This window comes from Acidobacteriota bacterium (assembly GCA_016196065.1).
In the GTDB taxonomy this organism is placed as follows: Bacteria; Acidobacteriota; Terriglobia; order Terriglobales; family Acidobacteriaceae; genus Acidiflorens.
The window spans coordinates 634,252-742,473 of record JACPYL010000025.1 but is presented as its reverse complement, the minus strand read 5'-3'; the positions used below and the strand labels follow the sequence as shown (position 1 = coordinate 742,473).

The following is a 108,222-nucleotide window of genomic DNA, read 5'->3' as shown; positions in this document are numbered from 1 at the left end:
GTGCTCGTGGTCGCTGCGGACGACGGTGTAATGCCGCAGACGCTCGAAGCGATTGATCACGCGCACGCGGCGGAAGTTCCGATTATCGTCGCCGTCAATAAAATTGATAAGCCCGAAGCCTTGCCCGATCGCGTCAAGAAACAACTGGGCGATCGCGGGTTGCTCCCCGAAGAATGGGGAGGAACGACGGTATTTGTCGACGTTTCGGCGAAGAAGAAAACCAATCTCAACCTGCTCATGGAAATGATCTGCCTGACGGCAGACCTGCAGGAACTGAGAGCGGTTCCGGGACGCGCGGCCAGCGGCGTTGTGCTGGAAGCGAAACTCGATCGCGGACGTGGCCCGGTCGGCACCATCCTGGTGCAGAACGGTACGCTGAAGACCGGCGATAACTTTGTCGTCGGCAACGTGTTCGGAAAAGTTCGCGCCATGTTTGACGATCGGGGAGCCTCGATGCAGGAAGCTCCGCCGTCGACGCCGGTTGAAATCATTGGACTGGAAGGTCTGCCGCAGGCGGGCGATCAATTCGTGGTGGTGGGTGATCGCGAGAAGGCGCGCGACATCTCCGACTACCGCGGACAAAAAGCCCGCGAAGCCACGCTGGCCAAGAGTTCTCGCGTGTCGCTCGAAGGCCTGTCCGAGCAGCTGCGTACCGCTGGGATGAAGGAATTGAACATCATCCTGAAGGGTGACGTGGGCGGCTCGATCGAAGTGCTTTCCGATCTTCTGGGAAAACTTTCGAACGACAAAGTGCGTTTGAAACTTCTCCGTGCAGGAGTCGGCGCGATCAACGAAGGCGACGTGCTGCTGGCCTCGGCGTCGAATGCCATCATCATCGGCTTCAACGTGCGTCCGGAACGCAAGGCCGCCGAACTGGCCGAGCAGGACAAAGTCGATATTCGCCTGCACTCGATCATTTACGAACTGCAGGATGAGATCAAGCGCGCCATGACCGGCCTGCTCGAACCGACCATCAAGGAAACCTATCAGGGACGCGCCGAAGTGCTCGAAACCTTCCGCATCCCGAAGGTGGGCATGATTGCCGGTTGCCGCGTGGCCGATGGCATCATCCGCCGCGACTCGCAAGTGCGACTGCTGCGCGACGATACGGTCGTGTTCACCGGCAAAGTCTCATCGCTGCGCCGCTTCAAGGACGACGCTTCCCAAGTCACCAATGGCATGGAATGCGGCATCTCGATCGCGAACTTCGGCGACATCAAAGTCGGAGACGTGATCGAAGCGTTCGTGACGGAGAAGGTCGCCGCCGAAGCCATGGCTTAGAAGCAGTGGCTAGTGATTAGGAAAACCGAAGAGGGTGCCCCGTCCAAGCTTAGCTTGGGCGGGGACTTTTTTGTGGCAACGAACAGCGGACTTTGAGAAGAATCCCGCCCAAGGCTAGCTTGGACGGGGCACCTGGCTACTGTGGCGGCTGTATCGTGAACGCGCCGCCGATATCAACATTTGTGTCTGCCTGCAGCATGTATCCAGAATTGGCGGATACCATGTAGAAGATCAAGTTGTTGGAAAGATCATTTACGCTGGCAATAGCGATGCCGCTGGCATCGACGGCGTAAGTGCCCGATAGGTTGTTACTCGTTGCGGTACCCACCGGGGGAACACTGGGGAGATACCCGCTGGCCACGTAGCTGGTTTTAACTGTGCCCGCTCCGTCCGGAGTCCATGTACCCACGCGATCTCGATAAGGCAACTGCTGGTTGGCATCGAATCCATCCATCACGAACGCGTACTGTCCCTTCATGCTGGTATTCGTGAATGCCGACCCTGTCTGCTTGTCCAGAGTTCCATCTTCCACGTTGACCGGATCGTTCACCAGAAAATAAGCGCGCGTCGGACTTACCAGATACATCACTTTTTCATTCGTGATTCCGGTCGATAGATTGAGCAGCGAGTCAACTCGCCCTATGTTATTCACTGCGTATGTGCTTCCTGCGTTGAGAGAAATAGCGGTCGTTGGATTCCCGTCCTGCACCGAGTCGAAGGTCCCCGCTGTAACGTGCCCGGCGCCATCGTTGGTGAAGAGTCCTACCGAGTGAATACCTGCGACGTTCAGTGTGTCCCCGGAACTGCCAAAGACGTAAGTGCCAGTGAGAGACGCGTCCGTGAACGGTCCACCGGTTTGCGCTTCGGCCTGTCCAATCGCCAACGACGATGCCGCTGATGTGTTGAGGAACCGGATTTTCCTGGAGTTCACGACGTAGTATTGATAGCTCGACGAACCGGTGTCATCTGTGATGGTCATCGATCCCCGGCCAGTCGTATTTCCGGGAGCCGCGACGCTGCCGGTAACGGTTAGAGGCGACACGAGTCCGCCGCCGATCAGAGCGTCTCCGGTGCCCGTAATCTGGCCTGAAGCGAGATTCAAAACTCCGACTGTGGAACTGGCACGTGCCAGATCATGTGTCTGATACACGAAAGTGCCCGATGGCACGGCCGCAAAAGCCGAAGCATCCTGTTTTTCGCCTGAACCACCGCTGGTTCCATTGCCATCGGCTTGTTCCATGTAGAAGTGACTCGTGTCACTGAAAGTGATGCGGTAAAGGGACTGGCCGCCGGCTGGAAAGTTGAATAGAACGTTGCCCGTTCCGTCGCTGTTAATCGAGTAGGAGCCACTAATTTGATCGCTGAAGGCGGTGAAATTGATGACTGCGTCATCTGTCCCAGACGTGATGTTTCCGTTGCCGTCTGCCGTGAACACTCCTCCTTCCACAAAAAAGAAAGAATTCAGGAGGTCGGGCGTGCCGATACCCTTTAACGTAAACGCATACTGCCCGTTCAGACTCGATTTGCTGAAGCCGGAGCCATTTCCGCCGCCTCCGCCTCCGCCCGAGTTGCCGTTACCAGAGCCGCATCCCGTTGCCAGAAACAGGACAGAAATTGTCATAATTACCAGCGCCGCGCGCGCGGCACACTTCGTCCTGCTGGGAAACGGATTCATAGGAGTACTCCTGCTATTCGTAAGATGCTTCAAACCCGAATTCTAAAGTAAAGTTTTTGTCGTCGAGGAGGGGAAACGAGGTTACCCATTACACTTTGGTTACTTCGGGGGCGGGACTGCGTACCGCGGATGAGGCTCTCCGCGCCTCGTTCAGCCAAATCACGATCCGGTAGAGCATCAAAACACTTAACACCGCGGCATACTGTAACGGCTTCCGCAGATCAGCTTTCACCAGCCAGATGTAGTGAACCACACCGGCGATCGCAGTGATGTAGATCAAGCGATGGAGTCGCTGCCAGTTTTTCCCGAGCCGCCGGATCCAACCCTGGGTCGAGGTGAACGCGAGCGGGATCATGCACGTGAAAGCAAGAAATCCCACCGTGATGAACGGGCGCTTCACGATGTCCTTGAGCATCTCGTGGTAGTCGAAAAACTTGTCGAGCCACAGGTAGGTTGTGAAGTGGAGGCATCCGTAGAAAAACGCAAACAGGCCGATCATGCGCCGGACGCCGATCAGCCAGTACTGTTTCGTCAGCCTGCGGAGCGGAGTGATCGAAAGCGTGACCATGATCAGGATCAGCGTCCAATCGCCAGTCGAGTGCGTGATGACCTCCACCGGATTTGCGCCGAGGCTGTCATGACGAAACTTCCAGACGAGCCGTCCCAGTGGGATCAGCGCCGATAGGAAGATCAGGAACTTGGTGATGCGCAAGCGGGTCATAGAGGCGATTGCAGAGGCCAGAGGTTGGATTGCAGAGGTAAAGAGCTACGGGCTTCGAGCTTCGAGCCGCGAGCGAACCGAACCCCAGCGACCTGACGATTTGGCTCGCCGCTCGTAGCTCTTCACCTCTGCAATCTGACCTCGCCACCTCTGCCCTTAAAAGTTTTTCTTCAAATCCATTCCCGAATAGAGGCTCACGACCTGGTCGTAGCCGTTGAACATCAGCGTGGGCCGCTTCGTGAATTCGCCGAGGCGCCGCTCGCGTGCCTGGCTCCAGCGGGGATGGTCCACATTTGGATTCACATTCGAATAAAATCCGTATTCGTTCGAGGCCGAGAGTTGCCAGCTGTTCATCGGCTCCTGATCGGTGAAACGGATTCTCACGATCGACTTGGCGCTCTTGAAGCCGTATTTCCACGGAATCACGACGCGCAGAGGCGCTCCATTTTGGTTGGGAAGAGTCTCGCCATACATTCCAAAGCAAAGCAATGCCAGCGGATGCATCGCTTCGTCCATGCGCAGGCCTTCGACGTAGGGCCATTGGAGCACCGGCACGCGCTGGCCGGGCATCTGCTTGGGATCGAGGAGCGTCGTGAACTCAACAAATTTTGCTTTGCCTAGCGGATCTGCGACTTTGATCAACTCACTCAGCGAGAATCCTACCCACGGAACAACGATCGACCACCCCTCTACGCAGCGATGCCGGTAGATTCGTTCTTCGGGCGCGGCCATTTTTATGATCGCGTCTACGTCGAGTTGCAGTTTCTTCTTGACCAGGCCATCGATGGTCACCGTCCACGGACGCGTCTTGAAATTCTTGGCAATGCCCGCCGGTTCATACTTGTCGGTGGAGAACTCATAAAAATTGTTATAGCTGCTGACATCCTTGAACGGAGTTTGCGCTTCGGTGGTGCTGAACGAACTTTTCTTTACGCCGTCAATCTTTGCGTTGGCTTCCGTCACCACTGAAGGCGAGCCAAGTTCCCGAAATGCGAAGCCCGCCGCCGTCGCGACTCCAGCCACGGCTGCGCCCGTGAGGAAACGGCGCCGGTTCAAATAGACATCTTTGGGCGTGATTTCAGAGGAAGCTATATCGGAAGGTTTTTTGAAAAGCATTGCCTGACCCCACTCTCACTATAAAGTACGCGAAACAGACCCACATGGATGTTGGATGTATCCAATGGTCCAATGATTGGAGTCTCAAGACGGAGAATAGTTGCAGCCCTGCGGTTAAAAACGTCAGTTTGATGCCAGCCGAAGGACTTCCCGGACCTTGCGGGCAAGGTTTTGCAGGGTAAAGGGTTTCTGCAGGAATGCAGTTCCTGGATCGAGCGCCCCCTGATGGAGGATCGTGTCTTCGGTATAGCCGGAGAGGTAGAGTACGGCCAGGCGTGGCCGAATCTGGAGCAGCCTTTTCGCCAGTTCACGGCCACCGATCCCGGGCATGATGACGTCGGTGATCAGGATATCGATTTCATCGCGGTGCATTTCGGCGACGCGCAGGCCGCTTTCTCCGTTTTCAGCCTCGAGCACGTGGTAGCCACGCGCCACCAGCGTTTCGCGCACGAGTTCGCGGACCGAGTCTTCGTCCTCGACCAGCAAGATGGTTTCGCAGCCGCCCTTTTCGTTCTCCTGCGCCTTGGCCGGACTCATTGCCTCGGGTGCGTCTTCCACTCGCGGCAAGTAAATATAGAACGTTGTCCCCGTCCCGATTTCACTTTGGGCAAACACGTAGCCGCCGCTCTGCTTCACGATTCCGTAGACGGTCGAGAGCCCGAGTCCGGTGCCTTTGCCTTTTTCCTTGGTGGTGAAAAAAGGTTCGAAAATGCGGGATTGAGTTTCCTTGTCCATGCCAAGTCCGGTATCGACGACCGAGATCACGACATAGCGGCCAGGCTGGATGAATCGATGCTCCCGGAAATTCGGGCGCACCGTGACCTCCGAGCTTTGAATCGTAATTCTGCCTCCATCGGGCATGGCATCTTTGGCATTGACGACCAGGTTCATGATGACCTGTTCGAGTTGTCCGGCATCGGCGCGCGTTCGGCCTGCATCGGGTGCGAGCCGAGTCGCAAGAGTGATGTTCTCGCCAATTAACGGCCGCAATAACCGTTCCATGTCGGCGATCACGGTATTGACGTCGACTACTTTCAGTTCCAGAAGTTGCTTGCGGCTGAATGCCAGCAGTTGCCGGGTCAGAGTGGCGGCGCGATCGGAAGCCTGCTGAATGGAATGTACTTTCTGATACATCGGACTACCCGACTTCAATTCTTCCAGCAGCACTTCGGTATAGCCGTTGATCACCATCAGAAGATTGTTGAAGTCGTGGGCCACGCCACCGGCGAGTCTGCCGACCGCTTCCATCTTCTGTGCCTGGCGAAACTGTTCTTCCAACTGGCGGCGTTCGGTGATGTCCTCAGCGATGATCTCAAGTTCTTCTACCGTGTCCGCGCCACTGACAGGACGCCCACTCAAGCGCACCACGATCACATGGCCATCTTTGGCCCTCCACTGCACCTCAACGCCATTGAGGCTTCCATTGCGGCGGTATTCCTCGGTTAAGCGATCCAGTTCTTGCGCATTGAAGAAGACATCGCGCCGTGGATCGAGTTGCAGAACTTCTTCCACCGAGACATAACCCAGCATAGAAATGAGGGCCGGATTCACATCCAGGAATTTCCCGGCTAACGTGCACCGGTAGATGCCGTAAGCGGCGCTCAGGATCAGCGAGCGGTAGCGCGCCTCAGAGCGCCGTAAGGCTTCTTCATATCGCTTGTGTTCGATGGCAGTCGCAATCTGTTGAGAAACAAACTTCAGGATGTCGCGATCGCGTTCGCCGAAACGGACATTTTCGCTATAGCTCTGGACGACCAGGGCTCCAATACAGCCGTTACTTCCCATGAGAGGAACGCCGAGCCAGTCGAGCGAGGCGGCGCCGATCAGTTCCGCTTCTCCGCGCTGCACAAGCTCTTCGAAGACGCCGGGCGTCGCCAGGAGAGGCTCACCGGTGCGGATGACATGTTCCGTGAGGCCACGTCCCAGGTGCTTGGATGCCGGTGCTCCGTCCTGTTCATCGACGAAGTAAGGGAAATGCAGAAGTTGCTGATCGAAATCGAGAAGCGCGATGTAGAAGTTCCGCGCATACATGAGATGGCCGACGATGTTGTGGATCGCGGCAAAGAACTGTTGCTGATTTTCTACCGAATGCGCGCGTGCTGCGATCGCGTAGAGGGCCGAGTTCAATTCCTCCGCGCGCTTTTGTTCCGTGATATCGCGATAGGAGGCGTAGGTGGCGACTCTGCGACCGTCGACCATCACCGGAGAGGCTGAGACGAGAACGTCCACCAAGGTTCCGTCTTTGCGGAGCCGCCGCGTTTCCAGTGAGAGCTTGTTCCCTTGCGCTACGCTATCGGCGATCCAGACGGTTTCCGCGGAGCGGTCGGGAGGAACGACCAGAGTGTCGATCGTTTTTCCGCAGGTTTCGTCGTGATCAAATCCGAACAGGCGTGTGAATTCGTCGTTGATGCGGATGACTCGCAGATCCAAGTCAAGAATACTGATCGCTTCCGGGGCATTCTCGACAATCTGCTCGAGGTAGGCTTTTTCGATGTCAGCGGAGTGTCCGGCGGAATCGCCGTTGGATCTTGACTCAGGAGAAATGTGCGTCAGGATCGGAGGAAGTCCACGCTGGTGCGCTTCCCGCAGCGTTCTTGCCCGCAGCACTTCGGCTGAAGTGGCTGGCGGGGTGACTTTCTCCCCCATACAGGTTGGTCCCTTCCGGTAGCACCGGCACTAGTGCGATGGTACCCACCTGGATGGGTGGCAGAAAGTTACCGGGGTAATCGGAAATGTTGAGACGATGCCGGTTAGAAGGCGCTGGTCAGAACTTCACAGGTCCGGCGAAGCGTTTGCCGCTGTTCCTCAGTCACAATCAGAAATTCGAATCCGCAGCGCAGGCCTTCGCTGTAGCGTGCGATGGCTCGCACCTTCATCAAATAGGGTGGGACGGGAATGGGAAATTCCATGGAAACAACTTCCCCAACTTTTAATTCCGCACTGAGGGTGGCTCCCACGCCATCTTGCCCCAACTCGCTGGTGCGGCCCCAGAGCGAAATTGTCGAGCCGTCGCGGAATACCGAGAGTTGAATGCGCGCATCCATTGCGTGACGCGGAAAGCGCCGATGCCGGTGATACGCGGGGGCTGTTGCGGCACTGTCGTTGTTCAATCAAACCCTTTCCGCGCTATCGATACTGACATTGCGAATGAAGACCAGCATTCAGTTCCCATGAAGCGCGTAACCCGATTCCAGAGGAAGCTTGCCACCGATTCTGATTACCTGGACGGCGCCAGTAATGGAGTAGATGTCCACCAGCCCAATGGCTCCGGGCATCGACTCGACTTTACGAATGATTTCTTCGTCGCTGTTGCCCAGGATAACCGCCGGCCGGTCCGCCCGGTTGTGATTGGCGGAGGAAATCAACTCGCGCACATCCTGAGAAGTGGCTGCGTAAATCTTGTCTTCCACCATCTTCAGTTCAGGAGTGCCGGGTTGGCGCATCACGATCGTGACTGGCTTTCCGTCAGGCCAATGGCTCATCTGGCCTTTACACACCTTCACCAGGTCCGCCAGAGCGATGGTGGGAAGCGAATTGTTCTTGTTCGATATCAGTGCAACATCCTTACCTGCGGCCGCGGTCGTGAGGGCACCCAGCGCGAGTAAGAGTGCACCAAGTTTCCGCGACAGGGCAATCCTGTTAAGGCCGAAAGCACTCATCTTGTGATTGTGCTTCAGGCGGGGCCCAAGGCTCAACGGCTGAAAGTCCATGTACTAACGAAGGAAAGGGAAGGAATAGCGGCAATTCTCGGAGAAATCGCTTGAAAAGGGGATGGAGGGCGGTGCCCTCCGTAACCGGGAAACGGCGCGTCTACCCACAGGAGACCCGGCAACCTGCGTCTTTGCAGTTGCGGCAGGGGGGAGCCTGTAAAACTGCGTAAACACGCGTGACAATTGGAGCGGCGGCATCTAGCATCATATTTGCATGGCATATCGTTCGAACGCCGCCGAAGCCTGGTATGAAGAGCCTTCGGCTCCGCCACAAGAGCTTCGGATCGATCTGCTCCCACCAGCGTCCCTGACCCAGCCGTTGTGGAAGTCTCTGCTGACCAATCTGCGCCACACATTTGCGCTGGAAAAGCTTCCGCCACTACAACTTACGTCGCGCCCGGTCGATGTTGGCCTGGCCCTCGGCGAGCGCTTGCAGCTGCCCTGGTTTCGGACAGTATTCACCAACATCGGAGACGTAATCTCTCCCGAAACCCTTCCACCCCTCGACCTGGAGTCGGTTCCGGTGGATGTGGGAGAACTGATCACGGACCAGCTCAGCCACTTCTGGTTCAGTTCGCTGCTCCGCAATCTGGCGGATCGGCTGGTTCCAGAGAAATTGCCCACCCTCGAACTGACCTCCAAGCCGGTGACTAATATCATCCCGGAAACTTGGATCCTGCTGCCTGCGTGGTCGGAAGTGATCAGCACTCCCAAGGTGTTTTATCCCGACAAGCCAAAAGCGGAACTATCGACTCTGCCCCCGATAGCTCCAGTCGCCGTTGCTGTTGAGACAGCGCAAACACTACGTTCCGTTGATCCTACCCAAGCGGTTCTGCTGCGAGATTTACGCCGTTCGCGGATTCGCCGGTTTGTCTGGATTGGAATGGCTGCCGCCCAGGCGGTCTACTTGATCGTGATTGCGTTCACGACTCACTAGGCAAACGCGAAATCACTCCCTAAATAGGTCTGTCATCCCGAGCGAAGCGAGGGATCTGTAGTTCGCTGCAAGATGCATATCCCTCGCTTCGCTCGGGATGACAGACTCAGGGAGTTAGAACGTGGTTGAGACAGAGAAGCGGAAGGTCTTGCGCGGTTCGCGCAGAGTGTAGTTGGGGCCGAGTGAATCGATCGTATTTTGATAGGTGTAGTCCGCCGCTCCGAAATGGGTCGCGAACGGGAACATTTCCTTCGTGATGGGTACCGGCGGATTGGTACTGCTGTTCAGACGAAGTGGGTTGTACGCCCAATAAATGCGGAACGGGGCGTTGATTACCGGCAGCATGACTTGCAGTTCGATACCGGTAGACATGCGCGGCACCCAATTGGTGCCAGCGACCGGCTGGAGGAATTGCGAGAATCCAATCTTTTGTCCGCCCGTACATTGGAATGCCGGATCGAGATCGGGGCAGCCGAACAGCGAGTTCTGCAGATCGTTAAACTGGCCAGTATTGATCTTCAACTGCGACTTACGGATGATCGGGTTGACGCCCACGTCCACAAACGGCGCGATCACAACCGGCCCGGCGATCGTGATGCGATATTCAAGGTTTCCGGTCAGGCTTAAGTCGCCTCCGGGAGTCGTCAATTGCTGGAAGGGAACAGGAATATTCCAGCAGTTTGCAACCGGCGCGCAGCGGCCGTTGGCATCTGCACCTACCGGGATACGCGGATCTTTCGGGACAAATGAATTGTCAGGGTTGCGCAGCGATACAACCTGGGTGCTCGGCAAGAAGGCGATCGGCGAGATGGTGCGAATGTCGAATCCGCGGAGATCATTGTCGCCGCCAAGGTAAGCACGCTCAAAGGGTGGCGCAACCACGTTGTTGTATCCCGTGATGAATGATCCCTGCAGGTTATAGCCAATCGCGTTGCGGCGCTTGTTGACCGGGAAAAACTGCTTGTACTGCACGATGGGACGCATCGTGTACACCGTGCCGCCCAGTCCGGAGAACTCACCGCCGAGGAAAATGCTCTTGCCATGATGAGGCTGGTAGGCCGCGTCGAGCGTGTTCATCGTGAAGCTGGGGACGATCTTGCTGGTCACAATCCCGTTCAGCGCGTTGGGACCACTGATACCGCGGAAGTTGATGTTGCTGAACAGAATCTTCGAGGCATCGCTAACCGCCACCAACGACGATCGGTCGAAAGAATAGCTGATGCCAATGCGCTTGAACGATCGACGTAGCGGGTAGCTGACGGAAAAGCTCACGCCGGTGCTCGACTGCGTATAGTTTTGCAGGTTTTGCAACAGGGGAGACGGCAGGTTTAAGTTCTGTCCCGAGGTAATCGAAAGTTGTCGAGCCTGATCGAAGTTCGACTTCCGGGTATAAATCGTGAACCCAGCCTGGATGGGGCGGTCGAATAAGTAGGGCTCAGTAAATCCAAACAGCAAGTCGCGCTGGCGATTGCCCAGACTGGCCTGGACGGAAAGAGTTTCGCCCAGTCCGAGGAAATTGTTGGTGCTGTACGTGAGGCCGATGAAGGCTCCGGCCAGTCCGCTGACGCCGCCTTGGAGTCCGATGCTGTTCTTGCCTTTTTCGTGGACCTTCAGCGTCAGGTCGACAGTACCGTTCTTCTCGTCGAGCTTGCGATCGGTGGTATTGGGATCGTCAGGCTTGAGTTGATCGAAATATCCGAGCTGATTCAGGCGGAGGAGGCTGAGTTCCCAAAGTCGAGAGTTGTAGGTTTGTCCTTCTTCAAGGGCAATTTCGCGGCGGATGACCTTATCGCGCGTCGTCGTGTTGCCCTGGAATTCGATGCGGCGCACGTAGAACTGCTTGCCTTCGTCGACGTCGATTTCGAGGTTCACGGTTTTTTTGTCGTCGTCGAAAGTCGTGTTCGGAACGGGCGTGAAGTTGATGTACCCAGCCTCGCCGTACGCCTTGGTCAGGTTCTGAAGTCCCTTCGCCACTTTCTCGCGGGAGAAGACCTCGCCATCTTTCATGGCAAAGAGACTGCGCAAGGCTGCTTCGTTGGGAATCGCCTTGTTGTTCTTGAAGGTGATCTTGGCCAGGGTGTAGCGCGACCCTTCATCGATGGTCATCGTGATGTCAACGGACTTGCCTGAGCCCTTCTGAAAAAGAGGCACGTGGAAGCCGGTGTGGCCAGTGTCGTGGATGTCCGTCTTCGGGTCGTCGACCAGGACTTTGAAGTAGCCGCGATTCTGAAATTCCGTTCGCACACGCTCTGTGTCTTCGCTGAGTTTGGTCGCGTCGTAGGTCTTGGCGAACAGGCTTTCCAGGAAGATCGACTTCGGGACTCCGATCGGCTTCAGGTTCTTCATGGAAGCGAGCAGAGTGCGGTTATTGATGTGTTTGTTGCCGACGAAGCGAATTTTGCCGACCTTGACCTTGGGACCTTCGCGGATGACAAAAGTCAGGCCAACTGCAGCAGGAGGTATCGGTCGAATCTCGCTCCGGATGGTGGCGAACTGTCGTCCGTGCTCAGCCAGCAGTTCCTTCAGCGTGACTTCGGCTTTCTTGATCTTGGTGGGATCGTACTGGCTCTCGACAGACAGGCTGACCTTGCGCTCCTTGAAGCGGTCCAAGACATCGCTGGTCGAGACCGAACTCAGTCCGGTGTAGTTGATTTCGCGGATGGTCGGGCGTTCCTTCACATAAATGTGGAGAACCCAGCCTTTGGAAGTCTGTTCGCGCTCAAAGCGGATGTCCTCGAAGTAGCCGGTATTCCAAAGCGAGTTGAAGTCGCGTTCGATGGCGGCTACGTCATAAACGTCGCCGGTACGAGTAAAAATGCGCGCTTTGACGGTTTCCGCGGGTATGCGCCGGTTGCCGTGGACCGTAATGCCCACCACCAGATCCTGTTGGGCAAGGGCAGGCAAGGAGAGGAGTAGGAAAGCGAGTATTCCTAATAGTCGTCCCGGGGCGCACCAGTTCCGCCAACCCCTTGAGATAAAAGAGGATGGCAGCGAGCCCCTACGATTGCGCGCACTCGCGCGACGACGCAGGCCCTGGGCGCAAGGGATTTCCTGATGACGGCGATGAATCGCGACTACCTCGAAAAACCTGGAGTTAGGAAAACGGTAATTATACGGTAGAGTCCGGCGGGGCGTCCAAGCGAGAGAGAAACAATCTCTCCGAGTCAGGCCCGAAAAAGCTCCACCTCAACACAGACGGAATAGAACGTCGCCGCGTTGCCCATGTCTGTAAGTTTTTCTGAAGTGAGCACGTTAATGTTGCGATTGCCCTCCCCAAAGCGAGCCCAATCGAGGCGGGCGGCGACCACCCCAGGGGGCACAGACCCATTTACTTTAGCGTTTAAGACGATTTCGCCACGGTGATTGAAAGCGCGAACCCGGTCGCCGTCTTTGATTCCGCGAGACTCGGCGTCCTGCGAATGCATTTCTATGGCTCCGATCAGGGGTTCCAGCTTACGAGTGCCGGGCAGATTGGCAAAAGTCGAATTGAGATGGTTGTCCGGCTTGCGGGACAAGAGTTCGAGCGGGAACCGGGCGGCCTGCGCTCCGTGCCTCGATTCCACGGGCGGCGTGAAAGCAACTACGGGATCCAGTCCTAGATTCTTCAGCGTCTCGCTGTAAAACTCGGCTTTGCCGGATGGCGTCTTGAAATTGCCCTCGGCAAAAGGAAGGAACGGTCGATCTTGCGAAGAAGGGGCATCCCCATTGCCTGAAAAGTTCAGCCGCACATGGCCTTCCCGCTCCAGGCGCTTGCGGGAGAGTCCCTTTAGCCACGGGTTTGGAGAATCGAGAGCGCGCTCGATCATCGTGTCCACGCTTTCGTGGAAGCAGTCGTCATCAAATCCCATGCGCTCGGCGAGACAGCGGAATAGTTCGACATTCGAGCAGCATTCTCCGAGCGGTTCAATGGCCCGGTCTGAAACCTGCAGGTAGTAGTGTCCGTATGCGCCGACCAGTTCTTTATTCTCAAAGAACGTGGTCGCCGGCAGGACGATGTCGGCGTAGTCAGTTGTGTCGGTGAAGAATTGTTCGTGGACGACTGTGAACAGGTCGGCACGTTTCAATCCTCGGATCACTTCATTGTGATCCGGACAGACCGCTGCCGGATTGGAGTTGTAAACAAAAAGCGTGTGCACAGGTGGATCGCCCAGCGAATTCAGTGCGGATCCGAGTTGCACCATGTTGACGATGCGCGCCGCGCGTCCCAGCGACTTTTGCATCAACTCCGGCATTTCGAGCGCAGCCTTATTCAAGCCGAATGCGCCGCTGGTAGAAAGTTGCAATCCACCGCCAACTTCTTTCCACGATCCGGTCAGGCAGGGCAGCATTGCCACAGCCCGCGTAGCCATGCCTCCGTTCTCGGAACGTTGGATCCCGTAATTCACTCGAATCACGGACGGACGCTGGGTGGCATAGTCGGTCGCGAGCTTGCGAATGTCGGCCGCTGAGATTCCCGTCCAGGCAGCGACTTTGGCGAGTGGATACTCCTGCACACGTGCCTTCAGTTGCTCGAAGCCCAACGTGAAACGGGATACATAGTCGGCATCGTAGAGTCCCTCGTTGATGATGACGTTCATCATCCCCAGCGCGAGTGCGGCGTCGGTGCCGGGATTAATCGGCAAGTACCAGTCCGCAAATTTTGCAGTGCGCGTCTTGTAGGGGTCGATCACGACCAGCTTCGCGCCCTTATGGCGAGCCTCTTCGATAAAAGGCCACAGGTGCACATTGTTGCCGTGAATGTTCGCTCCCCAGGCAATGATGGTGCGAGCCTGTGCGAACTGCTCCGGTTCGGTGCCCATCTTCACGCCATAGACAGACGCCAATCCTTCGCCGCCGGCGCTGGAACAGATTGTCCGCTCGAGTTGCGATGCGCCCAGGCGATGGAAGAAACGGCGATCCATGGAAGCGCCGTTCAGGGCTCCGAGCGTGCCGCCATAGGAGTAGGGAAGAACCGCTTCAGGGCCATACTTATCGCTTACTTCGCGAAGGTTGCGTGCAATCTCATCGAGTGCCTCGTCCCAGGTGATGCGCTCGAAAGCCTCGCCGGCGGGTGCCGACTGGCCCGATGGACCCTTGGGGACGCTGTTCTTTCGACGCATCGGGTGGAGCACGCGGTCAGGGGAATAGACGCGATCGAGATACTTGGTGACTTTGGCGCAGAGGAATCCACGCGTGACTGGATGCGCTGGATCGCCTTCAATTTTCGTGGCGCGGCCGCCCTCGATCGTGATCAGGACGCCGCAAGCATCGGGGCAATCGTGAGGACAGGCCGCGTGGACGGTCGAGGACATTTGGGAATTATAAGTTCAATTCGTGGCGAAAGGCACGGGTGCTATGTCCAACTGGTTACGGTTTTTTTGCAGCTGGGGCGCTGAGATATTTCTCCATGGGAATCTCGAAGTACATGAGTTCGTTGCCCCCGGCGTCGCGGACTCCGGTCACGTAGAAATTGGCTCCTGCCAGAGGTGTGGAAATGTCGGACACGTCGAAGAACAAAAAGCCCGATGCGGTGGAATGAGGTTCAACCGACCGCGCACCGAACTGTGCCTGGCTGATTTCGTCCATGGTTTGGCGGCTGACAGCGCCCTTTACTTTCTTGCTTCCAGGCAACGGGATCGGCAATTGCACTCCTGGCCGGTCGTTGCGCGAGGGACGTGACATACGTCGAACCAAGTCATCCGTTTCCGCCGGATAAAGCTTCGTCCGGTTGGTGGTGATGAGTTGTGCCTTCATCCCGGTCAATGCGACGGGCTGATCGCTGTCGTTGGTCACGACGAAAAATACCGGCATATAGCCGTAGCCGTTAAAGTCAGTGCGGAATATCTGCGCCTTGTCCGCCATGTCATAGGGATCAACCGCAATTGCCAGTTTCTCCGTGGGATGATCGTCGTGCGCAGGATAGGTGCTGGCGGCCTGTGCCGCGGGCATGACAAAATCCTTGCCTGCAAGGGCTACCAGGCAGGAAAACAGGACGAACACAACCACGGCGGGGACAATAACTGCGACCCGAATGTTGCTTGATCTGCGCATAGCTGAATTATAGGATGCGCCCGGCCTGCAAAAGCGATGTTCTGTCCATTTAGAATGTGATTTCCCGAATGTATGGGCTCTACAGTGCGCTGCTGTTCCTCTTCCTTCTGCTGACTCTGCCCTATTGGTTGCTGCAGATGCTCCGACATGGGAAGTATCGCGCCGGGCTAAGTCAGAGACTGGGGCGCGTCCCTTCTGCGTTTCTGACCCCGTCGCCGAAGCGCACGATCTGGGTGCACGCTGTTTCCGTGGGAGAAGTGGTTGCGTCAAGCGCGGTGATCGAAGCTCTGCAGGCGAAATTCCCCAGCCACCGCATGGTGGTCTCGACGACGACCGATACGGGACAAAAGCTCGCCGCACGCCGATTCGGCGCGGACAACGTGATTTATTTTCCGCTCGACTTCGGCTTTGCAATCCGTCCGTATCTGGCGGCCTTGCGTCCGGAACTGGTGGTCATTGCAGAGACCGAGTTCTGGCCGAATTTTCTACTGCTTACAAAACGCAGTGGCGCGCGCGTAGCCGTCATCAATAGCCGTATTTCCGATCGCTCGCTGCCGGGATACCAGCGTTTGCACTTCTGGTTGCCGGCCGTGCTCAAGAATATCGACCTGTTTCTGGCGCAGAACGAAGAAGATGGCCGGCGGTTGATTGAAATTGGTGCGTCAGCGGAACGCGTCTCGGTCACGGGAAATCTGAAATTTGATGTCGCCCCTCCCCCTGCTCCCGCTATTGTGGCGAGCCTTCGCGACAGTGTGCGCGAGTCGGCAACTGGGCCCGTACTGGTCTGCGGCAGCACGGTTGAAGACGAAGAGGGTTCATTGCTCTCAGCGTTTCGCAATCTCCTGGTCGATCACCCCAAAGCAGTGATGATTCTGGCGCCGCGCCATCCTGAGCGTTTCGTCGAAGTCGCCGAATTGGTGGAGAAGCTTGGCTTTCGCATGTTGCGGCGTTCGTTGTGGAGCGGAGAACCGCTGGCAGGAAGCGTGTTCCTGGTGGACAGCATCGGGGAACTTGCGGCGCTCTATTCGCTCGCGACGGTAGCTTTCGTCGGCGGAAGCCTGGTGCCGCGCGGCGGGCACAACATCCTTGAACCGGCGATGTATGGTGTGCCCGTGGTTACGGGCAACCATTACGAAAATTTTCGTGACATCGTCAATTACTTTCGCGAGCGCAATGCCGTCCGCGTGGTTGGACTAGCGGAATTGCCGCTGGTGTTCATGGAACTGATCGAAAATGCCGGCGAGCGGGATACCCTGGGCCGGAATGCTTTGGCCGCGCTCGAGTCGCAGCGCGGTGCGACCGTCAGAACCGTGGATGCACTGGTTCAATTAATGAGCACTCCAACGGCGACAAAGGGTTCAGCATGAATCCGCTGAGCGCTCTTTACGGTGCGGGCATTGGCTTGCGCAATCGTCTGTTTGATCGTGGAGTGCTTCCCGCGATGCGACTGGAACAGCCAGTCGTGAGCGTGGGTAATCTGTCGACTGGGGGCGCTGGCAAGACGCCATTTGTAATTGCTCTCGGCGAATTGTTGAAGGAGAGGGGCGTTTCGTTCGACGTCCTTTCACGCGGCTATGGACGGAAGACGCGCGGCGTACGCATCGTGGATCCCCGCGGGAGTGCATCTGATTTCGGCGATGAGCCGCTGCTGATCGCAAGGAAGTTGGGAGCGCCAGTGGTGGTGGGGGAAAGCCGCTACGAGGCAGGTCGCCTTGCCGAGCAGAAATTTCAGGCGCAACTCCATCTATTGGACGACGGTCTTCAACATCGTTCTTTGGCTCGTGACTTCGACATCGTACTGATGACCGAGGCTGACTTGCAGGATGCTCTATTGCCGATCGGACGCCTGCGTGAGCCGATGTCTGCATTGCGACGGGCGGACGCCATCCTGTTGCCGCAGGGGTTGGCAGTTGAAAGTGCCCGGATTCATGAAAAGCCTGTTTGGCGAGTGACGAGGGAGTTAGTACTTGCCGAGGCCCCTGCTTCGCCAATCGTGTTTTGCGGGCTTGCTCGTCCGGAACAGTTCTTTGCGCAAGTACGAGAGTGTGGCGTTGCGCCGGCCGCGGAGGTTGCTTTCCGCGATCATCACGCGTACGCAGATCGTGAAATCCAAAGCCTGCTCACGATGAAGAGTAAACTCGGGGCGCAGGGTTTTGTGACCACCGAAAAAGATGGGATCAATCTGGGAGCACTGCGATCCCAGCTCGAACCTCTTGTCGTCGCGACCTTGAAGTTGACCATCGACCATCCAGTTACGCTTGTGGATACAATTCTCGCGAGAATTGCGGAGCGGAAGCCGCGCTCGTGAGAAAATCTTAGGTTCATCATGGCTAAGCACAGTAGAGAGAACGATCGCCTGCGCAAGATTGTGGAGGCGTTTCCCAAGAAAACGGTCACCGTCATGGGCGACCTGGTGGCGGACGAATTTGTGTTCGGTGAAATCTCGCGGGTGTCCCGCGAGGCGCCGGTACTGATCCTGAAGCACCGTGATCGCAAAGTGGTTCCGGGCGGCGCCGCGAATGCGATCTGCAACCTCGCGGACCTCGGCGTCACGGTCCTCCCCGTCGGAGTGGTTGGTGACGACGAAGCAGGCAAGCTGTTGCTGCGCGCATTCCGTCATCGCCGTATTCCCGTCAGCGGTGTGCTCAAAGACAAGAGTTATACGACCGTGACCAAGACGCGCATTCTGGCTGGCTTTGCGCATACAGCCGGGCAGCAAGTAGTCCGTCTGGACCGCGAGCCCGCCGAAGGACCAAATTCGCATCTGCGCCGCGAGCTCGTACTTTCGACGCGCGAATATGCGCGTGCTTCGGACGCCTTGCTGGTTTCGGACTACGGCTACGGTGCGGCGACCCCAACGTTGTTGAATGCGGTTCGCGAAAAGCGCGGGATCGACCGCGTGCCGGTCACGCTCGATTCGCGCCATCGCATGCTCAAGTTTTCGGGAATCACTGCGGCTACGCCTAACGAAGCGGAAGTGGAAGACGTCCTCGGCATCCGCATTGGCGATGATTGGGATCGATTGGTAGCGGCGGGCGAACAGATTGTTGGGGAGATGAAACTGGAATCCCTCCTCATCACTCGTGGCAAAGACGGCATGGTTGCTTTTCCGCGGCGCCATAAGGCGATCGACATTCCGATCTTCGGCAGCGACGAGGTAGCAGATGTTACCGGAGCAGGCGACACCGTGATTGCGACGTTCACTGCCGCTCTCGCCGCGGGCGCGGACACGGAAGAAGCCGCCCAGCTCGCGAATTATGCGGGGGGCATCGTGGTGATGAAGCGTGGAACGGCCACGGTCACGCAAAAGGAATTGCTTCAGGCGCTGGATCAAGCTGCGCCTGTGAATCGACAGCATTGACATCCGTCCTGCAAAAGATTCTTACTCGCGAACAACTGCAAGACCGCGTCGCGGAATGGCGACGATCCGGTGCGCGCATTACTCTCGCCAATGGATGCTTCGACGTACTGCATGTCGGGCACGTGCGTTATCTGCATGCGGCTCGCGAGTTGGGCGGCAAACTGGTTGTGGCCGTGAACTCGGACGAATCGGTCCGCACACTGAAGGGCACGGGTCGTCCGGTGATGCCCGCCGAAGAGCGTGCGGAAATTCTGTCGGCTCTCGCCGACGTCGATGCGGTCGTTATTTTTCCTGAAAAGGATGTGCGCGCCATCATCCGCGAAATTCGTCCCGACTTTCAGGCTAAGGGCACTGACTATACGGTCGAAAGCGTTCCCGAGCGAGCCGAGGTGGAAGCGTGCGGTGGACGAGTGGCCATCGTGGGCGATCCCAAGGATCACTCGGCGACCGAGATTATCCGCACCCGGCTCACTCCGCGGAGCACGTAAGCCCGCATGACCTCCGATGCTCCCACCACCGTCGAGCGGCCACCGTTTGAGCGCCTGCTGGTGGTTCGCCTCGGCGCGATGGGAGACATCATTCATGCTCTGCCCGCGGTGGCAGCGCTTCGCGAAGCTTTCCCTGACATCACGATTGGATGGCTGGTTGAAGAACGCTGGGCGGAACTGCTCTGCACGCTCCGTTATCCGCGATCTGGAAAACGCTCGGCCCAGCGTCCATGGGTCGATCGAGTGCATACGGTCAACACAAAGGCATGGCGGCGCTCGCTCTTCGCTTTCAAGACGTGGAATCAGGTTGCAGTCGCGGTGAGTGAGTTGCGCGGAATCAAGTACGAAGTGGCGGTGGATTTCCAGGGCGCGGTCCGTTCGGCGTTGCTGGCGCGCTGGTCAGGCGCCGGTGTTGTCTATGGTGATGTACAGCCTCGTGAAAACGCCGCCAGCATGTGGTATACGCGCAAGATTGCGACCTCGGGGTCTCATGTTGTGCAACAGGCGCTCTCGCTGGCGCAAGCGGTGACGCAGCGTCCCGTGACAGGGCCCGCGCCGGAAGTTGCGTTTCCACACGATCCCGACGCGGAGAATAAGATTAGTGCGCTGATCGGGGACGCGCGCGATTTTGCGATTCTCAATCCCGGCGCCGGCTGGGGAGCCAAGCAATGGCCGGCGGAGCGCTATGGAGCGGTGGCGCGGGGACTTTCGCAAGATGGAGTGCGGTCGCTGATCAACTTTGGTCCGGGCGAAGAAGAGCTGGCGGTCGAAGTTGAAACCGCGAGTGCGGGCGCGGCACGGAAGATATCATGTTCAATTTCCGAGTTGATTGCGCTTACGCGGCGCGCCCGGTTATTTATCGGAGGCGATACGGGCCCTATGCATTTGGCCGCGGCCCTGAAAATTCCGGTCGTAGCGATTTTTGGACCGACGAACCCGGCGCGTAACGGCCCCTTTGGCACGGTTGCGTCCGTGCTGCGGAGCGCGAGCAGTGCGACGAGTCATGCGCGCCTTCGCGAGCCGGAGAAAGGGCTGCTGGAAATTTCTTGCGAGGAAGTTGTTGCGGCAGCGCGTAAGCTTCTGGGTGGCCATCATGGTTGACACAGTGCAGCCCGAGTCTCGACCGCCGTTTTCAGACTGGTCGCGCGTTGCCCGGCGCATTCGAGTGCCTCTGAGCTTCGCGTTTGCAATTGCCTACGTATGGCTTGCTCATCCCACGTGGAGTTCCTTGCTGGCGGGCGGTTTGCTGCTTATCCCCGGGCTCCTTCTGCGGGGCTTGGCGTCGGGCCACGTCCAAAAAGATAAGCAACTTACTACCAGCGGACCCTACGCGTACACACGCAATCCGCTGTACCTGGGATCGATCATCATGGCCGTGGGTTTTGCAATCGCAGCGCGCAATGAGTGGATCCCCGCGATGCTGATCGTGATATTCATCGTGATCTATGTTCCGGTGATCGCGGGCGAGGAGCGCTACCTTCGCCAGACATTCCCGGAATACGCCGACTACGCGAAAAACGTGCCTCGCCTCGCGACGCGTTTTACTCGTTACGGCACGCAGCGTGGCTCGTTTTCGTCGGAGCGATATTGGAAACACCGTGAATACCAGGCCGTCATCGGCTGCCTTGCCGTGTTGGCCATTCTGGTCGTGAAGTTGATGTTAGGAAAATGAAATGCGGAGTCGGGGCAAGCTCCGTCTCTACAGGGTTCTTCTCAGGGGTCAGATATTCTGCTGAACCAACAGCAAAGTTTCGGACTGAACCGCTGCATCATCGCCGAAACCCTGCAGCCAGTGGACTTCCGGTTCGCGGCGAAACCATGTCATCTGGCGTTTCGCGTAGTTGCGGTGAGCCTGCTGCGCGGCTAACAACGCCTGTGTGTGATCGACCTCGCCGCTGAGAACCTGCATCGCCTGCTTGTAGCCTAGCGAAGCCATGGGCCGCGCATGATCGCCGTATTTCTTCCAGAGTTGCTCTGTTTCGGCGATCAATCCCTGTTTAAACATCTTCTCTGCGCGGCTGTTGATGCGCTTGTAAAGTCCTTCGCGCGCAGGGTTCAGTCCGAGCCGCAAAATGCGATAGCCCCGTAAAGGTTCGCGGCCTTCCTGCCACAGGTCAGTCATCGGACGGCGCGTAGCGAGGGACACTTCGATGGCCCGGATCACTTTCGGGATATCGTTCGCGTGAATGCGTTCCGCAGCCGTACGGTCCAGCCGTTGCAGAATGCGGTGAATCCGCTCGGGGCCACTCTTCTCGGCGCGTTGACGCAATTTGTTGCGCAAATCCCCCGATCGCTGTGGTCCGACAAAGAGTCCTTCGAGCAGTGCGCGAAGATAGAGTCCCGTGCCGCCGCTGACGATGGGCAAGAGTCCTTTCACGGCGATCTCGCGTATCGCGTCACGTGCCTGACGGGAATATTCTCCAGCGGTGACATCTTCGGTGGGCGCAACGAAATCGAGCAGATGATGCGGGATCTCAGCACGTTCGGCCAGGGTGGGCTTGGCGGTGCCGATCTCGAATTCGCGATACATCGCGACGGAATCACAGTTGACGATCTCGCCAGGGAAGCGCCGTGCGATGGCTAATGCGAGCGCCGTCTTCCCGCTCGCAGTTGGACCGAGGACCACGACCAGCAACGGTTCGCGAGGCAGCAACGTCAGCGAATACTCCAATTGATGTAGGACCAGTAGCGGGCGATCGTCAAAATCAGCAGCAGGACTCCGATCAGCAGCAACCCGGTGGCTTCGGCAGCGTAGGCATGATGCTGATGCCGGTGCTTGTCATCATGCGAGGGTTTAGGAGTGGGTGCAGGCACGGCGATATTGTATCCCGATTGGGGCGAGTTCAGGCGAGACGTTGCGAGGATCCGCGGTTGTCGAATCACTACTTCTCCGCAGTGTAAACTTGGGCGAAGTTATGTCGACCCCAGCATCCAGCGGCGAATCAGGGCTTCTGCGCTTCGGACTTTTCGAAGTGGACCTGGCGGCTGGAGAACTCCGCAAAAATGGCGCTCGCCTGCGTCTGCAGGAACAGCCCTTCCAGGTCCTTGTCGTCCTGCTTGAAAATGCGGGACGGGTAGTGACGCGGGAAGACCTTCGGCAAAAAATCTGGCCAGCTGACACGTTCGTCGATTTTGATCACAGCTTGAGCACGGCTATAAACAAAGTTCGCGAAGCGCTCGGCGATTCTGCGTCCAGTCCGCGCTTCGTCGAAACACTCGCGCGGCGGGGATACCGTTTCATTGCGCCCGTCAATGGCATGGAAGGCCTCGCTTCTACGAGTCCCACCACGGCGGGCAGCGACGCAAAGCCAGACAGCGAATCTGTCCATCCAGGTCTTGATGTGCCCATGCCGCATCGCGGAATGGTGCGCGCCTTGTTCGCGCTGCTCCAGGTCATGTATCTCGTTTTTTATGTGAACGCGCTGCATCACTTGAGCGGAGTGGACCGGGTGGCTACCGACTCTCTGCCGTACTGGGCTGCTCGCTTGATTGTGATCGCGGTGCTGGTAACAGGCGCGACCGGGATCCCATTGCGCTTCTACCTTCTCTCGGCCGTGGGGTTCGATTTCCGCAAGTTGGGAGAAACTTTCCCGCGGCTTTTCCCCGTTGTGCTCGCGATGGATCAGCTTTGGGCAATCGCTCCTTTCCTGCTCTTGTCACAGATCGGAATCGGCCTTGCCTTTGCTGCGACCGCAGCTCTGCTGTACGTTCCATTCTCCGAACGAACGCTAGTGCGCATGGCCTATCCGTCGCGCGCATGAAGTTCGGGCCACCATCGAAGGCCTCCGTCTGATCGCAAAAAAAATGACCACTGCCGGACGCGCCGACAGTGGCCGCAGGGAGAATTATGGCACTCAGAAGTGGAGTGCGAGGATAGGCGACCTACAGTCTCCGGCCGGGTGAGTAAATAGGACGACGTACGCCAACAGGGACCTCATTTTGCCGTTACCGAATGAGCTGATCCAGGCCGGGAATCCAACACCCGCCAATCTTGGCGCTTGCATATCTTCTTCCCACAGATTTTTGTTCCAAGCGGCGGCCAGTCGATCCTGAGACGTTCGCGGGCGCTGGTTGGCCGCGCGTTGCGGATCAACCTGCTGGCATGCGGACGTGTAGTTTGGGAAATCTACAAATTGTGTAACTCCCAGTAGCTTCACCAGATCGCGAAACGATTCACGCGAGTGCGTTTCGCACTGGTCCAGCGGGTCATCCAACTGGGCGGGTTCAATCACAACTCTTACGAGGGGAGTCTCGACGTTCAATGGTACGGGGTTGAGCGTTCCGGTATCGGGTGTGCCGGATATCGAGAATCCTGTCAGACTGCTCACGGCATAGCGCAGGGAAACAGCGGTGATGTGATTGCCCTGCGTGGAAGCGGGCGGCGGATAGGTGCCACCGACGCGACTCTCGGCACGTCCTCCCGGGATGTACGCGTCCGGTTTCGGAAGCCGGACGGCGTATCGCAAGCCTGTGGCATCGAGCGTGTGCTGCAGCCCCGCTGGCGTGACCTGAGCCTGCACGATATCCGGGTCGAGCGTGCCCGCGCCGGCAGTCGTGGTCGGCAACGACAGAGTGTAGATGCCGGAAGCGAGAGTCTGTGCGTTCGAGGCTTTCACGTACAGGTCAAGGTGGCCCTGCGCCTTGGGGGCTAGAGCCAGTACTCCGTTGGGGTCTTGGGGATCGGGCGCAAAGGCCCATGGGCCCTCAAATTGAATAAAAACCGTTGTCGGAGCAATGTCTGCGGATAGCGTTCGTGGTGAGCTCCTGGAGTTGGTACTGGATGGTTTCTGATTGCACGCGACGAAGAGCAATGCCACCAGGGAAATTCCGACAAGCGCCAGAGGCTTGGCGGAACAATGGCGCGGATGCGTCATAGCGTTCCTCTTTTCTGATTTAGATTTTTCTAGCGATCGTGCAGGGGCCCAGGATCATGGCCTGCCGTAGGCAGCAAAGGCGGACCAGTAAAAGGGATGTGCGGTGCGCGGGTCGGCAAGCATTTTGCGGGACGTCAGCCGGGCTGCTTCGGAGACTGAACTTCCAGAAAGTAAGTTCTGGTAGTAGCCCTCGATGAATCTCCGAGACTCGGCAGAATCAACGGCCCACCGGCTGGCAACGACGTGCGGCACCTCGGCGAGCAACAAAGTCTCCAGGATGCTCGTAAAGCCGCGGGTTCCGCCGTCGCCCGTTGCTGTGCTGCACGCGGAGAGAACCGCGAGCTGCATTTTCTTGATGTCCAGTTTTTCCAGTGCCGCAACATCCAGAACCACAGGCCGGTCCAGGGAAGTGTCGCCACCGGTCAACAGCAGTCCTGAATTATCTCTTGTGAACAGCGAGTGTCCCGCAAAGTGAAAAATGACGGCCCCGGGTAATTCCGATTTGACTCGGTCCAGAGAGGCTGCGCTCCCTTTGAGTACGCGAGCAGAGTGAAAAGCTCTGGCAACGGTGTCGGCTTCCGCTTCGATGTCGGGAAGTTGGATGATTCCATCGACTTGCGAGGACGCCGTGCTCCCCACGATGAGCGCCGGCAGTGTTGCGGAGATTGAGGCTTCGGTTTGTCGCCAGGTATCTGTATCGGTGCCCAGAGAGTGGACGATCGGCATGCGTTCGATCAGGTAGTGTCCCTGGGAATCGAGCAGAGCTTCGAAGGGGAATTGTGCCAGCGAGCCTTCGCTCTCAATCACGAGCGTGCGTTCCGGAGAGAGCCGGTCCTCCATGGGAGCAATCAACAGTTGATAAAGACTACGAGCATCCCGCCGGACCGCGCCCATCTCGGAATGGGGGTCGGAGGTCAAGTTATGGAAACGCGAGAGCAACTCCTGGAGTTGCTGGTTGTCACCTGGAAACCAACGTGTCTGCAAACCACGATCGTCGTAAGCCCAAATCGCAAGACCATCGGGTAGAAATCCGTAGGAAAAGACGGTGACGTGAGAGAGAAGGGGAAGCCGGGATTCCAGTCGAGCCTCGACGGGCAAGGACGGGATATCGGCGGTCTTGCCATCCGCGCGATCCAGCCGCGAACCGGGATGCTGGGTTGCGTTCAGATGCCACTCATATATTTCCAGTCCTTCCTGGTTCCGCCCTTGCGTCAATTCTGCTTCCGCCAAAGCGCGGTAGTTTGGGGCCGCGTCTCGATTCCAAATGGTCCGCTGCTCCGACTTCAGCGAAGCAAGCTTGAATTCCGAGAAGCTGATTGCTTTCCATAGCGCCTGCTCGGCGTCGCCCCCATCGCCTCGACGGAGCTGTACTTCACCGAGAGTGGAATAAAATATTGCTTTTAGATAGTTGGTCGAAGAGCGCTCAATCTCCGGCTGAACACTCGCCAGCACGTGGAGGGCGTCGTCGAACTTGTTCTGACGCGCTTCGATCTGTGCCATTCTGAACTGTGATTCCAATCGATCACTATTGGTGGCTTCGGTCTGCGGGGCCAGGGCATACAGCCGCGCCGCCTCCAACAACTGCTGCTCAGCGAGCATCGGCTGCTGAGCGGCCAGGGCCGCGTGCGATAACACATCATGAGCGACCGCGCGGAGCGAGAGGTCGGGATCGGAATCAATGAGTTGTACCCCTTCCCGCATAGTGGCGAGTTGCAGATGGGGTCGGCCGACGGACTCAGCAATGACTGAGTATTCCGAGTAGTAGCTGTACGCTTGCATGACGGGAAACTGCCCGGACCAGTATTGCTCCATCCCGGTGGTCAGCAGGCGCCATGCTGCCGAGGAATCTCCGATTTCCAGCTCACCCTCGGCCACGAACGTCACGGTGCGAAGAAAGAGTGCCCGATATCCGCTCTGCTGAGCCCGTTTCATCGCTGTGCGAACGATTCTTTCATCACTGCCAATGTTCCCGTTAAAACCCAGGCAGAGGCCCTTTTCCAATCCCAGTTGAATGTGCAGCCAAGGGTAAGAATACCGCTCGGACTCCGCGAGGGCGGAGCTTGCCTGACGCTCGCAGGTTTCAATGTCCCGCCGGAACTGGGCGGAATATGCTTGCTCAAAACTTGCTCGCAGTGCGCCGGCTGCGTTGCCGGAAGCACGAAATATCTCTTGGGCGCGCTCGGCCTGCTGGCGGCCTCGTGCAAACTCGCCGATTCTATCGTCACGAACCGCTTCGGATAAGGCCGCTACTGCTTCTGGAAAATTTGGTTTCGAGGAGCCGCGCAGGAGGTCAGTCAACCAGAGATCAGAATGTCGACGGGCTGTCAGGTCCGCCAAAAAAAAAAGCGCCTGCTTCAGAGTTGGGTCTGCTTGATTTGTCGACCCTGGGTACGCTTTCGGTAGCCAGGTTCGAAGAGCTTCGACAAGGTATTCGTCGATGCGTTCGTCCACCTGAGTTTCTGCGGTTTGGTTGGCACTGTGACTCGAGTCCGCCAGTTGCGCGGGTGAAAGTAGTGGCTCGGCCCGGCTTTTTTCGTGCTGCTGCAGTTTCTTGCGGATCGAGTCCGCTCGCTCTCGCGCTTCCGCCGCCCATTGCGAATTCGGATCGACCTTAAGGTAGCTGTCCCAGTCGTCGAGAGCCTGCCGATACAGAAATTGTTTTTCTGAAACGACAGCGCGATTAAAAAGCGCGAGAGGGTCATTCGCCCGCAACGACAAAACCTCGCTCAATTTTTCGTAGGACGCTGCGTAGTCCTTTTGCTGAAAGTAAGTGGTTGCGAGGTCGGTCAGAATCTCAGGTGACTTGGGGCTCAACTGCAATGCCCGCGTCAATGTAGCTTGCGCAGCATCCACCTTTCCGTCCAGCAGATCCGCCTTGGCTTGGGCATGGAGCCAATAGGAATCGGAGGGATGCGAAGACAGCTGGTCGTAAATTAGTGCTTCCGCCTTCAGAAGTTCGCCGGGCGTGCCAAGAAAAGAAGACCCTGGTTCGCGCTTCAGTCCTTCACCGACTGGGGCAAAGCCTGCCCCCTCCATCCGCAATTCACTGAAGCGTCTCTGGGTCGCTGCCTGCGCCAACAGTTGTGCGACGTGCTTCTGGGGGTTGCGTTGCTCTTGATACAAGTAGCCGGCGACCGCAAGAACCGATAACGCTGCCACCGTCAGTGTGAGGCGAGGCAACGTCCACCAACTCATCCGATCTGACCCTTGTGTGGGTTCAGGGGCGAGGCTGCCAACGATTCGCCTGGTCAGGCGGTGTTGCCAGTGGGTTTGAGCACTCTCTAGATTGGAGATTTCGGTTGCTTCAGCCGCCGTTGTTTCTTCATTCAGATCGATTGCGGCATCGCGCAAACGGGGACCACACTGCGCGCAGTCGGTTGCGTGTTGAACGTATAGCCGAGTGGTTTCTGCGTCCAATTCGCCGCTGGCGATTTCGTACCACAGCTTCGGAGCCGGGCAATCAACGGGATGGATCGGACGTTGCCTCGACTCTAGATTTTCAGAATCACGATCCAAAAAAGTCCCTCAACAATCTCGTCGCTTTGGCCCTAGATCAAGAGACCGGAACAAAGTGTATGAATTCCGGACACTCACTATTAAGAACGACCCCGGCGGCAGAAACCCTTCAACGATCATTGCCGATGTGACTTTGAATCATCTGAGTCGTTCTGCGCAGCGTCGTCTCCACTCCCTTGGTATTGAGTCCGATCCATGGAATAGAGGCGATTTCTTGGGCCGTCATGCCATCGCGATAGTGCAGCCAGAAGATGGCCCTGTTTCTGACCAGGATCTTGCCCGAGTAAAGCGTGCCTACAATGCTATCAATTTGCCGCAGTGCAATCATATCTTCGGCCGACAAGCGGCCTTGAGGACTCATCCCGAGTCGAGCGGAGGACTCAAAGTCAGAAAGGGATTCGGTTTGCCCGGCATCTCGCTTTTCCGCCGTTTCGCTTTTGAAGTAGTCGAGTACGACGCTTGCTGCCACCACTTTTAGAAATCCATAAATCGAATCCTCGTGGCGCGACTGAAATTGGCGTAGCCGGCGGCATTGGTCCGCACATAGTTTGAGGTAGGTATCCTGGACGAGGTCGTCAATCACGTGGTGCGGGATGTGAGCCCAATTTCGTCGCGCGGTGCGCATCACAACTTTCGCAATCAGTGGCTGAAAGCGGCGAATGAACTCAACCCACGCGGCTTCATTGTCCGCACCGACGCACGTTTTGATGAGGTCTACCGAGGGAAGAGTCGAGAGGCTGGCCACGGGGCGGTACCCTTGAGAAGGGGGAATTTTACAACATTTTCAGGAAAACGTTGCAAAGATCGGCGAAGAGCCTATCAACCCGGGCATAGTGAAGCGCGGGAAAGCGTTAGGCCAGCAGCCTCGCCGCTTCCTGCGCGTAGTAGGTCAGGATCATGCTCGCTCCCGCACGGCGGATGCAGAGCAGGGATTCCATCATCACTCGTTCGCGATCAATCCACTGATTCCGGGCGGCCGCTTCGATCATGGCGTATTCACCGGACACCTGATACGCAGCAAGAGGCAGGTCAAAACGATCCCGCGCCGCAGCAATCACGTCAAGATATGGCATCGCCGGTTTCACCATGATCATGTCCGCGCCTTCTTCGATGTCGAGTTCTATTTCCCGCATCGCCTCGCGGATGTTCGCGGGATCCATCTGATAGGAGCGGCGGTCGCCAAACTGGGGCGCGGAATCGGCGGCTTCACGGAATGGTCCGTAGAATCCGGAAGAAAACTTGGCGGCGTAAGAAAGAATTGGAGTATTGATGTAGCCGGCCAGGTCTAACGCCTTGCGGATCGCTCCGACCCGTCCATCCATCATGTCCGAGGGCGCGATGATGTCCACTCCCGCTTTCGCCAGAGATACGGAAGTGCGCGCCAGCAATTCCAGACTCGCGTCATTGACGATTTCATATTCGACGGTTGCAGGCGGAGCTGCAGCCGCTGCACCCAGCGATTGCGGACCCGATTTCACGATTCCGCAATGCCCGTGCGAAGTGTACTCACACAGGCAAACGTCGCCCATGATCAACAAATCCCGTACTTCGCTCTTGATGGCGTGAGCTGCGCGTTGGACGATGCCGTCCTCGGCCCACGCACCGGTGGCCGTTTCGTCCTTCTTTTCCGGCAACCCGAAAAGGATGACCGCCGGTACTCCCAAAGCATGCGACTGCCGCGCTTCTTTCACTGCTTCGTCCACCGAGAGGTTGAAAACGCCGGGCATGGAACGCACTTCCTTGCGAACTCCGTTTCCGGGGCAGACAAACAGGGGATAAACAAAGGCCTCGGGAGTGAGCCGGGTCTCGCGGACCATGGAGCGAAGAGCTTCCGTCGACCGCAAACGCCGCATGCGCGTGGCAGGGAAGGACATAGGCAGATTCTAGCAGCCCACGGGAACTCTAGTGCAACCCATGACCTGGTGAGGCCTCTGGCTCTCGATGGTTACTAGAGTAACCATGGGTATGCTCACAGTGACCTCAACAGAATGTCTGGGAACCCCTATCATGATGTGGGAATGTCTCTTCGTCCACTTTCGTCTCTGGCATGCGGCATCGCGCTTCTTCTGGTTTTCGGACTGGGGCCGATGGTGTTCCCCCATCCATTTTTTCGGACTGCGATGGGAGATGTGATCCCTTTTCTGATTGGATCGGCCACATTGGTTCTATCCGGCAGAAATGCTCTTGATAGCCGAGGTCATACCCGAATTTTCTGGACGCTGATGACTGTCGGGCTGGGCATGTGGTGGTGCAATCAGTTGGGTTGGCTGTGGTTTGAAGTTGTTCTGCGGCAGCCGGTGCCCGACCCCTTCTACGGCGACATCATTCTTTTCCTGCACCCCGTTCCCCTCATGGCCGCTGTGGCCATTCGTCCGCAGAAAGCGCATGAAAGTGAAGGAGTACTTCCCAGTGCGTTGAACGTGGTTATTTTGCTGGTCTGGGGAGTTGTCGTTTACGCGTTTACGGTTTTTCCGGACGAGTATCTGGTTCCCAACATTCCGGTCTATAGTCTGCGCTGGGATTTCCTGTATCTCTCGGAATCGCTGATCGTGATTGCGGTTTCGGGATGGTCGTTCATGACCAGCGTCGGCCCGTGGCGCAAGTTGTACCGCGATATTTTGTTGGCGAGCATTCTCTACGCAATCTCTTCCGAGGCGATTAACGTTGCCATCGCAAATGGTACGTACCGGACCGGCGGGTTGTATGACATTCCTTTTGTCATCGCATTGCTTGCCTTTCTTCACGTAGCGCTCAGTGGGCGCCGTTGCCTGCGCGAGACCCAATTCATGCCGGCAGGGACGATCAACAGCGGCCGTTTCGCTCCGCTGCTGGCCAAAGTGGTTCTGCTCTCCTTGCCGATCATGGGATATTGGGCGTTGTTCATGGGATCGGAATCGCCCTACCTGCGGCAAGTAAGATTTACGGTCGCGATGGGCGGAGTCGCGTTACTGGCTTTCTTTGTGTTTCTGAAACAGCACCTGCTCGATCGCAAACTTGTGCAATTGCTGATGCAGTCCCGCAGCAGTTACGACAACCTGCAACGCCTGCAGGGGAGAGTCGTGCAGCAGGCGAAACTGGCGTCCTTGGGAGAACTGGTGGCCCTGGCGGCGAGCGAACTGGAGTATCCGCTGGCAACAGTATTGGAAAGTTCCGAGCGTCTTGCGGCCAGCGCGAACCTTAGCCGTCAGCAACTCTCGACAGCGCAAAAGATCGGACAGCAGGCTCGTCGCACCCGCGACCTTGTCACCGACTTGCTCAGTTTTGCGCAACAGACTCCGGGAGAGAAGTCTCCACTCGAGTTGAAGCCGTTGCTACAGCGTGCGGTACAAATGGAAGGCTTCAAACTTGAAAAACGCGACATCCATCTCACTGTGCAGAGTGATGCCGTGGTGCCGCGCGTGCTTGGCAACTCCAACCAACTTCTGCAGGCCTTTCTCCAGGTCGTCGAGAACGCAGTGGACGCCTTACAGGAGGCCGGGGGCGGAAGTCTACAGGTCTCTTTGCGGCAGGACGATGCCGAAGTGGTCATCGAGTTTGCCGACAACGGGCCCGGCTTGCGTGATCCGGAACGCGTTTTCGATCCCTTCTACACAACTAAGCCGGTCGGCAAAGGCACCGGTTTGGGCCTGAGCGCAACCTATGGAGTCGTGCAGGATCACAAAGGGCAGATCAGTTGCCACAACCGTCCCGAAGGGGGAGCGGCGTTTGAGATCCGTTTGCCCGCATTCCGTTCCAGTTCGCCACTCAGCGAAGCCGCAAAAGCGTGAGGTAAGGGCAGAGGTTAAAGGTCAGATTGAAGAGGTAACTGCCCAATTGGAGCAGCGTTCTTACCTCTTCAATCTGACCTCGAACCTCTGACCTTTTCTTCTATCCTCCATTCGCCACAATCGCATCTGCAATCCTTGCTGCTTCGGCCGCGCAGGCCACGTCGTGCGTCCGGATGATATGTGCGCCTTTGAGGATGAGCGCAGTTTCTGTGGCGAGAGTGCCATGAAGTCGATTTGCGACGGGAGCGTCCTTGCCGTCGCGGGCGAGTGTCCGTCCGATAAATGATTTTCGTGATGTGCCCGCGACCAGGGGACACCCGATCTGCTGCAGTTCCGAAAAGTGCGCCAGTAAGGGATAGTTCTCGTCAAAACTCTTGCCGAATCCGAATCCCGGGTCAACCGCCAGGTGATCGCGTTTGATGCCAGCCAGAATGGCAGTCTCCACCCATTGTCGTAAGTCGCGCTTGACCGCCAGCACGGGATCTCCGATCGGCGGCAGGGACCGCCATTCATCAGGACGTCCGCGCGTGTGCATCAGCACCGCCCCCACCTTGAGTTCCGCGATGGTCTTCGCCATCTTTGTGTCCCAACGGAACCCGCTGATGTCGTTTACGATCTCAGCCCCGGCATCCACTGCGGCCCGTGCTACAGACGCTTTATAAGTGTCGACGCTGAGGATCGCATCAGGCCGGCGCCTCTTCAAATCACGAATGACCGGCAGGACGCGCTTCAATTCCTCCTCTTCGGTCACAGGCGTTCTGACCCGCGGTTCCTGGGAAGGACTGGTCTTGCCAGCATTCCCGGTGGGCGCGACCGCGGCCCCTGGGCGCGTCGACTCCCCGCCGATGTCGATGATCGTCGCGCCTTCGGATAGCAGCTGCTCCGCGTGTACGACCGCTCTCTCCGCATCAAAGTAAAGGCCGCCATCTGAAAACGAGTCGGGCGTGACATTGACGACCCCCATGATCAGAGTGCGTCGCCCCAACTCAAGAGTCCGGGAACCGAGGTTCCAATGAAAGATTGTCCGCATGACGTAAGTGGTCCGACCGCCATTCTAGACCGTCCCCGCGATCTGCCGGGTGTTAGAATCCGATTAATGACGCGCGCGCGGTCGCTATCGCATTGCTTACTCGTTTTGCTGGTGCTTGCCGGCGCAGCGCTGGCGGCTCCGCCGAAACCACTTCAGGATCGGATCGCCACCGTGATTGGTGCCCCCGACCTGGCGCGCGGCTTCTGGGGAATAGAAGTTACATCGCTCTCCTCGGGAAAAACTCTCTACTCACTTAACCCCGATAAACTTTTTACGCCAGCATCGAATACCAAGCTCTTCACGACCGCGGCTGCCTTGGCGTTGATTGGTCCCGATTACAAGTTTCGTACCACGGTCGAAACCGCTGCCTCGCTGGATCGTTACGGTCGTCTGAATGGCGATCTGCTCCTGGTTGGTCACGGCGACCCCAATCTCTCCGGACGCGAGTTACCCTACGACTTACGCACGCAACGCAACGACCATCCCATTCAGGCGCTCGAAACGCTGGCGGATGTGCTCGTACAAAAAGGCGTGAAGTATGTGGACGGTGACATCGTCGCCGACGATTCTTATTTCGCCTTCGAACGCTATGGCGAAGGATGGAGCCAGGATGACCTGGTGTGGGCGGATGGCGCGCCCGTATCGGCGTTGACGATCAACGACAACGTTGTATTCGTGAACATCCTGCCGGCGGATCGTCCGGGTGAAAAGGCTTTTGTCAGTGTGACCCCGTTCGCGGACTACTATCGCCTCGACAATCGCATCATCACGACGCCTGCCGGGACAGGCCGGAAATTCTTCGTCAATCGCGAACCGGGATCAACCGTCCTCACGCTGTGGGGCAATATGCCTCTCGACGATCCGGGCGCGAACGAAGCGCTGGCGATCGAGGATCCTGCGGAGTTTGCTGCCGCGCTCTTCCGGCAGTTGCTCGAGAAACGCGGGATCGTGGTCTACGGGCGCCAGCGGACGAAACATACCGAACTTGCGACGCTTTCCACTTTCAGTGTGACTACGGTCGCACCCTCGCGCGGCGGCAGCGATGGCCAGTTGCGCCCGCTGAAGAGCGATCAGCCCATCGTGCTCGCCAGCTACGAGTCGAAGCCAATGCTGGACGACGTGCGGGTGGTGAACAAAGTCAGCCAAAACCTGCATGCTGAAATTCTCCTGCGCCTGCTCGGACGGGAACGCGGCACGGCGGGAACGATCGAAGGCGGCCTCGAGGTCTTGCGTGGTTTTCTGACGCAGGCGGGAATTTCAAACGAACAATACGTGTTTTACGACGGCTCCGGACTTTCGCGACAGAATCTGGTTACGCCGCAATCCGTCGTGCAGTTGTTGCGCTACGCGGCACTCCAGCCCTGGGGCACCGCATTCAAATCGACGCTGCCCGTGTCTGGCGTAGACGGGTCATTGTCGGACCGCCTGAACGCTCCACGTTTGCAGAGTCGCATCCTAGGTAAAACGGGATCACTGGGCGGCGTAAAAACGCTTTCCGGTTACGCTACGACCGACAGTGGCGAAGCAGTCGTATTCTCTATCCTCTCCAACAACTTCAATCTGACTCCTAAGCGTGTCACGGATACGATCGACTCTTTGATCGAGGCCATCGTCGAAGACGCCAGCGGACACTAGACTAAAGCGGGAGTGGAAAATGGGCCGCGAACAAATCAATTGGGCCGCCAGCAAAGTTATTCTTGCCCTCGCTGTCATTGCGCTGGTAACGGTGCTGAGCGGGTATACACACGCGCGGCAACCGGAAACTGACGAAGGTACTGCGGCGCACATTTTTCAGCTGTCCATTGTGGCGCTACTTCCGACGATCTTACTTTTTCTGGGCACGGCAGACTGGAAGCAGCCATGGAAGAGCGTTCGACCCCTGTTGCCCTCCCTGGCCGCTTTGGTCGTGGCGTTTGGCGCTCTCTATTATCTGGAACACAATTGGCTCACGAAGCCCTGCGAGCACCAAAGCAACTCACCCGCGAACTGTGCGGTGGAGCATCGTTCCTAGTCTCGCCCCTTAAGCGAGAATCCCCATTTTCTTTCCCATCCGTCCGAGCACTTCGAGGGCGCGCGTGAGTTCGTCTTTCGTGTGCGTCGCGGTCATGATAGTTCGCACCCGTGCTTTGCCTTCCGGGACGGTCGGGAAAGCGATCCCCGTTCCGAGCACGCCTTCCTTGAATAGTTCACGCGAGAAGTCCATGGTCAGCCGGCCATCGCCGATGATGATCGGCGTGATCGGTGTCTCGCTGGCCGGAGTGGTTTTGCCGCCGATGTTGAAGCCGAGCAGTCCAAGCTCTTTTTTCCAGAAGCGCGTGTTATCCCAGAGCTGTTCCATGAGTTGGGGCTCGTTTTCGAGGACATCGAACGCGGCAATGCAGGTTGCAGCGACCGATGGTGGATGGGATGTCGAAAACAGGAACGGCCGGGCGCGGTGGTACAGAAAGTCGATGAAATCGCGCGTACCGCAGACGTATCCACCCAACGCGCCGATGGCCTTCGACAATGTTCCAACCTGGATATCGACTCGCCCATGCACGCCGAAATGGTCGATCGTGCCGCGCCCGTTACGGCCGAGGACTCCGGAAGAGTGCGCATCGTCCACCATCATGATCGCGCCGTATTTCTCCGCGGCATCGCAAAGGCCAGGCAGTGGTCCGATGTCCCCGTCCATGGAAAAAACGCCATCCGAGATGAGCAGCTTTCGGCCGGGCTGATCTTTCACGCTGGCCAGTTGTTCCTCGGCATGTGCGACGTCTTTATGCCGGAAAACTAGGATCTTTGCGCGTGACAGGCGGCAGCCGTCGATGATCGATGCATGATTCAGTTCGTCAGAGATGATGTAGTCATCTTTGCCCAGCAGTGCCGATACTGTCCCCGCATTCGCCGTGAATCCGGATTGAAAGACGACACAGGCTTCGACATTCTTGAAGCGCGCGATTTTCTCTTCCAGTTCCATGTGGATCTTCATGGTGCCCGCGATCGTGCGAACGGCGCCCGATCCGACTCCGTACTTGCGCGTAGCCTCGAGCGCAGCTTCCCGCAACTTCGGATGCGTGGTCAGGCCGAGGTAATTGTTCGACGCCAGGTTGATGACGTGCTTGCCATCGAACGTACATTCGGGCGCCTGCTCATCTTCCAGTACGCGCAGCTTGAAGTGCGTGCCCTTGGCTTTGAGTTCGTCGAGTTGGTCGGTCAGATATGAGAGCGGATTGGTACGCGTCGCAGTGGGCATGTTCTTCCTCGGGAGTTGGACTGATTAGTTTAATACCGTAGTGAATGGAAACGAAATTCGGTTGAGGCGGCTAGGCTTCGCACCTCGCAATTTTGCTGGTGGAGTCTCAGAGAGCAGAATTGCTTGGCTGGACCAACTCATGACGGGCCGCGGTGAGTGCAGCGATTGCGGCTTCCAATTTTTCCCGCTTCATCAACACATAGTCTGTGTCGAAAGTCGCCACCGCAAAAATCGGGATGCCCGCATCCGCCAATGGCTGCAGAAACGACGCGAGAACGCCCGTCATCGCAAACGGAAACGGACCCTCAAGTTTCAAAGCCACCCAATCTCTTTCGATCCGAACACCGTCGGGAACGCGATTCTCCGCGCACACGATGGAAAGCTCCTCGGCGGTTTGGGTGACGCAGAAAAAGCCGGGTCCGACCGCCCAACCGGGGACAGATGAACCAGACGGCAACTGGCAAACGGCCAGCTTGTCCGTAAGCACGCGGTATTTCAACTGGTGGGGCAATCCAAGAAAAGGGTACTACAACGACCGCGCGGCGTGTATCGATCTACCTGGCAATGACGGATGACTGGAGACGATTGGCCATCGACCAACGACGAAAGACGAACGACCAATTGCGACTACTCCATGCTCGAGCCCATGGGCACGTACTTGTAGGCCTTGCCGTCGAAGAACAGGGCCGCCGTTTCACCGAGTGCGTTACCTTCTTCCGCATAGATCGCCTGGAGCGTCTTCTTTTTCAGTTTCATTCTGCGGACGGTAAGTGCCCGGTAGGGAAGGTTGATGACAACGTATTTTGCTTTCGGTGTTTCCGCGTGCCAGCCTTCGGAGCCAGCGCCGTGAATGATGAGTACTACCAGTCCACGTTTGGTGGGGTCATCCTGGACGAAAGTCGTGGTCACTTTGGGATCGCCGTAGCCAAAGAAAGTGTCGTAGGGATCGATCACGGAATAGTTGTGTTCGCCCTGGTCGAGCAGCGGATTCTTGCAGCGCGCGGCAATGACGACGTCTTCGATTCCGTCGCCGTCCATGTCGCCGACCATGCCGCCGACTTCCTGCACCATGGTGAAATCCTTGCCAAAGGTGCGCTGGACGAAGGCGTTATCGATCTTCTGAGTCGTCTGTCCCTGCGCAAGGCAGGTGAATAGGGCCGCGACCACGGAAGCGAGGAGCACAAATCTTGTACGCATTCGTTTACTCTAGCCTCTTCCGGCACCTGAGGCAGGTAACGAAAGTCACTCCTGTTGAATGGCGCGCGCCGGGTTGAGTCTCTGCGTCAAGCGCGCGCCATTGCTCAGTGATGGCTGGAGTGTTTAGAAACGGAACACGACGCCGGTTGAAATTCTTACGTTCTTGCTCTGACCGATCCCCTCAAAGCGGTAGTAGACCCAGTCGGCCTGAATGGCGCGGATGGCAAGGCGAGGGCTGACTTTCGCGTCAACGCCTCCACCCATCATCATGGAGAATCCATTTGAGCCAGCGCCGTTTCCTTCGAAGGAAGCGGAAGCATGAGCTCCGCCGAACAACGCATGTGCGAAGGGGTTGATGGTTCCTTCATGATTCAGCGAAACCACCGGTCCAAAAGTATATGTGTAAATTTTCGCGGACACACCACTGATCGACTTGTAAGCACCACTGAAGTCTGCGGCGACTCCAAAGTGTTTGTTGAAGTTGCCAGTGAGGGATGCGTTCCAGCCATTAAGACTGAAACCCGTGCTGTTACTGCTGAGCGGCGCGACCGGAACCGCAACGCCATCGACGCTGATGTGAGTGTACTGGTAACCGCCGAACACTTCTGCTTTAGGTGTTTCCTGGGCGATTGCCGGAAGCATAAGCAGGCTAACTAGAAGAACCAGTAAGACAAACTTGTTCATAATCTTCCTCCCTATAGTTGGGAATAACCACGTCTTCTAATTTAGATCACAACTGGGAAGGTTCTTGCAGTGAGGCGACGCACTTTAGTCGGTGTCTTCCCGTTTTGGTACTGAGGAGAACAATCACTAACTCACAGAAAGCATTTAGGGATGTGGGCTGAAGTGTTCCCACCCCTGCGCCGCGAGTTTGTGCAGGCGTTGATCCTCGCCGACCAACATCATCCCCCGCTTGCGCGTAATTCGCCCGACCCGAGATACGGGGACTCCCGCCACATTCGGAGGAATCGGTGCGGAAGACGTAAACAACAGTTCGTAGTCCTCTCCTCCGTGCAGCGTCATGTCGAGAGTTACTGGCTGCAGCGGTCGCCCCACACGGGCTCGCGGGATCGCGGCGGCTTCAATCACTGCACCGACGCCGCTTTCCTCGCAGATGTGCGAAAGGTCGGTAGAAAACCCGTCGCTGACATCGATCATGGCGGACGCCAAGCCTCGCCCCCTGAGCCACTGTCCAACTCGCACCCGCGCCGTCGGATGGAAGTGCCGCGAAAAATCTGAAGGTCGTACTTTCCCTTTGCGTAGTTCTTCTAACGCCGCCGCAGAGCCGCCCAGTGCACCCGTCACGTAGATCGCGTCGCCCGGCCGTGCGCCCGATCGCAGGACCGCTGTTCCTCTGGGCACTGAACCCACGAGCACGATGTCGGCCTGAATTCCGCCGTCCGACTGGGCAGTGTCGCCGCCAGCGAGCGGTACGCGAAACTCTTTCGCCGCTTCGAGCAGGCCGCTTGTGAAGCGGTTCACCCATTTCTGAGGAACGGCGCGGTCAAGCGCGAGCGACAGAAATGCTGCTCGAGGTACGCCTCCCATGGCGGCGATATCGCTCAGGCCGCGAGTCAGGCAGCGCCAGCCAACCACTTCAGGCGCGTGCCAGTTGCGCCGGAAATGGACGTTTTCCAGGGTGAAGTCAGTAGTCACCAGCAGCTCGTGGCCCGAGGGTATGCGCAGGACTGCGCAGTCGTCCCCAATGCCGATGGCAATGCCTGGCCCGCGGCTGGAACTACGCCGGATACGGTCAATGAGCGATTTTTCTCGCACTGGCAAACTTTAGACTATACGCCGCGTCATACCCCCAAAGGGCCAATGTGCCGTCAGTGGCCGATTTTGGGGTGGACTTGGCCGGTCGGGCAGGCAGAAGGCCAGCCTTGGGTAACGATTGTTCGGTCCTGTTCGCGTTGACAGGGGGAATCAGGTTTGTTAACGTTTAGCAGTCGTTCACAACAACCTTTGGCCGAACCAAGTGCCGCATCCTGAATCGGTTGCAGGCGAATTGGTTTTTGGCTTGCCTGGTTCCGTAGGCGCAGAAAGCCGGCTAGCTCCCAAAGCAGCTGGTGGAATCAGGATTCTTAGCCCCGAGCAGACAGTTCCGCTCCGGCAGGATCCGAAAAAACTCGATACCGGATACCATATTGCGTAAACGCTTTTACATATTTTTCGTGGCGCGCGACGAGCACGGACAACTGCGCAAAATTTCCATTCCCGTTCATTATCTGTACGTCGTTCTAGCGGGCGCGGCGATCGGTATTGCCGGCCTCACCGGGATTGCCAGTTCCTATACCCGGATGCTCCACAAGGTTTCCAGCTTTAACCAGCTCCGCACCGAAAGGGAAGAGCTGAAGGACCGCTATTCGCGCCTCGAGCAAGTCGCCAAGGAGCGCGATATCCAGGTCGCTTCACTGGGATCATTGGCCAGCGAAGTTTCGACTCTCTACGGCTTGAAGTCGGATCCAATCCTGATGAACGCCTCGACCGTCCAGATTGAAGACGGCCAGGTGCACTCTTCGATGGACCAGCTTTACGCCCTGAAACATACAGCGATGTCCGGAGCGGCGACAGTCGGCATCTCGCTTGGGCTCACGAAAAATTCCACGACTGCCGATTGGGTGCGTGCCAATTCCGCCCCGAACCTGTGGCCAGTCGAAGGCCAGATTACTGGTTCATTCGGCGAACGCATCGATCCATTCAATGGTGAAGGCGCGTTCCACTCGGGTGTAGATATTTCAGCGGTGGTAGGTCAACCAGTTCTGGCTCCCGCGGACGGCACGATTACGTTTGCCGATTTCCTCGGCGGCTACGGTCGCGCCGTCGTCATCGACCATGGACACGGCATCACGACCCGCTACGGCCATCTGGCGAGCTTCAGCATTGCCGCAGGGCAGTACATTCATCGGGGAGACGTTCTAGGCTATGTCGGCCTGAGCGGACGCTCCACCGGTCCCCACCTTCACTACGAAGTCCGCATCAACGAGACGCCAGTCAATCCCTACAAGTATCTGCGCATGACGATGGCGCACCTCGGCGGATTCTCAGCCGGGTCGTAGATCTTAAATTCGGACAATGATCAATTTCTAGACGCAGACGGTAGCGTCACTTCGTTGGACTGGATAACCAGAAAGTGCGGTTGCCGCTCTGAACCCTTGGCACACAGAGGTGCCCCTGACGGGTCCAATTGGCTGTCCCGATCCACTTTTTCCGAGGCAGTACATCCGTCAACATTCCAGTGAGCGCGAAGCGTGTACGGCCCCGGGCCCCCTAGCACTGCATAGCCTCTGTGCCATGCCTCCGGATCGCCGGTACGAGGGAAAGACGTGCCCAGCATCAGCGATTCATCGGCAAGTCTAAAGCGCGAAGTGCGGCTAGCGCCGGGCAGCAAACTCTCAACCCCCATCATGTTTGATGAGCACGCCCACATGTTTGCCAGGTCCATGGGAAACGCCATCCAGGTGCCGTCAGGTTGCCGCAGATCGAAGAGAGCGACCGCCTGACCACAGGTATGAAACCAGCTCAGGATTGTCTCCTTCCCTTCGTTCTTGATGGTCAGAGTCAACGGCACACAGGCAGGCGGCGGATTATGAGCCAGGCAGGTTTTGAGCGCGGGAGATTCGGTCGATTCTGGCGTTGTATCAAGGCCTAGGATTAGCACCAGGCCGTGATCACCAGAGGCTTGGCCCTGACGCTCGATCCCTGCCGGAGCATCCTTTCTCTGCGCAGACTGGGCAGCAACGGTAAGCGCTGACAGCAGATACGCTGCAAGAGAACTGAGAATGGTGAGAATAACGCGGCTGCGGTAACCCATTTTGGCCACGAGACACTGTACAAGATGCGCTCTATTATTGAACCGATATCTTGGGGAACAAAAAAGTAGCGTTACGCCTTGGCCTTCTTCACTTCCTCAATCAACGGCGGCACGATGTCGAACAGGTTCCCGACCACGGCATAATCCGCAATCTCAAAGATCGGCGCTTCAGAATCTTTGTTGATGGCGATGATGCTCTTCGCGCCTTTCATTCCGACGATGTGCTGAATTGCTCCAGAAATTCCCAGCGCTAGGTAGAGCTTGGGAGCGACTGTCTGCCCCGAGGAGCCAATCTGACGGTCCATGGGAAGCCAGCCGTTATCGCAGATGGGACGCGAGGCTGCCAGTTCTCCGCCGAGCGCGTCGGCCAGTTGCTTCGCAATCTCGATGTTCTTCTGTTCTTTGATCCCACGCCCGACCGAGACGATGATCTCCGCTTGGGTCAGATCAACTGCCTGCTTGGCTTCCTTGAACACTTCCTGCGGCCTATTTCTGACCACGCCATCTTGCACATCGACATTCACGGTTTCGACCGGTGCCGGGGAAGCACCAGCCTCGATTTTGTCCGCGCGAAAGGCGCCATTCTGGAAAGTCACGAAACATGGACCGTTTCCAGTGAAGCTGACGTCCGCGACAAACTTTCCCTGGAACATCTGGCGAGTGAAGAGCAGCTTGCCGCCTTCATACTTCGCCCCAATGACATCGCTGATGGCCGTGCTCCCCAAAGCTGTCGCCAGTTTCGGCACGAAGTCGCGCACCTGGTAGGTGTGCGGCATGAGCACGAGCCTGGCCGGATGCTTCTCCAGAAATTGCTTTAGACCACTAGCGAAAGCATCGGGCGTGTAGGGGTCCAGCTTGGGAGATTCGATGGCATAGACTTTGGCCAATTTCTTGCCGGCAACTTCGCCACAGATTGCCGCGACGCTCGAGCCCACGACGGTCGCTTCTAACGTCCATCCAGTTTGCGCAGCAATGGTTTGTCCGGCCGTGATGGTTTCCCAGGAGACGCGGTTGAGTTTGCCTTCGCGTTGTTCGACGACTACAAGAATGGTTTCAGACATAAGAATTCCAGGTTCCCGAGAGTAGAGACGCGGCTTGCCGCGTCTCCCCCTGCATACATCCACACTGCGAAGTTCGTACTACTTTACCCGCCGCATCCGCCATCCCGAGCCGAGTAGTACGACGCCAGTGACGAAGAGTGCGACCAGGAGCAGTTCAAATCCTCCCTGGTGCCCCAATCGAAACCCTGCCGGCAGAAAAAACAAAACCAGAAACGCCGCTACCCATACCGCGACCCCGATGAACATCAGGCTCGCGCCCTTTTCTCGCCTTTCTTCTGCATCGACCATATCGGCCTCCAAGTTCGTGCCGATAGGATGTTCGCTGGCCATGCCACGTCAGGCAGTGACCTGGATCACCGCTAACAGGGTCAAATTACCCGGACTTCATTCTTCAACTTCTCAACCAGTTTCTTGGCCACTTCCGCTGGAGGCCCTTCCAGGAATTCGGTATTTTTCGACTTCTGCGGAACGTATAACCTCTCGATTTTCTGCAGGTTCCCGCCGATCGACGACTGGACTTCTTCCATCGTCACTTTGCGCATGGGTTTATTCTTCGCCTGCTTGATGCCAATCAGCGTCGCGTAGCGCAGTTTGTTGATACCGGATTGGATCGTCAGCACGGCCGGCAGCGGCATGTCGACGAACTGGAAGAATCCAGCCTCGAGTTCCCGCTTGACGCGAATGCCGCTTTCGCTTTTCTCGATCTGCATGATGATGGTGGCGTGCGGCCAGCCTAGAATTTCCGCCAGGATCACCCCGGTCTGCGCGTAGCCGTAGTCGTCGGATTGCAATCCTGTGAAAATGAGATCAAAACTTTCGTCCTTGATGGCAGCGGCGATCGCGCGGGCCGTATTGTAGGCATCAAGCCCGACAAACCCGTCGCCTTCCAGATGAATTGCGCGATCAGCGCCCTTGGCGAGCGCCTCGCGGAGCACTTGTTGCGCGCGCGCCGGACCGGCTGTGACCACGACCACTTCGCCGGTATGCTTTTCCTTCTGGCGCAACGCCTCTTCCAGCGCGTACGCGTCCGGTTCATTCACTTCGTAGGAAACATCCTCGCGGATCCACGTTCCGGCCTCGTTTAACTTGAGGGGAGCGTCTTTTTGCGGCACCTGCTTCATACAGACTAAGATTTTCACAAGATGACTCCTGCCCTGCATCTTCGCCGAGCGTAAGAAAACATTTAAGTATAAATGAGCGCTGCCGGGGAAACGAATCACCGATCCACAAGGAACTTGCTCAATCTAAACCCAGTCCCATGCAGCCCGGCGGTGCTGATCCTGAACCGAGTGCAGAGCATCCCGGAGGGATGCCCGAAAATAGCCCGCCAGTTCACTGGCGGGTACGAAGCGTATTGCGGATTTCGAGTGCTGGAGGCACGACTGAAAATCTTGCCGTCATCCCCATCGCTGGCCAGTCGTCCCGCTGGGACTCTGATTCTGGTCGCAATCTCACCCGGCGTTGAAACGCCGGGCTATTGTCGACTGTCCCTCCGGGACAATTCTTGCGGATTCTACTCCGGCAATCGGCGGCATTGGTCACCCTGGCACTCGCGAACAAGTATGAGGAGTATCTGACGGCGGTGCCGTGCTACTCCGCTGCGCACGTCGTTCGGAGAGTCCCGGGGGGACGATTGAAGATAGCCCGCCAGTTTACTGGCGGGTTGCGGGCAATTTCTGAAGTCCAGTGCCGGAGGCACGACTGAATCCTCACCGACTGCATCCCTGAGATCAGTCGTCCCACTGGGACTTTCGTCCTTCCGTGGACCCAACCGCGGCGTTGAAAACGCCGGGCTATCGTCAATCGTCCCTTCGGGAGGGCCGTTTGGCACGTAAGTAACCTTGACCGTTCCGAAGCGCGTTGCGATGCTCGATATCGTGCCATCGAAGCCCAGCAAGCCCAAAATAGGTAATAAGCGCCAACGGGCGCCGCGCATCCGTGTCCCGAATAACGAACGCGCAATCTTCAGCATCGAAGACGCCAAGTTTGTCGGCGTGATTCAGAGACTGTCTCTGACGGGAGGATCCGCTGTCCTTGCGAAAGGACCGATTCATCCCGGCCAGATGGGCGAGATGATCCTCGGAACCGTATACGGAAAGGTCACGGCGCAGATCGAATTTCTGCACACTGGCGCCGATGGAATCCCCTTGGCCCAGGCTTTTCGCTTCCTCGCGATGGACGATGATAGTTCTCGAAGGTATGCGGCCGCCGCGAAAGAGATGGAACGGCACGGGTTCAGCGATGGCGCGGACCAGCGTCTCGCCGCGCCAGCATCGGGCACAAACGCGCTGAGTCAGCTCTTAAACAGCGTTCGCCGCCTGGCAGCAACGATTTCGTCACACTAATCGACCCGCTGCTAGCCGAGAAATGCCACACTCTGCACGCCTGTAATTTCGAACCGCTTCCGGCAACGGATATTCTTGCAAACCATCATGTCGTCACGGCGCAGCATGTAGGACTGCGCTTTGGCGAACTTCGCTCGGTCGCGGTCGTCGGCACGGGGTGGCAGATTTTTCTTCTTGGTGCGTACCAGCCACTGGATCTCGTACTCGCCGGGCTGATGGCAGTGGGGACAATTCAGGTTCGCCGGTTTCTTGTCCGGCCGTTCGTCGAAAAATTCGCGCTCATCCATGAAGATCAGGTCTCAGGTGTCAGGTCTTAGGTGTCAGGAAAACTCAAGTCATTCCCGGCGTGCGCACCGACACTCTCAGATTATTGCACTTTTGCGAGTTGCAGTGCGAAGATGCCCTGATGGCGGCCAAAAAGAAAAAAAAGAAAACCTTCACAGCGAGCAAGACTGTCCGCGAAATGGCACGCGAACGGGTAGGAAGCCCCAGGCCTTCGCAACTCGTTGTGGCCAAGAAATCAAAGCCGGAGAAGTACAAACCCACGCTCGGCAAGCTGCTGGAAGACCAGTGAGGCGCTAAAGGCCTGGAGGTGGGGTAGGGCACGTGACGGTGATGGCGGCGGTTCCTATCACCTCTCCACTCGCACTGTCATGAGGATCGCTGTGGGCGGTGGCGGTAATGGTGATGTCAGTGCCGCAAGCTTCCCCTGATGTGGCCAGTCCATGCGCGTCCACCGAAATAACCTGCGGAGCAGCAGATTCCCACGTCGCAGTGTCGGTAATGTCGCGGCTGTCCGGCGGATGAATGTAGTTCCCAACCGCTTTCAGCTGCAAGTCCAATCCCGGCCCGCCCAACGTCGCCTTGTCGGGGATGATCGTGATCGAGATCAGCTTGCGTCTGAAACCGCAGCTCGGCAGGAGCAAAACGGCCAGCATCAGGAAAGCCATAACCGCCAGCCGTGAAGACTTCATCTTGCTCCTCCGAGTCGAGTCCGCGAAACGTCCGCAGGTGTGTTGATGGAATGGAAAGTCTAGTGCGAAGCACGGGCAAAATCAACCGAAGTTGAAATCGCCCGGGCTCAAACTTACTTCTTCGGTCTCGACTCGGGCGGCACCAGTCCGGCGGATCTGTAGTATCCGACTAGTTGTCCGTAGTGTTCTCCATCGTGTTCGAGCAAGCCCCACGCCATGTCCGACATGCGTACCTGCTGGTTGGCGAAAGGATCTACCAGGAGATCACCGAGTCCTTTGTCGCCTTTTGCCTTGATGGCTGCTGCACCGTCCGCAAATGACTGCTTCACGAATGCCACAATGTCGGCCTTGGTCTTATAGTCTGCACGCTTGGGGTCTTCACCGGCCGGCATTTTCTTTCCGGTCGCCGGGTTGGTGAAGAAGTAGTTCGCGTTGGCTGCATGGAGCAACTGGTCGGCGAAACTGCGCTGCGCGGGAGTCGGCTTGTAGTCGTATTTATCTTCCGGAAAGTCTTCTGCCATCGCAATCAGTTTGCGGCCAATGTCGTTCCAGTTATCGATCAGAGCCTGCGATGGACTAACGGGAGGTTTAGGTGGAGCATCTTTCTTGGCAGCATCCTGAGCGTAGGCGGGTAGCGCCAGAACGGCGGCTGCGAGGGAGAGGATCATCAAACGCACAACGTTCTTCATCGGGTACATTCCTCCAAATATCTTCCTGCGTAAAACAGATCTGTAATTTTAGTTTCCCTTGTTCGGCTGCACGATGCTCTCGATCGAGCCGAACCCAATCCCGAGTTCGGAACAAAGCGCATGGTGCCGGTCAAACCGGTTTTTGGTTGCAAGTACTTTACTCCCGCGGAGCCCTCCCCGCCCATAGCAGGCCAACCGAAATACGGGGAGCGGGTAGTCGGTCCCGAACAGAAGCCGGTGATGCAGATCAGGATGGCGCCGCAACCGGAACAACATGCCAACACGATTCGGCAGACTGAGGGCGGAAATGTCGGAATAGAAATTGTCGTAACTGGCGACCAGGTCGAGGAACGGCAGGTAGTATTTTTCGGAGAAGATCAGGCCGTGACTGCATCCATGGGCAGCGATAACGGTGACGCCCTCTTCGAGCGCGACACGCAGTTTGTTCGGGTCGCCGGCCGATTGATCCGTGCCGATCAGGCTGAATTCAAATCCCACGTGGCTGAGAAGTGGAATCTTTAAGCGCGCCATTTCTCGATAGAAAGGAATGTGGCGCCGGTCCCCAGGATCAAAGTGTTGTGAGTTAGGAAGCCACTTGATCAATTTCGCGCCCGCTTCGGCGCAACGCTGCAATTCCTCGACGGCATCGCGGCGAAGTGGGTTGACCGAAGCTCCCGCCCAAAATTCACTGGGATTCTCCCGGGCAAGCTTCAGGACGTAGTCGTTGGAGATCAGAAACTCCGTGCCCTGTTCATTCAATTTGCCGGCGGAATCATAGACGCCATCCATGCCCAGCAGGACAGCACGTCCGACTCTTTCTGAACTGCGAAGTTCCGACAGCAGATTCGCAACGTATTTGGCGTTTGATTTCTCTGCTTGCTTCAGGTCGAGGTCCTGCTGCCAGATCAAGAATCTGAACAGAGGACTCCTGAGCATCTTGGGCGAAATATAACATCCGTTGCCGGGATGTGGGAGAGCCGCCAGGTGAACGTGGCAGTCCGTCACTTTGGATTGATTTGCCGGCAGGGAACTCGGCGCCATCATCCGAAGGAGTTTACACCGAGTAGGAAACTTCTTCTCCGTTCGCGTCGTGGAAGAGCACGCTCGCCGAAGCCACCGGACCTGCAGACTTGTTTCCACGCCGCATGGCCACGATGCCGGTGCGCACCATCTCCATCACGCCATATGGGCGAAGAACTTCCAGCAGTCCATCAATTTTGTCTTCCGCCCCGGTAATTTCGATGGTCAGCGAGTCTGGAGCCACGTCCACAACCCGAGCGCGAAATACGCCTGCCAGTTCCAGTACATGCGACCGCGCTTCATGCGTGGCCGCGACTTTGATCATGGCGAGGTCGCGGACGATCGAAGGTTCGGTGGTGATGTTGTCCACGCGAATGACATTGACGAGTTTGTAGAGATTCGCTTCGATGCGGCGCGCCTGGTCATAGTCGGCATCCACCGTGATCGTCATGCGCGAGACTTCAGGCTTTTCCGTTCGGCCGACCGTCAGCGAGTCAATGTTGAAAGCGCGGCGGCGAAAGAGGGAAGCGACGCGAGTCAGCACGCCCGGCTTGTTTTCCACGTAAACGACGAATGTGTTCATCATAAAGTTGCTCTCAGCGTCGCGGCTGAAGCCGCCCGCTCTGTGCGGGTTTTTATCGCAGCGGTAAACCGCTGCGCCACCCAAAAGCTAACCAGCAAAATACATCTACTAGCATTCAACAAAGCCACCAACCCTGCTCACAAAAATGATCCGGAGGCACGTGCCTTGGGGTGACGCAGCGCTTCCGCGCTGCGATAGGACGCTCACCCAAAAGAGCTTTAGCCCCTGGAGATCGCAATTCTTAGCTACTCGTCCTCAGCCGTCTCCACAATCGGACTCGGCCTGCGGATCATCTCATGCAGCGCCGATCCGGCCGCGACCATCGGATAGACCGTATCTTCCTGTTCGACGTGGAAGTTGATCAGCATCGGCCCATTGTGCTCGCGCGCAGCGCGTACCGTGGGAACCACATCCGCGCGGGAATGCACGGTCGCCGCCTTGATGCCGTAGGCCTCCGCGAGCTTTGCGAAATCCGGATTCAGGAGCGGCGTTGCCGAGTAGTTGCGTTCGTAGAAGAATTCCTGCCACTGCCGGACCATTCCCAGATAACCGTTGTTGATGATCGCAATGTTGATTTTCAGATTTTCTTGCACGATCGTCGCCAGCTCACACATCGTCATCTGAAATCCGCCATCGCCCACGATTACCCAGACTTCTGCTTCGGGGCGAGAGACTTTCACGCCAATCGCTGCCGGCAATGCGAATCCCATCGTGCCGAGGCCGCCAGAAGTAATCAGGGTGCGCGGTTTTTCGTGTTTGTAATACTGTGCTTCCCACATCTGATGCTGGCCTACATCGGTGACGACAACCGTGTCAGCTTCGCGAGTCTCGCGCCAGATATCGTTGATGACGTGCGCAGCGTAAAGGTGTCCGGTGTCGGGTAGATTCTGAATATCGCGCACGGCCGCGTCGCCCTTGAGGCGATCAATGGAATCCAGCCACTCACTGCGGTCGGGAGATTCGATGCGCGGTTGCAGTTCATGCAGCACTTCGCGCAAATCGCCAACCAGCGCGACATCGACCTTCACATTCTTGTTGATTTCCGCAGGGTCAATCTCGACGTGGATCTTCTTCGCGTTGGGAGCGTAGTTCTTCAAGTTCCCGGTCACGCGATCGTCAAAGCGCATGCCGAGCGCGATCAATAGATCAGCATCCTGGATGGCATGGTTGACCCAAGCTTCGCCGTGCATGCCCATCATGCCGAGATTCAGCGGATGCGAAGCAGGGAAGGCGCCCAATCCAAGCAGCGTCAGCGCTACTGGAATACCGGCACGTTCCGCGAAGTCGCGAACTTCGTTCATGGCTCCCGAAATGATGATGCCGTGTCCAGCGAGAATGACAGGCCGCTTCGCATTGTGGATGAGCTTCAGCGCTTCTTCGTATTCCTTCGGAGCCGGCGAAAGATCAGGGCGGTATCCCGGCAACTGCGGCTGCGCAGCCTCCCAGTCGAAGACGCAGGAAGTCTGCTGCGCGTCTTTTGTGATGTCGACCAGCACTGGTCCCGGGCGTCCGGAACGCGCAACGTAAAAGGCTTCGCGGATGGTCTGGGCCACTTCGCTGGCATGGGTCACGAGATAGTTGTGTTTCGTGATCGGAAGTGTGACACCGGTAATGTCGGTTTCCTGAAAAGCGTCCGACCCGATCAGCTTGCTGCCGACTTGGCCGGTTATGCAGACGATGGGCGACGAATCGAGCATGGCAGTCGCGATGCCAGTCACCATGTTGGTCGCGCCCGGTCCGGAGGTGGCAACTGCCACGCCGACTCCTCCACCGGCGCGGGCAAAGCCGTCGGCCATGTGGGTTGCGCCTTGCTCGTGGCGTACCAGGATGTGATGAATCTTGCTGTGCTTTAACGCGTCATAGGCGGGCAGGATCGCGCCGCCGGGATAGCCAAACACGTGTTCCACACCCTCGCGCTCCAAGCACTCCCACAAAATGCTGGCCCCGGTCATGGTTGTTCCCGACTTCTTTTCGTCCTTCATACGACCCTTCTAGGCGCTGACTCGAAAGAATTCACTAAAATGCAAAAACCCACCGGGGCCAGCGGTCCCGGCAGGCGGGATTTGAACAACTCTCAACGACCTGCGTTTTCTCCCTCACACGCAAGCTCACTCCAGGAGGTTAAGGAATGGTAACCGACCGACCGTCCGGTTAGCAAGTAGAAAACTACCGTGTTCTGGCACCAACAGGCACTCCTGCGGGTACACTGTTTCCTCTGTGACCGCTGTAGCTAAGGGCAAGAGTCAACCACCCGAGTGCACCACGACGTCACAGTGGAAATCGTCCGGGCGGAGAAACTGATGGCCACGTGTAACTCCTGCGGCGCCGAACTATCGATCGCGGTGCGCTTCTGTTCCTCCTGCGGAACTCCCGTGGGCTCGGACGATATGGCGACCCTGGAGTTCGCCACGGCTGCGTCGCCCCATACTGCTCGACCCGTGCCGGCATCGTCGCCCTCACAACGACCGCCCAGTTCGTCGGGTTTTGCGATCAGTGAAGGCCGCTTCCTTCCCGGACGCCTGCTGGCCGGCCGTTACCGGATCATCGCCTTGCTCGGCCGCGGCGGCATGGGCGAGGTCTACCGCGCGGACGATCTCACCCTCGGCCAGCCGGTTGCACTCAAATTCCTCCCCGAAGAAGCGACACGAGACGAGAGTCTGCTGGAACGCTTTCGCAATGAAGTGCGCATCGCGCGCCGCGTCTCGCATCCGAACGTGTGCCGGGTGTATGACGTCGGCGACGTCGATGGCCACACGTTCTTCACGATGGAATACGTCGACGGCGAAGACTTGGCGTCGTTGCTCCGCCGCATCGGCCGTCTTCCCGAGGACAAAGCCACTGACATCGCGCGTCAACTCTGCGCCGGCCTCGCCGCTGCGCATGCCAAGGGCGTTCTGCATCGCGATCTGAAGCCCGCCAACATCATGCTCGACGGCCGCGGCCAGGTTGTGATGACCGACTTCGGACTCGCCGGACTAGCCGACCAGATTCACGGCGCAGATGTTCGCAGTGGCACGCCCGCGTATATGGCGCCTGAGCAACTGGCGGGGAAAGAAGTCACCGCCCAAAGCGACATCTATGCACTCGGCCTCGTTTTGTATGAAGTGTTCACCGGCAAGCGCGCCTTCACTGCGGAGACACTTGCCGAGTTGGTACGGAGCGGCACGCAGTCAACTCCGAGCCGTCCTTCGTCGGTCGTGAAGGATTTGGATCCGGTGGTGGAGCGCGTAATCTTGCGCTGCCTCGAACCGGAGCCTCGTAACCGGCCGGCAACAGCTTTGAGTGTCGCTGCTGCCATGCCCGGAGGCGATCCTCTGGCCGCCGCTCTGGCTGCGGGTGAAACGCCGTCGCCCCAAATGGTGGCTGCGGCCGGGGAGAACGTAGGATTAAAGCCGCGAACTGCGCTGATCTGCCTGCTCGCGCTTGTGGTTGGCCTGGGGCTCTCTGTCTACCTGGCGTTGCGGGGCAGCGCGTTGGAGCAGGTCGGCCTCGATCAGCCCCCGGAAGTCCTTCGCCAGAAGGCTCGCGAACTGATTGCCCGGCTCGGATACGAAGGACGACCCGCCGATTCATCATTCGATTTCGACTACGATACCGATTTCGTAAACTACGTCGAGAAAAATGACAAGCCTCATCCGAACTGGGATCAGGTCATGACTTCGCAGCCTCCCGTGCTTCACTTTCTCTACCGGCAGAGTCCGGAACTGATGGTGGCATCCGATTTTCATGACATGTTGCTCACTCCGGGAGTGATAGGCATGACGGATCCCGCGACGACCGTCTCCGGCATGATCAATCTCAAGCTGGATGCACACGGACGCCTGCTCTATTTCCAGGCGATTCCGCCGGAGAAAGATAGTGACGTCGCGCCCGCGAAAGCCATCGATTGGAATCTGCTGTTGAACGCAGCCGGCCTCAATCCCGCGGAGTTGCAATCGGCTCCGCCGCAGTGGAACTCGCTGGCGAGTTCGGACGCGCGTGCTGCCTGGACTGGAAAATGGCCGGGCAGCGGACGGCCCCTCCGGGTCGAAGCGGCTGCGTACCATGGCCGGCCCGTATTTTTTGGACTCGTGGGTGAATGGACCGATCCGCCGCGCATGAAAGCGGAGGATGCCGGACCCGGCAAGGGCAAGGGCGGCGCGATCATCGGGACCATACTGGCGATGTGCATGATCGGGGCGGGAACCTTCCTGGCCCGTGTGAACTATCGCCGCGGCCGAAGCGATCGTACCGCCGCGTTCCGGCTTGCCTATGCCATGTTCATCGTCGAAATGGTGCTCTGGCTTTGCCGTAGCCATCTGGTTCCCGGAGTACAGACATTTGGTCTGTTCGTGATTGCGGTCAGCACTGCTCTGTTTGTCTCCGGCATGACGTGGATTCTTTACCTCGCTGTCGAACCTTACGTACGCCGTTTCTGGCCCCATTCGATCATCTCGTGGAGCCGCCTGGTAGCAGGGCGCCTGCGCGATCCACTGGTCGGCAGAGATATCTTGTTCGGAGTGATGCTGGGCACGGCCTGGCTGCTCATCTTCAAGGTGACACACCTTGTCTTGCTGCAGCAGGGATCTCCTCCCAGCCTCGCACAAACCGATTACCTGATCGGAGGGCGCGAGGCGCTGGCCGCATGGTGGACGCAACTTCCGGTATCCGTACTCGCCACGCTGGAATTCTTCTTCGTTTTGCTCGGCTTGAAGGTCGTGCTGCGCATGGATTGGCTGGCCGCCATCGTGTTCGTGGGAATTTTTACCCTGGCGAAGGCGTACGGCAGTTCTCACCTTTGGGTGCTGGTGCCGTCGGAGATTCTCATCTACACGATTGCGGTCATCATCGTGATGCGCTTCGGACTGGTTCCCCTGGCCTGTGCCGTTTTCACGGTCAACCTGCTCGGCAATGTTCCCTTCACGTCCGATTTTTCGGCCTGGTATGCGACCACACCGGTTGCGATCCTGATCAGCGTGGTAGCGCTGGCGGGCTGGGGTTTCTACAACGCGCTGGGCGATCAGCCTCTATGGAAGTTGGACCCAGACGAGCGGTGACGGAATGGCGGCGGAAGAAAGTGTGACTCAGAACACAAGGGATCCAGGCCTGTGTCGCGACTGCAAGCATTCTCGCCGGATTGAGTCCGATCGCGGCTCAGTGTTCTTTCGCTGCGAACTCTCCTTGCAGGACGCTCGTTTCCCAAAATATCCCCGGCTGCCGGTGACCGCTTGCAGCGGATATCAGCCAGAAAATAAATGAGAATCCCGGTGAGTGCCCGGGAGTAGGGATGCGGCTTGCTGCGGCTGCGCCGACAGCAGCAGTTCCTTTCGCGACGGAGACGAGGCAAGCCTCGTCTCTACAGGGGCGGTTTCGCTGCTGACGAGACGAGTCCGTCTATAATCTCCTTTGACCATGGCGATTGTATCGGCCATTTCCGAAGATGTCCTCGCAAAGTACGAGCCCGTGATCGGGTTGGAAGTCCACGTTCAATTGTTGACTGCCTCGAAGATTTTTTGTTCGTGCTCGACGCAATTCGGCGAACCTCCGAATTCCAACGTGTGTCCGGTTTGCCTTGGAATGCCAGGAGCGTTGCCGGTTCTGAACCGGAAAGCTGTGGAATTTGCCACCGTAGCGGCGATGGCGCTCGGTTGCCGCATCAATGAGACGTCGATCTTCGCGCGCAAGAATTATTTCTATCCTGACCTGCCCAAGGGATACCAGATATCGCAATACGACAAGCCGCTGGCGGAGTTTGGCGCGATTGAGATTCCAATCGTGGGCGGCACGAAGAAAATCGGCATCACCCGTCTTCATCTCGAGGAAGATGCCGGGAAGAGCTTGCACGATGGTTTCCCGGACGCCGATCAGAAGACCGGAATCGATCTCAATCGTACCGGCGTGCCCCTTGCTGAGATAGTCAGTGAACCGGACATGCGCTCTCCCGATGAAGCCTACGAATACCTGACGCGGCTGAAAGAAATCGTTCTGTATACCGGGGTGAGCGATTGCAACATGGAAGAAGGTTCGCTGCGCTGCGATGCAAACATTAGTGTGCGTCCGCGCGGACAAAAAGAGTTTGGCACGAAGACGGAAGTCAAGAACGTCAATTCCTTCCGCTTTATCAAATTGGCGCTGGAATATGAGATCGAGCGCCACATCGGCGTGCTCGAGTCAGGGGGCAGGATCACGCAGGAAACCAGGCTCTACAACGCCAACGAAGGTCGCACTTACAGCATGCGATCGAAAGAGCAGGCGCACGACTATCGCTATTTCCCCGAGCCGGACCTGCTTCCCCTGATTGTCGATGAAGCCTGGCAAGCTCGCCTGCAGGCCAGTTTGCCGGAACTCCCCGAAGCGCGCCGCGAGCGCATGACGAAGGAATATGGAATCACCGCTGGCGATGCGGCGTCGCTGACTCGTACGCGCACGATGGCGGATCAGTTTGAATCCGCAGCACAAGCAGCGAAGAATCCCAAACGCGTCGCCAACCTGGTGCAAAGCGAACTGCTCGGGAGGTTGAAGGCGAAAGGCCTTGAACTCGAGCATTCCCCGATATCGATGGCCGGTGTGGCGGCGTCAGCTGATCTGGTTGAGTCCGGTGCAATCTCCGGCAAGATGCTCAAAGATCTCTACGACCTGAGCTTCGAGCGCAACAAGGACTTCCCGGCGGTGTACGAAGAAGAAGACCGGCCGCAGCAATCGCGCGATACGTCTGCGCTGGAGAAATTCGCAGACGAAGTGATCGCAGCAAACCCCAAGCAGGTTGAGCAATATCGCGCCGGCAAGAAAACGGTGCTTGGATTTTTTGTGGGTCAGGTGATGAAAGCTTCGAAGGGTCAGGCGAATCCGCAACTAGTGAATGAAGTCGTAACCAAGAAATTAGACGGATAATACGAATCGATACGTAGAGACGGGGCTTGCCCCGTCTCCGCCGCAATCCAAGCCTATTTCGCCGTCCCTGCGTTCTTCAGCACTTCTTCTGCGTAATAATTCGTAATCTTCGCATCGTCGCGCAGAGTCTCGTAATACGCAGCTTTCAGAAGTTGTTCACGGCGATCCCGCAACTGTTGGCGAAACGCCTGTTGCACGCTGGGATTGCTCAGGTCGCGTTGTCCAGCGGCTTCTTTTGAAACCAGCTTTACGATCATGTAACCGTACGGCTGATGGTTGGCCGGATTGAGCAGAGGCAGGACGGGAGTAAATTGTCCGGGCTTTAGCTTCAACACGGAGTCGCGAGTTGCAGGGTCAGCATTCTTCAGCGCCGACTCCGGCGCCAATCCAAGATCGCCGCCATTGTTGCTGGTCTCCGGATCTTCCGAATAATTCATGGCCAGCGTGGCAAAATCGTCGCCACTATCCAGGCGGTTCGCGATCATCTGGATCTTCTTGCGCGCATCGGCGTCGTTCTGCGCCTTGCTGTTCTGAAGATTGTGGACCTGGGGATTCGGCATTCCGGTGACCATGATCTTCGCCAGATGGTACTGCGGTTCGATGAAGTTAAATTCCGACTTGTGCGCGTTGTAGTAGTCGGCGACGTCCTGGTCGGTGATGTTGATGCGCGACGTGATTTCTTTGTTCAGAACCTTGTCGCGGGTGAGAGATCGCCGCAGGTCGCGCTTGAAATCGTCGACGGTAATCTTCTTCTCTTCCAGCCGCTTGTTGAATTGCTCAGCCGTGAAAGGAGACTTCATCTCGTTCAGCTTGCGGTCCACTTCTTCGTCAGTCGCGAGCAAGCCGAGTTTTTCTGCGCGCCGCATCAGGATTTCCGTTTCGATGAGCGTGTCCAGGATGCTGAGACGCAGGCTCACCGCTTGTTCGCCGGTGGGTTGCTGTTCGGAACCCGCAGTTTGGTTGGCGAAATACTTGTCGACTTCGGTGCGGTAGATCTTTCGCCCGTTGACCGAGGCCATCACGTCGCCGCCGCTGCCGTCGCCATTACAGGCAGCAAACTGCAGCAGGAAGAATGCAACCAACGCGGCGATCATGGCTCTGCTCATGTGAACACGTTTCAAGTTTGCCTCCGAAACTGCACCTGGCTCTTCGCATGTAGCACTGAGCCAAGGCTACGAGAATCCGCTTTGACTGCGCGCTCAGTCGGAACTATTTACGGTTTATTTTGTCGCCGCTGGGTCCGCTTTGTGTTCGGGAACAGCGACACCAGCGTCACGAAGTGCACCATCGAGGATCGCCCGCAAATCTTCGATCGGCACCGCGCCATCGACTTTCTGGCCATTCACGAACATGGCGGGCGTCGCGCTAACTCCGACGTTGTCCCCTTCGCGCTGTGAGGCACGTACTGCCTTGTCGTCCTGTGCCTTCACGCAGGCCTGTAATTTCGAGGCGTCCAGATTGTGCTTTTGCCCCTGCAGGGTTGCTTCCTTGTCGAGCTCGGTATACCGATTTTCAATTCCCTTTTCGCCGTTGATTTCTTTTTGATTGCCATGCACGTAGTCGGCGAAATCCCAGTAGGCATCGGCATTCTGTGCAGCCAGGCAATTTGCGTTCACGGCTGCATGAATCGCCCAGGGATGAATTTCATCCAGAGGGTAATCCTTGTAAATGAATAGCACGCGGTCGCCATATTCTTTCAACAACGTAGGAAACAGATTCGAGTGCATGTGCGAACAGAAAGGACACTGAAAATCGTCGAAGTTGACGGCTACAACTTTCGCGTCTTTCGCCCCACGAGTGGGCCGTCCTGTCACGTCGATCTTCTTCATCAATTCCGCATACGGATCTTTCGTCAGATCGATCTTGGTCATGCGCAACAGCGTCTTGCGATCCTTGGCAAGCAGGAACTCGTAGTCCTTCTTTTTTCCCGAATCGTCGAACGTGATGGTCAGCGCATCGTAGTTCGGAAAATCGCTGGCCCGAAGCGGGCCGACGAGAACTTTCACTTCCGACGGGACCGAATAGGTCGACCGGACCTGATGCTCCAGCAACCGCACAACGTCCGCAGGAGCGGACGGCGTGGGCTGCGCCGAACAACCGAGACAGATCAGTAAAAGAGCCAGGAAAGCGCGTCGCGCAAAATTCACTAGAAACCGCCTAAACATTAGGAATCGCTTGCATTATCTCACGGGGAGATGTGCTTCGGGCTGCGGACCCGGAGCTTCAATGGCATGTGGTGCTGGTCACGCCGGCTTGCGAATGAGTTCCTCCGCCGGCAGCAGCGAGTTCATCGATCCCGATCGGAAGCCTTCCATATCGAGCGTGACAAACTTGAATCCCAGTTGCTTGAAAATGGATGTGAACTCGCGGGCCATTTCCACCGACAAGGCTCGAGCTATTTCTTCGCGCGTAATTTCGATGCGCACAATATCACCATGATGCCGCACTCGAAACTGGCGGAATCCCAGGCCGCGTAGCGCGTCTTCGCCCAGTTCCACCACGCGCAGGGCTTCCGGCGTAACTGGCCGTCCGTACTCGATTCGCGACGACAGGCAGGCTGATGCAGGTTTGTCCCACACTCGCAGACCCTCTTGCTGGGCGAGTGCCCGAATCTCCGCTTTGTCGAGTCCCGCATCGAGCAGCGGCGCTAAGACATGATGCTCACGAGCGGCCTGCTGACCGGGGCGAAAGTCGCCTTGGTCGTCAAGATTCACGCCATACGCGATCGCATCGAAGCCATGCGCGACCCGGTACTGTTCCATCACCGTGAACAATTCGTCTTTGCAGTGAAAGCAGCGGGACGAGTCATTGCGCACATAGTCTGGATTCACCAACTCGTTCGTCGCAATGATTTCGACGGGGATGCCCATTTCGCGGGCGAAGGCGAGCGCGTCTTCGAGATGCGTTCGCGCCAGACTGGGAGAGTCTGCTATGACCGCCAGCATCTGGTTGCCGAGCACCTGATGCGCAGCCCACGCCAGCAACGCCGAGTCGATTCCGCCAGAGTAGGCGACGAGCAGCCGCCCACCGTTGCCGAGAGCCTGCTTGAGTTGCGCGAGTTTCAGGTCGAGCGATGCAGAACCCACAGTCACCATTGTAAAGAAAGTGCAGCGCCGGCGTCCCGACGGGATGCCGGCAGCGCGGCCATCGCTAGTACAACCGCTCGTGGCGCTTCAAGTTTCCGAATGCACCGACGTTCGCCAGCGAGAATGCGAAGCGAAATTGGTTTTCGTTTCGTACCAGTCCGAGCGCGAATCGCCGGTATTCGACGCTGAAGCCGCAGCAGTCCCAGTTGTATGTCAATTGCGCGGTCGAATACTGGAGGAATCCCTGGTTGTGATCGAAACCGAAGCTGGATGCGCCACTGAAGCCGCGTTTCTGGGGCTGCCCATAGCCGAACAAGAACCGGAACTGATGAAAGTCGCGTTGGCCGGGGACGGCTTCGCCTTGGGTCATATCATTTACGCGCAGGAAAGCGTCTCCGCCGCCAACCGTAAAAAGCCCATAGTGAAAATTGACCAGTGCTGTGCTGGCATTGATGCGTCCCGTCTTGAAATCGTAGTCGAGATCCCATTCGGTATTGGTGCGCGGACTGGTCTCTACGCGCAACCGGGAAATGATGGGTGAGAAGCGCCGCATGTCGCTAAGAAATCCGATACCGGTGAAATCGGCGGTGGAGGTAAAGACGTTCCGTTGGCCGAGAACCAGGGCGTGACCGAAAGTAGGGTCGAAGTAGTATTTCTGTCCAATTTCCCACGTCAAAACTTCACGGGGACCAGCGGCACAGGGCGGCGCCGCCGATGTCCCCGATGATTCCCACGGAAGTGCACTGGACGGTGGAGCCCCGCCGATCGTCAGTGAGTCCATACCCTGCTGCTCGCAGTCTTTCTGGTCGTCCTCAGGACGGATGCGCTTGGCATAAACGCGGTTCACCACGGAATACTCCACGTTGTTTGTGTTGCTCAAGATGTCGCTGGCATCGAAGCGGATGATGTTGGTGAAGTTGTCCACTCCAGTTACGTAGTCGTAGCGCAGGCGCGGTTCGATGACATGTTTCCATTTGCGTCCGAGCCACGGTTTTTCAAAAACGCGAGAAAGTGCCGGCGGACGCAGCTCGAACGACGCTTCCAGCGACTTCCGATTGAGCACCTTGTCTTCTGCGCTGGTCGGGATCGTCCCATCCTCCAGGGCAGGGTGGATGAGCTGAGTCTGGGTGTACGCTGTGTCCCGCAACGTCAGTTCCGCCCGCGCGGACCATCCCTTCCACTGAAAAGGCATCGAAAGCGACGGTGCGAAATCAAAGCGGCCGACCAGCGCAGCCGTGCGGAAGCCTTGCAGCAATGGTTCCAGAGATTGCACTCTCAGATCGCGCCGCTGCAGGCCTTCTACGGAACTCTGGAATGACCAATAGAACGGGGTGTTCTTAACCTGGCGTTCTTCTCCAGACAAGAAGAAACTTGGCGTGTGCAGGATGCGAATCAGTTCCGTCTGGGTGAGCGTGGTGCATTGCCCCGCTTGCTGGGGATTGTCCGGATTGCAGACTTCGTAGTTCTGATAGCGTTCCGTCAACAGGTTGTAGTGAAATCCGTTGGTAGTGTTGGAGAGAAAAATTTGTGATTTCACTTCCGAGTTCACGGCCTGGCTGTACACCTCGGTGAACGCGATGCGGAACACGAACGAACTCAGGTAGTCCACGTTAGCGACGCCGCGGAAGTTGTGTCCAAAGAGGCCTTCGGCTGTGAAGTGGGCGTCTTCACCGCCCTGATCCTGATGAGGGTCACCAATGCCGCGATCAAGTACTCCGAAATAACTCAGGTCAACGTAGGATGTGTCGCTTGGCCGCGCGCGGAATTCTCCCCGCTGCGACCATCCGCGTTTCGAGTAGTATTCCGCGCCGAGCGTGAGATCCATGCTTCGGTTAAGGGCGAGGTAAACCGATTCGCCGACAATCTTTCCTTTGCGCGAAGAATTCCCGATGCTCGGGATCAAGAAGCCCGATTGCCGCTCCTGTTTCTGGATCGGATGCGTCACGAAGGGAAAATAGAAAACTGGCACTCGTCCAAGGCGGAAAGAGCTGTTGTATATCTTTGCGGTGCCGTCCACATCGACCGAAATCCGGCTGGCCTCGAACTGCCACTTCGGCCGCGGCAACTCACACGTAGTCACCGTGCCCTGGCGAACCAGGTAGTGGTCGGGACCGTGCTTTTCAACAACCTTGCCGGTAAACGCAAAAGGATTTGAAGTCGTGAGGATGTATCCCGAGCGCCGCAGACGAAACCCTGCGGTTCCAATCACGTCATAGAGAGTTCCAACCTGGGTACGAACGTTGTAGATGCCGTGGCTGGCTTCGACATGTTCGTCATAGGGACCGCCGTCCAGGACCACGTGGCCTTCGACTTCAGTATCACCAGTGGCTGAGTTGTAGGTGATTTCATCGGCATAGAGCACGTAGTTGCGGTAGTGGACCTCGGCCTGGCCCCGTAGTTTCCAGACTCCCTTGTCGTACTCTTGCTGGCTGGCGTGAATCGTCACCTCTTCTTCGGTCAGAGTGGAAGGCGCCGCCGGAAGGGACGCGGAAACAGCTTGCGCCGGGGGCGGGGTCTGGCTGGTTACTATCCCGGGGACGAGAAGGAGATGACAAAGCGAAAGGGCCGTGATAATGATTCGGTAGCGGAAGATCATTGCAGGAGCACGTTCGCTCCGCCGGCCGTTGCCAACGGAAACTTGACCTTAGCATGCGGCTGGTATGGGAAGCAAAGCAGTGCCGACTGATTTTCCGCTCGTGCCTGGCCTGGCTCTGGCTGCTGGCATTCTCCGAAGACCGACTCTCATGGACTGTCCCGTAGGCGGCGACGCCGTCGTGCAAGCAGGCGATTCCCGCGTAGAACCCGTTGCGGCCGAGCAGGTCGTAGCCACAGCTGGAGATCCCAGCCTCGAATTGGGTGGCGACTACTGGCGTCACGAAGTCGCGTCCCGACTGGAGCGTTATCGCGCCCGTCGCAAACCGCGTGCGCCTCGCTATCCCTCGCTGCGACTGCCGTTCGACTCGGCGGACAGCTGGCTGCCTGTCACTGGATCGGCGCTTGCCGTCTCGGCCACTGCAACTGCGCCCGAGCGGACGCAAGACAACGACGTCGAGCACGGTATTCCACAACTCGTCGAACCGATTCTTGAAAATCACCCGGCGATTGTGGAAGATCCGGAACTATTCACCAACGTGATCGAGTTTCCGCGGTCTGCTTCTGTTCCCGTTGTGCACCTGCACCAATTAGCCGAACCGATTTTTGAACGGCCTCGCATCGTAGAGGCTCCCGAGGTCCTGCCGCCTCCGCCCGCGTTAGGCGGCATCCTGATGGAACCGACTCGCGCCCGGGAACCGGAACGGCGTGCCGCAGCCGACCTGGCCCTACCCTCTGCGTCTCTGCCCAGGCGCATGCTCGCGGGGTTGTACGACGCTCTCATTCTGGTGGGTGCTCTGGCTGGATTTGCCGGGATATTTGCGTGGTTGAATCCGCAACGGCCGCCGTTACTCGTGATCGCATCGGCAGCTGCGATCGTCGGCCCAATCATGTGGGCGGCTTACGAATTTCTCTTCACGGTCTACACGGGTTCCACTCCCGGCCTCCGCATGGCCCGGATTCGACTAGTCAGGTTCGATGGATCTGCTACGTCGCGCCGAGTCCGCCGATGGCGCGTACTGACCTCTTACCTATCCGCAGTTGCACTTGGATTGGGCTACCTTTGGAGTGTTCTCGACGAAGACGGCCTGTGCTGGCATGACCGGATCACGCACACGCATGTTTCTTGAAGCGATCCAGAAAAGTAAGGCCGGACAAATTCTGCCCGGCCTCATGGTAAACCCTTAGCTGGTGGCAGAGGCGTGCTCGTGACGAGAGCAACTCTTGCCACAGCAGTTCGCGGCCGTCTTTTCGTCGCCAGACCCGCCGCAGCTTTTCTTGTCTTTCTTGCACTGTTCCATGCAGGCTTTCATGTCCTTGTCGTTGCCTCCGCAGCAGGACTTGCCGTCTTTCATTTCGCACTTATCTTTGCCGCAGCACGCCATGGCATCTTTACCTTCGGCTTTGGCGTGATGACAACATCCTTCGCCTTCTTTCATCTGGTCGCTGTGATGGCAGCAGCCCTTTGCTTCGGGAGCGGGAGTTGAATTGGGGGCCGATTGAGACGGAGTGCCTTGTGCCCATACGACAAACGACAAAGCCAGGATCAGAGCAAATACGCGTAGTTTCATAAATTCTCCTTTTTCGCAGTTATCAAAATTGGTGTTGAGTCAAATGCCCGGCGCACAAAGACGCAGGCATGCAGAAATTTTTGGGAAGGTGGCAGGAATCTAGATCCGCAGAGTCATGCTGAAAGTCGAAGGCGGCGATTGCGCATGCACACGCTGAATTGGAAGGTTCTCTTCAGTTGTTGGATCCGAAGTTAACGCAACCGTCCGGAGCAGGTGGAAATCGCGCGCTGTCTTCTGCTCGTCAGACACGGATGCGGGAGTCCCCAGAGGCCCTGAACGGAAACAGCAGCGATGGTTGTCTTCGCAGGGCAAGCCAGCGGGCGCCAGTTCAACCGGTGGATTTACGACCGGAGTTGTCTGAACGCTCGGGCAGCAAGGGTGGGGGAGGGCCGCGGCATGATGATGCGCGACCATAGCCGGAGCCGTCGCATGAGCGGCGTGCGTATGCGCGGCGCCCATCGCAATCATCGGCGCCAGGCGTAACTCAGCCCAGGTCGCGACTGCAAACAGCAGCACCACCGCAATGGTTCTTCGTGCCATGCCTGTACACAGAGTGACAGGCTAAGCCGGACTCATACTGTGATCGCAGTCACAGCTTGATGTGACCTGGTGAGCGCCGCTATTTACTTACTCATTAACAACTTAGCGATGGTTGCTAATTGCATATTGGACGTGCCTTCGTAGATCTTGCCGATCTTCGCGTCGCGCCAGTATTTTTCCACTGGATAATCCTTGGTGAAGCCGTATCCACCGTAGATCTCGACCGCGAGCGAAGTGACCCGCTCCGCAACCTGCGAGGTAAACAACTTTGTCATCGCCGCTTCCTTTACGAAGTCGATGCCGGCATCTTTCATGCGTGCGGAGTTGTACACCATCAACCGGGCTGCTTCGATATCGGTGGCCATCTGCGCGATCTGAAACTGGATTCCCTGGAACTCGGAGATCGGCTTGCCGAACTGTTTCCGTTCCTGCGCATACTTCGCCGCGTACTCCCATGCGCCTCGCGCCACGCCGAGCATTTGTGCGCCGATGCCGATGCGGCCTTCGTTCAAAGTCTCGATCGCGATCTTGTAGCCCTTGCCGACTTCGCCGAGGACGTTCTCTTTCGGAACGTGGCAATCCTCCAGAATCAATTCGCAAGTTGAGGAGGCACGAATTCCCAGCTTGTCTTCCTTCTTGCCAACCGTGAATCCGGGGAAATCCTTCTCAATCAAAAATGCGGTGATCCCTTTGTAGCCTTTGGACGCGTCGACGGTCGCAAACAGGATGAACAGTCCAGCCTCTTTGCCATTCGTGATCCAGAGCTTGCGTCCGTTGAGAATGAAGTTGCTACCCCTCAGTTCTGCTTTGGTTTGGAGCGCGAAAGCGTCTGACCCGGATCCGGCTTCACTGAGTGCATAGGCGCCGAGGGTGTCGACGGCCATCTTGGGCAGGTAGCGTTTCTTCTGCTCTTCCGTCGCCCAGCGCAGAATTGCATTTGCAACCAGCGTATTTTGCACGTCGACGATGACGCCGGAGGAGGCGTCCACGCGCGAGAATTCTTCCACGGCGAGAATGGCTTCAAAGAACTTTCCGCCTGCGCCGCCATACTGCTCGGGAATCTCAATCCCCATCAGGCCAAGTTGGAAAAACTGATCGAGCAATGCGTGATCGAACACCGCCTTTTCGTCCATCTCTTTGGCGAGCGGGCGAATCTTGTCCTCGGCAAACTGACGGACATTGTCGCGAAACAAAATCTCATCATCGGTAAGAGTAGTAAGAGGGGCGGGCAGAGCGACCTGCAATGTTTCCGGCATAAGACACCTTCCGTAAGAACTTCCGTAGAGACGCAGTTTGCCGCGTCTCAGAAGCGCGGCCGAACTAAAAATTGTAGCAGGGAGCGAGAGAGCTGCGTGCGCAAGATTGGCACGCGGTCATGCCAGATTCGCGCAAAGAAAATCACGTCAAGCTGCGCTCGTCCGGCATCAGTTCCGCAACCGTGAGTTGATCGGCTTTTCGCAATTCCGGGAAGAGCCACGCCCAAATTCCGATTACGACCAGCGTTCCGATTCCTCCTATGACGACCGCTGGCACTGTTCCGAACAAATGTGCCGTAAATCCCGACTCGAATTCGCCCAGCTCGTTGGATACGCCGATGAACAGCATGTCGACGGCGTTCACGCGTCCGCGCATTTCGTCGGGAGTGGCAATTTGCACCAGCGTGGCGCGAATGATCACGCTAACCATGTCGCTCGCTCCGAGGAGAAACAGCGCCACCAGCGACAGGATCAGACTGCGGGAGATCCCGAAGACAATGGTCAGCAGGCCGAACGCAGTGACGCACAAGAGCATCGTGATACCTGCTTGGCGTCGAATCGGACGATGGGCGACCACAATGGCCATGATTGCGGCGCCCACTCCAGGAGCGCTGCGCAATAGTCCGAGTCCCCACGGCCCGGTGTGCAGGATTTCATGCGCGTATACCGGCAGAAGCGCGACTGCGCCTCCCAAGAGCACGGCAAACATGTCCAGCGAAATCGAACCGAGTATCAGCTTCTTCTCCCAGATAAAACGGAAGCCAGCCAGAACTGTCCGCAAACTGACCGGCTCTTTCGGACGCGGCGCTGGACGTATCTTGATTCGCAGCGTGAGTGCCCACGCCAGAATCGAAACAGCAACTCCCATCGCATACACGGCCGCGGGTCCATGAAACAAGGCGTAAGCGATGCCGCCGATGGCTGGGCCGGCAATGGTTGCGATCTGAAATACGCTTGAATTCCATGCCACCGCGTTGGCGAAATGCTCTTCGGGAACAAGCAGTGGAAGAATTGCCCTGCTGGCCGGCCAGTTGAACGATCGCACGGAACCAAGCAGCACCAGCACCGCGTAGATCAGGTGAACGGATTGGGGCGCCTTCCAACTGATCAGCAACAATAAGAAAGAACCCAAGCCGAAGCCGGCGTAACACCACATCAACAGGCGGCGGCGATCGTAAATATCCGCGGCATGCCCTCCGAACAGGAACAGCACAAATCCGGGCAAGAATTGCGCCAACCCGACGTATCCCAGGTCCAACGCACGATGGGTGATCTGGTAGACCTGCCATCCCACCGCCACCGATTGCATTTCGAGCGAGACCACGAGAAAGAAGCGCGCGAGGGTGAACGAAACAAAATCGGGATAGCCGAACGCGGGCCGTCCAGCGAGACGAGGGTCTTGAGAGGTCAACATTGCAGATTTGAAATTATCTCAATGGAAAACAGTTTTGGGCGGGCCAGATTATTTCGCAGTCGCGCGATGTGGATTAGACTGGTGCTCCCATGCCCAATCTCGATGTCATCGCCATCCTCCGAAGCCAGCTCAAAGAGGCGAAAGCCACGGTCGACAGGCTCCATCATGCGGTCCAGGCTCTGGAACGTTTGGGGCGAAGGGAACGGAGCCGGGCAAGTAACCTATCTGCAGCCGGTCGCCGGCGCATCGCGGAAGCTCAAAAAGCGCGTTGGAAGAAATTAAAGCTGGTCAAGAAATAGAGGCTGCGCTTGCGGCGCGAGCGGATTATTTTCGATTGATCAGCGATGCGACGTACCCGGCGCCAAATCCGTTATCGATATTCACAACACTGACATTCGACGCGCAGGAATTCATCATCCCGAGCAGCGCCGCCAGTCCCTCGAACGCCGCGCCATAACCCACGCTGGTTGGGACTGCAATCACCGGGACGCCGACCAGTCCGCCGACCACGCTCGGCAAAGCACCTTCCATCCCCGCACAGACGACAATGACACGGGCCTTGGATAGGGCCACGCGATGAGCCAGCAAACGATGGATACCGGCCACACCGACGTCATAGATATGCTGGACCGTGTTCCCCATCATTTCTGCCGTGACGACCGCTTCTTCGGCGACGGGAATGTCGCTCGTCCCCGCCGAAACTACGGCAATGACGCCTTTGCCGTAGCGCTTGCGATCGCGCTTGAGAACGATGGCTCGTGCCAGCGGACGGTACTCCACTTTCGCCACTTGGCGGGCGACTGCCTCAAACTGTTCTTCGGTCGCCCGCGTGGCGAGAACATTCCCGCCATGATCTGCCAGTCGCTCAAAAATACCTGCGACCTGCCCTGGAGTCTTTCCCTGGCTGAATATGACTTCCGGTATTCCCTGGCGAAGTGCCCGGTGATGATCGACCTTGGCAAATCCGAGGTCTTCGAAAGGGAAGTGGCGCAGCCGTTCGACGGCCTCATCGGGGCCCAATATCCGTGTCCGAACCTGTTCAAACAACTTTCGTAGCGCCGCTGAGTTCACGCATTTTCCTGGGATATTCCAGTCAGATTGTAGAGAAAGAAGCTGCCAGCCGCGAGCCACGAGGTCCGAAAAGCCGGTTTTAATGGCAGATCGGGGGGCGAAGTTGGCACCCTGTTTTTCATAAAATCAAGTACTTTCAGTAACTTACCGCGATTACTCCAGTGGTTCTACGCCCTTCTGGGAGATTGCCCCCACCCCTCCCCCACCCTATAATCGTCTCACTCTGGTTCTGGATTCTCCGTCAGGTTGCAGGTAGGTAATGGCCGAAGGCGCGAGTGTGCCTTTTTGGTCGAAGCAATACACCTATATGCGAAGTCGCCTGCAAATCGCCCTGATGGCCACCACGGTAGCCGCGGCCACCTTTCTCTCCACGTCTTTGGCGTGGGCGGAGTCGTCCGCTCGAAACATAGCTTCTACGACCGACCAGTTTGGCCGCAAGATCTACGTGAATGACGCGAGTCCTGCCAAGCCTGCAACGGCCGCGGCCACGTCAGCTTCCACTGCCGCGGATGCTCCACAACCTTCTCGCCTGTCGTACTGGAGTTCGACCGAACATCGGTGGAAACCGGTACCGACCAGCGGAGCGGCAATTCGCGCTGCGCGTTCGGCGGCCACTGAAGTCAATCACTATCTGGACGGAAGCGCTCGTTTCCTGCGCAGCACTCGAATGTTCTCGGAACAGGAAATTGACGCAGCGATCGTGCAGGCAGCTTCTCGTCACAATGTGGACCCGAACCTTGTCCGGTCCGTGGTTAAGGTGGAGTCGAACTACAACCCGAATGCCGTTTCCCGCAAGGGCGCCATGGGCCTGATGCAGTTGATGCCCGGCACGGCACGGTCGCTCAACGTTACAAATCCTTTTGATCCAGCGCAGAACGTCGATGCCGGTGTTCGGCATCTAAAAAGACTGCTGGAGAGTTATGGCGGTAACGTTCAGCTGAGCCTGGCGGCTTATAACGCGGGTGCAGGAGCGGTGGCACGCAGTGCGGGGGTTCCACATTTTGCGGAGACCCGGAACTACGTTCGCCGGATTACGAACCTGTACTACGGCGGCGCTCCAGGATCATTCGTTATTGGGAATCCGGTGCACGACCCGGTACGGGTGCAGCGCGATGCTCGCGGCGTTTTGTACATCAGCAACACCGACTAACTGACTCCTTCCCGCACGACGGGATGGAGCGGCGCAGTACAGGTTGAGTCAGTAATTTGAAGACCCAGGCTTCTTCGACCCTAGTCCGAGGCCAACTCAGAGGACCACGCGCTCTGCGCTGGAGTGCCGCTCTGCTGCTGGTGATTCTGCCGGCTGGAATTGCTTCGGCCAGAATCCGACATAACGATGCCTGGGCTCGACAGCACTTCGCAACCGCCGAGCGGATGCGCGAAGCTCTCAACGGACGTCCCGCCGACGATCGTACCCGCCGTGAATATCAGCGCGTCATCAATGCCTATCGCAGCGTGTACTTTGGCGCGCCGGCATCGTCCAAGGCTGATCCGAGCGTGGTCGCAACTGCGGAATTGATGGTCGAGATGGGACGTCAATTCGACGATTCCAAGATTCTGCGAGACGCAGTCGAGCAATACCGCTTCCTGCGCAAGGAATATCCCGGAAGTAAATATCGTTTTGACGCGCTCTTCACGGTCGGTGAAGTGTACAAGGACGACCTGGGCGATCCGGAAGAAGCGCGCGCGACCTTCGAAGACTTTCTGCACCGCTATCCACGCAACCACTTGGCCGATGACGCTCGATCGGCGCTGAAAGAGATCGATGCCGATGCGGAAGAGATGGACCAGGCAGCCCGCAAGGCAACGCCGAAATCGCGCGCGACAGACCGGGCGAACGACCGCGCCAATGACAAAGATGCTGTCGCGGATTCCTCTTCCTCGCGGCGCAGCAAGTTACCGCGTGTAACCGGGGTGCGGCACTGGTCCGCGGACGATTACACGCGGGTCGCGATCGACGTGGAGCAGGACGTGAAATTCGAGTCGCAACGAATTGCGCATCCCGATCGCATCTTCTTCGACCTGCGCGATACGAAGCTGGCCTCCACTCTTGTGGGCAAGACGTTCGATGTTGATGACGGGTTCCTCAAGAAGATCCGCGTGGCCGAGTTTCAACCGGGGCGCACGCGCGTGGTCCTCGAAGTGGACGATCTGGCCAGCTACAACGCGTTCCTGTTGCCGAATCCTTATCGCTTGATCATTGACGTGCACGGCAAACAAAGTAGAAGTACGCTGATGGCGAAGGCGAGTCCTGCACACGCACCTCCTGCCGCGGAGACGGATTCTTCTGCCGATGACGATGCTGCTGACCAACCGTCCGACCAACCTGTCGAAGCAAAACATGCGGAAGTGAAGTCCGGGAAGCAGGCGAATCCGCCGCCAGCAACGACCGTACAATTTTCCAAGGCGGAAGCCGGCAAGGACAAAGACAAGATAGAAGCATCCAGCCAGCATCCGGACGCGCCTCCTACCGCAGCGACTGGCGGCCAGCAATTGCCCGGTATCGGAGTGGTAAAAACGACCGTTCCCGTTGCTGGCACAAACCGGAAGATTCCGAAGACCATCGTGGAGGCGGAAGATCGAGTGCCAACCACGGTGGCGACACTGCAGCCAGACAAGCTTCGTCCTGAGGTGACGCCGGCGCAACGCGCTGCGACCGAATCCGACGAAGCGAAGTCCTCGAAGGCGGATGCCCGCACAGGGCGCAAAAAGAAACTGCATTCCGGCGCTCCCGCGGATACAGCCGATCTGGAAACTCGGGAAGCCCGTCCGACAGCATCTGGTGATCGCTCACTCATCCGCGCCCTCGGCCTGAAAATTGGCAAGATCGTGATCGATGCCGGCCACGGCGGCCACGATACGGGAACGATCGGGCCCAACGGGTTGCTTGAGAAAGATCTCGTGCTCGACGTTGCCAGGCGCCTTGGACGCCTGCTGGAGAGTCGACTGGGAGCAGAAGTCGTCTACACGCGTCAGGACGACACGTTCATCCCACTCGAAACGCGCACTGCGATCGCGAATCGCGAACGTGCCGACTTGTTCATTTCCGTGCACGCGAATTCCAGCCACGACTCAGACGCGCGCGGCGTCGAAACCTACTATCTGAATTTCACCTCGTCGCCCGAGGCACTGGAAGTTGCCGCCCGCGAAAATGCGGTGTCGGAGAAGTCGATCTACGAACTGCAGGATCTGGTAAAGAAGATCGCGCTCAAGGAAAAGATCGAAGAATCGCGCGAGTTTGCCAGCAATGTGCAAGAGTCGCTGTATGGCGGACTCTCCCTGCGCAACGCCGGAGTCCGCAATCGTGGCATCAAGAAAGCGCCCTTCATCGTCTTGATTGGCGCCAATATGCCTTCGATCCTGGCCGAGATTTCCTTCGTCTCGAACCCCTCGGACGAACGAAAATTGCAGACCGCGGAACACCGCCAGCGCATCGCGGAATCGCTCTATCAGGGCGTTTCGAAGTACGCGAGCGGGCTGAGCGGGGTCAAAGTCGCTAGCAGAGGCTCCAAGAACGAAGGCCAGTAAGGGCAGTTCTCAGTTCCCAGTTCTCAGTTCTCAACGACATCCCCCTTCGTCCTTTGGACCGTGACATTGGTAATGTTGCTCCCAATCTCAGGGTGCCCCAAAATGTGTGCTGCATAGTTCGCCTCTACAGACTCGCCCGACGGCGCAATCTGGGGCCGGAGCATCATGATCAAAAGAACGCTTTTTGTCCTTGTCCTGGCGAGTTTCGCGTACGCACAGACTCCGAAGCCGGCTGCCTATACGGCGGACGTTACGAACCTGATTGCGCTTGAGCGGATGTGGAATCAAGCTCAGCTTAGCCGCGACTCAACCGCCATCGCCCGCATGATCGGCGACCGCTTTGTAAATACCGAGTACGACGGTGAGGTCAGCGACCGGGGACGGTTTCTTGCCGATTTCGCCGATCCGCAATTTAAGCCCAGCCTGATGAATATCCAGAATGTAGAAGTCGAGATGTATCCAAGCACTGCGATCGTTACCGGGAACTACCATACCAAGGGCCTGTATGCGGGCAAGCCCTACGAGCACTTTGGACGCTTTACCGATACCTGGGTTTTCCAGGACAGCAAATGGTTGTGTGTCGCGAGCCATACCAGCCTGGTAAAGAAATAGATTCGATCCCCTTTCGCACGCTCTCAGCCCGGTTTCTCTCGTGAGATAGGCCGGCGGTGGAAACTTTCCGCGCCTACCAGTAGTCTAACTATTCGGGGTCTGCAGGCCTGCTCGCGGAATGAAGAATATTCGTCCAGCTATTTTCGTGATCCTACTGGCAGTCAGCGCAGGTGCTTGGGCGGCTGACGCTGCAGCTCCAACGCAAGTCCTTCCCAGTCAATTTGGGGGATGGCAACTCAAGGAACCGGCCGCCAAAAGTGCCGATCCATCGGTCGCCGACGAAACAAATGCTTCCGTTTTGAAAGAGTACGGCTTCCAGCGTCTGGAGAAGACGACCTACACTCGCGGCGATGGCCGCAAACTCGTCGTCAAGGCAGCAGTATTCACGGACGCGAGCGGCGCCTACGGGGCGTTCACGTACTACAAGAATCCTGCCATGCGGGACGAAACAATTGGCGGCCAGGCGGCTTCGGTAAACAATCGCGTCGTGTTCTACCAGGGGAACATTCTCGTCGACGCTATCTTTGATCGGCTCACCACTATGTCGGCGGCCGAACTGCGCGAGCTTGCTGGAGTTCTGCCCGTGCCTGCCGGGAATGCGCGCAATCTGCCGCCACTTCCCAACTATCTTCCGAAGCAAGTGGACGCCAAGAATGCCAAGTACGTGCTGGGCCCGGCCGGACTCGATCACGTCGGGTCGCCGTTGCCGAGCGCGATGGTGGATTTCAAGGCGGGAGCGGAGGTCGTCATCGCGAAGCACGAGGCGAAGCTGGGTGACGCGACGCTCATGCTGATTGAATATCCAACGCCGCAACTGGCCGCCGAGAAATTGCGCGAGCTCGACGCTGCCCATCAGCCCACTCAACAGGGAAGCGCTGGATCGCCGTCCGTGCTGGATGTCGCGCCCTTCTTCGACAAGCGCACGGGACCAATCATCGTGATTGCTGCTGGTCCGCTGGCTCTCAGCGAAGCGCGTGCGCTGCTTGGATCGGTCAGCTACGAAGCTGACGTCACGTGGAATGAAAATACTTACGTTTCGAAAAAAGACAATCTCGCGAACCTTCTGTTCAACATCATCGTGCTCTGCGGCATCGTTGTAGGAGTGTCTCTCGTCGCAGGAGTGGCCTTCGGAGGCTTCCGGATCGTCATGAAGCGCCTTTTCCCGGACCGGGTGTTCGACCGGCCCGAGGACCGGGAACTGATCTCCCTGCACCTGGGCGATACCCTCGAGCAGGCGTCCCGGCGGCGGTAAGTTCCTCAATCGAATGTTCTTAGCCGGAGAATGCGGGAAATTTTCTCATTTTGGGTCGGTTTGTCGAGTTGTGGACGTATTATTCAAGTTGTTGAAAACAAAGCTATTTAAATCGCAAATTTTCCTTGACACCCCCCTTTTAAGGCTCATAAGATTTCCGCAGAAAGTTTCGATGGCTTAAACCTCCGTTGGAACTATTCTCCCTTGAAAGAAAAGGCTGCCCACGTTGCCGGGCGGCCTTTTCGTTTTGGTGCAGTTCTCAGTTCCCGGTTCTCAGTTCTCAGTAAAACCTCTATTTCGAATGCAATTGAAACTGAGAACTGAGAACTGAGAACCGAGAACTGTTTATTGAACTGTTGTGCTGTGAAGTGCGTATCACCTGGCGAGGGAAAACTATGTTCTGCGATCAATGTGGCACGCAGTTGCAACCGGCGCAATCAAGTTGTCTGCGTTGTGGCAAGGCTGTAGTCGGCCCGATGGGCTATCGCCGCAATCGTGTACAGGAACATGTCCGGCTGGTGGGGATTCTCTGGATGGCCTACTCGACACTGCTCGTGTTTGGCGGCATCGCACTGGTGATCGTTGCGCACACCGTCTTCGGTGGCGCGTTCCGCGTGCCGGATGGACCTCCGCCGGAAGTCAGTGTGTGGCTTCGTCCGTTCTTGACCTTCATTGGCGGATTGATTCTCGTCAAGGCTGCTGCTGGACTCTTTGCCGGTTGGGGCCTGCTGCAACGAGAGCCATGGGCTCGCGTGGTCGCACTGGTTCTCGGTTTCCTGTCGCTCTTCAATGTGCCGATCGGAACGGCCCTCGGCATCTACACGCTCTGGGTACTATTACCTACGCAATCGGATGACGAATATCAGGCGCTAGCCAACGCAGCATAAGCTGGAACGGCCGCGCACTGATTGTCCTGTGAACAGACGTGAGTTGCCTGCTCCCATCCCAGTACGCGGTCGACTACGACGTCATCCTGTCGTCTGCAAGGGCAGACGGCGTAATTGACGTAGCCCGATTCCTGCAACAACAACTCCCGCTCCGTTGGCGTGATGCGTATCTGAATACCGTTGGGCACGAGACCAACCTCGTGCGTTTTCGGCACCGCACGTTTGATTACTTCTGCGATCTCTACTCGCAGCTGGAATTCTCGGGTGAAGTGCCCTTTGACCAGACCGTTGCCGACCGGGTGGTAGCCGTGATCGGCATTTCTTCCCAAGCCGACGCGACTCGGGAACCGGGACGGATGCGAGGCTGGGCCACGCCGACCGAAGAGTTCCTCGATGGCGAGCGCGACAAGGGACATTTCATGGCGCACTGCATCGGCGGCGGACTCGATGTCAACGTCTTTGCGCAAGATCGACACTTGAATCGCGGATGGTCGGCGCAGGGCAAGATCTATCGCCAGATGGAGAACTACTGCCTCGAACAGCCGGGGACGTTGTGCTTTTCACGCCCGATTTATGCGGATGGATCGAATGTCCCGCGCTGGCTGGAGTTTGGCTGCCTGAAGACCGATGAGACACTTTGGGTCGAAGTCTTCGACAACTAGGATAGTGGCTCAGTTTGAAAAGATTCGTATCACGGCATGCCTTCAGGCATGCCAGGAGTTCGCCCCTGAGCGGCTTTAGCCGTTGCTGAAACATTCCGCGCTCCCCTTGATTTTGGGTGGCGCAGCGGTTCACCGCTGCGATAAGTGCTTTTCTTAATTTGGGCTTTAGCCCCGGAGGCCAGGCGTTCCAGGGTTTGAGAACCTGCGATTTGATAAACTAACAGAGCGCTTCAGAAGCCGACGTAGCTCAGTTGGTAGAGCAGCCGATTCGTAATCGGCAGGTCACCAGTTCAACTCTGGTCGTCGGCTCCATTTCCTTCCGAACGATTCCTCCTGCAACAAGTGGCCCGAGTGATTCTGATCGAGCTTGGCAGAGACCCACTCATTCGCAAAGAACGCGAATGAATGGGGCACCCGGCTGCTAGAGTAGCACCATGTCGCTTGACGAGAGAGCCGGAAAAGGCAGCCACGCAGACACGATCCTCTATGAGATAGACATGTTGCGGCAGGGCTTCTCAACGCATCCGGAAAAGCGCAAACGTGTCGATGCGGGCGGATCACTCGCAGCGAGAGGTGAGTACTATTTGTCTATCGAGGGTTTCCTTCTACATGCGAGGAACCTCCTTGCGTTCTTCACGAACCGCAAGAACGAGATGACGGACTTGATCATCAACGAACCGGAGGTGTGGTACGGAAAAGCCGTCGATCCTCGGGAGTATTCAGGTCTGATCAAGGCGATGAAAGAAGTGGATACGGACTTCGGCGAGGATGGGAAGAAGTGCTACGACCAGATCTCAAAATTCTTGATGCACTGCACGACGATGAGGTATGAACGGACAAAACAGTGGGACCTCGAAGGGATGTTTAAGCGGATAGATCCCATCTTGGAGGAGTTCAAGACGCGATTCACGCCAAGCACCAAGGTCACTGTGTATCGCGGCCGCGCGAACGCCAGCACCGCAACCATGAACGTCGTCCAGACAATTCTCGATCCTTCGAAAGGCAAATCCTAACAAGCTTCCTAACAACTTCGATCGGAACCGCTTACTCCTGCCAAAAACGCGACCGAGAGATCGCTGAAGAATCAATGGTTTGACTACCTTAGAAGCGGTGATCCTGCATCGGCAGGTCGCCAGTTCAATTATGGTCGTCGGCTCCAACATCTAACGAGTCCATCTGTAATTTCTAGTTCCTTCTGCGCAGGCTATAGCTCGCCGCTACCTTGCGAAACGCTTTCAACTGTCTAGCCTTAGTGTGCGTATCCCAGCCCAACTCACCTGCCATCAAGTCCGCCACCGCGGGAGCCATGTCCAGCGCAGCTTGCGCGTTCAGGAATAGCGCGCGCGTGCGGCGGGCAAGGACATCCTCAATGGTGCGAGCCATCTCGCAACGAGCGGCCCAGACGACTTCTGCTTTCAGATACGGCAATGCCGGGTGCAACTGCTCTCCGAGGTGGACGTCGTTCTCGATCAGCTTGCGAATGTCGTACGCGTCGGAGCCGTACATCGCCAGGGAACCGAACTGTTTGGCCTCGCCGTGAAATCCGTGGATATGCAGATGCTGCGTCACGCATGGCCGTTCGGGTAATTGCGCGAGTGTTGCGGCCTGGTCGACGCAGTCTTCTGCCATGTGACGGTAGGTCGTCCATTTGCCGCCCATGATGCTGACCAGGCCGGAGCGATCGATGTGAATCACGTGGTCGCGCGATAGTGCCGCCGTGCTCGAAGCGCCGGATGATCGCACCAGCGGCCGGATCCCGGCGAATACGCTCAGCACGTCGTCACGGGTCGGTGCTTTGTCCAGATATTGCCCGGCGGTCGAAAGGATGAAGTCGATTTCTTTTTCCATGGCGACGGGTTCGAGAGTCAGCTGCTCGATCGGCGTATCGGTTGTTCCGACCAGCGTGTGACCGTGCCAAGGGATGGCGAACAGGACTCGTCCGTCGCTCGTGTGCGGGACCATGATCGCGCTGTCGCCGGCAAGAAACGCTGAATCGAACACCAGGTGAATTCCCTGGCTGGCTGCGATCAGGGGCGCGGCCTCGGGTTCGGCTTGCAGGCGCAGGCGATCGCTGAACGCTCCCGTGGCGTTAATCACGACTTTAGCCGCCGCGTGAAACTCCCGGCCCATTTCCGCGTCGCGCGCGTTGACACCGTCAACAAATCCTTGCGCGTCTTTAGTGAGCCCAGTGACTTCGACATAGTTCAGCGGGATCGCACCTTGCTCGGACGCGGTCGCAACCATGTGGATGAGCAGACGCGCGTCGTCAAACTGACCGTCGTAATAGACGGCGCCTCCGCGCAAGCCTTCTTCCTTGAGCGTGGGAAGGTGCTCGAGTGTTTCTTCACGCGACAGGATGCGTGATGTTCCAAAGCCATATTTCCCGGCGAGGAGTTGGTAAAGCTTCAAGCCCAGTCCGTAGAACGGAGCTTCCCACCAGTCGTAGTTGGGCACGACGAAAGCGAGATCGTGGACAAGGTGCGGCGCATTCTGCAGGAGGAGGCCGCGTTCCTTGAGCGCGTCCATGACGAGGCCGATGTTGCCTTGCTCGAGATAACGCACGCCGCCGTGCGCGAGTTTGGTGCTGCGGCTGGAAGTGCCTTTGCCGAAGTCGCTTTGTTCCAGCAGCAATACATCGTAGCCGCGAGCGGCGGCATCGATGGCGACGCCTACACCGGTCGCGCCGCCGCCCACGACGATCATGTCCCACTCGTGGGGATGGGAGTCGATGCGGGTCCACATTTCGCTGCGGTTCATGGCAGTTTGAAGAACGATTCCCTCAGGCGCTAAAGCGCGATCAACTCAAACACATAGCGGCACGACTAAAGTCGTGCCCTCCCGATTGTGGCGTATTGACGGACCGGGTAGAGCGCCAACCCCTGCAACCGCCGTATGGCGAATCTTGTACAGCACCAACCCCCCAACGGTGTATGGCGGATATTGCAGAGCATCAAGAACTAATTCACGCCTGCAATGCGAATGATTACTGCGCCCAGACCGCCTGCGATCAATGGGCCAACAATCGGTACCAGCGCATAGCCCCAGTCGGACCCGCCTTTGTTGCTGATCGGAAGCAGGGTATGGGCCACGCGCGGACCCAGGTCGCGGGCCGGATTCATCGCGTATCCAGTCGGGCCGCCCAGACTCAGGCCCAGCGACCACACCAACACTCCCCACAACCACGGACCAAAACCCGCCGACAGGCCCGTGGTCGATACGGCCTTACTGCCAAAACTGAAGCCAACGACGATCAGGAAAGTGGTCGCGATAATTTCGGTTAACAGGTTTGCCGGGAGGTTGCGAATCGCTGGCCCGGTGCTGAAGATTCCGAGCTTCGCGTCCGCGTCCGGCGTTTCTTTCCAGTGCGCAAGATAGGTCAGCCACACCAGGCACGCGCCGGCGAATGCTCCCAGGAACTGTGCGATCCAGAATGTACCCACGTTTGACCAACTGCCTGACGTGATCGCGACCGCCAACGTCACTGCCGGGTTAATGTGGGCGCCCGGACTGCCGAATGCGATCGCGGTAAATATTCCGGCAACGACCGCCATCGCCCATCCCGTGGAGATGACGATCCAGCCTGAGTTCTCGCCTTTGGATTTCTTGAGCAGAACGTTCGCGACGACGCCGTCTCCGAGCAAGACTAAAACCAGCGTGCCCATGAATTCGCCTAACAGTGGTCCATGCATTGTGGACTCCTTGAGACTTCAAATTCAGATTGACTGCGCTACGCCGGTTCCACCCAATCAAACGAACGCGTGACTGCCTTCTTCCAGTAGTGGTAGAGGCGATCGCGAGACTGCTCGGCCATGGAGGGCTCCCAACGCCGGTCCACGCCCCAGTTGGCGACCAGTTCGTCAGTGTCCTTGAAAAACCCTACTGCCAGTCCAGCAGCGTAGGCGGCGCCGAGCGCGGTCGTTTCCTGCACCTGCGGACGCACCACGGGCTTCGCGAGAATGTCGGACTGGAACTGCATCAACAACTCGTTACTCACCATTCCGCCGTCGGTGCGCAGAACGTCAAGCGTAATTCCGGAGTCGTTCGCCATGGCATCGACGACCTCGCGCACCTGAAACGCGGTGGCTTCGAGCACGGCGCGGGCGATGTGTCCCTTGTTGACGTAGCGGGTCAAGCCTGCGATTACACCACGTGCGTCGTCTTTCCAGTAAGGTGCGTAGAGGCCGGAAAATGCTGGGACGAAATATACGCCGCCGTTGTCGGGCACCAGCCGGGCGAGCGCCTCGATATCAGCGCTCTTTTCGATGAGTCCAAGATTGTCGCGGACCCACTGCACGAGAGCACCCGTGATCGCCACGCTGCCTTCGAGCGCATAGCAAGGTTTCTTCGATCCCAGCTGATACGCAACTGTGGTCAGCAAACCGAATTTCGACGGTACGGCCCGCTCTCCGGTGTTCATGAGCATGAAGCAGCCGGTGCCATACGTATTCTTGGCCTCACCCGGTTTGAAGCAGGCCTGCCCGACCAGCGCGGCTTGCTGATCGCCAAGATCGCCGGCGATCGCAACGCCCCCTACAGCGGGAACACTGGCGTGCCCATAGACTTCGCTGCTCGAGACGACCCTGGGCAGTATCTTTCGCGGGATGCCGAAATCCTGCAGAATCTCGGGATCCCAATCGAGTGTGCTCAGATTCATCAACTGCGTGCGGCTGGCGTTGGTGACATCGGTGACGTGCACGCCGCCATTTGGCCCGCCGGTGAGATTCCAGATCAGGAAGGTGTCGATGTTGCCAAACAGCAGGTCGCCAGCTTCGGCTTGCGCGCGGGCGCCGGCAACTTCTTCGAGGATCCATCGAATCTTGAGGCCGCTGAAGTAAGTTGTGAGTGGGAGTCCGGTCCGGGCACGATAACGGTCCTGGCCGCCCTTTGCCGCGAAGGTGGCCACGGTGGGAGCGACGCGCGTGTCCTGCCACACGATTGCGTTGTAGACGGGTTTGCCGCTCTTGCGATGCCACGCCACGGTCGTTTCGCGCTGGTTGGTGATTCCAATCGCGGCCAGGTCCGCGGGACGCAGTCCGCGCGCCTGCATGGCTTCCTGCATGACAGCTTGCGTGTTGCGCCAGATTTCTTCGGGATCATGCTCGACCCATCCCGGCTTGGGATAAATCTGCTCATGTTCTTTCTGCGCCACGCTGACAATGCGACCGGATCGATCGAACACGATGAAACGTGAACTCGTGGTCCCTTGATCAATCGCGCCAATATAGCTGGACATACGGTGATTCCTCCGTCTGCCGCACTTCTTCCGACCTGATCTCTATGACTTCGCGAAAGGCAGCTTGCATCCACGCCGGCTGCTCTCGATTCCCAGTTCCAGCGCACGCATGATATCCAATGCGTGTTGCGGGGAAACATCAAGCGCTGTTCCGGACACGATTGCGTCGTACACGTTCTGGTAGTAGTGGCTGTAATTGCCGACCTCAGTCGGAATGCGGGAAGCAGTGATCTTGTCACCGTCCGCAATGGAAAGTGTGCCCCAGTTTTCAGTGGGATCCTTGCCCCAGTTTGCCTGGTCCAGAGTTCCGCCGCTCTTGAGCGCGTCTTCTTGCGGATCGGTACCGGACTTCACAAACGACCCGCGAACTCCATTCAGACGAAAGCGCGGCCCCGTCACACACGTGAGCAAGTTGGATCGCAATAGAACGCGCAATTTGGAGTAGTGCAACACGACATCGAAAGCGTCATCGACGACCGCGCCGTCGCGTTCCGCGCGCAACTCGGCGGTCATCGATACCGGCGGCCCGAAGAGCAGGAACGCCTGATCGAGCATGTGCGGTGCGAGATCGAACCACAGGCCGCTTCCTGGCGTCGGCAACTCCCGCCACGTGTCCGCCTTGAGGTTGGGACGATAGCGTTCCATGTGCGATTCGAAAAGGACCAGGCGTCCAAGCTTGCCCTCGTCGATGACTCGTCGCACGGTCAGGAAATCGCCGTCCCACCGGCGATTCTGATAGACGGTGATCAAGCGCTTGGATTCTTGTGCGACCCTCAGCATCTCGGCAGCTTCTGCCGAAGTTGTTGCGAAAGGCTTATCCACGACGACATGCCGCCCCGCTCGCAAGCATTGGCACGCGAGATCAAGATGCGTTGTATTGGGAGTGGTGACGACCACCAGTTCGATCGAGTCAATGGCAAGCAGTTCGTCAACGCTGCGAACGATTCGCGCATCCGGATAGGCTGCGCGAGCGGTGTCGCCTGATCGTTCCACGATCGCAGCCAGTTGCAACCCCGGCACCGCACGAATCATCGGCGCATGAAAAATCCGGCCGCCTAGTCCCCATCCAATCAATCCAACTTGCACCGTTCGCATCGATGAAGTCTCCTAGTAGCAGTTCTCAGTTCCCGGTTCTCAGTTCTCAGTAAACCCTAGTTCGCCAGGCGCCTTCGCTGAGAACTGAGAACTGGGTTACGCGACTTGTCAGGGTAGCAGGGTCGTCTCTTGGGCACGAACCGTTTTTCTTTTCCGGGGCGTCGAATGCCAGTCCGTTGTCGTATTTCTCTACCACTTCTGTGCTATTTCAGGCTCGTTCTCCACAGTTTCCACTGGCTTGCTACTTGCTTTCTCAACCAAGAGTTACGGATAATTATGAGTGGAAGTGGAAATCGCCGTGCAAAGTTACTGCAGAGCCGATCTGCTGCGCATCTTGCGGATCACGTCGCGCCAACTTCAGGCGTGGGAAAAGGCCGCACTGGTCACGGCAGCCGAGAGCTACTCTTTTTTTGATCTGCTGCAAATCAAGAAAGTTCGCGATCTATGTGCGCAGAAGGTGCGCCCGGCGATGATCCGGCAATCACTGGAAGCGATGCAGAAGCAGGTTGCGGGCATGGAGAATCCGCTCATCGAAGCCGGTTCGTATCAAACTGGGCGGCGCGTCGCTTTCCGTCATGACGGGCGAGTATTCGAGCCGATTGCAGGGCAGTTCATGTTCGATTTCGCAAATCAGGAAAAGATCGTGGCCAGTCCGCCCCGCACCGGGCCGGAACTGGTTATCACCGACGTTGCCGAGTTGTTTGCGCGCGGTATTGCCCTGGAAGAAGAGCCCCGCACGCAGGACGAGGCCATTGCAGCCTATCTAAAGGTTCTGGAAATGGATCCTAATCACGCTGCCGCACACATCAACCTGGGAACGCTTTATTACAACCGGCAGGAATATTCGGCGGCTGAACGGCATTACCGCTCCGCGATTGAGATCGATCCACGGTATGCGCTCGCCCATTTCGATTTAGGCAACGTGCTCGATGAAACCGGTCGTGTGCAGGAAGCGATCGCGACCTACAAGACCGCGATCCAACTGGCGCCCACGTACGCGGACGCGCACTACAACCTGGCGCTGGCCTACGAGAAGATTCGCGAACCCCGAAAAGCTCTGCAACACTGGCGTGCCTATGTGCGGCTCGATACCGCAGGCCCATGGGCAGTCCACGCCAAGCATCAGATTCAACGGATCCTGCAAGCCGACGGTTTGAAACTGGTGTACGCCCGTCGCGCCAACTAGGGGCGCCGCACCTTCCTGCAACGCACAAACACCCTGAGAATGTCCCCGGGACGTGGCTTTCCGGCGATTTCAATGCTATAGTTCCGGCCCAAACCCTGCCGTGACTCGACTAACGTTGTCTCCGGCTCGCAATCACTTCTGAGGCGAGGAGTCGAAAATGAAAAGCAAGAACCTTTGGATATCTATCGGTAAGGCGTGTGTTGTCTTCGCGGTTGCCGCGTTCATGACGAGCGCCGCCTGGGCGGTTGGCTACAAGCGTGTTTACAGTTTTACAGGGGGCGTCGATGGACGTGATCCTGCGACCCATTTGACGTTCGACAGCGCGGGCAATGCTTACGGGACCACCGCTGGCGGCGGCGAGTTCGATTTCGGCGCCATCTTCAAGTTGACCCCGTCGGGGGATTCCTGGGTTCAGACCGTGATCTATAGCTTCACCGGAGGCAATGACGGACTCGATCCCCACGCCGGAGTCACGATTGGTCCCGACGGAAGCCTCTACGGAACTGCAGTCGCTGGAGGCAACGCCGGGATTTGTGCCGGGGACGGTTGCGGCGTGGTGTACAAGTTGGCGCTCGTCGGCGACCAATGGTTCCTTTCGACAATCTACAACTTCAAGGGAGACAAGGACGGCGGTGGTCCAGGGAGCCGTGTCATATTCGATGCGGCCGGCAACCTGTTCGGTACGACTCCGAACGGTGGGACCCATTCCTTCGGGACCATATTCATGCTTACCCCCACCCCGAACGGCACGTGGCACAAGAAGGTCCTCCACAACTTCTCCGGCGGCAAGGATGGCGCTACGGGATCCATGGGTGATCTGTTGCTGGATGCCAGCGGCAATATTTTTGGTGTCACCGAGCAGGGCGGCACGAATGGACTGGGCACGATCTACAAGCTCTGGCGGACGCCGAGCGGCCGCTGGACCCTCACCACTCTCGATGCTTTCAAGGGAATGCCCGACGGCGCCAATCCGTACGGAGGACTCACATGGGACAGCGCCGGAAATCTATATGGCACGACCTACTTCGGGGGAGTCGCAGGAATGGGAACTGCCTACCAGTTAGCACCCGGCCCGAACGGCAAGTGGCAGGAGAATGTCCTTTACAGTTTTCTGGGAGATACCGACGGCAGCCTTCCGACTGCTACGCTCGTTTTTGACGGAGCAGGCAATCTATTTGGAACAACGTCGGCTGGCGGAAGACCATCGTGCGATTGTGGCACCGTCTTCAAACTCACTCTCGGCAACGGCGGCTGGAAGGAAAATATCATCCACTTCTTCGGGAAGAATTTCGACGGCTATGCTCCCAACTATGGGCTGACTTTCGACGCCGCCGGAAATCTGTATGGCGCAACGCCATCCGGTGGGACCAGCCGCAAAGGGATGATCTACAAATTCACACCGTAACGATGTTGAAACAACCAAGGGCGCAGCTTGCGCTGCGCCCTCGAAAACGGTCAACTTCTTAGTTCACCGCAAGTTTGTTCTCAACGCTGAATGCTCCGAACACCTGACCAGCCCGCAGGCCGGCGATGTTCTTGTCCATTTGGCTCTGGACAGATCCATAAAGCGTCACGTGCCCGTTGTCGACCACGATGCGAATCGGGTCCACGGGGTCGATCGCGTATCGTCCCAGCACGGAGTCGCGATAGATTGCGCGTGCGGTGCGAGCGCGTAGCTCGTTGTCGAAGATCGAGGTCGGTAGCACTTTCACTTCGCTGACCACGTCCTTGACGCCCGGCATGCGTTGCACAATCGCCAGCGCTGAATCGCGGGCGACGTCGTTATAGGTGTAGCCGCCGAGAGTCACCACTCCATTCTTTACGCCAAGTTCGACGTAGTTGAACGTGTTGTCGAAGTATCCGACGCGGTCATAGGCCAGCTTCTTTGCCAGTTTCTGCTGAAGCTGGTCATCGGACAGAGTTGTGCCCGCGACCGCGATATGATTTCGAACTCCTGCAACGTTCGAAACCTTCTTCACTCTCTTAGCGGCATCAACCTTGTCCTGGAACAGGCCGACAGTGCCATGCAGTGTGACAATTCCATCCTCAACGCTCGACTGCACATTCTGAAATTGCTGCGCATCGTGCATCTTCATGCTGACCGCCTGCTGAATTTGCTGATCGTATCGGCCGGTTGCGGCCAGAGCGGTCATGCTCAGCAGGAGCAGCAACGCGACAGTAGTAAACCCGAATACTTTCTTCATGTTGCCATCCTCACTGCAAAATTCCGGTTTTCCCACGCCACCTTATTAACCGGTTAGTTAAATAGATGCGGTGCGGCCTCGCGGAAGATGTATCGCCGCGGGAGGCGATTGTAAATATCTCGTGATCAGTCCTTTACACGGATTTGACATATCCTCGTCATGACAAATAATCTCGCCACATGGCGCGCGGACTGCAAGCGGAACTCAAACAGAAGGCTCCTTTCAGCGGTCCGGAGCAGGAAGCCTATCTTTCCCTGCTGCGAACGACAGACGCATTGCAGGCGCAAGTCGAAGCCCGTCTGAAGGAATTCGGGCTAACCGGGACGCAGTACAACGCGTTGCGCATCCTGCGCGGCGCCGGGCCGGAGGGATTGCCATGCAGTGAGATCGGCGAGCGCATGATCACACGCGATCCCGACATCACGCGGCTGTTGAATCGTCTGCAGAATATGGGTTTCGTGAAGCGCGCGCGCGGGGACCAGGACCGCCGCGTCATTTACGGGAAGATCACCCCCGCTGGACTGAAGCTGTTGCGCGAGATGGATGCGCCCATCCAAAAGCACGGCCGCGAGATTTTGCGGCACGTCGGTCCCGAGAATCTGCAGAAGCTGGTTGATTTGCTGGAGTTGGTGAGGAAAGACCCGGGCCGAAAATAGCGACGCGTGGCCTTTCGAGATTCGCGATCTGTTCCATCCCAGTAGGAAACCATACCGATCCGCGCCGTCGCCAGGGAATGGGTCGGCTTACTGAGGCGCTTTCGTCATCAGTATTACAAACGGTACGGCGTCCAGCGGAGTTGGGCTTCCGATCTGAGAAAGTGCGCCAGTCGAGGCATCGATCGAGAAAATAACGAGAGTCTTGTTCGTTGCGTCAGCCGCCAGCAGGAATTTTCCCGAAGGATCAATCGTGCAGTCCCCCAAACGGGCACTCATGTCGAACGGAGAGCCGGTCAGGGGAGTCAGGGCACCGCTCGCGCTGTCGATCGTGAACCCGAAGATACCGCCGCCACTCAGGGGATTCGCTGAGTACAGAAACTTGCCGGAAGGGTTGATGGCGATGCCCACCGGAGAAGTGCCCGGAGCAAACGGAGACTCCGTCAGCGGCGAGAGCGCGCCGGTGGCGGTATCGACGCTCCAGGCGAGAATGCCGTTGGCCGATTTCGCCGTGCTCACATACAGATACTTCCCCGAAGGATGGATTGCGAAACCGGCCAGGTCAGCGTGTAGCGACACACTGAAAGGCGATCCCGGAACGGGAGTGAGAGCGCCTGTGCTGGAGTCGATAGAAAATCCAGAAACGCCGCTCACTGAGAAGTCAGGAGGGTTGGGGGTGTTCACCGTAAAGAGAAAGTGCCCGCCCGGGTGCACCTGCAGGTAGAAGGGCACGTCATCGGCGGAGAATGGCGAGCCAGGAACAAAATTGAGAGCGCCCGTTCCGGCCGCTACCGAAAGGCCGCCCACAACCTCGGTTAGGCCAAATCCGAAAGTATTGCTGCCGTAGTAGAGGAAATGGCCTTGTGGATCCGTGGCCAGTGCGCCCGGCCCATTGACGGGAGCGCATAACGGACAGATGGTGGTGAGCACGAAGGCGCCATCTTGCGTGAGGGAGCCGCTCTTCGAATCACTGGAAAAGATGTCAATGGCGGGCGCAAAAACGTCGGCGTTAGAAGCATAGAGGAACCTGCCCGATGGATCGACGGCCAGCCCTGCAACCAAGGTGACTGGTGTAGTCGTCGGCGACATCAATACTCCAGTGGCCGGGTCCAGCTTGAAAGCAGTAAGTTGTTCGCCTCCCGGCGGAGGCTGCAAGGTCAGCATGTAGAGGAACTCCGACTTAGTTGGAGGCGGCGGGGGCGGTGTCATCGTGGGGGAAGAGCCGCACCCCAGACACAAAGCGAGAAGAAGCGGAAGAGCAACGACGAATGGCAGGTGTCTATTTGCCACGGCAACACCTCACTGCGGCGCACAACTAACAGATGGCGCTCAACTCGGCGCAGAGTTTATCACGAATTAGAAAGGATCTTTGTCAACGAACGGTAACAATGCCGAGTGGTTTCCGACCGGAAATCAGCGGGATGTCTTCCTCTGTTTTGTGCTGCCACCCTTGCCAGACTTCTGCCGGGCAATGCCCTTCGCGCGGCCATTCTCGGGAAACACTCGGGCAAAGATCTTGTCGATATTCTTGAGTTGCCGCTTCAGGTCGAAGGCATGCTCGATCTTGGCGCGGGGCACTTTTCCTGCGATTTTCGGCTCGGCAAGCACCAGCGCATGAAAGTCCAGATCTTCTCTCCATGCGCGCATGGCATTTTCTTGCACCAGTCGATAGGCGTCTTCCCGTGACACTCCGGCTTCTACCAGGTCGAGCAGTAGTTGCCCGCTGAAGACCAGGCCGCGCGTGCTGTGCAAGTTGGCCAGCATGCGTTCGGGATACACGAACATCGTCTCGATCAGGTTCGACGTCTTGTTCAGTAGGTAGTCGGCGAGCGTTGTCGAGTCTGGGATGATGACGCGCTCGGCGGATGAGTGCGAGATATCACGCTCGTGCCAGAGCGGAACGTTCTCAAATCCGGCCTGCGCGTTGGCACGCACAACACGCGCGAGTCCGCTGATCTGCTCGCAGGTTACGGGATTGCGCTTGTGCGGCATCGCCGACGAGCCTTTTTGCTTCTCGCTGAAAAATTCCTCTGCCTCGCGGACTTCAGTCCGTTGCAGGTGGCGAATTTCGGTGGCGATCTTATCGAGGGTTGAAGCGACCACGGCTAAGGTCGCGAGATAGTTCGCGTGCCGGTCGCGTTGAATGACCTGCGAAGATACGGCGGCGGCTTTCAATCCCAGGCGCGCACAGATTTTTTCTTCGAGTTCCGGTGACAGATGCGCGAACGTGCCCACTGCGCCGGAGAATTTTCCCACGCGCAAGTCTTCGGTGGCCGCTTTGAATCGCACGATGTTGCGCTGCGTCTCGGAATACCAGTTAGCGATCTTGAAGCCAAACGTAATTGGCTCGGCGTGGACGCCATGGGTCCGACCGATCATGGGCGTGTCTTTGAATTCCCAGGCGCGACGTTCGAGCACGTTCGCGAGCCGTTCCAGATCGCCTGCAATCAGCGAGGACGCCTGCTGGATGAGGAGGGCCTGCGCCGTGTCGACCACGTCGTTGGAGGTCAATCCGTAGTGAAACCAGCGCGCATGCGGCCCGACGATTTCCGCGACCGCAGTGGTGAAGGCGATGACGTCGTGCTTGACCTCGGCTTCAATCTGGAAGATGCGGTCCACATTGAAGTTGGCGCGCTGGCGGATCGCCTTCGCCGCTTCTTTTGGCACGATGCCAGCCTCGGCCAGGGTCTCGGTGGCAGCGACTTCAACGGCCAGCCAGGTGCGGAAGCGGTTTTCGTCACTCCAGATGCGGGCCATTTCGGGCCGGGTATAGCGTGGGATCACAGTGGGTCTCTCCGAAAAGGGAACTCAAGATTGTAAATCACCGAGATGCTGATGTGCTGTAAGGCGGCAGGTGCCGAGGCGGGCAAATCCAAGCCCCGGAGGGCGAGCGATAATAGCCCAGCGCTTTAGCGCTGGGGAAACCTGGCGGGCTATTGTCAGCGGTCCCTCCGGGACCAATCCTCGCCGGCTGCTAAGATTTCATATCTATGCGCGGGGGACTGAACATCATTGGTTGGCTGGCCTGCGTGGTGTATTCGACGATCCCAGCTTTCTGGCTGACGATTCACCCATTCGCGGATCGCTGGCGATCGCAGCGGCGATCTCCGTATCGCATACTCGTACCTGTTTGGGTTTTGATGTGGATCGTCGTGGCCATCGCCACATCTCAGTGGCGGCATGTGGCACTCTATCGAGGAGTCTGGAACTGGCTTCCTGCCGCAGTGTTCTTTGCCACCGGCCTGTATCTCTATTTTCGATCCAGTAAGAACTTCAGCGCCAAGCAACTCGGCGGCCTGCCGGAGATTCACGCCGGGAACCGCGATCAGCGACTCGTTACGGGAGGCATTCGTGCTCGCGTGCGGCATCCTTTGTACCTGGCGCATTTCTGCGAGATGCTGGCGTGGAGCATGGGGACGGGCCTCGTCGTCTGTTGGGGTCTTACGGTCTTTGCGATCGTGACCGGCGCGGTGATGATTCGGATGGAGGATGCGGAGTTGGATAAGCGGTTTGGCGAAGAGTATCGCGCGTATCGTCGTTCTGTTCCTGCGTTCATCCCGCGAATCCTGTAGGCAGACCCAGATATAATCCGCATTGGCTGAATGTTGATGGCTGAGAGCTCCCCGTCCTCATGCGCTTTGAACTCTTTATCGCGACGCGTTATCTCCGGGCGAAACGCCGCCAGGCGTTCATCGGCGTGATCACAGGAATTTCTATCGCAGGTGTTGCGGCTGGAGTGGCCTCGCTGATTGTTGCTTTGGCCATCAATAATGGCTTCCGGCAGGACCTACAACAACGATTACTTGGGTCGACGGCGCATGTCAGCCTGTTGCGGGTGCAGAGCGACGGGATTCAGGACTGGCGTCCGTTGCTCGAAAAGTTGTCGAAGCAACCGCACGTGGTGGCAGTGGCTCCGGCGATTTATGAGCAAGTGCTGATCTCGCGCGGGCCGCGGGCGCGGGGAGCGGTTGTGAAGGGGCTGCTGCCGTCGTATGAAAGCAAAGTCAGCGATCTGCTGAAGACGGTGACGCTGGGATCGGCGGTGCCGCTGGAGGCCGATCCAGCGCTGCCGGGTCTTCGACCCGGCATGGAAGGGTCAGAGACCCGTCCCCACGCAGATCAGTCAGCAGGCGGCACATCGCCCGATGACCTGGCCGGCGTGCACGAGCGTGTTGCCGCGATGCCGCCGATTATTCTCGGCAAGGAAATGGCCGAACAGATCGGCGCCAGCGTGGGATCGGTCGTGCTGGTCACGAGTCCGCAGGGAGAACTGACTCCGTTCGGCATGGTGCCGAAGTATTTGAGATTCAAAGTTGTTGGGATATTTAACTCGGGATTCTTCGACTACGACTCTTCGTGGGCGTTCACACGTCTTTCGGATGCGCAACAGCTGTTCGGACTCGGCGATTTGATTTCGGTGATCGAATTCAAGCTTGACGATATCTATGCCGCCAACGATGTTGCCCGTCAGCTCGAAGAGGCGGCTGGACACGGCTTCATGGCGACCAGTTGGATGGAGCAGAACAAGGCTCTGTTTCGCGCGCTACGCCTGGAGCGGGTCGTGACGTTCATCACGATCGGGCTGATTGTGTTCGTGGCGGCGCTGAATATCCTCATCTCGCTGACCATGATGGTGATGGAAAAAACAAAAGATATCGCCGTGCTGATCGCGCTGGGGACGAAGAAGTCTCAGATTCGGCGGGTGTTTATCGCGCAGGGAGTTTTGATCGGCGTGATTGGAACCGCCGCTGGCCTGGTGCTGGGATACGCGATCTCTTGGGCGGGCGGTCACTACCATTTCATTTCACTCTCGCCGGAAGTCTATTCCATCGACTACGTTCCCTTCGTGCCCCGGATTATGGACGGTGTAATCGTTGCGCTGGTGTCGATCGGAATCTCGTTGGTTGCGACGATCTATCCGTCATGGTCGGCGGCTCGGATTCTGCCGGCTGAAGCCTTGCGCTACGAATAGTTCCTGATCGCAATCGCACCCCACAAAAAAAGAGACGCGGCAAGCCGCGTCTCTACGTAAACTTTCTTCTCACAGGTCGAAGCTGCTACGGTGCAATCACCGCCTTATAGATATTCAACAGCCCGTATCCGAAGACGTTGTTCGGAACCTTGCCTTGTGTTCCGCCGCAGGTTTCCGTGGTCTTCAGGTGCATTGCCTTCTTTTCTAGAAGAGTCTCGGTGGCATCCACGTTGCCTTTCAAGGCTGGCTTTGCCTGCCAGAGCAGCGCGATCGCGCCCGCGATGTGCGGAGTGGCCATGGACGTTCCCGACCAACCGGATTGATATGCATTGGTGGGTACTGCGCCGCGAATGTTAACGCCGGGAGCCGAAATATCGGGCTTGCGGCGATTGCTGCCATCGGCCGTGATCGGGCCGCGGCTGCTGAAACTGGCAATGTGGTTCGTAGAGTCGGTTGCACCCACACTCACCGAGCTGTCATAGATCGCTGGCGGATCGGTGATGCTGGAGCAGGATGATCCAGAATTGCCCGCTGCCATCGCGGGGAAGATTCCGGCGGCGCGCACGTTGTCCACGATCTGGAGAAGCGTGTTAGCGGAGCAGCCTTCACTCGCCGGACAGGTCCAGGAATTGTTGATCGAATCGGGTGCCTTGGTCGGATCACCCTGATTAGGGTTTCCACCAACCGGGTAAGGCGCCATCAGGAACTGGAAGCACTCCGTGTATGTTGTCGGCGATCCAGTGCCGCTCGCGTCCATATTGCGGCAGGCGATCCACTTCGCGCCGGGAGCGACGCCGATCTGGTTGCCCGCGCCGTCGTCGCCGACCATCTGGCTAACCGTAAAGGTGCCGTGTCCAAATGGATCGGTGGGCGTCGCCAGATGCTGCGAGGTTGCGTCATGCCAGTTGAAGTCGTGATTGACCTTCGTCCCGTTCCACCCGCGGTAGTGGCCCTTGAGTGAGGGATGATCCCATTGCACGCCCGTATCTGCTCCGGCAACGACTCTTCCTTCGCCCTTGAAGCCCAGCGCCCAAACCTTCGGCGCTTTCACCTTGGTCACGTTCCACTCAATTCCGCTGGCCTGATCGGGAGCGTCGAACGTGGTTGGAACCGGAAGACTGGTTCGTACATGAGGATTCGCATCGATCTGTTTCACGTCGGTGCGGCTGGCGAGTTCATCCAGCAGCGCACGATTGCCGCTCACCTGGATCATGTTGACGGCCCAAAATGACTGATACGGAATGCCACGCTTTTCGAGCATCGCGATGATCGGCGCCTGTGTGCGGCTGGCAACTTCGCGCAGCGTGTTCACAACGAAACGCCCTTTTGCTTCCTTGGTCGGCAAGGTAGCGGCCGCTTTCAGGTTCGCTTGTTCGGACAGAACAACGAGTGCTTCGGTTCCGTTTCCGTGCGCCGTTTCTTTCAGCAGGCGAGCCGCAATCTTAGGATTGGACGCGGCGCTGGAGGTCGTTGACAACGTGGTCACGAAGACTGCGGTCACACCGGCAATTGCCAGCACGACAAGAATGACTGCGGGAATACGCCTGCGAAGGGTCATGAAGGTCCTCTTAAGTTGTGAACTGCACGGGGGTTGGGATTCACCGAGCGACAACTGGTACTGGCGAACTTGAAAGGGACTGTAGCGTTGAAACGAGACGCGTGTCAACTGTGAAGAGTTTTGCGGCTGGAGCGTCACTTTTGCTGATCTTTAGTCTTGCCAATGACACAGGATTCAAAGCACTTAATAGCGAGGTTTGCGGCAAAACGCCGCCCAGCACGCGAAGGAGTGTTTTCAATTCAGATCGGCCTTGTAACACTTTTGTATTCTTTGGGATTCTTCGACTCTCATCACAGACCTCGACCCCACCCGTTTACTAGCCTTGAAGACATGATCAACTCAACACCAGCCCATCCCAAAGGCACCCGTGCGCGCGTACTTCTGACCTCTGTATTCGGCCCCTACGCGCAGGACGACGAATTTGGGAGCCGCGCGATTAATCCAATGGAGCTTTACCACAACCAGGTCACGCGTGCGCAGGGCGGGTTCTCGCTGCGTATGTTTCACCGGTCGTGGGGGATCATGATGATCCAGCAGAATATTTCGGCGCCCTGTACCGTCCTCGATTTTCCGGAGCGAGAAGATTTTGCCCGCGAACTTCTAGACAACAACTATGACGTTGTTGGAATTTCCTCGATCATCGTGAATCTCGGAAAGGTTCGCGAGATGTGCCGCATGGTGCGGGAGTTGTCACCCCATTCCCAGATTGTGATCGGCGGCCACGTGGCTGCGGTCCCCGGGCTCGAAGGCATGATCGATGCTGACCACATCGTGCGCGGCGAAGGTATCTCCTGGATGCGTCGCTACCTCGGCGAAGATGACCACGCACCGGTTCGGCATCCTGAAATTGTTTCCGGCATGGACACGCGCATCCTGGGCATCAAGCTTCCTGAGAGTAAAGGAGGCACCGCTGCCACGATCATTCCGTCGGTGGGCTGTCCGATGGGCTGTAACTTCTGTACGACTTCGGCTTTTTTTGGCGGCAAGGGAAACTTCATCAACTTTTACGAGACTGGCGACCAGCTCTACGAAGTCATGTGCCAGGCAGAGGCCTCGCTCGGGGTCCAGACATTTTTTGTGATGGATGAGAATTTTCTGCTCCATCGCGAGCGTGCGCTGCAATTGCTGCAGCGAATGAAAGAAGGGAACAAAGTCTGGGGTATGGCGGTCTTCGCTTCGGCGAACGCGATCCGCAAATACAAGATGGAAGAACTGGTGGAACTCGGTGTCTCGTGGATATGGATGGGCCTCGAGTCACCTCGATCGAAATATGTAAAACTCGATGGCACGGACTCTCATCAACTGACGCGGGAATTGCGGCAACATGGGATTCGCGTCCAGGGCTCGACCATCGTTGGCCTCGAACATCACACGCCAGAGAACATCCTCGAAGAAATCGAATACGCGGTGGCGCATCAAACCGACTTCCATCAGTTCATGCTCTACACTCCGGTGCCGGGAACGCCGCTGTACAAGGAAATGTCGGAGCAGGGGAGGATGCTGGAAGGAATCGATTTCGCCGACATTCACGGACAGCATAAATTCAATTTTCGGCACGCCGCAATTTCGCGCGACGATTCCAAGCGTTATCTCGACTGGGCGTTCCAGCGCGACTTCGAACGCAACGGTCCCAGCCTGGCTCGCATGTGTCAGACCATGCTGCAGGGGTGGCAACGGTATCGGGATTATCCTGACGCGCGCGTGCGGGAACGCTTTGCGCGCGACAATGCAAAACTCCGCACCGTTTACAGCGCCGCGCTCTGGACTGCGGAACACTACTTCCGCAAAGTGAACCGCGAGGCGAGCGAACAGATTCGCGCATTGCGGCGTGAACTGGCGAAGGAGTTCGGCATGGTGTCTCGGGTCTCCGCATGGGTGGGAGGTCCAGCACTGCTCTGGACGACCCGCCGAGAAGACCGTCGGCTGGCTGCCGGCAAGACCTACGAACCCCCAACCTTCGTGGAACGCAGGAATTGGACACCCGCGGCGACGACAGTTCTGCCCTCAGCACAGGCGGCTTTCAACAATCTGCAGGTGCGACCGCAGGAATAATCGGTAGACTGTTGCCGCTCGTTTTAGCCCGCCTCAGACGGTTCCGAGCTGCTTCCCTACGCGTGTGACCACGGTCACATTACAGGCGGTTATTTCGGGTATACAGTTTTTCGCAGATCGCCTTTTCGAGGTCAAAATCGCGATTGGAGCAACGCCATCTTCTTCGTGCTCTAATGGAATCAGGACTCGCTTCTACCGTGTTGTAATCGACAGTGCAGCGATGGTCCTGAGGCCCTTTGATCCGTAGGAGGGGTGATTTGCATCCAATAGAGCAAAGCCCGCTGGTGCGGGTGGAAGGTTTGAAAAAGGTCTTTCGCTCAGGCGAAGCGGATCTGGTGCTCTTTGAGAATCTGTCTTTCCAGGTAAACAAAGGAGAGATGCTGGCGATCGTGGGGCAATCGGGTACCGGTAAGAGTACCTTGTTGCACATCGTCGGAGCGCTTGAACGTCCCTCTGCGGGTGCCGTATACTGCGCGCACTCTCAGGTGAATTCGCTCTCCGAAGACGGCGCTGCTGAATTTCGTAACCGTGAAATCGGCTTTGTATGGCAGTTTCACTACCTGCTGCCCGAATTTACCGCGCTTGAAAATGTGGCCATGCCACTGCTCACGCGGGGGCAGACTCTGCCGGCCGCTTCGCTCGAAGCATCCAACTGGTTGCGCCAGGTCGGACTGGAAGCCCGCGGCCATCATCGTTCGGGCGAACTTTCCGGAGGCGAGCAGCAGCGACTAGCTCTGGCTCGCGCGCTCATCACCAAGCCGCAACTCCTGCTCGCCGATGAACCGACTGGCGATCTCGATGGACGCACTGCGGAAGTGGTTTTTGAATTGATTGCGCGTTTGCATCGCGAGCATCAGCTGACTTCATTGATCGCGACGCACAACCTGGATTTTGCACGACGGTGCCATAGAGTGCTACGGCTGGATCGAGGCAAAATAGAGGAAGTAGCGCCGGAGTCGCTTCCGGCGTGAGGCAATGCAGAACTTGGGAAGACGGACTCGACGAGTGGTCCAAACCAAAGTACCCGGCGAGACCGCCGTCAGATGTTACTTTAAGAGTGGTAAGGTTTGGGTAGTGGACCAATGGATTGCATAATGAGGTTAGGGTGGTAGGAGAGCGAGCGAGCAGGCTCGGTTCTTCGCAAGAGCTCAGGGGGAATGAAGTATATGTTTGAACGCTACACGGAGAAAGCCAGGCGCGTCATCTTTTTTGCGCGGTACGAGGCCAGCCAGTTCGGATCTCCCTACATCGAGACCGAACACCTGCTGCTCGGACTGCTGAGGGAAGATAAGGCCCTGACCAACCGCTTCCTGCGCTCACACGCGTCCGTGGAATCGATCCGCAAGCAGATTGAGGGTCACACCACGATTCGCGAGAAGGTTTCGACCTCAGTCGACCTTCCTTTAAGTAATGAGTGCAAGCGCGTGCTCGCCTATGCCGCGGAAGAAGCGGAACGGCTGTCGCATAAACACATTGGAACCGAGCACCTGTTGCTCGGGCTGCTGCGCGAAGAAAAATGCTTTGCCGCAGAGATACTGCATGAGCGTGGACTTCGTCTGTCGACGATCCGCGAGGAACTGGCCCGTACCAGCCAGGAAAAAGCGCAGCCGCAACGTGGGCAGCGCGAGTCTTCTTTATTGAGCGAGTTCTCGCGCGACCTGACCCAGGCCGCGATGGATACACAACTCGATCCGCTGGTCGGTCGCGATGGCGAAGTTGAGCGCGTGATCCAGATTTTGTGCCGCCGCACCAAGAACAATCCGGTCTTGATTGGCGAACCGGGCGTTGGCAAGACGGCCATCGTCGAAGGCTTGGCGCAGCGGATCGCGGACGGCGAAGTTCCTTCGTTCCTCGCCGACAAGCGCATCCTTGCTCTAGACCTGTCGCTAATTGTTGCCGGGACCAAGTATCGCGGACAATTTGAAGAGCGCCTCAAAACCATCATGAAGGAACTGATGGAGTCGCAGAATTCCATCATCTTTATCGATGAGTTGCACACATTGGTTGGCGCCGGATCGGCGGAAGGTTCGCTCGATGCCGCCAACATTCTGAAGCCGGCTCTGTCGCGCGGCGAAATTCAATGCATCGGCGCCACGACTCCGGGCGAGTATCGCAAGTCGATCGAGAAAGATCGTTCACTCGAGCGTCGTTTCCAGGCAGTGAAGGTTCCGCCGCCGAACGAATCCGATGCGGTCAAAATTTTGAACGGCATCAAAGAGCGCTACGAGAAGTTTCACGCCGTCACCTATACCGACGACGCGATCAATTTCTCCGTATCGCACTCCAGCCGTTATATTCCGGACCGTTTCCTGCCGGACAAGGCGATTGATTTGATCGACGAAGCGGGAGCGCGCGTGAAACTGCGCCAGACTTCGTTGCCCGAAGAGTTGACGGAAGTCCAGAAACGTATCAAGTTCATCGTCCATCGTATGGAGAATGCCATCGCGAACCACGAGTTCGAGAAGGCCCGCTTCTACTCGGACGAAGAACGCAAGGAGCGCGAAAACCTGCGCGCCCTTCGCGAAAAATACCACCTCGATGAATCCTCCACTGGCGTAGTCGGTCGGGAGGACATCGAGGACGTGGTATCGCGCTGGACCGGCGTTCCGATCACCTCGATTAAAGAAGAAGAAACGCAAAAACTACTGCGCATCGAAGAAGAACTGCACAAGCGGATCATCTCGCAGGACAAAGCGATCAGCGCTTTGGCCCGCGCCATTCGCCGCAGCCGCGCAGGCTTGAAGAGCCCGAATCGCCCGATCGGATCGTTCCTGTTTCTAGGACCGACCGGCGTCGGTAAGACGGAAGTTGCCCGCACGCTGGCGCAGTTCATGTTCGGCAGCGACAAGGCTCTCGTCCGCTTCGACATGTCGGAATTCATGGAGAAGCATTCGGTCTCGAAGCTGATCGGATCGCCTCCGGGATATGTCGGCTACGAAGAAGGCGGACAGCTCACAGAACGTGTAAAGCGTGCTCCGTACTCCGTCGTGTTGCTCGACGAAATCGAAAAGGCGCATCCGGATGTGTTTAACATCCTGTTGCAGGTGTTTGAAGACGGCCAGTTAACCGACGGCCTCGGCAACACGGTCGATTTCAAGAACGTCATCCTGATCATGACGTCGAACATCGGCGCGCGTTTCCTGATGAAACGCGAAGGCCTGGGCTTCCAGTCTTCGAGCGAAGGCATGGTCTCCGAAAAGGTCGAAGACCTGGTGAAGAACGAGGTCAAGCGCACCTTCAACCCCGAGTTCCTGAACCGCGTGGATGAAATCATCCTGTTCATGGCGCTCGGCGAAAACGACCTGATCCAGATTCTGGAACTGATGGTCAACCAGCTCAACCAGAACCTTGCGCAGCGCTCGATCACCGTGACGGTGGCCGACGAAGCCAAGAAATGGATTCTCAACCAGACGCTCACCGACCGCAATTACGGAGCTCGTCCGCTGCGTCGCGCGTTGCAGAAGTACATCGAAGACCCGCTTTCGGAAGCGCTGATCCAGGGTACGATCACAACCCGGCCGGCGTTCATCGAAGTGTTCCTCGAGGACAACAAACTGTACTACCGTCCCGTGGACGCAGAAAAAGCGGAAGGTGTGCTGCTGTACGAGAGCTAGTGTTGTAGTGGTGTGGGGACAGGTCTTCGACCTGTCCAGCCGAGCAAAGCTCGGCAGGGGTTAGCCGCCAGCGAAAATGCTGGCGGCTTTTGTTTTGCGACGGGAAGGAACTGAAGACAAAGATCATTCGAAGAGTCCATGCGGACACGAACGGATGACCTTGCGCATGTAACCAACAGAACCCATGAAACTGTCATCCCGAGGAACCGAAGGCGACGAGGGATCTGCAGTTTCTCCCGGCGGCGGCCAACTGCAGATCCCTCGCTGCGCTCGGGATGACAGATCTAAGAGGGTTGGCCGGCTATCAGCCGCCGGATTTCTTGCGACCCTCTCCCTTCGAAGTAAATCAAACTCTCAGATACGGTAAATTTCTCCCTGAGGTCTTCATGTCCAAGGTCAACATTGCCGAAAAATTCTCGAAGATAACGGAATACTGGAAGCCCTACATCGGTGCCGAACTCAACGGCCAGGCCGTGAAGTTCGACAAGATCAAGGGCGAGTTCATTTTTCATCATCACGATAACGAAGACGAAATGTTTCTGGTGGTGAAGGGCCGCTTCCGCATGGAATTTCTCGATCATCATGAGTGGATCGAGGAAGGTGAGTTTATCGTGGTGCCGCGCGGCGTCGAGCACAAACCGGTGGCCGAGGAAGAATGCTGGTTCCTGCTCTTCGAGCCTGCAGGCACTCTTAACACCGGGAATGTGGCCAGCGAGCGGACACACCGCGAACTGGAGCGAGTCTAAGCGCGGATCAAACCATAGGGACCTTGAGGAGGAGACGGGGCAAGCCCCGTCTCTACGTAACGAGAGGGAAGAGCGCACGACGTCGCGCGATCTCAACGCGGAATACTACCGTCCAACGACGGTCTTCGAATCTTGCGTGTTACTTCAAAGTCAGGAAAGCAACGCCGTAGCCATTGAGTGTGATATTGATTTGCGCGGCCGGCGTGACCGATGTTGCGGCCGGGCCGGTTGCTACGTTTGTACTCGCGTCGATGGTCAGCAGACTCGCTGACGCAAAAGCACCGAAGGCCGAAGTATCGATTTGAACCGTGCGCGGCGAACCCGTGCCGTTGTTGTCGCCCGTTGCATGGAGAGCATAGTTCGCCACCATCACGGTCACGCTGTTGTCAGCATTCCGAACTGGCAGAATTTCCAGGTCAGTCGTGTCCGTCGCGGTGTAGTCGAGCAACGTGGCTCCCGGAGGTGACGGGAACATCCGAGCCAGCCAATAGTCGACCCAATAGCTGAGCTGCAAGGCTCCCGTGTTGTAGTCAACTTCTCCGAACTGTTTGTCAGCGTCGAAATCCCAGTGGTAGAGCGCCTCGACTCCCGCTTTCCCAAATTGCGAGAAGACATAGGGTCGCCACGCCGCAAAGAATGCGCTCGATCCTCGCAGGTCGGTGACAAATGCGCCTCCGTTACAGGCGCTGATACCGCCGCCTTTGTCGAAGTCCGCATTCACGTTGTTTTCCGTCACCCACAACGGAACATTGGCGAGCGCAGGATTGGTCGCCATCTGCGCATAGAAGAACTGCACGTCGGAAACGAATCCCGGGACGGTCGCGAATACTGTCGCATCGTTGTCTTTCTGATTGCAGGTGGAATAGAAATGCGTCGCCATCACGTCAACGTGAGCCGTCACTCCGTTGACGAAAGGTGGAACCCAGTTTTGCGGCTCGGTTCCGAAGTCCGCCAATTCCAACGCAACGTACTTCAGCGATGGATCGACCGCCTGCATCTTCGGCACGGTCGCGTTGTAGAGCGTTACATACTGCTGCGGCGTGAGGTTGTTGTTGATGTTGGGCTCGTTGTAAATTCCCCACCACGTGATCACCTCGGTGGGATAGGCAGGTGAGACATGAAAGGCTCCATCCCCCGAGGTGAACCCTCCCGTGTTGTAGTAGCGAACCAGATTTTGTGAGTAGTTCGCCAGCTCTTGAAATGTGAGATCGCGAAAACTGTTGTTGCTGTCGTTGCCCGTGTACAGCAAGGGCGGCCCTTTGGCGATCTGAAATTCAGGACTATGGTCGCCCACGCCCAACACGGGCTGCGTGATGGCGTCGAGCATCGTGAAATCCCAAGCGGCCAGAGTCTTTTGGGGCACTCCACCGGAAATTCCCTGTAAACGCGTGTGTTGCGATTGCAGGTCTTGCAGGGTTGTGGTCGCAGTGGGGTTGAGCGTGAAGAACTGGTAGTCCCACTCGGCGGGTTGAAACGATGTGGCCATCGCCAATTGGAAAGCGCCGTTGCTGCTCGCTCCAATCTGTGCGACGGCCCCCACCACGAGAGAGAACGTGGCCGAATCGCTGACGGATCCATCACTCGCGGTCACCGTCAGCGGATAGGTTGTAGCGGCTGCCGTCGGAGCGGTAAACGTGATGCTGCCCGCGTTCGACGAATTCGGAGAAGTGATGTCCGCCGATGCTCCGGTCGGCAAGCCCTGCACTTGCAGTGTGACGCTCCCGACCGTTCCTTGACGACTCACTGTGGCATTGATCGTCGTGCCGGATTGACCCGTAAATACCAGTGTGGAGGAAGAGGCAAGTGTCAGCGACACGCTGTTAACGGGCTGCGTGCTAGATCCTCCGCCTCCGCAGGCGGAGAGTAGCAAAAGGAAGGAACAGGCGAGGCCAGCAGTAAGAGTGCGCATTCGCGGGTATTGTATTCCCCTGGAAGCGTTGAGAAAATCGTTTTTCTAGCAGATTCACCGGCCTCATCCGACACGGCCGTACCACGCACTTCGGTACCCTATTATCATGTCCCGGAATCCGGCAGCATAGAGCCTGCCCGGAATCCTCCCTCCTGCGTTCGGGCCGAGCGGTCGCCATTTCATGTTTGATTCAGACAAGGATTCTCAAGTCGTCGAGACTTGGCAGCGTTTCGTGCAGGGTCTGCTGGGAGTGCTGGCGTTGATTGGCGCCGGCGTGCTGGCCCACTATTACGCCCCGCCCGAGACGGCGAGTCTCGAGCAGCAAGTCCATCAACTGTCGCAGCAGGTTGCCGAGATGGAGCGGCAGGGAGCATTCTCCCCGGCTGCCGTGGACGACGCGCGAGAGTCGGTTGGATACATTTACGGGATCTATCGAGTTTCAGGCGATCCCGGATCGGCGCCCATACATGCCCGGGTTGCGGGCACAGGATTCATCGTAGGCCCTGGCCTGATCGCGACAAACCGTCACGTCGCCGAGCCCTGGTATGGAGATCGCGAAGCCGCAGCCGCCATTCGCCACGGTGCGACGCCCATCCTGGAAAAACTCGAAGCATATTTTCCCGGATCGCCCATCCCGGTCGTCTTGCATCCGGTGGTGCTGGCACAACACGGGGATCTCGCGGTTTTGCAGATCGAGCCCACAGCATTTACCGAAAAACTCAAAGCTCTTCCGCTCGCCTCTGGGCCACCTCGCGTAGGTGAGCCAATCAGCGTGCTCGCATATCCCATGGGAGTGACGGGCATGGTGGCCAAGTCGCCAGCGGCGGTCTACGAGCGCTTGTCGTCCCGTCAGGACGATGCTGGCACTGCAGGAGAACTCGCCGCACTCTCGCTCATCCGCCCATCCGCGACGTTTGGGCACATCGGCGACGTATCCGGAGACAAGTTGATTTATGACGCGCCCACTGCGCGCGGTGGCAGTGGCGGTCCAGTCTTGAACACACGCGGCGAAGTAGTCGGTATCAACTCCGCCTATCTCGATGGATTTTCGGGCGGAACACTCGGTATTGCTGCCTACGATCTGATCCCGCTCGTCGAAAAAGCCAAGCGTCCAGCAATCATCGAATCCGCAACTTCACGGTAGAAACTCTTGCCTCCAGGTGCAAAAGGTTGCGCACCGAGCTATACTCCCCGCCCTTACCGGTCTATCCCGTTGCTGCCAAGTGCTCTGGATTCAGGTACATTTGTATCTCGCTGATTTGAATAGCGAATTGGCCTTTGGGCTGCACCAAAGAGGAGTAAGAATCCGAGAGCCGGCCACCGTTCCTGCTTGTGGTCCATGGGACGGTATACAGTAATCCTTCCCGACTTGGGTCAAAGAGATTTCATCATGATGAAGACTGCGTTGTTCGCCGTGACGTTGCTGAGCGTGGCCCTATGGTCTGGATGCGCAACCGGTGGCGGTGGCCACACGGGTGGGAACATCATCGTAAAGGTAACGGCCCCGTTAGGACAAAATATCGTAGGAGTTACTCTCACGTTACAGCTGTCGGCAGACGTAAAGAATACCGATAACAAGGGAGTCACTTGGACGGTCACGCAGAATGGTGGTGCCTGCAGTCCGGCCTGCGGTTCGATCAGCTCCAGCGGGCTCTATTCGGCTCCCTCGAGTCCACCGACTCCCGCCACTGTTGATGTTACGGCCACATCCGTAGTCAACCCCAATGCATCGGATAAGTTCCAGTTGAGAGTCTCTCCCATCACGGTCACTGTGATCCCGGGGCCCGCCACGGTGGGCGCAGGCCTCCAGCAGCAGCTCACGGCCGCCGTGACGCCCGATCAGGCGCCTCAGACGGTAAATTGGGCGATTGCTTCCACAGACTGCCTCGCTAACGATTGCGGAACCTTGAGCGCCTCTGGCCTATACACAGCGCCCAACGTCCTTCCCTCGGGTGGCCCATTTTCCGTGCAAGCGACCTCGACGATCGATTCGCCCAATTGGATCGGCGCGACGAACATCACGGTCGTGAATTCCCGTCTGAACGGAACCTATGCGTTCCGCTTTTCTGGATATGACAGTACCAACAAGCCGGTCGCCATCGCCGGGAATTTCGTGGTGAATTCCAATGGAGCGATTCAGGGTGGGGTGCAGGACGAACTGACGGCCGCAGGGCACAATCACTGCAGCATTCTGTCCTCGAGTTCTTATTCGCAGGACATCAACAGTCATGGCACGATCACACTGAAGACGAGTGCCGGAGCATGCGCAGTGAACACACGCAGTTATAAGTTCGTCCTGGACGCCGATGGCGACGGGCGGATGATTGAGTTCGGTGACGGTGTAGGTCGCGGTTCAGGTCAGTTCTCCCAGGCCTCGTCAGCAGATTTCAAGACGAGCGCTTTGAAGGGAGGCTTCGCATTTGGCCTGACGGGTTCCGATATCATCAGCGGCAAACGCGCCGGTTCGGCCGGCATGTTTGTGTCGGACCATTTGGGCAGCCTGTCTGCGGGGAGGATGGATATCAATGATGGCGGCGCGGTGACGACCAGCGCCGATGTCACAGGAACCTACAACATCGCCGCCGATGGCAGTGGCACGCTGACTTTGGTAGACAATGACCACGGAGCGGCCACCTACCAGTTCGCAATTTATGTCGTTGGCGGAAATACGCAGAACGCGACGAATCCGTTTACCCTGTACATGATCTCAACGGATCCGCTGGCCAACAAACCGGCGGTCGTGGGCAGCGTTGTCTTTCAGGATCCAACCGAAACCTACGACAAGACCGCGCTAGATAGCTTCTCGGTATCGAACCTCACCGGCGTCGATAACGCCGGATCAAATGCCCTGGTTTCGCTGACTGCCGCAAAAGGCGATGGCGCCGGAAATATCTCTGCCAGCTACGATGCCAACAATGCGGGCACCATAGTTGCCGCAAAGACCTTTAGTTCTACCTACGCGACACTTGGGAGTGGTCGCTATACCGTGGACTGGTTGAACCCGGCGGTGCATTTCGTTCTCTACCTGACAGCGGCTAACCGCGGCTTCCTGCTCGATATTGATCCTGCCCTGCCTTCAGCCGTCTACTCTGGGACGATGGATCAACAACCGGGTTCAGGATTTGCAGCTGGAGAATTCACTGGACCCTTCCAGGCGGCAACGGGAAGTTCAGGGACTGCTGGTGTGAATCCGGTGGCCATGAATCTGCTTTTCTCATTAGCCCTGCCGGACTTTACGGTGGCGGGTACGCAGGACGTTACCGGCGTTCCGAGCCCGGAGAATCTCGCTGGCAACTGCAAATTTGATTTCAACACAACTACCGGCAGCATCACTCTCACTGCGCCCGCCGCGAGCAAGTTTATTATGTATCCGCTCGACAATCCGAAACAGTCGAATTTCCTGATTCAACATTTCGTCATGATCAACGTGGATTCGGCAAATGCCGATCCGGCGATCATCTTCGCCGAGAGGTAGGTTCCAGTTGCTGAACAGCAGGGAAGCGCGGCCCTCACAGGTCGCGTTTTTTACTTGCCGCGCACTACAACTTTGGCCGTCGCGAGATTGTCGAACCGGTCGTAGGCTCGAACGACAACGACGTGATCGGTCGAGACCGGCGTCGATCCTGTTGTTGTCGATGCGACGATCGCCACGCGAAAGTCATATTCTTCTATCTTCGAATCAGACAACTGTCCAACCGGTTCTACGAACTGCCAATCACCGGCGTCGAGGGAATATTCCGCGCGTTTGATCGGTGAGAACGAATCAGTCGCGCGAAAGTGAACCCGCAACTGATTGCCGTCAACCGCTGCGGCGAGTCCGGTGATGGAGGGAGGAGTAGAGTCCACTTCGAAGCGGGAGCTCTCGCGCTGGGCACTGAGCGCTTCGCCAGGGGAATGGGACGGCGAGTCAGAGGCCTCGACCATCGCGGAGTAGCCGCCGTCGGGCAACAGGCTGGCGTCGAAAGAATAGTAGCGGTCGCTCAGGCCATTTTTCAGCAACAGCCATCGGGTTTCGCCATCACCCCGGTAGTACAGCGAATATTCCAGCTGATCGTCGTTGTCGTCGTGAGATGACCACCGGATTCCGATCGAATCGCGATCCCGCACTGCCGGCGGAGGAGGATCGAAGCGCGGCTGCCCCGGTACGGGCGCGTCGGTGCCGGTCACATGCGGAATCACCTGGTAACGAGTCGCGGGCTGCACGTTGACGTCGTCCACTTGCGGGGCGACGTTTTTGGGCAGGTAGTAAATCTGCACGGAGTCCACGTGCGGCGCAGGATTGCTCGCATGCAGCACCGTCTTCCACTGCACGAAGCGAGCCGAGGGAACTTTGAGTTCGACGCCGCTGGCCACATCCACCGGGGTCCATGGACTCCAGTTGCGGTCAGGATTGTCCACGTTGCCGCTGCGTGCAAATAGATCGGCGTTGCCCGCTGATCGCATAGAGGCGCGTCCCCAGCGCGAAAATACGTGGGCATCAAACACGTCGCTCTCGTAAGTGCCTTCCGTTTCCGGTCCTGAACCAAGCAAGAATACTTTGCCCAGGTTGCTGCTCGATGCGTAGAGTCCACCGGCTTGCGCGTTCGCAAACGATGTAATCTGCGTGCCGCCGGCCTTCACCAGGTCGGTGTAGTCATCCACACCGTTGATAGCGAAGATATGTCCTCGATTGCCGGTCCCGGCGAGCAATCGCCCTTTCTGATCGAAGCCCAGTGCGTAAACCAGATCTTCGCGTGAGGTCCACAGACGCGTCGGCGATCCGTCAGGCGCAATCTTGTAAATTTCCGAGCCGCCGCTCGCACCGAGCCCGGGTGCTGGAAAAGGCGAGGCACCGGGAGCGGCGCCTGGATTCATGGTGATGTTGGGGACTCCGGAGCCCGACTGCGCCGCCGCCGGATTGAGCATATTCGCAACCACATTCCCCGGCGTATTCGATCCCGGACGCTTTTCTCCCGCTCCTGCAGCGTAGATATTCCCGGCGTTGTCTATCGCCAGCGACGTGATCTCTTTCTTGGGCGCACTGTAGAGTACGAACGCCTCACCATTGGGTGCGATCCGATAGACCAGTCCGCTCCCGTCGGATCCGGCAATGACATTTTCTTTCGGATCGACCGCGAGCACGCGAATATGTACTTCATCGCTCTTGAAGAAGAGCGTGTGCTGAGCGGTGGGTGTGACTTTGAAAATTTCCCCACGATCGCCCGTCGCCACGTACAGATTGCCCGCGTGGTCGAACGCGATGTCCCAGATGTACTTTGTTCCTGGGTCGAAATAGGTCGTTGCGTTCCACGATGAGGCATCACCTTTTGTGTCTGCCTTGCTGGGTGCGCCCTTGGCCGTGATGCGATATACCTTTCCGTCGGGATTCGTAGCTGCATAGACAGCGCCGCTCTTGTCCACGAGCAGTGACTGTACCTGGAGTTCCTGCGGCTCGAAGATACTCGTGCTCTGGCCATCCGGCGTGATGCGATAAACGCGTGCCGGCGATCCGGCGGCGGCGTAGACGTTTCCGGCTGCATCGGACGCAATCGCCCACACGTATGTCGAGGGTAGCGTGGCCACCGTCTTGAACGCGGGAGCAAGTTCGAGACCTCCATTGCTGCGGAGCGCCACTCCCTTGGGAGTTCCTTTTACGAGATCGTCAAACTTGGATTGTTCCCATGTGCGAGTGCCTTCGGCGAAGGCGAGCGTGGAAAGAATGGCAAAGAGCAGAGCGACAGTCTTACGCGCCAATGTGAATCCTCGATTCAACGATAGGGTCAGTTGCAGCTTATTAATTGTAGCGCCGGCAGGGAGTCGAACCTCATTACTTGATGTTCACGGTCAGCATCTGCGCGCCGGCCACCACGTAGTCGAGCGGTTCAGTCGACGCTTCATTCACCGACGATTCGTTCAGCACGACCATCTCCTGTGTGCCGCGCATGTTGTCCATGACGTTCATGACGGAGAGCGGCAGGGTCGGCATTACCTTGTCGCCAATCATGGCTTCGGGATCGGACTCAAATAGCGAAACGTACACGCGGTTGTTGGCGTGTTCCTTATTCAATAGTGCAATTGTCGAGGCCAACCCTAGCTTGCGATTCGCCAGTGGCATCCCGCGACGCATGCGGTCGAGAGTGTCTCCATCGCTTACCAGGATGCGCAGCATTCCCTTCGAAGCAGACGTGGGAATCTTTACAGGAATCTGGCGCACGATCCGCTCACCTCGATATGGGCGAAGCACCGTCTCCACCATGATCTGGTCTCCCGGGCGGGCTTCCGTTGCGTCGGCGCGCGAAGCTTCCAGTCTTGCGGAGCGCCGCTCGCGCACAAGGTCGAACTCCAATTTCACGCCTTGAATTTCTGGAGCGTCGTAGGGATTGTCGTAGATGCGTCCGAATCGGTCGCCAATTGTGCCTGCGGCGAGCGCGGCTGCCGGCATTCCGCCGTCCACCGGGGCAAACATGTTTTTCAGAGCGACCTCAGGATATCCTTTCACGCTCAGAGAACCGTTCATCCGGTACGTGATGTCGTCGCCGTAATCGTTGGTTCCGTGCAATGCATTAAACACGGTTGCAGTCATGGCCACAGGGCTAAGGCGCGCGTTGTTGAGGATCTCGTAACGGAATTCCTTGGTTGCCGATCCTGACCGCACGGTCACCGAGACCGGAATCATCTTGGCGTCTTTGCCCATCTGGCCGAGGATTCCGTTATGCCGGTCCTGCACAAATGATCCGATGGTTTCGGTAGTGTTAACAATCTTGAACGCGTTGAGCGGAGAGGCCAACGTGGCAACCACAGTTGCCTTGGTCATGGGCAAATCCACTCGCCCAAACTGCAACAATGGATGCCCACAGGCGAGCAGGCGCTGCGGATCGATGTACGTCACCGTGCAGGTGGCCGCAATGTCCATATCGCCACGCACCAGGACGGCGCTTACGGCTGATCCGGGCTCGATTGGTTCCGGCTGCTTGCGATCGCTTGATGAACCTACTCCCATCACCGGCACGATTCCTGCTGCAGCGAATTGCGGCCCATAGAGACGCAGCGTCTCTTCGGAGAATCCGGAAAACACCAGCGGAGTCTCAATTGGTTTCAGATAGTTGTTGAAATTCGTAACCGGCGACGCTGCGTTATCGCCCGGACTGGCAGTGCGAGTCGTTGTGCTCGGCTGGTTCGAACTGGTGGCTGTGGTGCCAGGAGCCGGACGCTGGTCGGCCGCATCAATCTCAAGCATCCGTTCGATCGGCGTGACTCCGCCGATTGGCTCCTTGGAAAATTCTCCGATACGAAACGCGAGCGCTCCCGCAAGCTTGCCGTCGAAATAGACTGGACTGCCACTCATGCCCGCCACGACGCCTGTGTATTCTGCTTTGGTTCCATGCAAGCGCACCAGAATGATGTCGCCTTTGGCGCCGTTCGTATTTCGCAACACGCCCAGGACTTCCACTTCCATCGCTTCCGGTTTAGTCCCCTGAAAGACGGTGTACGCAGTGCCGCGCATGCCTTCGTGAATCTGGTCGAGTGGCATGATGGCGGTTTTGTTTTGTGCTGTGAGCCAAGCGGAACAGGTCAGACACAGGAGGGCGGCGACTGCGCGTACAACTTTCCCCATGGATTTCCCCGGAGGCACTCAAGCCTGCCTACTTCATTAGACTCCGCGTCTTGTCAGTTGTTTCGCCAGCAGAGGAGGTCTTGTTAGGCCGCAAAATATCCCAACTGCGGAGTTCTTGCATCTATACTAGCACAGGCTTTTTTCGAGGATTTCCATGCCTTCAGGCACACATCAGGGGTTGAAATGCGCTGCCCCCGCGCTTCGTAAACTGTTGACAATATTGGTGATTTGTTTGTTTTTGGCTGTCGCTACACGGGCTGTCTTCGCCCAGGACACGTCGCAACAGCCGCCCGCTCCAGCCAATCCCAACAAGCAGGACACTCCTCCTGCAGCGGGTGGTCCGGGAACGGACGTGGGGCCGTACGCGATTCCGAAAAAGAAGGAACAGCCGCCGGAACCTCCGCCCGAGAAGCCGAAGAAGATCGAGGGTATGCCCGACTACTCGATCAAAGTCGACGTGCCGCTGGTCGGACTTGACGTTTTAGTGACAACCAAGGATGGACAATTCGTCCCTGGCCTCGGAAAAGACAATTTCAAGATTTTCGAAGACGGCGTCGAGCAGAAAGTTGCCAACTTCTCCCAGAACGGCGACAAGCCGATTACGGCAGTATTGTTGGTGGAGTTCGCCTCTACCAATTATCGCTTCATGTACGACGCCCTGAATGCGTCGTACGCGTTCGCGAACACGCTCAAGAAAGACGACTGGATCGCCGTCATTTCTTACGATATGAAGCCCTACATTCTGGCGGACTTTACCCAGGACAAGCGTGCCGTATACGGAGCGTTGAACCAGCTGCGCATCCCCGGCTTCGCGGAGACGAACCTTTTCGACGCCGTGTTCGACACGCTGGACCGGCTGGATCGCATTGAGGGCAAGAAGTACATCATCCTGGTCACCACTGGGATCGACTCTTTCAGCAAGCTCACGCTCGACAAGATTCTCAAGAAAGTTAAGGCCACCAAGGATACTTCGATCTATCCGATCAGCGTTGGATTCGCAGTGCGCAACTACTGCGAAACCCATGGCTGCCGCTTCGAGCACGGTATGGGCATCCCGACCGACAACATGGACTACCTGCAGGGTGACAACGAGATGCGAACGTTTGCCAGCCTAACCGGCGGGCACGCTTACTTCCCGCGCTTTGAAGGAGAACTGCCCGGGATCTTTCACGACATCGCCGCCGATCTCCGCAACCAGTACTCGATTACCTACCATCCCAGCAACACCAAACTCGACGGCACGTATCGAAAAATAAAAGTCGAGTTGCAAGCACCCGACGGCGGCCCGCTCAAAGTGCGCGATCAGAAGGGCAAAGATGTAAAAACAATCGTCTACACCCGGGAAGGGTACACGGCGAAACATCAGGTGGAATAGCTAGAAGCAGTTCTCAGTTCCCGGTTCTCAGTTCTCAGTGGAAACCTTGCGGCGTTCAGGCGGCCCGGTTCTTGATGGAGGCGATCAGTCCGTTCAGGATTTTGCCGAGTTCTTCGGTTAAGGCAAGCAGAGCTTCCGTTTTGCCGGGATGAAGGTACTTCAGGTCTCTCGCAATCATCAGTTGCGTTTCAATTTCCACCAGCGAACCACGCGCTTGACTGAGGAAGTGGTGAAATTCCTTCTGCGAAAATCGAGCCTGCCCTTCCGCGATGTTGCTGGGTACAGAAACCGCTGCGCGCCTTAGTTGATTTGTAATCCCGAACCGCTCTTCGCTCGGAAAACGGTGGGTCGAAGAATAAATTCCCGTTACAAGCTTCATTGCTTTCTGCCAAGCGATCAGGTCGCGATAAGACCGCCCCATGTTGCCTCCGAACTGTAACGATGGCTTTTTTGGGCGCGGCACGCTGTGACCTGCGCACATCGAAAATGTTCGGTTTTACTGAGAACTGAGAATCGGGAACTGAGAACTACTTAGTGAACGTGGAAAAAGTAATCCAGCAGAAACATCATCCCTACGCCTAAGAACACGACCAGAGCCATCTTCACTCCCGGCTCTTTGTTTACCTCTGGAATCAAGTCCGACGCGGCGACGTAGATTGTGACGCCAGCAGCGAGTGGAAGTCCTGCGCTGACCTGATGTCGAAAGATGGCCATTACGAAAACTCCGGCCATAGTCGCGGCGCCCAGAAGTGCGGAGGCCCACCAGGCTGTGGCGCGGCTTCGTCCACTGGCCAGCATTACGGACGCGACCGTGAAGCCTTCCGGAATCTTGTGCAGGAAGACCGCGAGGAAGATGATCCAGCCCAGCCAATTGGAAACGAGGAAGCCGGACGCGATTGCGATTCCGTCAAAGAATGTGTGAATGGTCAGTCCTACCAGCACGGAATAGCTCTTATGCGCATGCACAAATTCGTCGCTGTGAACTTCTTCTCCAAAATGAAAGTGCGGCGAGAGCGTGTGCTCGAAAAAATGAATGATCAGATATCCAGCCAGGATGAGCAGCGCTCCGGACCTGCCACGCAATTCCAGGCTCGCCGGGACCACTTCCAGCAGCGCCGTTGCCAGCATGAATCCGGCGCCCAGAGCGATAAAATATTTCAGATACCGCCGCTCCCAATTGCGCTGGACAATGATAGTCCCGCCAAACACATTGGCCATCGCCGCGGTCATGCCCAGCAACAAACTGGTGGTAATCGGATGCATGCG

Annotated in this window: 91 protein-coding genes and 1 tRNA gene; 39 read left to right on the top strand and 53 right to left on the bottom strand. The window is 57.5% G+C overall.

Annotated elements, in window-relative coordinates; translation table 11 throughout:
* Positions 1–1,281 (top strand): translation initiation factor IF-2 (gene infB, locus HY010_21055; GenBank protein ID MBI3478231.1); only part of this gene is annotated, 1,281 nt, incomplete at its 5' end.
* A gap of 136 nt (positions 1,282–1,417) precedes the next feature.
* On the opposite strand, the gene HY010_21050 is transcribed toward infB, so the two are convergent.
* From HY010_21050 to HY010_21025, 6 genes are all read right to left on the bottom strand, one after another.
* The gene (locus HY010_21050; GenBank protein ID MBI3478230.1) at positions 1,418–2,956 is read right to left on the bottom strand and encodes a hypothetical protein; all 1,539 of its coding nucleotides are present in this window, start codon (positions 2,954–2,956) and stop codon (positions 1,418–1,420) included.
* Positions 2,957–3,044: 88 nt separating this feature from the next.
* Complete coding sequence (locus HY010_21045) at positions 3,045–3,677, bottom strand: sulfoxide reductase heme-binding subunit YedZ (protein MBI3478229.1); 633 nt, start codon at positions 3,675–3,677, stop codon at positions 3,045–3,047.
* Between the two features lie 156 nt (positions 3,678–3,833).
* Positions 3,834–4,793, bottom strand: coding sequence for a protein-methionine-sulfoxide reductase catalytic subunit MsrP (msrP, locus tag HY010_21040; protein ID MBI3478228.1), 960 nt, complete (start codon positions 4,791–4,793; stop codon positions 3,834–3,836).
* A gap of 123 nt (positions 4,794–4,916) precedes the next feature.
* Positions 4,917–7,439, bottom strand: a complete 2,523-nt coding sequence (locus tag HY010_21035; GenBank protein MBI3478227.1) for a PAS domain S-box protein — start codon at positions 7,437–7,439, stop codon at positions 4,917–4,919.
* Between the two features lie 104 nt (positions 7,440–7,543).
* Positions 7,544–7,903 (bottom strand): PilZ domain-containing protein, encoded by a 360-nt coding sequence (locus HY010_21030; protein ID MBI3478226.1) that lies wholly within the window; start codon positions 7,901–7,903, stop codon positions 7,544–7,546.
* Positions 7,904–7,954: 51 nt separating this feature from the next.
* Positions 7,955–8,452 carry a hypothetical protein gene (locus HY010_21025; protein MBI3478225.1) on the bottom strand — a complete coding sequence of 166 codons (498 nt, stop codon included), beginning with the start codon at positions 8,450–8,452 and terminating at the stop codon, positions 7,955–7,957.
* A 265-nt stretch (positions 8,453–8,717) separates the two neighbouring features.
* On the opposite strand from HY010_21025, the gene HY010_21020 reads away from it, so the two are divergent.
* Positions 8,718–9,440: a hypothetical protein gene (locus HY010_21020; protein ID MBI3478224.1), complete on the top strand. Its 723-nt coding sequence runs from the start codon at positions 8,718–8,720 to the stop codon at positions 9,438–9,440.
* A 114-nt stretch (positions 9,441–9,554) separates the two neighbouring features.
* Here the strand turns inward: HY010_21020 and bamA are convergent, their stop codons facing one another.
* The 3 genes from bamA to HY010_21005 all read right to left on the bottom strand — a co-directional run bounded on the left by bamA (position 9,555) and on the right by HY010_21005 (position 15,470).
* Positions 9,555–12,344, bottom strand: coding sequence for an outer membrane protein assembly factor BamA (bamA, locus tag HY010_21015; protein MBI3478223.1), 2,790 nt, complete (start codon positions 12,342–12,344; stop codon positions 9,555–9,557).
* A gap of 260 nt (positions 12,345–12,604) precedes the next feature.
* Entirely contained in the window at positions 12,605–14,731 is a 2,127-nt protein-coding gene (locus HY010_21010; protein ID MBI3478222.1) for a molybdopterin-dependent oxidoreductase, read from the bottom strand.
* A 55-nt stretch (positions 14,732–14,786) separates the two neighbouring features.
* Positions 14,787–15,470: a hypothetical protein gene (locus HY010_21005; GenBank protein MBI3478221.1), complete on the bottom strand. Its 684-nt coding sequence runs from the start codon at positions 15,468–15,470 to the stop codon at positions 14,787–14,789.
* A gap of 68 nt (positions 15,471–15,538) precedes the next feature.
* Between HY010_21005 and HY010_21000 the strand changes: the two genes are divergently transcribed.
* Genes HY010_21000 through HY010_20975 form a run of 6 tightly spaced genes read left to right on the top strand, consistent with a single transcriptional unit; the run spans position 15,539 to position 20,991 of the window.
* Positions 15,539–16,837: a 3-deoxy-D-manno-octulosonic acid transferase gene (locus HY010_21000; GenBank protein ID MBI3478220.1), complete on the top strand. Its 1,299-nt coding sequence runs from the start codon at positions 15,539–15,541 to the stop codon at positions 16,835–16,837.
* Positions 16,834–17,778: a tetraacyldisaccharide 4'-kinase gene (gene lpxK / locus HY010_20995; GenBank protein ID MBI3478219.1), complete on the top strand. Its 945-nt coding sequence runs from the start codon at positions 16,834–16,836 to the stop codon at positions 17,776–17,778. Before HY010_21000 ends, lpxK begins: the two co-directional genes overlap by 4 nt.
* Positions 17,779–17,796: 18 nt before the next feature.
* A complete protein-coding gene (locus HY010_20990; GenBank protein ID MBI3478218.1) occupies positions 17,797–18,831 on the top strand; it encodes a hypothetical protein in 1,035 nt (344 codons plus the stop codon).
* An 8-nt stretch (positions 18,832–18,839) separates the two neighbouring features.
* Positions 18,840–19,319 carry an adenylyltransferase/cytidyltransferase family protein gene (locus HY010_20985; GenBank protein MBI3478217.1) on the top strand — a complete coding sequence of 160 codons (480 nt, stop codon included), beginning with the start codon at positions 18,840–18,842 and terminating at the stop codon, positions 19,317–19,319.
* Between the two features lie 6 nt (positions 19,320–19,325).
* On the top strand, positions 19,326–20,420 hold the full coding sequence (locus HY010_20980) for a glycosyltransferase family 9 protein (GenBank protein ID MBI3478216.1): 1,095 nt from the start codon (positions 19,326–19,328) through the stop codon (positions 20,418–20,420).
* Positions 20,413–20,991 carry an isoprenylcysteine carboxylmethyltransferase family protein gene (locus HY010_20975; protein MBI3478215.1) on the top strand — a complete coding sequence of 193 codons (579 nt, stop codon included), beginning with the start codon at positions 20,413–20,415 and terminating at the stop codon, positions 20,989–20,991. The genes HY010_20980 and HY010_20975 overlap by 8 nt, the downstream gene beginning before the upstream one ends.
* 48 nt (positions 20,992–21,039) lie before the next feature.
* Here HY010_20975 and miaA read toward each other — a convergent pair whose 3' ends face one another.
* Complete coding sequence (gene miaA / locus HY010_20970) at positions 21,040–21,954, bottom strand: tRNA (adenosine(37)-N6)-dimethylallyltransferase MiaA (protein MBI3478214.1); 915 nt, start codon at positions 21,952–21,954, stop codon at positions 21,040–21,042.
* Between the two features lie 20 nt (positions 21,955–21,974).
* Positions 21,975–22,202, bottom strand: coding sequence for a hypothetical protein (locus tag HY010_20965; GenBank protein MBI3478213.1), 228 nt, complete (start codon positions 22,200–22,202; stop codon positions 21,975–21,977).
* Positions 22,203–22,234: 32 nt separating this feature from the next.
* Here HY010_20965 and HY010_20960 point away from each other — a divergent pair, with 32 nt between their 5' ends.
* Complete coding sequence (locus tag HY010_20960; GenBank protein ID MBI3478212.1) at positions 22,235–23,080, top strand: winged helix-turn-helix domain-containing protein; 846 nt, start codon at positions 22,235–22,237, stop codon at positions 23,078–23,080.
* Between the two features lie 93 nt (positions 23,081–23,173).
* Here the strand turns inward: HY010_20960 and HY010_20955 are convergent, their stop codons facing one another.
* The 4 genes from HY010_20955 to hemB all read right to left on the bottom strand — a co-directional run bounded on the left by HY010_20955 (position 23,174) and on the right by hemB (position 29,583).
* Positions 23,174–24,193 carry a hypothetical protein gene (locus HY010_20955; protein MBI3478211.1) on the bottom strand — a complete coding sequence of 340 codons (1,020 nt, stop codon included), beginning with the start codon at positions 24,191–24,193 and terminating at the stop codon, positions 23,174–23,176.
* Between the two features lie 54 nt (positions 24,194–24,247).
* On the bottom strand, positions 24,248–27,388 hold the full coding sequence (locus tag HY010_20950) for a CHAT domain-containing protein (GenBank protein ID MBI3478210.1): 3,141 nt from the start codon (positions 27,386–27,388) through the stop codon (positions 24,248–24,250).
* A gap of 430 nt (positions 27,389–27,818) precedes the next feature.
* Positions 27,819–28,454: a sigma-70 family RNA polymerase sigma factor gene (locus HY010_20945; protein MBI3478209.1), complete on the bottom strand. Its 636-nt coding sequence runs from the start codon at positions 28,452–28,454 to the stop codon at positions 27,819–27,821.
* 106 nt (positions 28,455–28,560) lie between these two features.
* On the bottom strand, positions 28,561–29,583 hold the full coding sequence (gene hemB / locus HY010_20940; protein ID MBI3478208.1) for a porphobilinogen synthase: 1,023 nt from the start codon (positions 29,581–29,583) through the stop codon (positions 28,561–28,563).
* Positions 29,584–29,727: 144 nt separating this feature from the next.
* Here hemB and HY010_20935 point away from each other — a divergent pair, with 144 nt between their 5' ends.
* Positions 29,728–31,476 carry a HAMP domain-containing histidine kinase gene (locus tag HY010_20935; protein MBI3478207.1) on the top strand — a complete coding sequence of 583 codons (1,749 nt, stop codon included), beginning with the start codon at positions 29,728–29,730 and terminating at the stop codon, positions 31,474–31,476.
* A gap of 100 nt (positions 31,477–31,576) precedes the next feature.
* Here the strand turns inward: HY010_20935 and folP are convergent, their stop codons facing one another.
* Complete coding sequence (folP, locus tag HY010_20930; protein MBI3478206.1) at positions 31,577–32,440, bottom strand: dihydropteroate synthase; 864 nt, start codon at positions 32,438–32,440, stop codon at positions 31,577–31,579.
* A gap of 132 nt (positions 32,441–32,572) precedes the next feature.
* Between folP and dacB the strand changes: the two genes are divergently transcribed.
* A complete protein-coding gene (dacB, locus tag HY010_20925) occupies positions 32,573–34,141 on the top strand; it encodes a D-alanyl-D-alanine carboxypeptidase/D-alanyl-D-alanine-endopeptidase (GenBank protein MBI3478205.1) in 1,569 nt (522 codons plus the stop codon).
* 19 nt (positions 34,142–34,160) lie between these two features.
* Complete coding sequence (locus HY010_20920) at positions 34,161–34,517, top strand: hypothetical protein (GenBank protein ID MBI3478204.1); 357 nt, start codon at positions 34,161–34,163, stop codon at positions 34,515–34,517.
* Positions 34,518–34,526: 9 nt separating this feature from the next.
* Here the strand turns inward: HY010_20920 and HY010_20915 are convergent, their stop codons facing one another.
* The 5 genes from HY010_20915 to thiL form a co-directional block, all read right to left on the bottom strand.
* The gene (locus HY010_20915) at positions 34,527–35,741 is read right to left on the bottom strand and encodes a glycine C-acetyltransferase (GenBank protein ID MBI3478203.1); all 1,215 of its coding nucleotides are present in this window, start codon (positions 35,739–35,741) and stop codon (positions 34,527–34,529) included.
* Between the two features lie 106 nt (positions 35,742–35,847).
* Positions 35,848–36,240: an ACT domain-containing protein gene (locus HY010_20910; protein ID MBI3478202.1), complete on the bottom strand. Its 393-nt coding sequence runs from the start codon at positions 36,238–36,240 to the stop codon at positions 35,848–35,850.
* 128 nt (positions 36,241–36,368) lie between these two features.
* Positions 36,369–36,938, bottom strand: a complete 570-nt coding sequence (locus HY010_20905) for a hypothetical protein (GenBank protein ID MBI3478201.1) — start codon at positions 36,936–36,938, stop codon at positions 36,369–36,371.
* 123 nt (positions 36,939–37,061) lie between these two features.
* Positions 37,062–37,622 carry an outer membrane beta-barrel protein gene (locus HY010_20900; GenBank protein MBI3478200.1) on the bottom strand — a complete coding sequence of 187 codons (561 nt, stop codon included), beginning with the start codon at positions 37,620–37,622 and terminating at the stop codon, positions 37,062–37,064.
* A 144-nt stretch (positions 37,623–37,766) separates the two neighbouring features.
* Positions 37,767–38,720 carry a thiamine-phosphate kinase gene (thiL, locus tag HY010_20895; GenBank protein ID MBI3478199.1) on the bottom strand — a complete coding sequence of 318 codons (954 nt, stop codon included), beginning with the start codon at positions 38,718–38,720 and terminating at the stop codon, positions 37,767–37,769.
* Positions 38,721–39,085: 365 nt separating this feature from the next.
* Here thiL and HY010_20890 point away from each other — a divergent pair, with 365 nt between their 5' ends.
* Entirely contained in the window at positions 39,086–39,997 is a 912-nt protein-coding gene (locus tag HY010_20890; protein ID MBI3478198.1) for a M23 family metallopeptidase, read from the top strand.
* A 20-nt stretch (positions 39,998–40,017) separates the two neighbouring features.
* On the opposite strand, the gene HY010_20885 is transcribed toward HY010_20890, so the two are convergent.
* The 4 genes from HY010_20885 to HY010_20870 form a co-directional block, all read right to left on the bottom strand.
* Positions 40,018–40,752: a hypothetical protein gene (locus HY010_20885; protein ID MBI3478197.1), complete on the bottom strand. Its 735-nt coding sequence runs from the start codon at positions 40,750–40,752 to the stop codon at positions 40,018–40,020.
* A 71-nt stretch (positions 40,753–40,823) separates the two neighbouring features.
* Positions 40,824–41,813: an electron transfer flavoprotein subunit alpha/FixB family protein gene (locus tag HY010_20880; protein MBI3478196.1), complete on the bottom strand. Its 990-nt coding sequence runs from the start codon at positions 41,811–41,813 to the stop codon at positions 40,824–40,826.
* A 78-nt stretch (positions 41,814–41,891) separates the two neighbouring features.
* Complete coding sequence (locus tag HY010_20875; protein ID MBI3478195.1) at positions 41,892–42,101, bottom strand: hypothetical protein; 210 nt, start codon at positions 42,099–42,101, stop codon at positions 41,892–41,894.
* An 80-nt stretch (positions 42,102–42,181) separates the two neighbouring features.
* Entirely contained in the window at positions 42,182–42,952 is a 771-nt protein-coding gene (locus HY010_20870; protein ID MBI3478194.1) for an electron transfer flavoprotein subunit beta/FixA family protein, read from the bottom strand.
* Positions 42,953–43,654: 702 nt separating this feature from the next.
* Here HY010_20870 and HY010_20865 point away from each other — a divergent pair.
* Complete coding sequence (locus HY010_20865) at positions 43,655–44,158, top strand: PilZ domain-containing protein (protein ID MBI3478193.1); 504 nt, start codon at positions 43,655–43,657, stop codon at positions 44,156–44,158.
* 11 nt (positions 44,159–44,169) lie between these two features.
* Here the strand turns inward: HY010_20865 and HY010_20860 are convergent, their stop codons facing one another.
* Positions 44,170–44,445, bottom strand: a complete 276-nt coding sequence (locus tag HY010_20860) for a hypothetical protein (protein ID MBI3478192.1) — start codon at positions 44,443–44,445, stop codon at positions 44,170–44,172.
* A gap of 119 nt (positions 44,446–44,564) precedes the next feature.
* Here HY010_20860 and HY010_20855 point away from each other — a divergent pair, with 119 nt between their 5' ends.
* Positions 44,565–44,732, top strand: a complete 168-nt coding sequence (locus HY010_20855) for a hypothetical protein (GenBank protein ID MBI3478191.1) — start codon at positions 44,565–44,567, stop codon at positions 44,730–44,732.
* A gap of 4 nt (positions 44,733–44,736) precedes the next feature.
* Here the strand turns inward: HY010_20855 and HY010_20850 are convergent, their stop codons facing one another.
* The 5 genes from HY010_20850 to ilvB form a co-directional block, all read right to left on the bottom strand.
* Positions 44,737–45,132, bottom strand: a complete 396-nt coding sequence (locus HY010_20850; protein ID MBI3478190.1) for an Ig-like domain-containing protein — start codon at positions 45,130–45,132, stop codon at positions 44,737–44,739.
* A gap of 113 nt (positions 45,133–45,245) precedes the next feature.
* Complete coding sequence (locus HY010_20845) at positions 45,246–45,800, bottom strand: DinB family protein (GenBank protein ID MBI3478189.1); 555 nt, start codon at positions 45,798–45,800, stop codon at positions 45,246–45,248.
* 69 nt (positions 45,801–45,869) lie between these two features.
* Positions 45,870–46,865 (bottom strand): amidohydrolase family protein, encoded by a 996-nt coding sequence (locus HY010_20840; GenBank protein MBI3478188.1) that lies wholly within the window; start codon positions 46,863–46,865, stop codon positions 45,870–45,872.
* Between the two features lie 10 nt (positions 46,866–46,875).
* Positions 46,876–47,427, bottom strand: a complete 552-nt coding sequence (gene ilvN, locus HY010_20835; protein ID MBI3478187.1) for an acetolactate synthase small subunit — start codon at positions 47,425–47,427, stop codon at positions 46,876–46,878.
* Positions 47,428–47,669: 242 nt separating this feature from the next.
* Positions 47,670–49,406 carry a biosynthetic-type acetolactate synthase large subunit gene (gene ilvB / locus HY010_20830; protein MBI3478186.1) on the bottom strand — a complete coding sequence of 579 codons (1,737 nt, stop codon included), beginning with the start codon at positions 49,404–49,406 and terminating at the stop codon, positions 47,670–47,672.
* Between the two features lie 318 nt (positions 49,407–49,724).
* On the opposite strand from ilvB, the gene HY010_20825 reads away from it, so the two are divergent.
* Both HY010_20825 and gatB read left to right on the top strand, forming a co-directional pair.
* Positions 49,725–52,460: a protein kinase gene (locus HY010_20825; protein ID MBI3478185.1), complete on the top strand. Its 2,736-nt coding sequence runs from the start codon at positions 49,725–49,727 to the stop codon at positions 52,458–52,460.
* 355 nt (positions 52,461–52,815) lie between these two features.
* Positions 52,816–54,294: an Asp-tRNA(Asn)/Glu-tRNA(Gln) amidotransferase subunit GatB gene (gatB, locus tag HY010_20820; protein MBI3478184.1), complete on the top strand. Its 1,479-nt coding sequence runs from the start codon at positions 52,816–52,818 to the stop codon at positions 54,292–54,294.
* Positions 54,295–54,347: 53 nt separating this feature from the next.
* Here the strand turns inward: gatB and HY010_20815 are convergent, their stop codons facing one another.
* From HY010_20815 to HY010_20800, 4 genes are all read right to left on the bottom strand, one after another.
* A complete protein-coding gene (locus HY010_20815) occupies positions 54,348–55,388 on the bottom strand; it encodes a SurA N-terminal domain-containing protein (protein MBI3478183.1) in 1,041 nt (346 codons plus the stop codon).
* 126 nt (positions 55,389–55,514) lie between these two features.
* Positions 55,515–56,441: a thioredoxin domain-containing protein gene (locus HY010_20810; GenBank protein MBI3478182.1), complete on the bottom strand. Its 927-nt coding sequence runs from the start codon at positions 56,439–56,441 to the stop codon at positions 55,515–55,517.
* A 96-nt stretch (positions 56,442–56,537) separates the two neighbouring features.
* A complete protein-coding gene (gene larE, locus HY010_20805; protein MBI3478181.1) occupies positions 56,538–57,389 on the bottom strand; it encodes an ATP-dependent sacrificial sulfur transferase LarE in 852 nt (283 codons plus the stop codon).
* 55 nt (positions 57,390–57,444) lie between these two features.
* Positions 57,445–59,976, bottom strand: a complete 2,532-nt coding sequence (locus tag HY010_20800; GenBank protein ID MBI3478180.1) for an LPS-assembly protein LptD — start codon at positions 59,974–59,976, stop codon at positions 57,445–57,447.
* A 148-nt stretch (positions 59,977–60,124) separates the two neighbouring features.
* Between HY010_20800 and HY010_20795 the strand changes: the two genes are divergently transcribed.
* Positions 60,125–61,102, top strand: a complete 978-nt coding sequence (locus HY010_20795) for an RDD family protein (GenBank protein ID MBI3478179.1) — start codon at positions 60,125–60,127, stop codon at positions 61,100–61,102.
* 54 nt (positions 61,103–61,156) lie between these two features.
* Here HY010_20795 and HY010_20790 read toward each other — a convergent pair whose 3' ends face one another.
* From HY010_20790 to HY010_20775, 4 genes are all read right to left on the bottom strand, one after another.
* Positions 61,157–61,543, bottom strand: a complete 387-nt coding sequence (locus HY010_20790; GenBank protein MBI3478178.1) for a hypothetical protein — start codon at positions 61,541–61,543, stop codon at positions 61,157–61,159.
* A 99-nt stretch (positions 61,544–61,642) separates the two neighbouring features.
* A complete protein-coding gene (locus tag HY010_20785; protein ID MBI3478177.1) occupies positions 61,643–62,083 on the bottom strand; it encodes a hypothetical protein in 441 nt (146 codons plus the stop codon).
* A gap of 83 nt (positions 62,084–62,166) precedes the next feature.
* On the bottom strand, positions 62,167–63,339 hold the full coding sequence (locus HY010_20780) for an acyl-CoA dehydrogenase (GenBank protein ID MBI3478176.1): 1,173 nt from the start codon (positions 63,337–63,339) through the stop codon (positions 62,167–62,169).
* 142 nt (positions 63,340–63,481) lie between these two features.
* Positions 63,482–64,753: an MFS transporter gene (locus HY010_20775; GenBank protein MBI3478175.1), complete on the bottom strand. Its 1,272-nt coding sequence runs from the start codon at positions 64,751–64,753 to the stop codon at positions 63,482–63,484.
* A gap of 89 nt (positions 64,754–64,842) precedes the next feature.
* Between HY010_20775 and HY010_20770 the strand changes: the two genes are divergently transcribed.
* On the top strand, positions 64,843–65,052 hold the full coding sequence (locus HY010_20770; protein MBI3478174.1) for a hypothetical protein: 210 nt from the start codon (positions 64,843–64,845) through the stop codon (positions 65,050–65,052).
* Between the two features lie 25 nt (positions 65,053–65,077).
* Here the strand turns inward: HY010_20770 and larB are convergent, their stop codons facing one another.
* Positions 65,078–65,824, bottom strand: a complete 747-nt coding sequence (gene larB / locus HY010_20765) for a nickel pincer cofactor biosynthesis protein LarB (GenBank protein MBI3478173.1) — start codon at positions 65,822–65,824, stop codon at positions 65,078–65,080.
* Between the two features lie 307 nt (positions 65,825–66,131).
* Between larB and HY010_20760 the strand changes: the two genes are divergently transcribed.
* The 8 genes from HY010_20760 (at position 66,132) to HY010_20725 (ending at position 73,778) form a co-directional block, all read left to right on the top strand.
* Positions 66,132–66,974, top strand: a complete 843-nt coding sequence (locus tag HY010_20760) for a lytic transglycosylase domain-containing protein (GenBank protein ID MBI3478172.1) — start codon at positions 66,132–66,134, stop codon at positions 66,972–66,974.
* Positions 66,975–67,030: 56 nt separating this feature from the next.
* A complete protein-coding gene (locus tag HY010_20755) occupies positions 67,031–69,352 on the top strand; it encodes an N-acetylmuramoyl-L-alanine amidase (protein MBI3478171.1) in 2,322 nt (773 codons plus the stop codon).
* Between the two features lie 165 nt (positions 69,353–69,517).
* Positions 69,518–69,964 (top strand): nuclear transport factor 2 family protein, encoded by a 447-nt coding sequence (locus HY010_20750; GenBank protein ID MBI3478170.1) that lies wholly within the window; start codon positions 69,518–69,520, stop codon positions 69,962–69,964.
* A 118-nt stretch (positions 69,965–70,082) separates the two neighbouring features.
* Positions 70,083–71,216, top strand: coding sequence for a hypothetical protein (locus HY010_20745; protein ID MBI3478169.1), 1,134 nt, complete (start codon positions 70,083–70,085; stop codon positions 71,214–71,216).
* A 395-nt stretch (positions 71,217–71,611) separates the two neighbouring features.
* On the top strand, positions 71,612–72,103 hold the full coding sequence (locus HY010_20740) for a hypothetical protein (protein MBI3478168.1): 492 nt from the start codon (positions 71,612–71,614) through the stop codon (positions 72,101–72,103).
* Between the two features lie 38 nt (positions 72,104–72,141).
* Entirely contained in the window at positions 72,142–72,765 is a 624-nt protein-coding gene (locus HY010_20735) for a hypothetical protein (GenBank protein ID MBI3478167.1), read from the top strand.
* A gap of 236 nt (positions 72,766–73,001) precedes the next feature.
* Positions 73,002–73,077, top strand: a tRNA-Thr gene (locus HY010_20730).
* 122 nt (positions 73,078–73,199) lie between these two features.
* Positions 73,200–73,778 (top strand): hypothetical protein, encoded by a 579-nt coding sequence (locus HY010_20725; GenBank protein MBI3478166.1) that lies wholly within the window; start codon positions 73,200–73,202, stop codon positions 73,776–73,778.
* 172 nt (positions 73,779–73,950) lie between these two features.
* On the opposite strand, the gene HY010_20720 is transcribed toward HY010_20725, so the two are convergent.
* The 4 genes from HY010_20720 to HY010_20705 all read right to left on the bottom strand — a co-directional run bounded on the left by HY010_20720 (position 73,951) and on the right by HY010_20705 (position 79,093).
* A complete protein-coding gene (locus tag HY010_20720; protein ID MBI3478165.1) occupies positions 73,951–75,522 on the bottom strand; it encodes an FAD-dependent oxidoreductase in 1,572 nt (523 codons plus the stop codon).
* A gap of 200 nt (positions 75,523–75,722) precedes the next feature.
* Entirely contained in the window at positions 75,723–76,454 is a 732-nt protein-coding gene (locus HY010_20715) for an aquaporin family protein (GenBank protein ID MBI3478164.1), read from the bottom strand.
* 38 nt (positions 76,455–76,492) lie between these two features.
* The gene (glpK, locus tag HY010_20710; protein ID MBI3478163.1) at positions 76,493–77,998 is read right to left on the bottom strand and encodes a glycerol kinase GlpK; all 1,506 of its coding nucleotides are present in this window, start codon (positions 77,996–77,998) and stop codon (positions 76,493–76,495) included.
* A 42-nt stretch (positions 77,999–78,040) separates the two neighbouring features.
* Positions 78,041–79,093, bottom strand: a complete 1,053-nt coding sequence (locus HY010_20705) for an oxidoreductase (protein MBI3478162.1) — start codon at positions 79,091–79,093, stop codon at positions 78,041–78,043.
* Between the two features lie 298 nt (positions 79,094–79,391).
* Between HY010_20705 and HY010_20700 the strand changes: the two genes are divergently transcribed.
* Entirely contained in the window at positions 79,392–80,279 is an 888-nt protein-coding gene (locus tag HY010_20700; GenBank protein MBI3478161.1) for a tetratricopeptide repeat protein, read from the top strand.
* A 157-nt stretch (positions 80,280–80,436) separates the two neighbouring features.
* The gene (locus HY010_20695; GenBank protein MBI3478160.1) at positions 80,437–81,684 is read left to right on the top strand and encodes a hypothetical protein; all 1,248 of its coding nucleotides are present in this window, start codon (positions 80,437–80,439) and stop codon (positions 81,682–81,684) included.
* Positions 81,685–81,742: 58 nt separating this feature from the next.
* On the opposite strand, the gene HY010_20690 is transcribed toward HY010_20695, so the two are convergent.
* Entirely contained in the window at positions 81,743–82,483 is a 741-nt protein-coding gene (locus HY010_20690; GenBank protein MBI3478159.1) for a BON domain-containing protein, read from the bottom strand.
* Positions 82,484–82,662: 179 nt separating this feature from the next.
* On the opposite strand from HY010_20690, the gene HY010_20685 reads away from it, so the two are divergent.
* Positions 82,663–83,139: a MarR family transcriptional regulator gene (locus HY010_20685; GenBank protein MBI3478158.1), complete on the top strand. Its 477-nt coding sequence runs from the start codon at positions 82,663–82,665 to the stop codon at positions 83,137–83,139.
* A gap of 87 nt (positions 83,140–83,226) precedes the next feature.
* Here the strand turns inward: HY010_20685 and HY010_20680 are convergent, their stop codons facing one another.
* Both HY010_20680 and HY010_20675 read right to left on the bottom strand, forming a co-directional pair.
* A complete protein-coding gene (locus tag HY010_20680) occupies positions 83,227–84,300 on the bottom strand; it encodes a beta-propeller fold lactonase family protein (protein MBI3478157.1) in 1,074 nt (357 codons plus the stop codon).
* A 249-nt stretch (positions 84,301–84,549) separates the two neighbouring features.
* Positions 84,550–85,920, bottom strand: coding sequence for an adenylosuccinate lyase (locus HY010_20675; protein MBI3478156.1), 1,371 nt, complete (start codon positions 85,918–85,920; stop codon positions 84,550–84,552).
* A 206-nt stretch (positions 85,921–86,126) separates the two neighbouring features.
* Between HY010_20675 and HY010_20670 the strand changes: the two genes are divergently transcribed.
* Positions 86,127–86,708: an isoprenylcysteine carboxylmethyltransferase family protein gene (locus tag HY010_20670; protein MBI3478155.1), complete on the top strand. Its 582-nt coding sequence runs from the start codon at positions 86,127–86,129 to the stop codon at positions 86,706–86,708.
* Positions 86,709–86,767: 59 nt separating this feature from the next.
* Entirely contained in the window at positions 86,768–88,108 is a 1,341-nt protein-coding gene (locus HY010_20665; GenBank protein ID MBI3478154.1) for an ABC transporter permease, read from the top strand.
* 85 nt (positions 88,109–88,193) lie between these two features.
* Here HY010_20665 and HY010_20660 read toward each other — a convergent pair whose 3' ends face one another.
* Entirely contained in the window at positions 88,194–89,666 is a 1,473-nt protein-coding gene (locus HY010_20660; protein MBI3478153.1) for a S8 family serine peptidase, read from the bottom strand.
* Between the two features lie 330 nt (positions 89,667–89,996).
* On the opposite strand from HY010_20660, the gene HY010_20655 reads away from it, so the two are divergent.
* The 4 genes from HY010_20655 to HY010_20640 all read left to right on the top strand — a co-directional run bounded on the left by HY010_20655 (position 89,997) and on the right by HY010_20640 (position 96,078).
* A complete protein-coding gene (locus tag HY010_20655) occupies positions 89,997–91,718 on the top strand; it encodes a radical SAM protein (protein MBI3478152.1) in 1,722 nt (573 codons plus the stop codon).
* 257 nt (positions 91,719–91,975) lie between these two features.
* Entirely contained in the window at positions 91,976–92,689 is a 714-nt protein-coding gene (locus HY010_20650; protein MBI3478151.1) for an ABC transporter ATP-binding protein, read from the top strand.
* 195 nt (positions 92,690–92,884) lie between these two features.
* Complete coding sequence (locus HY010_20645) at positions 92,885–95,332, top strand: ATP-dependent Clp protease ATP-binding subunit (protein MBI3478150.1); 2,448 nt, start codon at positions 92,885–92,887, stop codon at positions 95,330–95,332.
* 386 nt (positions 95,333–95,718) lie between these two features.
* The gene (locus HY010_20640) at positions 95,719–96,078 is read left to right on the top strand and encodes a cupin domain-containing protein (GenBank protein MBI3478149.1); all 360 of its coding nucleotides are present in this window, start codon (positions 95,719–95,721) and stop codon (positions 96,076–96,078) included.
* A gap of 139 nt (positions 96,079–96,217) precedes the next feature.
* Here HY010_20640 and HY010_20635 read toward each other — a convergent pair whose 3' ends face one another.
* On the bottom strand, positions 96,218–97,987 hold the full coding sequence (locus HY010_20635) for a hypothetical protein (protein ID MBI3478148.1): 1,770 nt from the start codon (positions 97,985–97,987) through the stop codon (positions 96,218–96,220).
* Between the two features lie 181 nt (positions 97,988–98,168).
* Between HY010_20635 and HY010_20630 the strand changes: the two genes are divergently transcribed.
* Positions 98,169–99,131, top strand: a complete 963-nt coding sequence (locus HY010_20630; protein MBI3478147.1) for a trypsin-like peptidase domain-containing protein — start codon at positions 98,169–98,171, stop codon at positions 99,129–99,131.
* A 246-nt stretch (positions 99,132–99,377) separates the two neighbouring features.
* Positions 99,378–101,462 (top strand): hypothetical protein, encoded by a 2,085-nt coding sequence (locus HY010_20625; GenBank protein MBI3478146.1) that lies wholly within the window; start codon positions 99,378–99,380, stop codon positions 101,460–101,462.
* 50 nt (positions 101,463–101,512) lie between these two features.
* Here the strand turns inward: HY010_20625 and HY010_20620 are convergent, their stop codons facing one another.
* Positions 101,513–103,720 (bottom strand): hypothetical protein, encoded by a 2,208-nt coding sequence (locus HY010_20620; protein ID MBI3478145.1) that lies wholly within the window; start codon positions 103,718–103,720, stop codon positions 101,513–101,515.
* 73 nt (positions 103,721–103,793) lie between these two features.
* Complete coding sequence (locus HY010_20615) at positions 103,794–105,581, bottom strand: SpoIVB peptidase S55 (GenBank protein MBI3478144.1); 1,788 nt, start codon at positions 105,579–105,581, stop codon at positions 103,794–103,796.
* Between the two features lie 154 nt (positions 105,582–105,735).
* Between HY010_20615 and HY010_20610 the strand changes: the two genes are divergently transcribed.
* Positions 105,736–106,956, top strand: a complete 1,221-nt coding sequence (locus tag HY010_20610) for a VWA domain-containing protein (protein ID MBI3478143.1) — start codon at positions 105,736–105,738, stop codon at positions 106,954–106,956.
* Between the two features lie 55 nt (positions 106,957–107,011).
* On the opposite strand, the gene HY010_20605 is transcribed toward HY010_20610, so the two are convergent.
* The gene (locus tag HY010_20605; GenBank protein MBI3478142.1) at positions 107,012–107,377 is read right to left on the bottom strand and encodes a four helix bundle protein; all 366 of its coding nucleotides are present in this window, start codon (positions 107,375–107,377) and stop codon (positions 107,012–107,014) included.
* 110 nt (positions 107,378–107,487) lie between these two features.
* The gene (locus HY010_20600) at positions 107,488–108,219 is read right to left on the bottom strand and encodes a ZIP family metal transporter (protein MBI3478141.1); all 732 of its coding nucleotides are present in this window, start codon (positions 108,217–108,219) and stop codon (positions 107,488–107,490) included.
* Positions 108,220–108,222: the final 3 nt, after the last annotated feature.

Bases quoted from the DNA above. Each gene is read 5' to 3' on its own strand.
- HY010_21050 (MBI3478230.1), bottom strand. From the start codon at position 2,956: ATGAATCCGTTTCCCAGCAGGACGAAGTGTGCCGCGCGCGCGGCGCTG.
- HY010_21045 (MBI3478229.1), bottom strand. From the start codon at position 3,677: ATGACCCGCTTGCGCATCACCAAGTTCCTGATCTTCCTATCGGCGCTG.
- msrP (MBI3478228.1), bottom strand. From the start codon at position 4,793: ATGCTTTTCAAAAAACCTTCCGATATAGCTTCCTCTGAAATCACGCCC.
- HY010_21035 (MBI3478227.1), bottom strand. From the start codon at position 7,439: ATGGGGGAGAAAGTCACCCCGCCAGCCACTTCAGCCGAAGTGCTGCGG.
- HY010_21025 (MBI3478225.1), bottom strand. From the start codon at position 8,452: ATGAGTGCTTTCGGCCTTAACAGGATTGCCCTGTCGCGGAAACTTGGT.
- HY010_21020 (MBI3478224.1), top strand. From the start codon at position 8,718: ATGGCATATCGTTCGAACGCCGCCGAAGCCTGGTATGAAGAGCCTTCG.
- HY010_21010 (MBI3478222.1), bottom strand. From the start codon at position 14,731: ATGTCCTCGACCGTCCACGCGGCCTGTCCTCACGATTGCCCCGATGCT.
- HY010_21005 (MBI3478221.1), bottom strand. From the start codon at position 15,470: ATGCGCAGATCAAGCAACATTCGGGTCGCAGTTATTGTCCCCGCCGTG.
- HY010_21000 (MBI3478220.1), top strand. From the start codon at position 15,539: ATGTATGGGCTCTACAGTGCGCTGCTGTTCCTCTTCCTTCTGCTGACT.
- lpxK (MBI3478219.1), top strand. From the start codon at position 16,834: ATGAATCCGCTGAGCGCTCTTTACGGTGCGGGCATTGGCTTGCGCAAT.
- HY010_20990 (MBI3478218.1), top strand. From the start codon at position 17,797: ATGGCTAAGCACAGTAGAGAGAACGATCGCCTGCGCAAGATTGTGGAG.
- HY010_20980 (MBI3478216.1), top strand. From the start codon at position 19,326: ATGACCTCCGATGCTCCCACCACCGTCGAGCGGCCACCGTTTGAGCGC.
- HY010_20975 (MBI3478215.1), top strand. From the start codon at position 20,413: ATGGTTGACACAGTGCAGCCCGAGTCTCGACCGCCGTTTTCAGACTGG.
- HY010_20960 (MBI3478212.1), top strand. From the start codon at position 22,235: ATGTCGACCCCAGCATCCAGCGGCGAATCAGGGCTTCTGCGCTTCGGA.
- HY010_20955 (MBI3478211.1), bottom strand. From the start codon at position 24,193: ATGACGCATCCGCGCCATTGTTCCGCCAAGCCTCTGGCGCTTGTCGGA.
- HY010_20950 (MBI3478210.1), bottom strand. From the start codon at position 27,388: ATGAGTTGGTGGACGTTGCCTCGCCTCACACTGACGGTGGCAGCGTTA.
- hemB (MBI3478208.1), bottom strand. From the start codon at position 29,583: ATGTCCTTCCCTGCCACGCGCATGCGGCGTTTGCGGTCGACGGAAGCT.
- HY010_20935 (MBI3478207.1), top strand. From the start codon at position 29,728: ATGTCTCTTCGTCCACTTTCGTCTCTGGCATGCGGCATCGCGCTTCTT.
- folP (MBI3478206.1), bottom strand. From the start codon at position 32,440: ATGGGGGTCGTCAATGTCACGCCCGACTCGTTTTCAGATGGCGGCCTT.
- dacB (MBI3478205.1), top strand. From the start codon at position 32,573: ATGACGCGCGCGCGGTCGCTATCGCATTGCTTACTCGTTTTGCTGGTG.
- HY010_20920 (MBI3478204.1), top strand. From the start codon at position 34,161: ATGGGCCGCGAACAAATCAATTGGGCCGCCAGCAAAGTTATTCTTGCC.
- HY010_20915 (MBI3478203.1), bottom strand. From the start codon at position 35,741: ATGCCCACTGCGACGCGTACCAATCCGCTCTCATATCTGACCGACCAA.
- HY010_20905 (MBI3478201.1), bottom strand. From the start codon at position 36,938: ATGCGTACAAGATTTGTGCTCCTCGCTTCCGTGGTCGCGGCCCTATTC.
- HY010_20900 (MBI3478200.1), bottom strand. From the start codon at position 37,622: ATGAACAAGTTTGTCTTACTGGTTCTTCTAGTTAGCCTGCTTATGCTT.
- HY010_20885 (MBI3478197.1), bottom strand. From the start codon at position 40,752: ATGGGTTACCGCAGCCGCGTTATTCTCACCATTCTCAGTTCTCTTGCA.
- HY010_20880 (MBI3478196.1), bottom strand. From the start codon at position 41,813: ATGTCTGAAACCATTCTTGTAGTCGTCGAACAACGCGAAGGCAAACTC.
- HY010_20875 (MBI3478195.1), bottom strand. From the start codon at position 42,101: ATGGTCGATGCAGAAGAAAGGCGAGAAAAGGGCGCGAGCCTGATGTTC.
- HY010_20860 (MBI3478192.1), bottom strand. From the start codon at position 44,445: ATGGATGAGCGCGAATTTTTCGACGAACGGCCGGACAAGAAACCGGCG.
- HY010_20855 (MBI3478191.1), top strand. From the start codon at position 44,565: ATGGCGGCCAAAAAGAAAAAAAAGAAAACCTTCACAGCGAGCAAGACT.
- HY010_20850 (MBI3478190.1), bottom strand. From the start codon at position 45,132: ATGAAGTCTTCACGGCTGGCGGTTATGGCTTTCCTGATGCTGGCCGTT.
- HY010_20845 (MBI3478189.1), bottom strand. From the start codon at position 45,800: ATGATCCTCTCCCTCGCAGCCGCCGTTCTGGCGCTACCCGCCTACGCT.
- HY010_20840 (MBI3478188.1), bottom strand. From the start codon at position 46,865: ATGATGGCGCCGAGTTCCCTGCCGGCAAATCAATCCAAAGTGACGGAC.
- ilvN (MBI3478187.1), bottom strand. From the start codon at position 47,427: ATGATGAACACATTCGTCGTTTACGTGGAAAACAAGCCGGGCGTGCTG.
- ilvB (MBI3478186.1), bottom strand. From the start codon at position 49,406: ATGAAGGACGAAAAGAAGTCGGGAACAACCATGACCGGGGCCAGCATT.
- HY010_20825 (MBI3478185.1), top strand. From the start codon at position 49,725: ATGGCCACGTGTAACTCCTGCGGCGCCGAACTATCGATCGCGGTGCGC.
- gatB (MBI3478184.1), top strand. From the start codon at position 52,816: ATGGCGATTGTATCGGCCATTTCCGAAGATGTCCTCGCAAAGTACGAG.
- HY010_20815 (MBI3478183.1), bottom strand. From the start codon at position 55,388: ATGATCGCCGCGTTGGTTGCATTCTTCCTGCTGCAGTTTGCTGCCTGT.
- larE (MBI3478181.1), bottom strand. From the start codon at position 57,389: ATGGTGACTGTGGGTTCTGCATCGCTCGACCTGAAACTCGCGCAACTC.
- HY010_20800 (MBI3478180.1), bottom strand. From the start codon at position 59,976: ATGATCTTCCGCTACCGAATCATTATCACGGCCCTTTCGCTTTGTCAT.
- HY010_20795 (MBI3478179.1), top strand. From the start codon at position 60,125: ATGGACTGTCCCGTAGGCGGCGACGCCGTCGTGCAAGCAGGCGATTCC.
- HY010_20790 (MBI3478178.1), bottom strand. From the start codon at position 61,543: ATGAAACTACGCGTATTTGCTCTGATCCTGGCTTTGTCGTTTGTCGTA.
- HY010_20785 (MBI3478177.1), bottom strand. From the start codon at position 62,083: ATGGCACGAAGAACCATTGCGGTGGTGCTGCTGTTTGCAGTCGCGACC.
- HY010_20780 (MBI3478176.1), bottom strand. From the start codon at position 63,339: ATGCCGGAAACATTGCAGGTCGCTCTGCCCGCCCCTCTTACTACTCTT.
- HY010_20775 (MBI3478175.1), bottom strand. From the start codon at position 64,753: ATGTTGACCTCTCAAGACCCTCGTCTCGCTGGACGGCCCGCGTTCGGC.
- HY010_20770 (MBI3478174.1), top strand. From the start codon at position 64,843: ATGCCCAATCTCGATGTCATCGCCATCCTCCGAAGCCAGCTCAAAGAG.
- HY010_20760 (MBI3478172.1), top strand. From the start codon at position 66,132: ATGCGAAGTCGCCTGCAAATCGCCCTGATGGCCACCACGGTAGCCGCG.
- HY010_20750 (MBI3478170.1), top strand. From the start codon at position 69,518: ATGATCAAAAGAACGCTTTTTGTCCTTGTCCTGGCGAGTTTCGCGTAC.
- HY010_20745 (MBI3478169.1), top strand. From the start codon at position 70,083: ATGAAGAATATTCGTCCAGCTATTTTCGTGATCCTACTGGCAGTCAGC.
- HY010_20740 (MBI3478168.1), top strand. From the start codon at position 71,612: ATGTTCTGCGATCAATGTGGCACGCAGTTGCAACCGGCGCAATCAAGT.
- HY010_20725 (MBI3478166.1), top strand. From the start codon at position 73,200: ATGTCGCTTGACGAGAGAGCCGGAAAAGGCAGCCACGCAGACACGATC.
- HY010_20720 (MBI3478165.1), bottom strand. From the start codon at position 75,522: ATGAACCGCAGCGAAATGTGGACCCGCATCGACTCCCATCCCCACGAG.
- HY010_20715 (MBI3478164.1), bottom strand. From the start codon at position 76,454: ATGCATGGACCACTGTTAGGCGAATTCATGGGCACGCTGGTTTTAGTC.
- glpK (MBI3478163.1), bottom strand. From the start codon at position 77,998: ATGTCCAGCTATATTGGCGCGATTGATCAAGGGACCACGAGTTCACGT.
- HY010_20705 (MBI3478162.1), bottom strand. From the start codon at position 79,093: ATGCGAACGGTGCAAGTTGGATTGATTGGATGGGGACTAGGCGGCCGG.
- HY010_20695 (MBI3478160.1), top strand. From the start codon at position 80,437: ATGAAAAGCAAGAACCTTTGGATATCTATCGGTAAGGCGTGTGTTGTC.
- HY010_20690 (MBI3478159.1), bottom strand. From the start codon at position 82,483: ATGAAGAAAGTATTCGGGTTTACTACTGTCGCGTTGCTGCTCCTGCTG.
- HY010_20685 (MBI3478158.1), top strand. From the start codon at position 82,663: ATGGCGCGCGGACTGCAAGCGGAACTCAAACAGAAGGCTCCTTTCAGC.
- HY010_20680 (MBI3478157.1), bottom strand. From the start codon at position 84,300: ATGCTGACCTTGCAGCCTCCGCCGGGAGGCGAACAACTTACTGCTTTC.
- HY010_20670 (MBI3478155.1), top strand. From the start codon at position 86,127: ATGCGCGGGGGACTGAACATCATTGGTTGGCTGGCCTGCGTGGTGTAT.
- HY010_20665 (MBI3478154.1), top strand. From the start codon at position 86,768: ATGCGCTTTGAACTCTTTATCGCGACGCGTTATCTCCGGGCGAAACGC.
- HY010_20660 (MBI3478153.1), bottom strand. From the start codon at position 89,666: ATGACCCTTCGCAGGCGTATTCCCGCAGTCATTCTTGTCGTGCTGGCA.
- HY010_20655 (MBI3478152.1), top strand. From the start codon at position 89,997: ATGATCAACTCAACACCAGCCCATCCCAAAGGCACCCGTGCGCGCGTA.
- HY010_20645 (MBI3478150.1), top strand. From the start codon at position 92,885: ATGTTTGAACGCTACACGGAGAAAGCCAGGCGCGTCATCTTTTTTGCG.
- HY010_20640 (MBI3478149.1), top strand. From the start codon at position 95,719: ATGTCCAAGGTCAACATTGCCGAAAAATTCTCGAAGATAACGGAATAC.
- HY010_20635 (MBI3478148.1), bottom strand. From the start codon at position 97,987: ATGCGCACTCTTACTGCTGGCCTCGCCTGTTCCTTCCTTTTGCTACTC.
- HY010_20630 (MBI3478147.1), top strand. From the start codon at position 98,169: ATGTTTGATTCAGACAAGGATTCTCAAGTCGTCGAGACTTGGCAGCGT.
- HY010_20625 (MBI3478146.1), top strand. From the start codon at position 99,378: ATGATGAAGACTGCGTTGTTCGCCGTGACGTTGCTGAGCGTGGCCCTA.
- HY010_20615 (MBI3478144.1), bottom strand. From the start codon at position 105,581: ATGGGGAAAGTTGTACGCGCAGTCGCCGCCCTCCTGTGTCTGACCTGT.
- HY010_20610 (MBI3478143.1), top strand. From the start codon at position 105,736: ATGCCTTCAGGCACACATCAGGGGTTGAAATGCGCTGCCCCCGCGCTT.
- HY010_20605 (MBI3478142.1), bottom strand. From the start codon at position 107,377: ATGGGGCGGTCTTATCGCGACCTGATCGCTTGGCAGAAAGCAATGAAG.
- HY010_20600 (MBI3478141.1), bottom strand. From the start codon at position 108,219: ATGCATCCGATTACCACCAGTTTGTTGCTGGGCATGACCGCGGCGATG.